The organism is Streptomyces sp. NPDC037083 (assembly GCF_055606485.1).
Map to the genome: position 1 here is coordinate 1 of NZ_JBVJSQ010000009.1, position 113882 is coordinate 113882.

Genomic DNA, 113882 nt, shown 5'->3' on the forward strand with positions numbered 1-113882 from the left:
GTCCGGCAAGACCGCCCCTGACATGCCATCAGCCCACTACACTCCCGACGATGCCTCTGACCAGGCCAGATAGCGAAACGCTGCTGGAGTACTAGCTACATGACCTGCGCCAGCGACCATCACCCCTAGATAATCGTGCCCCTTGCCCTCAGGGGGCTGTGGCGTCCGCACCTGCATGGGTGTGGTGGCCGGTCTTGGGGGCAGCTGTGACGGTGCTCAGGGGTGCGCCATCAGGCGCGCCGGCCGCGCCGCAGGTCGCGGGCTGCCGCCGACAGGCTGCTGTTCAGTGGCCGGGGCGCAGGGAGACGACGATGTCCTTGTCCGTGTTGCGGGTGATGAACAGTCCGGAGCCGTCTGCTGTGGTCAGGTAGGGGACTTCGGTGCCGACGCTGAGAACCTTCGGGTCCCCGGTGACCGTGCGGAGGTTGAGCTGGGCCGGGACTGGTTCGGTATCGCTGCCGATCGAGTCGTCGCGGACGGCGCCGTACGCGGTGCCGTCGTCGCGGAGGGAGGCCAGGACGATGGTCTTGCGGTTCCCGTCGCCCTCCAGACAGATGCCCCGCTTGGCCTTCAGGTCGAACGCGAGGGGGCCGGCGGCCAGATAGCGGCCGTCGGGCGAGGTGATGACGGGGAAGTCGCGGCTGGCGCTGGTCTCGTCGGGGATGGCGTAGTCGCAGACGACCTGGGCGGTGAGCGTGCCGGTAGCCAGATCGTGCACGGACCATACGGCGTTGTCCTCCCGGCCGTACCTGCCGCCGGTATTCCAGCCCGCCAGGACATACCCGTGGGCGGCTGCGTAGATGGTGCCGTTCCACGAGTCGAGGATGCCGGTGGTGGCGTTGACCTGCTTGGGCCGGATGGAGTCGCTGAACCACTTCCCGGGGATGCCGAAGCCTCCGCCGCCCATGCCGACGAGCGGACCGTCGGGGGTGGCGGCCATGACGCGGCTGCTGTTGCAGGCGGCCGCCTTCTCGCACTGCGGCAGGAGCTTGTTGGCGTCCTCATACACGGTCGTCTTGCCCGTAATGACGTCCACCGCGGCCGACGAGCGGGGGAACGCGCCAGCTTGTCCCCAGGCCACCAGTAGCCGGCCGCCCGATGCCTGCACGCGGATCTCGCCCGGGGCCGCAGAGAGGGGGACGTCGATCTCCTTGACCGGCTTGACCGAGGAGCCGGAGGCGTCGGCCGGGTAGAGGGCCAGGCGCACCACCTCGACGCCCTCGTGCAGGTCGTCCTTGCCGCGCATGCCGTGCGCGTACGCGACCACGTAGCGCCGGCCGTCCTGCTCGAAGCCCATCACATCGGGGATCTCGGCGGCCTCACCGGACGTGCTGTCGCCCTGCGCGCCCTCGACCGGTGTGGGAGGGTTCCACGGCGCGGACCTCCAGGCGACCTTGCCGCTGCTGCCCGACCGCGCGGTGACGGTGTAGCCGTTGGAGGCCACCTGCATCACCGCGACCGTCTGCGTGCCCGGAACGTTCGTCACCGGCAGCGTGGTCACCGACTGCGACACCCACGCCAGCTTCTCGTCCCAGCCCTTCGCCGCGTCGTAGGCCGCCGGCACGCTCAGCTTCACCAGAGGCTCCGCGCGATCCAGCGGACCGGGACCGCCGTGCTTGGCCGAACCGGCATCCGACCCGGAGCCCGAACAGCCCGTCAACACCGTCAGCACCAGTGCCCCGGCCACCGCCGCACGCGCTTGCATGATCCCCCGCCCTCCTGACTGCCATGATCCGATCAGCTCCGAACCCTAACAACGCACCTCGAAGCCCTTCCTCCGCCAGCCCCGCGATCAAGCCACCTCCTGCGACATCACCCAACGAGCGTCCACAGGTACGGGGCAAGACGAGAAACGGCAGGCACTCGTCTGACCCCGGGCAAAACCGTGGTCGGCGGGAGACTCGTCACGCACGAAGCGGGTGAACTCACCGACTCCACCGTCCACACGCCCGGCACGGAGCATCGCGTCGACACCGAGGGCGGGCACCGGCTGACCGTCGCCGGCTACCTCGACACCTCGCACGGCCGGGTGCGGACCACCGTGACCCGCGCCCTGGCCACCGCCTCCGTGCACCGCTGGACCGATGGCGAGACCGTGGACGGCCTCGACGCCACCTGGACGGACGACGAGTCGGTCACCGTCGACGGCCGCGGGCCGGCCCGGACCACGCGCATCCACCGGACGTACGCGATGAACGGCGTCACCACCCTCGGCGCGGACGACCGGCTGCGCACCGTCTTGACCCTCGGCGACCGCGCCGACGCCGTGACGACCCGCGACGGCCGACGCCTCGCCCGGTCGCGCCTGGACGACACCTACACGGGAGACGCCGCCTACACCGTCGGCGTGCCCCGCGACCAGCGCCACGCCACCGGCACGACGAGCGAGCGGTACCGGGTGCACGGCTCGGGCGGCTGCCACGACCGTGCGCTGGCCACCGTCCAGGGGGCGTTGACGGAGGACCGCAGTCGCTGCTGAGCCGGGCGCGCGTGCGACGCGTCACTCATGGCGGGATTTACGCGACGGAAACGCGGAGGTCTTGTGCGCGATCAACGGCACCTTCAAAGTGATCGCCACGGAAACCGCTTTCCGTATCGCAGAAGTCCCCGGCTCGACTTCTGTGCGTCGCCGTCCCCCAAGGAGTGCCCGTGCAGCCGTCCGCCCCGTCCCTGCCGCGACGCGTCGCACGCATACTGCGTACCTCACTCTTCGCGCAGGTCGCCTGCGCGCTCGTGCTCGGCGTCGTCGTCGGGAAACTGTGGCCCGACGTGGCCACGGATCTCCAGCCGCTCGGCGACGGTTTCACCCGGCTCATCAAGACGATCATCTCGCCCCTGGTGTTCTGCGTGGTCGTCGTCGGCATCGCCAAGGCCGGTGACCTGAAGGCCTTCGGCCGGATCGGGCTCAAGGCCCTGATCTGGTTCGAGGTCGCAAGCACGCTCGCCCTGCTCATCGGCCTGCTGGCGGCCAACATCGTCCAGCCCGGCTCGGGGATGAACGTCGATCCGTCCACGCTGGACGCCTCGGCGGTCGACGCGAAGACGGGCGGCGGTTCGCTGCCCTCGACGACCGAGTTCGTGGTGAACGCGCTGCCCACCAGTTTCATCGGGGCCTTCGCGGAGAACTCCCTGCTCCAGGTGCTCGTCCTGGCCTGTCTGGTGGGGGCGGCGCTGCTGCACCTCGGTCACACCAGGGTGCCGAAGGTGCTGCCGGCCATCGAGCAGGCCCAGGAGATCATCTTCGCGATCGTCGGATTCGTCATGCGGCTGGCGCCGATCGCGGTGTTCGGCGCGATGGCCGTCCTGATCGGCAACTACGGCCTCGGCGTGATCGAGACCTACGGCAAGCTGATCGTCCTGTGCTACGCGGCCGCGGCCCTGTTCGTCACCCTCCTCGCCGTCGCGCTGCGGGTGGTCACCGGGCTGAGCCTGTGGAAGTTCCTGCGCTACATCCGCGAGGAGATGCTGCTCGCGCTCGGCACCGCCTCCACCGAGTCCGTCATGCCGCGCGTGATGCAGAAGCTGCGCAAGGCCGGCGCCCGCGACGACGCCGTGGGCCTGGTGCTGCCGACGGGGTACTCCTTCAACCTGGACGGCGCGTCGCTCTACCTGTCCATCGGCACCCTGTTCATCGCCCAGGCCGTGGGCGTCGATCTCAGCCTGAGCCAGCAGATCACCGTGGTCCTGGTGCTCATGCTCACCAGCAAGGGCATGGCCGGCATCCCGGGCTCGGCCTTCCTCGCGCTGTCCGCGACCGCCTCCTCGCTCGGGGCCATCCCCGCCGGCGCTGTGGCCCTGCTGCTGGGCGTGGACCGCATCATGGACTCGATGCGCGTCGTCACCAACCTGCTCGGCAACTGTGTGGCGGTCTTCGCCGTCTCCCGCTGGGAAGGCGCGCTCGACCTGGAGCGGGCCAGGAGGGTCCTCGACGGGGAGGCCGTCGCGGAGGCGGAGGAAGTTGCCGAAGAGGGGGCGAAGGGCCTGGCGCGGCCCGCGGTCGCCGAGCCGCCCCGTGGCGTCGAACCCGCGGCCGCCGAGGCATCGCAGGGCGCCGCGCCGACGGGGGGCGCAGAGCCGTCGGAGAACTTCGAGGGCTCCGGCGCGCCGGCCGGGACCGCGGCCGGGGCCCCGCCCCGGCTCGTCAAGGAGAGCGCCCCCGAGGCCGGTTGACCGACGGCGGCGACGAAGACGCTACGGGCCGCCGCCCCTCCGCTCGTACGACGGGGGGCGCAGCGGCCCGTTCGCGCGTCGATCAGCAGGCCCGTCCCTGGTCGTGCTGCGTCGGCTCCCGCTCGGTCGCCTCGCCCACCAGGGCGTCCAGCAGCCCGCTCAGCACCTGGCGCTCCAGGGTCGTCAGCGGGTCCAGGATCTCCTCGGCCGCGGACAGGCGCGCGCCCCGCAGTTCCCGCAGGGCCTTGCGGCCGTTGTCCGTGAGCTCGATCCGGATCACCCGCCGGTTGGTGGGGTCGGGCGCCCGCCGCACCTTGCCGCTCGCCTCCAGCCCGTCGACCAGGGTCGTCACGGCCCGGGGCACCACTTCCAGCCGCGCGGCGAGGTCGGCCATGCGCGGCGGTGAGTCACAGTGGGCCAGTGTGCGCAGCAGCCGGGCCTGAGCCGGTGTGACGCCCAGCCCGCTCTGCTGCAGATGGCTCTTCTGGATGCGGTGCACCCGGCGCGTGAGCCGCAGCAGTTGCTCGGCGAGCAAACCGTCGGAATCGGGGGTCGTCATGGGGGAACAATATCAGGACGCCGTTCATTGTGAGTATAGGTAACAATGAGCTATGCTCCATCAGTCCTCACCGTCTCACCCTCCGTAGGAGCCATGCCCCGCGACCAGATCGAATGGACCCCCACGCCCGGCACCGAGACCGACCAGCCCCGGCAGGTGCGCCGCATCCTCACCCTCTTCAAGCCCTACCGCGCCCGGCTCGCGGTCGTCGGCCTCCTGGTCGCCGCCTCGTCGCTGGTCACCGTGGCCACCCCCTTCCTGCTCAAGGAGACGCTGGACGTCGCGATCCCCCAGGGGCGCACCGGCCTGCTGAGCCTCCTCGCCCTCGGCATGATCCTCAGCGCCGTGCTCGGCGGGGTCTTCGGCGTCCTGCAGACGCTCATCTCCACGACGGTCGGCCAGCGCGTCATGCACGATCTGCGGACGGCCGTCTACGGACGTCTGCAGCGCATGTCCCTGGCCTTCTTCACGCGCACACGCACCGGCGAGGTGCAGTCCCGCATCGCCAACGACATCGGCGGCATGCAGGCCACCGTCACCTCCACCGCCACCTCCCTGGTCTCCAACTTCACCAGCGTGGTCGCCACGATCATCGCCATGGTCGTCCTCGACTGGCGGCTGACGGTCGTTTCGCTCCTGCTCCTGCCGGTATTCGTGTGGATCAGCCGCCGCGTCGGCAACGAGCGCAAGAAGATCACCACCCAGCGTCAGAAGCAGATGGCCGCGATGGCCGCCACGGTCACCGAGTCGCTGTCGGTCAGCGGCATCCTGCTCGGCCGCACCATGGGGCGGGCCGACTCCCTCACGCGTGCCTTCTCGGAGGAGTCCGAGCAACTCGTCGACCTCGAGGTGCGGTCGAACATGGCCGGGCGCTGGCGCATGGCCGTGATCGGGATCGTCATGGCCGCCATGCCGGCCGTCATCTACTGGACGGCGGGGATGACCCTGCGGTTCGGCGGCCCCGACGTCTCCCTGGGCACGATCGTCGCCTTCGTCTCGCTCCAGCAGGGCCTGTTCCGCCCCGCCGTGAGCCTCCTGGCGACCGGAGTGCAGATCCAGGCCTCGCTCGCGCTCTTCCAGCGCATCTTCGAGTACCTCGACCTGCCCGTCGACATCACCGAGCGCGAGAACCCGGTCCACCTCGACCAGATCAAGGGCGAGGTGCGCTTCGAGGACGTCGTCTTCCGCTACGACAGCGACGACGAGACCGTCCGGCCCGTCCTCGACGGCATCGACGTCACCGTCCCCGCCGGCGGCAGCCTCGCCGTGGTCGGCCCGACCGGCGCCGGCAAGTCCACGCTGGGCCATCTGGTGCCGCGCCTGTACGACGTGACGGGCGGCCGGGTCACCCTCGACGGCGTCGACGTGCGCGACCTCGACTTCGACACCCTCGCCCGCGCGGTCGGCGTCGTCTCGCAGGAGACCTACCTCTTCCACGCCACGGTCGCCGACAACCTGCGCTTCGCCAAGCCGGACGCCACCGACGAGGAACTGCACGCGGCGGCGCGAGCAGCCCAGATCCACGACCACATCGCCGGACTGCCCGACGGCTACGACACGGTCGTCGGCGAGCGCGGCCACCGCTTCTCGGGCGGTGAGAAGCAGCGTTTGGCCATCGCCCGCACCATCCTGCGCGACCCGCCGGTGCTCATCCTCGACGAGGCGACCAGCGCGCTGGACACCCGCACGGAACAGGCCGTCCAGGACGCCATCGACGCGCTGTCGGCCAACCGCACCACCCTGACCATCGCCCACCGGCTGTCCACCATTCGGAGCTCCGACCAGATCGTGGTCCTCGACTCCGGTGCGGTGGCCGAACGGGGTACCCACGAGGAGCTGTTGCGGCAGGACGGGCGCTACGCGGCCCTGGTGCGACGGGACGCCCGACTGGAGCCGACAAGATGACAATATGGCAAGTTGCGCCAAGTTTGTGACGATATGGGGGTTACCGTGCCCGCATGCAGATGAACACTCCGCCACGGAGCACGATTCGACTGACGCGCCGGGGCCGTCTCGTCCTCATCGCGACCGGAGCCGTCGTGGCCGGTACCGCCGTGGCGGTGCCGCTGCTGAGCCTGGACAGGCCGAGGGAGGAGCCGAAGCCCAGGACGCTGGTCATCCCCGAGGGCTGGCGCGCCGGCCAGGTCTACGACGCCGTCGACCAGGCGCTCGCCCTGCCGGCCGGCACCACCGCCAAGTCGATGCCCACGGCCGGTCTGAGGCTGCCCCCCGCCGCCCGGGGCAACCCCGAGGGCTACCTCTTCCCGGCGACGTATCCGCTGGACGAGAAGGCGACGCCGCAGAAGCTGCTGGCGTACATGGTCGACACGGCGAACAAGAAGTTCAACGCGGCGCCCGTCGCGGCCGGGGCCCAGCGCAACGCCATGAACGTCTACCAGGCCGTCACCGTCGCCAGTCTCGTCCAGGCCGAGGCCGCCACCAAGGCGGACATGGGCAAGGTGGCCCGGGTGGTGTTCAACCGGCTGGAGCGCGGGATGCCGCTGCAGATGGACTCCACCATCAACTACGCGTTGAACCGCTCCACGCTGAAGACGACGCAGAGCGACACCCGCATCGAGAGCCCCTACAACTCCTACCAGCGCATGGGGCTGCCGCCGACGCCGATCGACAACCCGGGCGAGGAGGCGATGAGCGCCGTCGTCGCTCCCACGCCGGGCGACTGGCTGTACTTCGTCACGGTCAAGCCGGGCGACACGCGCTTCACTGCGAGTTTCGCCGAGCACCAGCGCAACGTCGCCGAGTTCAACCGCGACCAGAAGAAGGCCCCGAAGACCGCGCCGGCGGCGGCTGGATGAACCGGCGGGACCTCAGGCGGCGACCGGCTCCTGCGCGAGCAGCCGCCTGATCTCGCGTACGGCCGCACGGCCGGCCCGATTCGCCCCGACGGTGCTGGCCGAGGGCCCGTAGCCGACGAGGTGGACGCGCGGATCGGCGACCGCGCGCGTGCCCTCGACCCGGATGCCGCCGCCCGGCTCCCGCAGCCGCAGCGGCGCGAGATGGTCGATGGCGGCCCGGAATCCCGTCGCCCAGAGGATGACGTCGGCGCGGACCCGCCGTCCGTCGTTCCACTCCACGCCGTCCACGGTGATCCGGTCGAACATGGGCAGCCGGTCCAGCACCCCGTCGGCCAGCCCCTGCCGGATCGCGTCGTTGAGCGGCAGCCCGGTCACGGAGACCACGCTCTTCGGCGGCAGTCCCTGCCGCACCCGCTCCTCCACGAGCGCGACCGCGGCGCGCCCCGCGTCCTCGTCGAAGGGCCCCTCGCGGAAGACGGGAGGCCGCCGGGTCACCCAGGTGGTGCCGGCCGCGTAGGGAGCGATCTCCAGCAGGTGCTGGGTGCCGGACGCGCCACCGCCCACCACGACCACCCGCAGCCCGGCGAACGCCTCGGGGCCCGGGTACTGCGCGGTGTGCAACTGTCGTCCGCGGAAGGTCTCCTGGCCGGGATAGCGCGGCCAGAACGGCCGGTTCCAGGTGCCGGTGGCGTTGATCAGGGCTCTCGCGGACCAGTCGCCGTCGGAGGTCTCCACCAGCAGGCGTCCGCCGGAGCCGTCCCGGACGGCCTTCACCTCGACCGGCCGCCGCACCCGCAGGTCGAAGGTCCGCTCGTAGGCGTCGAAGTACGCGGCGATCACCTCGGACGACGGCCGGGCGGGGTCGGCGCCCGTCAGCTCCATGCCCGGCAGCGCGTGCATACCGTGCACCTTGCCGTACGTCAGCGAGGGCCAGCGGAACTGCCAGGCGCCGCCCGGAGCGGGGGCACGGTCGAGCACCACGAAGTCGCGCTCCGGCTCGAAGCCGGTGCGCCGCAGGTGATAGGCGCCGGCCAGACCCGCCTGACCGGCGCCTATGACGACCACCTCGACCTCACGCAAGTTGTTCACGCTTCTACCAACGCGGCGGCAGGCGTGGATCTTCCCGAGGTCCGCCGTCATCCGTCCCGGACCTGACGGTCGTCTCGCGAACCCGGCTCCCGGTCCCGCACTCCGGTAGGTCGATGGAGTGGGCGACCCGGCGCATGGGTCAGGATGGTGGCATGTCAGATGCGTTCACCACCCGAGTTCTGCACGTCGCCTCCGGCTCCCGGGAAAGGGTCGTCGACCTCACCGGTGACTGCGAGACCTTCCTGCGTGAAGTGGCCGCCGGTCGCGACGGTCTGCTGAACGTCTTCGTCCCGCACGCCACCGCCGGCATCGCGATCATCGAGACGGGCGCCGGCAGCGACGACGACCTCCTCGCCGCCCTGCACACGATCCTTCCCGCCGACGACCGCTGGCAGCACCGCCACGGCAGCCCCGGTCACGGTCGCGACCACGTCCTCCCGGCCTTCGTCCCGCCCCACGCCACCCTGCCGGTCGTGGACGGCAGGCTGGAACTGGGAACGTGGCAGTCGGTCTGCCTGGTCGACACCAACAAGGACAACCCCGACCGTCAGGTCCGGCTGTCGTTCCTGGGGTAGCCGGTCGTCGGTCCCGGGCCGGGGCCTGTCGTTCGGATCATGTCGCAGACGTGGGACCCGGAACCGAACGGTCCCGTCGCCGTCCTGCGACCCGATCCGAACGCCACCCCTGGGCCGGCGCGCCGGGGCACACCGGTGCGGCCGGGACGAAGCGGCCGTCAGCGGCGCGGGCGCTCCAGAGTGAGGAGCAGGCCCTCGACCGCACCCGGCCCGATACGGCCCTTGACGTCGGCGGACGTGATCGCCTTGAGGGCCCAGCCGTCCTCGGCGTGCTTGTTCAGAACCTTCTCCAGCTTGTCGCTGTCCAGCGCGTCTCCGATCAGTGACTCGCGAAAGGTGACGACCTTGTACTCGAGTGCGTGAGGGGTGCTCATGGTGGGACCTTCCCGTCGATGGACCGGCTGACAGAACCAGGAAACAGCCAATCACCGCTCGGCGTGGTCGCGCACGGCGAGCGGCGGACCGGAGCGGGCGGCGAGCATGTGCGCCGGCGGCGGTGACCGGGACGAACCCCCGGTGCCGCCGCGGGGCGACCGGGACGGGAACCGGTGGATTTGTGGCGGTGCGCTCGCCGCGCCGGGCCCCGTGACGCCTCGAGCCGTGCCCCCGTAGTTCACCGGGGGCGGCCCCCTGGGATAGGGTCCCCCCGTTTCCGGCTACCGATTGAAGACGCGCCGGTACGGGGAGTGTCGGAGGGGCGGCAGAGCGATGGAATCCCAGGTGGGCGACGGCAAATCCGTGGACCTGGACGGCGCGCGGTTGGAGACGATGCCTCTCGAGCCCTTGCTGACCCGGGACTACGAGACACGCCCCTCGCTCGTGTACGAGAGGCTGCGCCAGCGCTACGGCCCGGTCGCGCCGGTCGACCTGCTCGGGGTTCCCGCCTGGCTGGTCCTGGGCTACCGCGAGGCGCTCGACGTGCTCCAGGACGACGCAGGATGGCCGAAGGGCCTGGAGAACTGGCGCGCCCGCACGGAAGGCAGGGTGCCGGCGGACTGGCCGCTCGGGCCGTCCCTCGAGGTCAATCACGTGCTCATCCAGGGCGGTCCCGGTTACCGGCCGTTGCGGACGGCGTGGGACGCGGCCCTCAAGCCGTTCCAGGACCCCCGTCACGCACAGGCGAAGAGACTGAAGGCCGCCGTCACGGCCTACGCCGACGAGCTGATCAGCCTCGTCGGGCAGGCGGGCGGCACGGGTCTGGCGGACCTGTCCGCCCAGTTCTCCCGCCCGCTGCCGCTGATGGTGGCCAGCCATCTGCTCGGCTTCCCCGGTTCGCAGGGCGACGACGCGCTGATGGACATGTGGCGGGTGCTGGACGCCGGTCCGGACGCCGAGCCCGCGCTGGAGCGGCTGCTGGCGACCCTGGCGGAACTGGCGGCGATGAAGCTGGAGAAGCCGGGCGACGACTTCCCCTCCTACCTGCTCGCGGCCCATCCCGAGCTCTCCCTCGACGAGTTGGCCCGCGAGCTGTTCATGCTCCTCGGCATGACCTCCGACCACGTCGGGATCCTCATCTCCAACACGGTGGTCGAGGTCATCTCGGGTGAGGGCGGCGTGCGGGCCAGCATGTCCGTCGGGATGGTCAGGGAGAGCATGAACCGGGTCGTCATGCGGAAGCCGCCGCTGGTGAACTTCGTACCGCGGTTCGCGGCCGAGGACACGCCGCTGGGCAACTACACGATCCGGGCGGGCGATCCGGTGTGGGTGTCCGCCGCGGCGGCGCACGCCGACCCCCTCTTCGCCGACAACGTCTGTCCGAGCACCACCGTCAGCACCCGGGCGCACCTGTCGTGGGGCGCGGGCCTTCGCCAGTGCCCGGCGCGGGAGCTGGCGTCGACGGTCGCGGCGGTCGGCGTCGGCCGGCTCTTCGAGCGCTTCTCCCGCTTGGACCTGGCCCTGCCCGCCGACCAACTGCCGTGGCGTTCCTCGCCCTTCATGCGGGGGCTGCGCTCGCTGCCCGTACGGTACGAACTCGCCCCCATGCCGGAGCCGCCGTCGGCGCACGCACCGGCCGCGGAGCCGGCCGGGACGGCGCTGCCGGATCCGGCCGTGCGGCAGCGCTCCTCGCTGTGGCGCTACCTGACGGGCCTGATCGGCGTCGGCCGCTGAGGCCTCGCGCGACCCCGGAGCCATCGGCCGGGGTACGGCGTGCCCCCGTGCCTCGGGAGAGGAGTCGGACCCGGCTGCGATCGTCAGCCGGGCCGCACCAGTGGACCCGCGCTACGGCCCGCCGACGACCCGGCCCAGTTCGATGCGGTCGATGTTCGGCGCCCAGGCGTCGGCGTTGCCGAACGTCACGCGGTTGGCGCCCTTCTCCAGATCGACGGGCGCCCAGCGTCCAGTAGTCGTTCGTGCTCCAGGTGTTCTTGAAGGCGACCGTCAGGGGCGCTGCCGCGCCGACCGTGATGTCCGCCGTGCGCGACACGATGTCCGTGTTGTAGGCATGACCGTTGTCGCGGCGGTCGTCGTGCGCGTAGTGGACGACGAGCACGTAGCGGCCGGAGCCGGGAGCGCGCACGGTGAACTCGGCGGTACTGGAGGGGCTGTTGCCGAGCTCGCCGATGTGGGTCCCGCCGAACGCGTGGGCTGAGCCGACGAGCTTCGCGCCTCCCGTGAGGCGCGCGGACGCGGCCCCGTACGACAGGACGCCGGTGGTGGAGCCCGCGCCGGAGACGTCGAGGGAGCGGACCGCCGCGTCAGGGGCGGTCAGTGCGACGCGGTTGTTGCCGGCCACCAGGTACAGGCGCAGGGCCCTGCCCGGCGTCGCCGTCACCTCCGCCCCGTGCAGGGCGAGTCGAACGGCACTCGAGGCCTGCGCCGTCACCGTGTAGTAGCCGTCGCGCGGGGCGTACACGTCGAAGACCGCCTGGTCGCCTCCGCGCAGGACGAGGGCTCCGGTGCCCACGCCGGCCGACGAGGAGTAGTCGTACGCCGGCCGGCCGGTGACGTCCGCGAGCGTCGCCTCGTACGACGCGGACGGGACGCCGGTGCGCGCGGTCAGGTCGACGCGGTCGAGGGTGACCTCGGCGTCACCTTTGGCGAGGGTCAGCACGTGCGAACCGGCCGTCAGCTCCACGGAGAGGTCCTTCTTGGCGCGGTGGGCCCAGTTCTGCGTGGAGGGGTAGGTCACCGGGACCGGGTCGGCGCCGTCGACGAGCAGCTTCTGCGTGGCGGGGGCGCCGGACCGGTTGCCGTACAGGATCGCCAGGTCGTACGTCCCGTCCGCGGGGACCGCCACCGTGAAGTCGACCTTGCTGGAAGGGGTGTTGAGGGAGCCGACGTCCTTCGTGCCGGACGCCGCGTAGCCGTTGGCGTCGCTCACCGTCCCATGGGTGCGCACCCGGCCGCCGGTGACGGCCGCGTCCTCGGCCTCGAACGACGCCGACCAGGGCACGGAGGCCGGGGCGGGAGCGCCCGTGCCGCCCGGGGTGAGGACGATCCGGTACGCGGACATCGCGTGCATGCCCCGCAGCGGGACGGTCACCGAGCCGTCCTGCGCCACCTCGAGCTTCGTGCGGGCGAGGACCGGGGGAGTGGCGTGCCGCCCCTCGTAGCCGGACCAGGCGGCCTCGGCGACGGTCGCGACGACCGTGCGGCCGAAGACGGACCTCGAGACATTGCGCACGACGACGTCCGAGTCGCCGTCCGAGCCGCCGAGCAGCACCTGGGCCTGACGGCGCGCGGTGTCGAGGGACGCCAGGCCCTGGAGGGTGTCGACGGCGTCGGCCCGCGGCGGGGTGACCTTGAGGGTGTCCCCGGTCAGGCCTGCGTACCAACGGAAGAACCACCAGCCGCCGTTGGGGAGGTAGACGAACCGGTCGCTGTTCGGGTCCGCCGACACCTCCTCGACGATCCTGTCGACCCTGCGGAGGTAGTCGTCGATGCCGAGGTCCTCGTACGGCCACTCGGCGTAGACGTCCTGCATCAGCACGTTGATCTCGCCGCCGCCGTTGCGGAAGAACGACCCGGAGACCGAGAGCGCGCCCCCGTTGGGGTGCTGCGCGCCGCCCTCCGGCTTCTGCGAGATGCTGGTGATCTTCAGCGGCTCCAGGGCGGCGTCGCTGGGCACACCGTCGTCGCTGAGCCCGTACAGCGCTCCGTTCGCGCCGAGCGTCACCGGGCCTTCGGAGGAGGCGAGGTCGACGGTGAGGCGCTGCGCGACGGCCGAGGCCGCCGCCGGTCCTGCTGCGGGGAGAGTGCCTGCCATGGTGGTGACTCCAGGTGCGGCGGTGACAAGGACGGTTCTCGTACCGGTTCGCGTACGGGTTGTCGATCCGTGGTGCGGGCTCGCCGTGCTCCCGTGGGGCCCCTGCCGGCGCTCAGCGGCGGGCCGGCGCGGCCCCCGAGCTCTCCCGCACCACCAGCTCCGGCACGGAGACGGGGTGCGGGGCGATGCGCGCCGACCCCTCCAGCACCCCGTGCAGCAGGGCGAAGGCGGATCTGCCGAGGCCGGTGAAGTCCAGACGCACGGTCGTCAGGGACGGGGTGAGATAGGCGCATTGCGGCGCGTCGTCGAAGCCGGCCACGCTGACCTCGCCCGGGACGCAGCGGCCCGCTTCGTGAAGGGCGCGCAGCACGCCGAGAGCGAGGTCGTCGTTGCCGCACAGGATCGCGGTGACGCCCGGGTCCGCGGCGAGCCTGCGTCCCGCCGCATGACCGTCTGCCGGGCTCCAACCGCCCTGCATCGGACGGGGTTGAGGCGCTCCGGCCTCGCGGAGCGCCTCGCGCCAGCCGGCGGTGCGGGCCCCGGTGCGCCGGGTGCCGGACGGAATGGCCACGTAGTGCACGGTCTCGTGGCCGAGGGAGAGCAGATGGCGGGTCGCCTCATAGGCGGCCTCGCGGTCGTCGGTCCACACCCAGGGGCGATCGCCCGCGGGTGGGCTCGCGGGTGTCTCGACCACGCCGACGACGGGCAGTTCGGCCGGCACCGCGTTCAGGGCCCGGACGCCGGCCGGATCGTAGGCGATCACGATCAGTCCGCCGCCCGCGTCGGCCGCCCGCCGGACCGCGGCGGCCACCGCGGAATCCTCGGCCGATACCAGGACGCCGATCCCGACCGTGTAGGAGGCGGCGCGGGCCGCCTCCTCGATGCCCTGGAGAATGGAGGCGTAGCCGTAGCGCGTGGTGTCGGCGGTGAGCACGGTCACGACCCGGGCGCGCCCGCTGGCCAGGGCCAGCGCGGTGGCGCTGCGGCGGAAGCCCAGTTCGTCGATGGCGGCCAGCACCCGCTCGCGGGTCGCCGGCTTGACGCTGGGACTGCCGTTGATCACCCGCGAGACGGTCTGGTACGAGACCCCGGCGGCCGTCGCCACGTCCCGGATGCTCGCCGGACGCCTTGTGTGACCGGTCACATGCATGGCAGGATTGTGACCGGTCACATAATGCTCGTCAAGAGACCGTGGCGCGGGGTTCACGCGACGGACGCGACCGCCGTCCACGCGCCCACCGGGACGGGGCAAGGAGGGGAAGCGCCTTGGCCGACACGCCGGAGGACGCGACGCGGAGCGCTGCCGACCGCGCGTGGACCGGGTTCAGTTGGAGTCACCCCGCTCTGGAGGCCGAGTTCGCCGCCGTCGCCGACGGAACACTGCGGCTCGTCCGGCTCGACCGCCCCGGCGACACCGGCCCGCCCGCCGATCCCGAATCCGCCCTCCCCCTGGTCGAGTTGACCGCCGTCGGGCACGGCAGTGGGTGGTCCGGCCCGCGCTTCGCGGGCACGGCGCTCGGCGGCGGGCTGCTGTACCGGGCGCACGACAGCGGCCAGGCCGACGACCGCCTGTGGCTGACCGTCGAACTGCACGACCGCGCGACCGGGCTGACGGCCTTCGTCGAGTGGACGTCCCCCGTCGGGCTGCCCGTTCTGCGCTCCCGCGTCCGGCTGCGCAACGACGGCGCCGAGCCCGTCGTCGTCCAGTCCGTCAGCAGTCTGCTGCTCGGCGGGCTGCCCGCGCCGGACGTGCTGGACGTGCACCGGGCGCGCAACGACTGGCTCGCGGAGTGCCGTTGGCACACCGAGCCGCTGCGCGAGGCCGTCGCCGACATCAACGCCGACGCCCACCAGCACGACAGCCGGGCCGCGCTCGTCCTCGCCGGGCGCGGCAGCTGGCCCACCGACGGGCACCTGCCCATGGGCGCGCTGACCGAGAGGGGGAGCGGCCGGACCTGGCTGTGGCAGGTCGAGTCCCCGGCCGGCTGGCGCTGGGACCTGGGTGAACGCGCGCACCACAGCTGGCTGGCGCTGAACGGCCCCACGGACGCCGAACACCAGTGGCGGGTCCGTCTCCTCCCGGGCGCCGAACTCGTCACGGTCCCGGGAGCCTTGGTGCTCGGCGCCGGATTCGACGAGGCGATGGGCGCGCTGACCGCCTACCGCCGTGCCGTACGCCGCCCGCACCCGGACCACAGCGCGCTTCCCGTCGTCTTCAACGACTACATGAACACGCTGATGGGCGACCCGACGACCGAGAAGCTGCTGCCCCTGATCGACGCGGCGGCCACCGCCGGGGCGGAGTACTTCTGCATCGACTCCGGCTGGTACGACGACGACGCCGAAGGCTGGTGGGACAGCGTCGGCGAGTGGCTGCCCTCGCAGCGGCGCTTCCCCGACGGCGGCATCCAGGCGGTCCTGGAACGGATCCGGGAACGGGGCATGGTGCCCGGACTGTGGCTGGAGCCAGAGGTCGTCGGGGTGCGCAGTCCCGTCGCGGCCGCCCTGCCGCCGGAGGCGTTCTTCCGGCGCGACGGCGTGCGCCTCATCGAACAGGGCCGCCACCAGCTCGATCTGCGGCACCCGGCCGCCCGCGCGCACCTGGACCGCACAGTGGACCGGATCGTCGGCGACTGGGGGGTGGGCTACCTCAAGCTCGACTACAACATCGTGGTCGACCCGGGCACGTGCGCGCCCGGTGACATCGCGCCGGGCACCGGGCTGCTCGGCCACGCCCAGGCCCATCTCGACTGGCTGTCACGGGTGTTGGACCGCCACCCCGGGCTGGTCGTGGAGAACTGCGCGTCGGGCGGCATGCGGATGGACGGCGCCACCCTGGCCGTCGCCCAGCTCCAGTCCACCAGCGACCAGCAGGACCCCCTGCGCTGTCCGCCCATCGCCGCCGCCGCGCCGACGGCCGTCCCGCCCGAGCAGGGCGCCGTCTGGGCCTACCCGCAGCCCGGGTACGACGACGACCTGATCGCCTTCACACTCGGCGGGGCCCTGCTCGGACGCATCCACCTCTCGGGCCACCTGAACCGCATGACGGATCGTCAACTGCGCCTCGTGCAGGATGCGGTGGGCACGTACAAGACGATCCGCGCGGACCTCTCCGGGGCCCTGCCCTTCTGGCCGCTCGGTCTGCCGGGATGGACGGACCAGTGGCTGGCGCTGGGGATGCGGACGCCGGACGACCGCACGTCGTACGTCACGGTCTGGCGGCGCGGCGGCGAGTCCCGACTCCGGCTTCCCGTGCGGCACATGGCGGGACGTGAGGCGCGCGCGGAGATCCTGCACCCCTCCGCTCCGTCCGCAGGTTCGGCCGTCTGGGACGGCGAGACTCTGCGGGTGTCGCTCCCACGAGTGCCGGGCGTGCTCCTCGTCCGCCTCATGGCGTGACCGCGACCTGGTCCTCCTGGGCGTCCTTGGCGTCCTCGGGGTCCTCGAGTTCTTCGGAGTGGGGCCGACCGTCGCCCGCTGCTCCATCGGCCCGCCCGAAAGCCCCCGCGACCTGATCCCCGGGCCGCGCCTGAGTTCGAAGGACGCGGACGCGGCGAGGTCAACCCATGCTCTTCGAACCGTCGAGGGCCTCGCGGATGATGTCGGCGTGACCGGCGTGCTGGGCGGTCTCGGCCACGATGTGCAACAGCACCCGGCGGGCCGACCACTGCGCCCCCGGCTCGAACCACGGAGCCTTCGGCAGCGGGTGCGCGGCGTCCAGGTCGGGCAGGGAGACGACCAGTTCGTCGGTACGGCTCGCCACCTCGTCGTAGTCCTTCAGCACGCCCGCCAGGGTCTCGCCGGGCAGCATCCGGAACTCGTCGGCCCGGCGGTTCCAGTCCTCCTCGGTCATGTTGTCGAAGTCGCCCATGGCGGAAGGGCCTTCGACGATGAAGGTCGCCCAGTTCCGCTCCGTCGAGGTGACGTGCTTGACCAGCCCGCCGAGACACAGTTCGCTCGCCGTGGTGCGCTGCCCGGCCTGCTCGTCGGTGAGATCGCGGGTGGTGAAGCGCAGGAAGTGCCGCTGCTTCGTGAGCGCCTCCAGCAGGTCGGCCCGCTCGCGGCTGACGGCGGACGGTGCGGCGGTCTCGTCGAGGGGGGTGGGGTTGCTCATGGTCGCCTTCTTCCGTGAGTGCTGTTCCGCGGTCGTGCACCACGTTAGGACCGATCCAGGTCAGATCCTGACCTAGATGGCCGTGTTTCAGCGAGAGGTCGCCACCGCCTCGCTGCTCGCACCCCACGCCGCGGCGCACAGCGCCCGTTCGACCTCGGCCGTGTACGTCGACGCGGCCAGCCAGGCCCGGGCGAAGCGGCCGGTGTCGGTGGGGAGCAGGCGGCCGAACGCGTCGCGGGACCGGTCCGACGCGGCCGCGTGCAGCTCGTGGAGAAGGTCGGCCGCCGTGCCCAGGCCGACGCGACGCAGACGCGTGCCGTCGCCCGCCCCGCCGTCCGGGAAGGCCAGCACCCGGCGGCCCCCGGAGACGGCCTGGTGCACCCGGCGGCGCAGGAGGTGCAGCGGGGCCTCGTCCACCACGGGCGCGGCGACCGGACGGCCCGTCGCGGTGGGCAGATCAGCGTGCTGGAGGCGGTCCAGACCCAGGTCGACCCGCGCTTCGGGGTCGGCGGGGTGTTCGACGGCGAGCAGCAGGGCGCGCGGCAGCGGGCCGGGAGCGAGCCGGGCCACGATCCGCAGCCGGCTGCCCCGGGCGGCGGTCAGCAGGCGGAGGTTGTCGCGGTACGGCAGCGCCGGGTCGTCGTGGGCGGTCGCGAGGCGCAGGGTGAGACCGGCGCACTCGGCCAGCAGGCAGTCGCCCGTCGCCTCACGCACCGTGCCCGCCAGGGCGACCTCCAGGAAGAGCAGGTCATGGCCACCGTTCAGGGCGCGGCCGACCTGTTCGGCGACGGGTGTCGCCCACAGCCGGTCGAGCGGTTCGGCGTTCCAGGCGGCCCCGCCGGCGCGCACCGCCCGCACGCCGGCCCCCGCGCCCAGCCGACCGGTCGGGGAGACGGTCGCGCCGGAGACCGCGAGCCCCGCGCGCGACAGTTCACGGTGCGTCAGAGAGGTGTCGCCGAGGCGCACGGCGCGGTCGGCGGCGCCGGTCGCCCGGCCGGGGCCGCCCGGCGCCACGTCGGAGACCGTGTACAAGCGGCCTTCGGCGTCGGCGGTCCAGGTGACCGCGCCCGCGTAGCCGGTGGCCGTCAGGACGGGCTCGGAGAACAGCCCGTACAGGCGCAGCGAGCCGTCCGGGGTGTACGGCTGCCGTACGGTGCCGCGCAGCTCGGCCAGTTGCGGTCCGCTCGCGAACGGCAGCCGGTGGGCCACGCCGAGGACGGTGCGCAGCGCGTCGACCAGTTCGGGCAGCCGGTGGGAGGGGTCGGCGGAGCGGGCCGCGCGGACCCCGTTGACCACGGAGACCGCCGAGGCGGCGGCCCGGGGGAGCCCCGCGAGCCGCGCGGTGTGCGCGGCGCGCAGGAGCTCCGCCTGGAGCACGGCGCCGGACCCGTCCGTGCCGGCTTCGAGCACGGCGCCGGCTGCGTCGTACACGGCCCGTGCTGCGGCGAGTTGGCCGGGAGTGGCTGTCTCGTCCCGCGCGGGGTCCATCGCCTCTCCGCCTGCGGAGCCGCCCTCCCGCGCAGGTGCGTGCCCGGGCCCGGGTGCATGCACCGACGTGGCCCGGGACCCGGACGTGGCCCCGGACCCGGACGTGGACGTGGACACGGACGCGGACGCGGACGACGGTGAGTCGGCCGGAGTGGCGTCGGCGACCGGTGCGGACGAGGCCGCCGCCGCGCGGTGCAGACAGTCCGGGGCGAGCAGACACCCGCAGCGGACCGCGTCCGCGCTGGTCACCGCGCCGCCGGTCAGGTGGAGTTCGAGGTCGGTGTCGTCGTCCACGGCGATCCGTACGATGTCGCCCTCGCGGACGACCGGACGAGCCGCCAGCTTGGCGATGCCCGCGTCCAGCCGCTTGCGCAGCCGGGGAGAAAGGGCCTCGACCAGTTCGGCGGTGACCGACGGCGCGACCGGCGGCAACTGGTCCTGGCTCATGCGATCTTCTCCCCTACCCAGCGGGCGAGTTCGAGCGGACTGAGGGCGGCGACGGGCATCCCCGCGGCGACGAGCCGGCCCGCGACGCCCGTGGAGTAGCGCGGCCGACCGGTGTCGTCGAGGCTCGCGCAGCCCAGCACATGGCAGCCCGCCCCCACCAGCGCACGCACCTCGGCGAGCAGCCCGCCGAGCGGATACCCCTCCTCGAAGTCGCTGACCACCACCACCAGGGTCCGCGACGGCACGGTGACCAGCTCGCGGGCGTGCCGCAGTCCCGCCGCGATGTGCGTTCCGCCGCCCACGCTGACCTCGAGGAGCAGCGACAACGGGTCCTCGACATGCCCGGTGAGGTCGATGACCTCGGTGGAGAAGGCCAGGAAGTGCGTGGACAGGGTAGGTACCCCGGCCAGCACCGAGGCGGTCAGCGCCGCCCACACGGTGGACGCCTCCATGGACCCCGACACGTCCGTGACCAGGATCAGCCGCCAGTCGGCCGCCCGTCGCGCTCGCGACCGGAACACCGGGTGCTCGGGGACGACCTGGACGGTGCCGTCCGGGCCGCGCCGCGCCGTCGCCAGGTTGGCGCGCAGCGTGCGGGGCAGGTCCAGGCCGCCGCCGGGACGCCGACTGGGGCGCGGCAGGGCCGTGCCGTGCAGCGCCGGACGGAGCCGGGTGGCCAACTGCCGGGTGAGCGCCTCGACGAGCCGCCGCACGAGCGGACGCAGCGCGGCCAGCCGGGCTTCGGGGAGCCCGCCCGCGTGCCGCAGCACCGTGCGCAGCAGATCGACCGAGGGGCGCACACTGTCGGCGTCCAGTTCCGCGAGCACGTCCTTGCGGCCCGACGCGGCTGCCGCCGCCAGCACCTCTTCCCGGATGCCCGGCCCGAAGAGCGCGGCCAGCTCCTGCGACCACTCGCGCACCCCGGGATACGGCATGTCCCGGCCGCCGCCGCTTCCCGGACCGGTGAGATCCCCTCGGCTGCCCTCGCCGCGTCCGCTGCCGTACAGCTCGTCCAGAGCCGTGGCCAACGAGCGGACGCTGGACGGGAGCCGGTCGCTGCGCCGGCCCAGTACGAGCCGCCAACGGTCGGCGGGGACGAGGAGACGCTCCTCCTCCCCAGCGCCCTGCCCCCACTGCCCCCGGGCTGCGGCCGCGCCGCCTTCATCACCGGAGACGCCACCGCCTTCACCACCGGGGACGCCACCGCCTTCACGACCGGAGACGCCACCGTCTTCACCACCGGGGACGCCGACGCCCTCATGACCTGCGACGGCGTCCTCTTCACGACCGGAGACGCCACCGTCTTCACCACCGGGGACGCCGGCGCCCTCATGACCTGCGACGGCGTCCTCTTCACGACCGGCGACGGCCCCCTCTCCGCGACCTTCCACGGAGTCGTCCCCGGGGAAACCGGCCTCGTGCGGGACGGCCGCCGGGGTGGGCGCGTGTGCGGCGACGCGCTGCGTGGGCAGCAGTCCCAGCGACCGCAGGGCGGCCCGGGCGGCGAGATCCGCCCCGGCCCAGGCGGCGAGCGCGGCCGGGTCGAGGCCGTCGGTGTCGGACACGTGTCCGGCGCCCAGTCGCTCTTCGACGGAGGCCAGGAGACGGTCACGGGCCGCGGGGCTCAGGGTCTCGAACCCGCCCCGCAGCGCCGGCAGCCGGTCCAGGAACTCGCGGTCCGGCAGCTCCGAGACGCGGTCGAGCAGGGGCTCCAGGGCCGGCGCCGCGGCCTCCAGCAGCGGACCGGCCGCGGTCAGCAGGCCGCCGAGCCGGGCGGTCAGGCTGGACCGGGAGTCGGGGTCGACCGCGCCGTCGACCCAGGACGCGACCCGGTCGCCGAAGCCCCGGGCGTCCTCCTGGCCGAGCAGCACCCGGACGGCTCCGGCTGCTCCGCGCATCAGCGGGGAGCCTTCGGCGGCCAGTCGGGCGAGGGCGTCGGTGAGCCGGATGCCGCCCAACAGATCGGCCCGGTGGGCGAGTTCGAGCAGGGCGTGGGCGTCGGCCGGGTCCTCGGCGCCGGCCAGGCCGTCGACCTGCCGCACCGCCGCCGAGGTGAGCAGTTCGGCGACGGCCGCGGCTCGGGCCGCACGGCCCTCGTCGGGGCCGAGCCCCGGCACATGACCGGCCCGCAGCCGGTCCGACAGGGCCAGAGCGGCGAGGAGTTCAGGCAGCGTGCCGGCCTGCGGCAGCACCTCGGCGACGTCGTCGAGCCGCTCGTCCGTGAGGACCTCAAGCCCGCACTCCGCGGCTTCCTCGAGCCCCCGCAGGACCTGCGCGGCCGTCGAACCGCCCGCGTCCCGCTCGGTGCGTCGTTGTTCCCGCAGCACGCCCTCGGCGGCCTGGGCGGCGGTGACGCCACGCACCCCGGCCGAGGTCAGCACGGCCGCCGTGGCCGGCGTCCAGCGCACCTCCCAGCGGGAGGTGAGAGCCTGTGCGCCGCCGGCGCCGACGACCTCCTTCGCCTCCCCGTAGGGCACCCCGCACACCGTCAGCCTGCGCAGCAGCAGCTCACGGCGCCGGTCGAGGTCGGACCGCAGCGGGTCGAGCCGTAGATCGCGGGCCGTGCCGGAGGAGCTCTCCGGCCCCGGCAGCCCCAGCGCGGCCACCTCGGCCTCGACCGCCGGGGCGAGTCCGCTGCGCGGCGCGCCCGGCGCCGGCCGACCGGTTCGGGTGCCGACCAGCACCCGCTCCATCGCCCGCGCGACGGCCCGGCCCCGCCCGTACGGCTCACCTTGTGCGAGGACGGTCTGCACCGCCTCGACCAACTCGCCCCGCCCCGCCGCCGGCAGCCCGCGCAGCCGGGCCAGGTCCGAGGCCAGCCGACTGATCTCCCGTGCGTCGGCCGGCCCGGACGGATGCCCCAGGCCTCGCAGCTCCGCGCACACCCGCACGGCCGCCCGCGTCAGCGCCTCCTCCAACGCCTCGGGATCCCCGGCCGCGTGCAGCACCATGTCCTGCCACTCGGGGTCCCGGATCCCGGCCGGATACCCGGACCGCGCGTCCAACAGGCCGTAGGCGTACGGAATCAGAGAGGTGACCCAGGAGTCCGGCCTCGCTGCGACGACGTCACCCCGCCCGTTCGTGCTGTCGGTGCTGTCGGTGCTGTCGGTGCTGTCGGTGCTGTCGGTGCTGTCGGCGCCGACGGCCGCAGCCGGGGCGGACGGCCGGTCCGGGGCCGCTCCCGTCAACGCCGGCGCGTGGAAGGCGCCGACGAGCACGGCGGCCCTTTCGCCGTGCGCTGTGGCCTCGGCGATCCGGGACCGCATCCACCGCTCCCGCCGCAGGTCCAGCTCGGCCACCCCGCCCGAGGAGACCGCCTCCTCGCGCAGCGCCCACCCCGTCAGCAGCGCCGCCCGGCGCAGGGCCTCGGGCGGCGAGCCAGGGGCGGCCGCCTCGACGAGCCGGTCCCACAGATCGTCCCCCGGACGGCCCGTCAGCCGGGACCGCAGCGCCCCGGTGAGCCCGAGGGACTGTCCCGCGACCGCGCCGCCACGCTCGTCGCCCCACGCCCGGTCGGCGAGGGGCAGGTCGCAGGCGATCACGGGGACGTCGTGCCGCGCGGCCCAGCGCACGGCCGCAAGCTCGGGGGAGAAGTCGGCGAACGGGTAGAACGCCGGGCTCCCGCCGCCCCTGGCGTCACCGGGCGCGGCGGCGAGCGCGATTGGGGCGCGCGTCTCCTCGTGCCCGAGCCAGGGCAGCCATTCCTGCATCTCGGCCGGCAGCTCGACGAGCAGCACGTCCGGCTTCGCCTCGTCCAGCAGCGCGGGCACGGCGGCGGCCAGGGAGGGCGCGTGGTGCCGTACGCCGACGAGGTAGGGCGCGGCCGGGTCGGTGAGCGCGGCGAGCGCCTCGTCCACGGCGCCCGGGGCGGTGGGGTGGAGGGACACGGCCGTCAGCCCTCCAGCACCGTGCGCAGCTCCCACAGGGTGCGCCAGGTGGCGGAACCCTGCTCGGCGCGGCGGCGGACGGGCCCGTCCCAGTACCCGCGCAACCGGGCCGCGTCGGCGGGGTCGTCCTTGCGGACCACGCCGAGCATATGGCCCGGCAACAGGCCCAGAACGTCACGGTCCCCGGGGAAGTAGGCCGCCGCGAGCGCCAGCGCGCCCGCCACCGACACGGCCTCGGCGGTGCTCATCACCGTCGACGGCCGCTCCACCTCCCAGCCTTCGGCGGACCGCCCCTCACGCAGGTCGCGGAAGGCCGTGACCAGCGCCTCCAGCACGGCGTCGTCGACCTGGAAGGGCGCACCGGAGCGCTCCACGGAGGCCCGGGCCTGGCTGCGCACCAGCGCGGTCTCCGCGTCCAGGTCCGGAATCGGGCCGACCGTCTCGAAGTTGAAGCGGCGCTTGAGGGCCGCGGACATCTCCGAGACGCCCTTGTCGCGCAGGTTGGCCGTGGCGATCAGGTTGAAGCCGGGCGCCGCATGCGCCAACGCCTCCGGTGTGCCCGCCAGTTCGGGCACCGCGATGCGCCGCTCCGACAACAGTGAGACCAGGGAGTCCTGCACCTCGGGCAGACAGCGGGTGACCTCCTCGACCCGGGCGATCGCGCCGCGGGACATGGCGGTGAGCACCGGCGAGGGCACCAGCGCCTGCCGGCTCGGCCCCTGTGCCAGCAACAGGGCGTAGTTCCAGCCGTACTTGAGCTGGTCCTCCGTCGTGCCCGCCGTACCCTGCACGACCAGGCCGCTGGTGCCGCACACGGCGGTGGACAGCAGCTCGGACAGCATGGACTTGGCGGTGCCGGGCTCGCCGACGAGCAGCAGTCCGCGTTCGCCGGCGAGCGTGACCACGCACCGCTCCACCAGCGCCCGGTCGCCGACGAACTTGCCCTGGATCACCAGCCGGCGCGGCGCCCCCTCCGGCGTCTCGGCGCTTTCGGGCAGCTTCAGGGCCCGGCCGCCGCTGCCCATGACGAACGTGACGACGGCACGCGGGGTGAGCCGCCAGGCGGGCGGTCGCGGCCCGTCGTCGTAGGCGGCCAGGAAGGCCAGTTCGGCGGCGTACCGGTCCTCGGGCGGGACGATCTGGCGCACGGGGTCGGGGGACAGGGCGGTGGCGGTCATCGGCGCGCGTTCTTCCAGGTGGGTGGGGACGGTGGTCATCGGCGGCGGCCCTTGCGGGTGGCGCGGGTGGTGAGCTCCTCGTAGGCGGGGGCGTCACCGGAGCGGACGCGGCCCCACGCACGCGTGAACAGCTCGGCCACCGGGACCAGGGGCACGGCGCGCACATGGGGGCGGACCGGGTAGAGGCTCTCCTTCCAGATCTCCACCGGCAGCGCGGGGGACTTCAGGTCGAGCCAGCCGCAGGGCAGGAACAGGGTGCGGCCGGCGCGCGGCCGTTTGGCCTCCACGACCAGGTCGCTCGCCGCGAGTTCGGCGCAGGCCTTCTTCATCCGGGCGGGCTTCCAGCCGGTCCACCGGGCGCAGTTGCGGTCCGTCGGGTCCGGAAGGGCCAGCAACTGGAGGTAGAGCGCCGCCGCGTCCTGGCCCAGGCCGTGCTGCGCGGCGACCTCGCCGACCAGGCCGGGCACGCTCACGTTCGGGTCCTGGGCGTAGCCGGACGGTCCACGTGGATCGGTCCCGGCCGCGAGCGCGTCGGCGAGCTCCTGGCCGAGGAGCGTCCGCAGGGCCCGTATGCCCTGGCCACGGCCCGGCCCGACGAGCCCCTCGACCAGCTCGAACACGGGGTCGTCGGGGCCGCCGAGCGCGCCGGGCCGCACCAGGACGGTCTCCTGGTCGCCGTACCAGGGCCGCAGCACGAGCGCCTCGCCGGCGTGCGTCAGACCCTGCTCGTCGGCGCCACCGGTCGCGGGCAGTCCGTAGGCCTTGCGCAGCTCGACGGCGGTCGAGGAGCCCTTGTCCGTCCAGGCGATGTCCAGTTCGAGCAGCAGCCCCGGATCGGCGACCCGGCGGCGCAGCGCGGCCAGGCTCGCCGGCAGGACGGCCCGCAGCGGGTGCCCGTACGGCAGGGAGTAGGCGAGCCCGGCCAGGGCGGCCACGCCACGCGTCAGGTCGTACCGGCCGGGCAGCGCCGTGGGGTCCTCCGCGACGAGATTGCCGTCCTTGTCCGTCCGCTGGACCGTGGTACGGCTGATCCACGGGGTGAGCCGGGGATTGAGGATTTCCTCGGCCGACCCGGTGGGCAGGCCGTCCAGGGTGAGTTCTCCGACGAGGTCCTCCGGCAGCCGGACGACTCCGGCGAGCCGCTCGGCCCACACCCGCTGCGCCGCCCCGGTGTCCGGCCCGGACGTCCACAGATCGCCGGGGGCCTGGGGCAGCAGCGCACCGACGAGTGCCGCCCGGTCGCCACTGTCGACCGACGTCAGCAGCGTGTCCCCGAGCTGCTTCTGACGCGGCTTCAGCCCGGTGGCGGCGATCACCTCGTCGGTGAGCTGGGGCGGCTTGCCGGCGAGCAGCAGCGCCGCCTGCACGGGCCCCAGGCCGCCGTCCGTCGCCGCGGCCAGTGCGGCGGGCGCCTCCGGCTGCCAGGGGGCCGGACCCTTGTCCCGGACGAGCCCGGTGACGGCCGCCAGCGCGTCCGCGGGGAACACCGCCGGATGGGCGCTCTCGCGCACCAGAGTGAAGTGGGCGATCGCGCCGAACGCGGCGGCGGGGTCGTGGTCCAGGGCGAGCCAGTGCACCCGCCCGGCCTGCCGGTCGAGGCTCTGGCAGCCGAGGACGACGACGGTACGGCCGTCCCGGCGCAGCACCTGGCCGATCCGCTCCTGCTTGTCGTGCGGTTCGCTCAGCACGACCTGGCGCAGCGCGCCGGAGGGCGTGGCCAGGGGCCCGTCGGCGATCGCCTCGAGCAGCAGGAGCAACGCCTCGCGGTGCTCCACGGTGACCGTGGGGGCGGCGGCGCGGTAGGCGAGCGGGCGCAGCACGTCCAGCACGGGCGTCCACACCAGGCCGATGCCCGGAACGGTGAACTCGTCGCTGCGCCAGCCGTCGGCGCCGCCGGCCGGCCGTGAGGCCTCGGGCAGCGGCTTGCCGTCGGCCGGATTCCCGGACAGCACGTGGTTCACGGCGCGGATCTGCCGCAGCGCGGTCCAGCGTGTCTCGCTGCCCCACCAGCCGTGCAGTTCGGCCAGGCCGGCGGTGGCCTCGCGCAGTGTCTGGTCGTCGCCGTGCTCGGGCGCGAGATCCGCGAACATGCCGCGGACCCGGCTGCTCTCCGCCTTCGGGCGGACGACCGGAGGCGCCACGAACGCGGCGGTCGACTCCGCGAGCTGGAGCACCGCGCGCACGAGTGCGGCGACGCCCACGACGAGCCTGCTGTCGCCGAGGGCGGGCAGGGAGCGGGACACGATCTCCTGGACGACCTCGTCGGCCGTCGGGACCACGGCCCGGCTCGCCTCCGTTCCGTCGACCGCTCCTGCCGCGGCCAGCTTCGCCCGCCGCACGGCGAGCGCCTGCGTCGCGTCTCGCACGATCCCGTCGGCCTGCTCGTCGGTCAGCGCACGCAGGACGGCCGACGCGCGCTCGTCGCGAGGGCGCAGCGCGTGCCAGAAGTCGACCGGCGGGACGAACCGGGTGCCAGCGGCGAACTCGCCGCCGCGTTCCATCGGCGTCACCCGGCCCAGTTCCCCGGCGGCGGAGGTGTCGTCGCCCGCGTACAGGGCGATCTGCCGGTGCAGACGGACCGCGACGGGTTCGGCCCCGCCGGGCAGCCGCAGCGCACCGAGCAGGACACCCGGGGCCCGGCCGTCTGCCCAGGGCAGGGTGACGGTCCGGCCGTCCGGCGTGCCGGCGACCGTACAGGCCTCGGCGCCCTCGCCCCGGGTGCGCACCCAGCGGCCGAGGACCGTGCCGTCCGTTCCGAACGGGCTGTGCTCCAGGCCCGGTTGGAGCGGCAGCACTTGGCACTCCTCCTGCACCAAAGTGGCGTCCTCACGGATGCCGGACCGCAGGAACGCGGGCAGCGAGGCCCGCCCGTGCGTGCCGGTGGCCGGGTCGTACTCGAGCCACACCTGCTGCCGGCCCTGCCGGCCCTGACGCCAGTACGAGGTGCCGTCGCCGATGACGCGGCGGCCGGCGGGCAGCACGGTGTCGCCCGCGTGCAGGGTGCGCCCGCCGCAGGCCCGGCCGCCGCCGGGCAGCGGGATCGAGGGGGTGCCGGCCTCGCTGCCGCCGTACCAGTAGTGGGGGATCTGTTCGCCGCCGAGCGTGAACACGTCGGCCGGGCGGGCGGACCAGTAGCCGAACTGCTTGCCCTCGTGCCGCCACATCACCAGCAGTTCGCCGTCCGTGAAGCGGAACGACGGACGATGCCAGCGGTCCGGGGTCACGGGCAGCCGCAGGTCGTGCTCCAGCAGGATCTCCTCCGGGCCGACGACGAACACCTTGTGCTCACGGGAGACGATCAGCGCGGGCCACGCCTCCTGGACGGTCATCGGGTTCTCGTGGTCGCTGCCGGCCCTGGTCTCGGCGTCGATCCGGCGCAGCGCCTCGTCGAGCGCGGGCCAGCCCAGTTCGTCCAGGACGCCCGCGCGCAGCGTGTGCCCGAGCAGCGGCGCGACCTCGCGCGCGGCGACCGCGGCCACGGCCGCCGGACCGACCCGGGCGGCCACCGAGCGGAAGGGGCGCAGCCGTTCCAGCGCCGCCCGCGCGGCGGGCAGGCCGACCGCCGAGGTCAGCTCCCCTGCCGCGTCGTCCAGCCACTCCCGCAGTACGTCGCTGAGCACGGGGTGGGCGGCCAGGCCCTCCAGGACCTCGGGCGCGGGGCGGTAGCCGCCCACGGTGCCGATGTCGGTGTACAGCAGCCGCCGGAAGCGCGGGTCCGCCGCGGTCGCCGTCAGGTCGCGCCGACCGGGCCTGGGTTCGCGCAGCCAGCGGTCCAGGGAGAGGAAGACGACCTGGTCGGGGCCGGGCAGGGCGAGCGGCACGCCCTGCGCCACGCACAGGTCCAGCAGATCGAGGTCGGCGCCGGCGTGCCAGCGGCCGGTGCACAGGTCGACCGGACGGCCCTGGTCGCGCAGCCGGGGAGCCATGCGCTCCACGAGGGCGAGGGTGGCCGGAGAGCGGTCGCTGACGTTGCCGCCGTGCTTGCGGTGCAGGGCCCACCGGCCGAGCCAGTCCGCCGCGTCCACGTCCGCCGCGTCCACGTCGGTCGCCGTCTCACCGGTCAGGAGCAGGTCGGCCCCGCACTCCGCGAGCAGCGCGAGCCAGAACTCGTCGTCCTCGACGGAACGGCCCAGCCCGGCCGGCATGATCTCCAGCAGTCGTCGGCGCACGTCGGGCCGACGCTCGGCGAGGACGGCGAGCGTCGACCGGTAGGCGTTCCAGAAGGACGCGGGGGCCCGGACCGCCGCGGGCGAGGCGAGCAGGTCGGCGACCAGGGCGCACTCCTCGGTGACCCGGTCCAGGCCGGCGGCCTTGATCAGCCCGCGCGCGTCCTGCGGCAGGGACGCGTACGGCGGCATCCCGGCCGCGCAGCGCTCCACGGTCAGCTGCCGGAACTGCGCCCAGGCGGCGGCCGGGTCGAGCCGTGCGGCGAGGGCCCTGACGTGTTCCTTGAGCGCCTTGACCGTCAGCGCGCCGGCGAAGGCGAACTCCAGGAACACGGCCCGCTGCCGTTCCTCGTCCACCTTCAGCGCGTGCACCCGCTCGGCCTCGCGGGCCTTGCCGAAGAAGGCGGAGGCGTACGTCGTGTTCTCGTGCTGGAGGAAGACGCGGGCCGCGTGCTCGTAATAGGTGGGCAGGAAGTGCGGCACGGCCCGGCCGAGCCGGGCGCCGAGCTCCTCGAAGCCCTCCTTGGCGGTGCCAGGGCGGGACTTGGCCTGCCGCGCGAGCCGCTCCACGTCCTTGACCAGCGCCAGCGCGTGGTGGCCGTTGGCGGGGTCGTTGACCAGTGCCCAGGCCGGGAACCCGAGCGTCTCCCGGCGGACCTGGCCGACCTCGGGGGTCTCCTCCTCCCGGACCAGTCCGAGGAAGTCCAGGGCCAGGTCCTCGGCCTCACCGAGGGTGCCCGGCACGAGCCGCACGATCCTGCGGTCGTCCAGCGCGGGATGGCCGTACGTGCGGACGGTGAGGGTGTCGGCGTCCTCGCGGGTCGTGCTGGCCGGGGGCAGGACCGCGCCCGCCTCGAGCAGCGCGGCCGCGGTGGCCTCGTCGTAGGTCGTCATGCCGCCCGCTCCTCGTCCTCGATGTCGCGCCCGGCGTACAGCGCGGCCGCCATGCGCATGCCCTCCGACCAGGCCACTGGCCCGACCTGACCGAGCTTCAGCGTGCGGCCCGCGGAGTCGGTGAACACCAGCGGGCCGGTCTCCGCCTCCTCATAGCCCTCGTAGTCGCCCACCCAGACGCGGCCCTCGACGGTGCGGCCGTCCTCCAGAACGGAGACGACCGCGTGGCCGCCCCGCACGCGGTAGCCGAGCTGGGTGACGCGGCCGTGCAGGAACCGCTGTTCCTTGAAGGCGCCGCCCGCGTACTCCTCGACGGACGTGCCCTGCGCGTCGAGGGTGGCGGGCCGTTGCCACACCTCTCGGAAGAGCTGCTGGGCGCGCTGCTCGACGCCGAGTTCGACGGCGAACTCCCGCAGCTCCTCCAGGTCGTCGAGGAGCACGGGGTGCGGGAGCCGGACGAGCTCGGGGGTGATGCGGACGGTGTCGCCGTCGAGGTCGACCAGGCCGAGGCCGCGTTCGGGGTCGGCGTCCCGCAGGAAGCCCGCCACCTCGCCGTCGGCCCCGGTGACGACGAGGTCGCGCAGGGCCGCCTGCCAGGCGGGGTCGGGCCACACCCGGGCGACGACGGCGAAGGGCACCGGCAGCGAGCGCACCATCCACCGCTCCACGTCGGCCAGACACCGGCGCTCGTGCCGCTCCAGCCACTCGACGAGCTGACGCAGACCCACCACCGCCGGCTCGTCGGCGATCTTGGGCGGCACGGACTTCAACCGCCGACCGGCCGCGTTGCGGCACACCACCTTGCCGTCGTCTAGGGCGACTTCGTAGTCGCCGGCCGACACCCACCCCATGCGTGCCTCCCGCACCCGCTGTGATCAAGTGACGGGAACTGTAGATCAGGCCACTGACAACGGGGTTCCGGAGGCGGGGGGACGGCGGGTGCGCCGAGGGGCGGCGGGGTGAAGTGCCAGGTCAACGCCGTACAGCCGGCCTCTCGGCGGGACCCGGCCGCCGTCCGCGCGAAGCGCGGTTCCGGTCATGGAAGAGGGCGCCGCGGCTGGGGAGCGTCAGTGTGGGGGAGGCGGTGGCGGGGCCTCGGCGAACGGTCCCGGCCGTAGGGGAGCGCCGGGCATCCGGCCTCACGGCCGCCCGTAACCGCGGACCGGTCGGCGTCCGCCGGCCGGTCGGCTCAGCCCTCGACCCAGCCGTGGTTCTTCGCGAACTGCGCGAGCCCGGTCCGCACCTGGAGGATCTGCTCACCGGTGAGCGAGGGCGCCGCCGTCAGCAGCGCCTCGGTGACGTCCCGGGTGAACTCCTCCGTGCTGAGCACGTCGCACAGGACGTCGTCGTCGGCGGCCAGGGGCTTGCCGTCCGCGCCCCGCGCGAGCCGCACCCCGGACGCCTTCGGACCGCGCTCGCCGTCCTCGATCTCGAACTCCACCACGATGCCCCGGCGGACCTGGGACTCGGGCATCAGCATGTCGTTGACGTGCAGGAAGACGTCCTCCCCACCGTCGTCGGGCGCGATGAACCCATAACCGCGCTGACTGTCGAAGCGCACCACACGACCGGCAACCATCCCAACCCCCAGCAACCTCGAAACACCCACGTCGGTGAACCTGCCCAGATCGTAGTCAAAGCGACGGTCTCCGGGCGACTCCCGGTCGGTCACCGGGCGACATACGGCGTGGTCAGCGGCGCCGTCACGGCCTGGACCGCCGGATGCGGGGCGTTCCGCCGCCATACCGGGCGCACGGCGACGGGCTCGTCGTCCCGTGCCGGCCTGCCGGGGTCAGGACTGCGCGCGCTCCGCGTTGCGCTTCTTGATGCGGACCGTCTCCTTGCGGACCTCGGCCTGCGTGGCGCGCTCCTTCTCCAGCCACTCCGGCCCGGCGTCCTTGATGGCCTCGATCTCCTCGGTGGTGAGCGCCTCGGTCACCCCGGCGCGGGCCAGGCCCGCGATGGAGACGCCCAGCTTGGCCGCGACCACCGGGCGGGGGTGCGGTCCGGTCTCGCGCAGCTTCCGCAGCCACTCGGGCGGGTTCGCCTGGAGCTCGTTCAGCTCGGCGCGCGTGACGACGCCCTCCTGGAACTCGGCGGGCGTGGCGGGGAGGTGCACACCCAGCTTCTTCGCCGCGGTGGCGGCCTTCATCGTCTGGGTGTTCGCTTGCGACTTCATGCAGTCCAGGGTATCGGCCGCTGCGGAGAGCGCCGACCACAGCCGGTAACCTGGCGGAATGACCGACTCGGCGGACTCCCTCTCGTTCCGGCTCGCGTACGTCCCCGGAGTGACGCCCGCCAAATGGGTGCGGATCTGGCGGGAACGCCTGCCCGACACCCCTCTCACCCTCCTTCAGACGACCCCCGCCGGGGCGGTCGACCTCTTGCGCGAGGGCGGCGCCGACGCGGCGTTCGTACGCCTCCCGGTGGACCGTACGGTGTTCAGCGCCATCCCTCTGTACACCGAGACGACGGTCGTCGTGGTCCCCAGGGACCATGTGATCACCGCGGGCGAGGAGATCACCCTGGACGACCTCGCCGACGAGGTGGTCCTGCACCCCCTGGACGACGTCATCGGCTGGGAGCGGCCGCCCGGCGAGCCCGCCTTCGAGCGCCCCGCGACCACCGAGGACGCCGTCGAGCTGGTCGCGGCGAACATCGGCGTCCTGGTCGTCCCGCAGTCCCTGGCCCGTCTGCACCACCGCCGCGACCTGACCTACCGCACGCTCGTCGACGCCCCCCAGTCGGAGGTCGCCCTCTCCTGGCCGCAGGACGCGACCACCGACCTGGTCGAGGACTTCATCGGCATCGTCCGGGGCCGCACGGTCAACAGCACCCGGGGCCGCGCACCGCAGGCCCCGGCGGCGCAGACGAAGAAGGACGAGCGGCGAAAGCCGCAGCCGGGCGGTGCCCCGCGCAAGAGCGCGGCCGGGGGAGCCGGCGCACGCGGCCGCAGCGGCGGCGCGAAGAGCGGCGGAGCCAAGGGCGGCGCCGGCGGGCGGCGCGGCACCGGCGGCGGCAAGCCCCGCCGCCGGTCGTAGCGCCCCCGTCACGGACCGCGTCAGGGGACGTACGTCGCCCTGCGCGCGGTGTCCACCGCCTTCTCCGCGTCGCCCGCGCCGAGCCGCCCCTCGGCCACCCACGCGTCCACCACCTTGCGCACCCGCGCCACCAGCGCCGGCTTCCCGCCGAACGGAGCCGCCGCCCACACCTCGTCGAGCAGGGTGACGCCGTCCGCCCGCGCCGGGTTGGCGACTCCCGAGTCGACGTTCCCGAAGACGATCCGCGGCTCCGCCCGCCGTATGTAGGCGTGCGTCGGGGCCTCGGAGCCCTCGAAGAACGGGGCGAACTCGGTGCCGTCGAGCGTGAAGTGCAGTGGCTTCCCGCCGACCGGCGCGAGAGAGGGCAGCAGGTCCCCGGAGAGGGCCGCGTTGCGGTAGAGACCGAACTTGAGCAGGGCGGTGGCGGGGTTGCGCGCGACGAGGTTGAACGGGCCGTGGAACAGGGTCTGCAGCGACGGGTCGTCGAGCGCCTTCTCCACCCGCAGCCGGAACGGCGTCGCCACCCGGACGACGTCCCCGTCGCGCCAGGTCCGCGACACCGTGAAGTAGCTGCCGGGCGTAGGCGTGCCGTCGACCGTGCGCCCGTTGACCGTCACCCGGAAGCCGGCCGTCGCCCAGGACGGCACGCGCAGCCTCAGCGCGAAGGCGGCCGTGCGTCCGCGGACGGTGAGCGTGCTGCCCTGCTCGCGCGCGAAGTCGGTGCGCTGCGCGAGAGTGACGCCCTTCTCGGCCCAGGTCAGCGTGGAGGGACTGTAGAGGTTGACGTACAGCGCGCTGCCGTCGGCCGCCTTGAAGTACACCGAGTCCTGGTACTTGGTGGCGCTCTCCATGCCGGTGCCCTCGCAGCACGTCGTGCCCTGCTTGGGCGTGTAGTCGCGCACATGGCCCGGTGTGAGCCCGATGAAGTACGTGACCAGCGGCTTCTCCGCGTCGGCGGTGTCCTGCTTGGAGCCGAGGACCTGGTTGTACAGGGCCCGCTCGTAGTAGTCCATGTAGGCCGGGTCCTGCTCGTGGAAGAACAGCGTCCGGCTCAGTTTCAGCATGTTGTACGCGCAGCAGGTCTCGGCCGTGCTCGCGCCGATCGTGCCCGCGATGACGTCCCGCGCCTTCCAGAACTCACCGGTGCTGGTGCCGCCGATGCCGTACATGCGGTGCGGTACGACCATGCGCCAGAAGTTCTTCGCGGCGGTGAGGTAGCGCTCCTCGCCCGTCGCGTCGTACAGCCGGACGAGACCGGTGAAGATCGGGATGTGCTGGTTGGCGTGCAGCCCGTCGAGGACGTCGGTGTTCGCGGCGCACGCGTCGATGAGCCGGTCGAGGTCGAACAGCCGGGCCAGAGCGAGGTGTTCGGCCTTGCCGGAGATCGCGTGCAGATCGCAGACCGCCTCGACGATGCCGCCGAACTCCCCGCTGGAGAAGAGGCCCCACATGCGCTGGAGCGTGGCCGCGGGAAGCCTGGACAGCCGCGAGTGCATCCAGTCGCCCATCCCGGACGCCAGGTCGAGCGCGCGGTCGTCGTCGGTCGCGAGATAGGCGTCCAGGAGACCTCTGAGGATCTTGTGGGCGGTGTAGTAGGGCGCCCAGACCCTGGTGTAGTCGCTGCCGGTCATCGACTCCAGCTGGATGAACTGCGTCTCCGGGTAGGCCGCCAGGAACCCGGGATGGCTCGGCCCGCCCCAGGTGCGGCGCAGGGTGGCCGTCAGACCGCGGCCCGAGGCGTCGGCGAACGTGCCCCCCGACGTCTCCTCGAAGGCGTAGGAGACGAGGTCGCCGGCGGCCCGGCCGGTCTGCAACGCCGCGACCTCGGAGGCGGTCAGCGCGCGCGACCAGGCGTCGAAGCCGCCGAAAGCGCCCGCGAAGACGGGGTCGGAGGCGTAGTGGGACCGGCCGAGCCAGTGGTCGGCGAGCGCGCCGAGAGCGGCCGGAGTGAGGGACATGGCGGTGTTGCGGGCCACGGCCGTGCCGTCGACGTAGAGGGTCCCGGTGCCGCCCGCGAGGGTCACCGCGAGATGACTCCACCGGCCTATGGCGAGCGGGGCGGCGCCGTCGAGCCCCTGCTCCCCGCCCGCACCGCTGCTCGTGATGGCGAACCGGGGCACTCCGCTCGCGTTGCGGGCGGCCAGGTACAGGTACCGGGTCGTGTCGTCGCCGAAGTCGAGGATCCGGGTCCAGGCGGCGTCATGGGCGGGTTTCACCCATGCGGCGAGGGTGAGCTCCGTGGCGCCGCCGAGGACGCCGGCGGGCAGGTCGACGTACCGGTAGGAACCGCGGACGTTCTCCGCGGCCGTGCCGAACTTCCCGTCGACGCTCAGGACGGCGGGGTCGTGCCGCAGGGCTTCGCGCACTTCGGTCAACGCGCCGATCGCCGTGCGGATCCTGTCGGCGAACACCTGGTCGCCCGTGCTCGCGTACGCCTGGGCCAGCATCGTCATGAAGTGACCGGTGTAGTGGCCGCGCAGGTTGCCGTTGGCCTCCCCGTCCAGACCCTCCCAGCCGCCGGGCGCGACCGCGCCGAGCGTGGACAGGCCGGCGTTCGCGCGGAAGACCTGCAGCAGCCGGTTCACGTCGTAGCCGCGGGCGTGGTCCAGCATCAGCTGCCGCTTGGCGGCGAAGACGCCGGGCCCGAGCGCGACGGCTTCCAGGGGGAAGGGCTGGAGGGTCTGGGCCCCCGACGGCGGGAGGGATGCCGCCGAGGCCGGGCCGACCGCAGCGGCGGCCGGCCCGGGGACGGCCGCCGCGAGCATCGCGCTCCGCAGAAGGGTTCGTCGGGTGAGGGGCGGTGCCATGGGTGCTCCTCCGGTCCACGGGTGATCGAGATCGCCACCCCTGGGTTCGATATTGCGAACGATGTGCGGAAGGTCGACCAGACGTTAGAGGGGGCGGACAGCGGCGTCAACGGTCCGGGCGGGAACGAAAGTTGCGGACGGGGCCGCTACCTCGCGACGGTCCGCCCGATCGACTCCACCAGCGGCAGCAGCCGGTACGGCACCCGCTCGCGCAGCGCCACCTCGGTGCGGGTGCGGACCACGCCGGGCAGGCTGATGAGCTTCTGGATCACATCCTCCAGATGCTCGTTGTCGCGCGCCACGACCCGGGTGACGAGGTCGCCGCCGCCGGTGATGGAGAACGCCTCCACGATCTCCGGTACGGCGGCCAGCGCGTCGCCCACGTCGTCGAGGTGGCCCTGGGTGACCTCGATGTGCACGAACGCGAGCACCGGGTGGCCCAGTGCGGCGGGGGAGAGCGACGGGCCCGTGCCGGTGATCACGCCGTCGCGCTCCAGCCGGTCCAGGCGGGCCTGCAGGGTGCCGCGTGCGACGCCGAGAAGGCGGGCGTACTCCCGCAGGCTCGTCCGCGGCCGCTCCAGCAACAGACGCAGGATGCGGGTGTCCAACTCGTCCACGGCCATGCTGCCGAGCCTCCTCGCGCGTACCTGATCAGCGCCGACTGTACCCATGGCCTGCCGGAGCCGGGCTCACCCGGGCCGGTGGCGCAGCGGTGGGCCGTTGGCCGACTGACGGCAAGGAGAAACGTGATCGGGATGGGCCAATGGACCAGTCCCAGCGGCCTCTGTTGAACCAGAGGCCCGCCGGATGGTGAGATGGCCGGGTCGATGGCGCTGCGGACTCCGCGGCGCCTTTCTCATGTCGTCACGCGCCGTGCCGCACGGCGCGGAACATCAGGGTGGGGAAAGGGGCGGGCAGCTTGCTGAAGAGGGCGTTCGTGGCACCGGATCCGGGGCGGGTGCGACTGCGGTTCGCCGCCCGGGCCGTGCTCGGCATCGGGCTCGCCGTCGTCTCGTGCGGACTGGCCGGGCAGTCGCTGGCGGCGGTCGTCACCGGCGGTCTCGCCGCGCTCCTCGCCCTGTTCACGGTGACCGACGCCACCGTGCGCGGGCAGGCCGTGACGACCGTGCTGCTCCCGGTCGTCGGGCTGCCGGTGCTCGCGCTCGCGGCCTTCCTGCACGACCAGCCCGTCGCTCGTGACCTGGCCTTCCTCGCCATCGTGGGGGCCGGGGTCCACGCCCGGCGCTGGGGCCCGCGAGGTCATGCGCTCGGGGTGTTCGCGTTCATGACCTTCTTCGCCGCGCAGTTCCTGCACACCGTCCCGGGCCTGCTGCCGCAGCTGTACGCGGCGGTCCTGCTGTCGCTGGGAGCCGCGTCCGCGGTGCGGTTCGGGCTGTGGTGCTACGAGCGGCGCACGCCCGCGCCGGTGGCCGTCGCCCCGCCGACCGGCGGCACCGGGCTCGCGCGGATCACCAACCGCCAGGCGGTCCAGGCGACCGTGGCCGCGGCCCTCGCCCTCGTCGCCGGGCAGGCGCTGTCCGACCAGCGCTGGTACTGGGCCGTGGGCGCCACCTGGTGGGTGTTCGTGAACACCGCCTCACGCGGTGAGACGCTCGTACGCGGCTTCAGGCGCTTCCTCGGAACCGTCATCGGGATCGTGCTGGGCCTGGTCGTGACCGTGCCCCTGCACGGGGAGCCGGTGGCGACCGCCGTGATCGTGGCCGTGAGCGTCTTCGGGATCTTCTACTCGGCCGCCGTCTCTTACACCTGGATGATGCTCGCCGTCACGGTCCTCGCGGGCGCCCTGTACGGCCTGCTCGGCCTGCTCGATCCCGCCCTGCTCGCCCTGCGCGTGACCGAGACGGCCGTGGGGGCGCTGGGGGCCGTGCTGGCGGTGCTGCTGGTGCTCCCGGTGACCACGCACTCCGTCACCGACGCCTGGGTGGAGCGCGCGTTGCGCTGTGTGCACGCCTGCACCGCCGAGGCCGCCGCCCGGCTCGCGGGTTCCCCGACGGCGGACCCTGCCCTGCGGGTGGCCGAGCTGGAGCAGATCCTCGCCCGGGTCCGCCTGTCGCTCGCGCCGCTGGTCCATCCGTTCAGCCCTCTGCGGGCGCGCAAGGACCGGGCCCGGCGGGTGCTCGCGCTGCTCGACGACTGCGCCCGCGAGGTGCGCGGTCTGGCCCGCGTCGCGGCGGACCCCGAGGCGTCGCACGACACCCGGCTCGTCGCCGCCTGCTGGCGCGTGGAGGCCGCGGTCGAGGCGCTCACGGCGCCGCCGGCCGACGGCGGGCGTCGCCTCGCGCCGGCCGCCTCCGTGCCGCACGGCGCCCCGGCCGAGCCGATGCTGGCCCACCTGCACGCCCTGGAACAGGCCCTCCTGGAACTCGCCGTGCCCCTTCGCCGTGCCGACCGAGCCCCCGTGGGCGCCTGACCGACCGCGCGCCGCCCGGACGAGTGAGCGTGGCTGGTCTAGACCGCTGGTGATCGACTGCTACCGTCACCCGCAGCGGCAGCGTCAGCAGCGGCAGCGGCGACCCGGAAGGGGACAGCGGTGGCAGACCTCGGCGGAAGGCGACGGCGGGCGTTCATCGGCTCGTTCACAGCGGCGGGAGGACCCGGGATCGTGGCGGCCGAGGTGGATCCGGCCAGTGGTGCGCTGACCGTCCTGAGCAGCGTGAACGGTGTCCCGGACCCCTCCTACCTGGCCCTGTCGGCCTCCGGCGGGACGCTGTACGCGGTCAGCGAGACGGCGGACGGCGCCGTGGCCGCCTACCGGGTGACCGGCGACGTGCCGGAACAGCAGGGCCCGCCGGTACCGGTCGGCGGCAGCGGGCCCACCCACCTCAGCGTGTTCGACGGCTACGTCCTCACCGCCAACTACGGCTCCGGCAGCGTCACCGCCGTCCCGCTCCGCCCGGACGGCACCCTCGCCCGCGTCGCCTCCGGCGTGCTGCGGCACACCGGCTCCGGCCCGCACACGAGACGCCAGCAGGGCCCGCACGCCCACCAGGTGCAGCCCGACCCCAGCGGCCGCTGGGCGGTCAGCGTCGACCTGGGCACGGACTCCGTGCGGGTGTGCGCCCTGCGCGACGGCAGCCCCGTCGTGCACCGGGAGCACGCGCTGCGCCCCGGCTCCGGCCCGCGCCATCTGGCCTTCCACCCGCACGGCCGGTACGCCTACGTGGTCAACGAACTGACCCCGACCGTCACCGTGTGCCGCTGGGACGCCGCGGACGGCTCGCTGAAGCCGCTGGCCGAGGCCGCCGTACTGCCCGGCGCCCCGGCCGGGGACGCCTATCCCTCGGGCCTCGTCGTCTCGCCCGACGGCCGGTTCGTATGGACGGCGACCCGGGGCGAGGACGTGCTCTCCGTGTTCGCCGTGGAGGGCGACGGGGAGGCGCTGCGGCTGGTCGGCACGGTGCCCAGCGCCGGGCACTGGCCCCGGGCCGTCGCCGAGTGCGGCGGCTTCCTCTACGTCGCGAACGAGCGCTCCGGCGACGTCACCTGGTTCACCCTGGACCCGGCGACCGGGCTGCCCCGGCGCGGCGGCTCGATCGAGGTCCCCGCGGCGTCCTGCGTGGTCCTCGGCTGACCCGTCCGGCCGTCGTGCGACTTCGAGTCGTGGGACATGGCCTCGTGCCACATCGCGCGAAGGGCCCGCTCCTCACCCGGAGCGGGCCCTTCGCCACTCATGGCGTCCTAACGGCTGGGTCAACGGACCGGCGCGCCCTGCGGCTGCGGCGGGGCGATGCCGAGGGCCGTCGTGTACTTGCCCAGCGCGAGCTTGCCGATGGCCGGGTACGGGCCGAGCGCCTCGGCGGCGGGGCAGTCGGCCTCGCGGGCCGCCTCCGCGATCAGCGTGGCGTCGATCTCGGGACCGATCAGGTACGGCGCCAGCGCCAGCTGCTGCGAGCCGGAGGAGCGCAACTGCTCGGCGACGGAGGCGATGGAACCCTCCTGGTCGAGAGCGGCGGCCATGACCGGCACGGCGAGGCGAGCGGCGAGCAGCATGCCGGTGATCCCGGCGGCCTGCACGGCCTCCTCGCCGCCCACGGAAGCCAGGATGATGCCGTCCGCGGCCGTCGCCACGGTGAACAGCCGGGCACGGTCCGCGCGGGCCAGACCCGCCTCGGACAGCCGCACGTGCAGCGCCTCGGCGAGCAGCGGGTGCGGGCCCAGCACATCGGTCAGCTCGGCCGCGATGCGGCTCTCCATGACGGCCTGGCGGACCTGGCGCAGCAGCGCGCTGTCGGGGCCGGCCAGCAACGGCACGACGACGGCGACCGGGCCGTCGGGCTCCTTGACGTCCAGACCGGCGGCACGGGCCTGCTCGAAGCGCGCGGTGCGCTCGTCGGCGGCGTACGCGAGCACGGACTGCAGGGTGGGGAATTCGGTGTCGTCCCCGTCGAGGTAACCGATGCGCGCGTCGAGGCCGGGGAGCTCGGAGCGGGCGATGCTCACGATCTCCTCGGCGAGGCCGCGGGTGGCCGGGCCAGGCGTGCCCGGCACCGCGAGGACGAGCGCGGGCGCGCCCTCGGGAGCCGCCAGAGGCTCGGGTCGGCGGTGCCGCCCGGGCTGGCGAGGTCGCGGCATTCGTACTGGCAGGCCGGACGCGGGCCCAGTGGGGGAGCTCATGGCGTGGCATGTTACTGGCTTCTTGGGCTCCCCTGTTCGGGGAGGGTGCACGTGAGCGGTATCCGTCCGGTTTTGTCTGATGAGTTACGTACGGATCAGAAGTGATCAGCGTGTTTTCCGGGCGACTTGCCCGCGGAGAGAGTAATCACCCTTTTGGGGTGTGACGTACGTTCGCTGCGCGTGACGCATTACGCGTGGCGCACCACCGAGAGCAGTGTTTCCTGGTACGGCAGCGTGAACGTGTCCGTCGCCAGGGCGACGGCGATCCGCACGGCCCCGTCCAGCGGGTCGCCCTCGGCGGGCACCAGCCGGGCGTGCGGCAGCCGCACGGTCAGCTCCTCCTCCACGGGCACGACAAGGGGAGCGCCGATGGCGAACAGGCCGCCGGTGAGGGCGATCCGCGGCTCTCCGCCGGGCGGGCACACCGCGGCGGCCGACTCCGCCATGTGCCGGGCCGCCGCTCGCAGGATGCCGGCGGCGACCGGATCGTCCTGGGCGCAGGAGGCCACCCGCGGCGCGAACGAGGCGAGGACGGCCGGGCGGTCGGAGCGCGGGTAGAGCAGCCCGGGGAGCCCGGTCATCGGGCCGAACCGCTCCTCGGCGCGGGCCAGCAGTACGGCCGAGCCGCCGGGACGCCCGTCGTACGCGCGCAGGGCGGCTTCCAGCCCGGCCCGCCCGATCCAGGCGCCGCTCCCGCAATCGCCCAGCAGATGCCCCCAGCCGTCCGCGCGCTGCCACGCCGTCAGGTCCGTTCCGATCGCGATCAGCCCGGTGCCGGCGGCCACCACGGCCCCCGGCCGTGAACCGAGCGCCCCGGCATAGGCGGCGACGGCGTCGGCGACGAGGGCCGTCGTACGGACACCGAACTCCCTCGCCAGGGCGACCGGGAGCTCGGCGCGCAGCGCGTCGCCCAATGTGCCGAGCCCTGCCGCGCCCACGACGGCCGTGACCGGCGGCGGAGCGCCCGTCTCGGCCGTCAACGCCCTCACCAGGGGTGCCAGTTGCGTCAGCAGGTCACCCGGGTCGATGCCCCGTCCGCCGGTGCGTACGGGCACCGGCGACGTGCGCCGGCCCAGGGCGCCCTGCTCGGCGGTTCCCAGCGCGACCCGCAGCCCGGAACCGCCGGAGTCCACGGCGAGGATGCCGGAGCCGGTCACGGCGCCGGCGCCCGGACCGGTGTCGGCGGTCACGGCAGCGGCCGGTCCGCCGACGGGGAGCCCTGCCGACTGTGCGGGTCGTCCGAGTGTCCGGCCGAGTGCGCGGTCGAGTGTCGGGCCGATCGTTGGGTCGTCCGTCCGGCCGAGGGACCGGGACGAGGGGCAGGCCTGCGGGGCGGCCTCGGCGGAGCGGTTTGATCACCGGATGCGACACGTTCCCCTCGTTGCGGGCGGCCGACCGCGCGATCCGGGGCGATCGGTTCGCGGACCTGGACGAGGAGGAGACTAGCGGGCCCGGGGGCGGCCCTCGGAGCCCCGGCTTCCCTCGTATGCGGCGTGCCGTTGCGTGCCAGTAGAGTGACGCGCCGTGGCACCACGACCTCTGCATGAACTTGTCGAAGCGGGCTGGGCGAAGGCCCTCGACCCCGTGGCCGAACGCATCGCCGCCATGGGCGACTTCCTCCGCGCCGAGATAGCTGCGGGCCGGACCTACCTGCCGGCCGGGGCGAACGTCCTGCGCGCCTTCCAGCAGCCCTTCGACGACGTCCGCGTCCTGATCGTCGGCCAGGATCCCTACCCCACGCCGGGGATGGCGATCGGGTTGAGCTTCGCGGTCTCGCCGCAGGTGCGTTCGTTGCCGGGAAGCCTGGAGAACATCTTCCGGGAGCTCCATACGGACCTCGGTCTGCCCCGGCCCTCGAACGGCGATCTGACGCCGTGGACCGAGCAGGGCGTGCTGCTCCTCAACAGGGCGTTGACGACGGCGCCCCGCAAGCCGGCCGCGCATCGCGGCAAGGGCTGGGAGGAGGTAACCGAGCAGGCGATCCGGGCGCTGGTGGCCCGCGGCAAGCCGCTGGTGTCGGTGCTGTGGGGCAGGGACGCCCGCAATCTGCGGCCGCTGCTCGGGGACCTTCCCGCGATCGAGTCCGCCCATCCGTCCCCGATGTCGGCGGACCGTGGCTTCTTCGGTTCACGGCCCTTCAGCAGGGCGAACGACCTGTTGGTCGGACAGGGCGCCCAGCCGGTGGACTGGCAACTGCCCTGAGCACAGCCACAGATGCGTCCCCTCGCTCGGCGTCGCGCTGCCGGGCGGGGTGAGGAGCAGGCCGAAGAGCCGGGCCAGGCGTCTCACGCACGGCACAGCACCCGCCTCGGCCTGACGGCGGACCGCGCGGGCCGAGGCGCGCGCACGCCGTGCGGCAGCGTTGCCGGGACCAGGAAGGAAGACCCGACGCACCGGAGGGCCGGGGCCGGGCCGGACGGGCGCCGGCCGTGCCCGGGCCGCCCTATCCGACCACCGCGGCCCGCACGCACAGCACGTCGGGCAGGTGCGAGGCCAACTGCCGCCAGCTGTCGCCGTCGTCGGCGGAGGCGAACACCTCGCCGTTGCGGTTGCCGAAGTACACGCCCGCCGGGTCCGCGTCGTCAGTGCACAGCGCGTCGCGCAGGACCGTGCCGTAGTGGTCCTCCTGCGGCAGGCCCGCGGTGAGCGGCTCCCAGCTCTTGCCGGCGTCCGCCGTACGGAAGACCCGGCACCGGTGACCGGCGGGCACCCGGTCGGCGTCGGCGTTGATCGGGAACACGTACGCGGTCTCCCCGCGGGCCGGGTGGGCGGCGACGGCGAAACCGAAGGTGGAGGGCAGACCGGCGCCGATGTCGGTCCAGTGTCCGCCCGAGTCGTCGCTGCGGTACACCCCCCAGTGGTTCTGGAGGTAGAGGCGGTCCGGGTCCGCCGCGTCTCTGGCGATCTTGTGCACGCACTGGCCGAACTCCGGGTTCGGGTCCGGCAGGAACACCGCCGAGACCCCGGAGTTGGAGGGCTCCCAGCTCCCGCCCCCGTCGGTCGTGCGGAACACCCCTGCCGTCGACACCGCCACGGTCACCGCCCGCGGGTCGCGCTTGTCGGTGAGGACCGTGTGCAGGCCCTCTCCGCCACCGCCCGGCACCCACTTCGAGCGGGTGGGGTGCTCCCACAGCGGGCGGACCAGTTCGAAGCTCTCCCCGCGGTCCTCCGAGCGGTACAGCGCGGCCGGCTCCGTGCCCGCGTACACCACGTCCGGCTCGGCCGCCGCCGGGTGCAGCTGCCACACCCGCTCCAGCGAAGCATTGGTGTCCTGCGGGAACCTGACGGCCGGGCTGGCCGGTTCGGTCCAGGTCCGGCCGAGGTCGTCGGAGTGGAACACCGACGGCCCCCAGTGCGCGCTGTCGCCGCCGGCCAGCAGCCGCGGGCGGTCGCCGCGGGTGTCGACGGCGACCGAGTAGATCGCCTGTGCGTTGAAGTAGGGGGTTTCGTCGAACTCCCATGAGCTGCCACGCCGACGCCCGATGAACAGGCCTTTGCGCGTGCCGACGGCGAGCAGTACCTCGGTCATGCCGATCACCTCCGCGGTGACTTCGACGTCCTTGTCCCAGACACCGGCCAGTCTGCACCCCGCCACTGACAGTCACCTCCGGAAACGCCGTCGCCGCAGGTCACGGCCGGGGCGGCGGGTCGTCACCGCATGACATCGGCCACTTTCCCCGGGACGCCTGCGCGGGCGCCGGGGCCCATGGGACCGTCGGGACGGGGGACTCGCCTGAGCATCGGGCCCGCCCGCCCCGTATGGGAGGGCGGCCGGGATGTTCATGTGCTCATGAGGAGGCAGCCTTCGATGGCGTTCCGTGGTCCGAGGGTGTGGCTGTGGCGTTGGCGGCGCAACCCGCTCAAGCGTCGCGCCGACACGGTGGAGTCCTGGGTCGTGCTCGGCGTGTGGGCGCTGACCGTCCTCGCCGGGGTGCTTGCGGGGTCGGCGACCGCGGGTTCGGTCGAACACGGTCTGGCGCGGGAACGCCTCGAGTGGCGGCCCCTCGTGGGGCGGCTGACCGAGCAGGCTCCGGGCAAGCCCGCGCCGAGCGGCTCCTCCAGCGGCGACCAGGTGTGGGCGAAGGTGGGCTGGACCGGGCCGGACGGCTCCAGGCACGCCGGCCAGGTCCGGGTCGGCCCCGGCAGCGCCGCCGGCACCCCGGTCACCGTCTGGACGGACCCGCAGGGCCGACTGGTGACCGAGCCCGCCAGCGCGTCGCAGGCCAGACTGCGCGCCTCCCTGGTGGGCGGCCTGGCCGGAGTCGGCGCGGCGAGCCTGCCCCTCGCCGGCGGACGCGTCCTGCGGGGCCGGCTGGAACGCCGGCGCGTGGAACAGTGGGACACCGACTGGGCCCGTTTCGACGCGCTCCGGGGCCGCCCGACGAGCTGACCGGCCTGTACTTGTAGCTGTAGCTGTAGCTGTAGCAGTAGCAGTAGCAGTAGCAGTACCTGTACCTGCAGGGGCGAGGCTGCGCTTCACGCCCCGGCGCGTCCCCGGCCCGCCGGTCCTGCGCGCCGGGCGTGCTCCGCGCGCGCTCCGGAACCTTCCGGCTCCGCGCGCGCTCCGGAACCTTCCGGCTCCGCGCGCGCTCCGGAACCTTCCGGCTCCGCACTGCGGAAGCCGTCCGCCTCCGTGCTGCGCCCGCCCTCCGGGCTAAGCACTGCGGAAGCGTCCGCCTGCGCACTTTGGAACCGTCCGCCTCCGTGCTGCGCAGGCCTCCGCCTGCGCGCCCTGGAAGTCCTCCGCCCACGTGCCTTCCATGTCCCCCTTCCGTCGTCCCGTCGTCCCCCCGTCCTCTCGTCCCCTCGGGCGCAGCCTCTGCGGGTTCTCGCCCGCGCAAGGTCGTGGCTTGTCTGTGCGCCGGTCAGCTCGGGGCGGGAAGGCCGCGCTCGAGGATCCCGTCGAGGTCGGCGCCGTCCGGGAGCGTGCCGAAGGCGTGGCCCCAGTCGCCGTCCAGCCGGGTGGCGCAGAAGGCGTCGGCGACGGCGGTCGGGGCGTGCCGCACCAACAGGGAGGCCTGGAGAGCGAGGGCCATCTGCTCCACCAGCCGGCGGGCGCCGGACGGTGTCGCCGTGGCGAGCCCGGACCTCAGTCGCGCGACGGCCGCGTCCAGCCGGGCGTCCGCCCCCTGGGCCAGGGCGAGTTCGGCGAAGAACGCGTCCGCGGTGGCCGGCTCCCGGGTCAACGCCCGCAGCACGTCGAGGGCGTTGACGTTGCCCGAGCCCTCCCAGATCGACAGCAGCGGCGCCTCGCGGTAGTGCCGCGGCATGCCCGAGTCCTCGACGTAGCCGTTGCCGCCCAGGCATTCCAGGGCCTCCGCGGTGAAGGCCGGACCCCGCTTGGTCACCCAGTACTTGCCGACGGCGGTGGCGATCCGCCGGAAGGCCCGTTCGGTTCCCTGGTCGTCGTCTGCGCGCACGGCCCGGTCGGCCGCTCCTGCCAGGCGCAGCGTGAGGGTGGTCGCGGCCTCGGACTCGAGCACCAGGTCGGCCAGGACATTGCGCATCAGGGGCTGGTCGAGCAGCCGCGCCCCGAAGGCGCTGCGGTGGCGCACATGGTGTCCCGCCTCGACGAGCGTCTTGCGCATCAGCGCCGCCGACATCATCACGCAGTCCAGCCGTGTGCAGTTGACCATCTCGATGATGGTCTTCACGCCCTGGCCCTCGGGCCCGACCAGCCAGGCCACGGTCCCGTCGAACTCCGGCTCGGAGGACGCGTTGGAGCGGTTGCCCAGCTTGTCCTTGAGCCGCTGGACGCGGAACGTGTTGCGGACGCCGTCGGGCAGCACCCGCGGCACGAGGAAGCAGGACAGGCCACCGGGCGCCTGCGCCAGCACCAGGAACACATCGCACATCGGCGCCGACGTGAACCACTTGTGCCCGCGCAGGGTGTACATCCCGGGCTCCGCCGTGGGCGCGGCCGTCGTCGTGTTCGTCCGGACGTCGGAGCCGCCCTGTTTCTCGGTCATCCCCATGCCGGCGAGCAGCCCGCGCTTCTGAGCCGGCACCCGCAGTCCCGGGTCGTACTCCCGGCTGGTCAGCAGCGGTTCGTAGACCGCGGCGAGCTCGGGCTGGCGGCGCAGGGCGGGGACGGCCGCGTAGGTCATCGACGTGGGGCAGCCGTGCCCGGCCTCCGTGTGGCCCCAGGCCAGACCGCCCGCCGTGCGCGCCACATGGGCGCCGGGCCGGTGGTCCGCCCAGGGCGCGCCCGCCTGTCCCTCGGCGACCGCGACCCGCATCAGCTCGTGCCAGCTCGGGTGGAAGTCGACCTCGTCGACCCGGTGGCCGTATCGGTCGTGCGTGCGCAGGACGGGTTCGTGCCGGTTGGCCAGGTCGCTCCACTCCTGCGCCTCGACGCCGCCGGCGAGCCGACCGATCCGGCGGACGTCCGGCTCCGCCCATCCGGCGCCCTCCCGGCGCAGCCCCTCCAGCAGCGCGGCGTCCTCGGAGGCGTCGTAGGGGGCCAGGGGCGGGGGCTGATTGGTGACCTCGTGGGTGACGTACGACGTGACCGGCGCGAGCGGCTCGGCCTGGGTCTGAGCCTGAGCCTGAGCCTGAGCCTGGGACGGAGCGTGACTCTGCTCCCGGGAGCCGGAGCCGGAGCCGGATTGGGGCTGGGGCTGGGGCTGGGACTGCGTGAGTGTCGGGGCCATGCCGACCATGTTGCACTCTGTCTACGGTTGTAGCAATAGTGCAATATCCGGGGCGCACGTACAGTACGTCCTCATGCGGATCAACGTGTCGGAGCAGCCCGGCGAGGTCGACCTGCCCCCGCTGTCCGCGCGGTCGGTGGTCCTGAGTCTGCTGCTGGGCGCGCATCCGCCCGAGCTGGCGGCGAAGGACCTGGTGCGCGGGGTGGAACCGTTCGGCGTGGGCGGCTCGACGGTCCGGGCCGCGCTGAGCCGGATGGTGGCGGCCGGCGACCTGCGCCGGACGGACGGCGTCTACCGGCTCAGCGACCGGCTGCTGGAGCGGCAGCGGCGGCAGGACGACGCCGTGCACCCCGACACGCGCGCGTGGGACGGCGACTGGGAGATGTCGGTGATCACCGCTACCGGCCGGAGCCCCGCCGAACGTGCCGAACTGCGCAGCCGGCTGAGCGTCCTCAGGCTCGCCGAGCTGCGTGAGGGCGTCTGGCTGCGGCCCGCGAACCTGGGCCGGCCCTGGCCCGCGGACCTGGGCGAGGTCCTCCAGCGTTTCACCACCCGCCCCCAAGCGCCCGCCCGCGACCTGGCCGGGAGCCTGTGGCCGCTCGACGCCTGGGCGCGGACGGCCCGGGCCCTGATGGCGCACGTCGAGGCGGCGCGGCTGCCCGCCGACCGTTTCACGGCCCTCGCCGCGGTCGTACGGCATCTGCTCGCCGACCCGGTGCTGCCCGCCGCCCTCCTCCCCGCCGACTGGCCCGGTGCGGCGTTGCGCACGCTGTACGACGGCTACCGGCAGGAGCTCTCCGCGGCGGTGCTGGGCCCGCGGCCGTAGCCGCGGTAGCCGCTGTCACCGTGACGGCCGGCGCGGAGCGCCGGTTGCGGCGGCCGTGCGAAGCGCCGTGCGGGGGACGCTTCGAACGGCCGCCTTCTCACCGTGGGGGAACCGGGGGCCTACCTGTAGGTGATGTCGGAGGACGAGTACCTGCAGTAGGTGCCGTCGGCGTCCGCGCCGTTCTTGGGCGGCTCCGCGCCGGTGTTGTTGCCGATGTACTTCTGGCACGGGACGATCTTCTTGCTGCTGTCCCCGACGATGGTGATCTTCCTCAGGGTCGCGCTGTCGCCGTAGTTGGTGTTGATGCCGACGAGCCGGCCGCCCTTGTACGTCGCCTCGATGGTGTTGAGGTTGATCGTGCGCTTGTACTGGCCGCTCTTGCAGTTGCCGCAACTGCGCACGAACGTCCCGAAGTTCTTCACGGCGAAGTTGGAGACGTTCAGCGTTCCGGCCCCGTTGAACTGGAACACCTTGTCACTGGCTTCTTTCGCCCCGCCGCCGGAGACGGTGTAGACGTTGGACGACGAGGAGCCCAGGAAGGTCGCCGCGTCCTCGCCGACGTCCTCCCACCAGACGTTCTGCAGCGTGCAGCTGCCCAGGCAGTGGATGCCGTCGGCGGCGGGCGAGCCGATGATCACGTTCTTCAGAACGGCTCCGGCGGCGAGTTCCAGGATCGGGTCCTGGCCCTCGTTCTGGCCGCCGCTGCCGAGGTCGCCGCTGCCGTAGAGGCGCTGCATCCCGTAGTCCTTGGTGCCGGAGACCTTGATGGTCGCGGTCACCGCCTTGCTGCTAGTGGGGGTGGGCCAGGTGGCCGCGCTCGCGGGGGTGAGCGCCCCGGTGGTCATGATCATGCCAATCGTGAGGCCGACGGCGGTCGGCCCGACGGTGAGGACGCGCCCGAGGGGGCGTCGGCGACTGTGCCAGGTTGCTGACGAAGGTGCTGGTGAAGCCATGTCCCGATGCCTTCTTCCGGATGGGGGACGGGGGATGGGGAGAGTGCTCCGGACGGTCAGAGCTTTCCGGCGCCCGCGCCGGACGTCACCGAGGCGATGACGGACGAGGCGGGCTCGGCGGTGTAGCCGTAGGGCGGCTTGGTGAACGTCCCGACCCGCGACACCTCGACAGCGGCCCCGCCGAGGTCGTTGCCGGTCAGGTTCGCGTAGCCGTCCACGTCGCTGTCGCGGTTCGTCGTGACCGCGACCGGCGTCGAGCGGAAGACGTTGTTCTCGACGAGCATCTGCGCGCCCATGCGCGAGTGGACGGCCGTCTCGGCCCCGACGACGTAGTTGTCGTAGAAGTGGCCGGTGCCGAAGCGCAGGCTGGGGATGCGCGAGTAGACGTCACTGAAGTGGTTGTGGTGGTACGTCACCCTCAAGTGGCCGGTGTCCTCGCCGGCGTTGTTGTCGCTGTGGCCGACGAGCGAGCCCTTGTAGTGGTCCTTGAAGGTGTTCCACGAGACCGTCACGTGGTCCGAGGCGTGGTTGACGTCCAGCAGGCCGTCGTAGTGGTCCTTGTCGTGATCGCGGTCGGCCGAGAAGGAGTTGTGGTCGATCCACACCTTGGTCGAGGCCTGGACCTCGATCCCGTCCGCCGGCTTCAGCGGCTTGCTGATGTTCAGGTGGCGGACGACGACGTTGGTGACCTTCTTCAACCGGAGCCCGCCCCCGGTGAACCCGGACGACGAACCGACGCCGAGGACCGTGGTGTTGGACCCGATGTCGACCTGACCGCTCAACGGGATGAGGCCGTTGACCCTCACGACCTTCGCGGTGCTGCCGGTCACCGCCGTTCTGAAGGCGGCCAGGGTCGAGACGGTGACCGCGGTGGCGCTGCCGCCGCCGGTGGTCCCCGCGCCGAACCCGATCGGGGCGCTCTCGGCGGCGCCGGCCGGCCGGGGGAGGGCCACGACCGCCGTCGTGGCGAGAGCGGCGGCCGCCGCGACGAGTGCGGACCTTTGCGCGTGTGTACGTGGGGGGCCTGTGCGCATTGCGGGTGCGTCCCTTCGGAAGGAAAGGGTCCAGGTACGTGAATGATGTGCGCCATGCTGAACGCCGTGCACGAGCAGACAGACGCTCTGTGGGGTAGTTCGATCGGCTCGGTCACACTGCTGAACGGAACGTAAGGGGCAAGCGCTTTCTGGTCAACGCTTTGCGCAGAACGCATCCGGCCACCCCGGACGGCTCCCGGCCAACCGGCGCGGCCGGACGGAGACGTGGTGTGGGAGCGCTTCCATGGCAGGCATGCGCATGCCACCATGCGATGCGGACGCTTCCCTTCACGCGCACCGACGAGAGGGCGAGTCGATGCCGACTCCACGCACGCGCACGTCCGTCGCCGGGCCGGCGCCGCTGCCGGTCTCCTGGGCCGGGCCGGTCCGTGCACGGGGCCCCGCCACGGCGACGGCGACGACGCCCGACCGGACCGGGCCGCTTCCCGGGCCCCTGTCCGCACCGCTTCCCCAGCTCCGCTGTGCGCGTGGCGGTCGCGCCCGTCACCCCGGACCGACGGCACGCCGCGTCATCGCCCCGCTCACGCACCTCCCGTACGACGTCCCCCGAGCCGCTACCGAGAAGGGACAGAACGTGTTCACCACCACCCCCCGCAGCTCCATACCGGTGAGGAGGTCGCCGCGTTCGGTGCTCCTGGCGCTCTTCGCGGCGCTGGTGCCGTTACTCGCGGCCACCCTCCTGTCCGCACCCGCCGCCACCGCCCGCGCCGAGGCGCCGGCGGCGGTCCCCGCCGCCACCCTCACCGAGGTCACCGGCTTCGGCACGAACCCCAGCAATCTGCAGATGTACGTGTACGTGCCGGCGAACGTCACCGCGCGCCCTGCGATCCTGGTGGCCGTGCACTACTGCACGGGCTCCGGCCCCGCCATGTACAACGGCACCGAGTACGCCCGGCTGGCCGACCGGTACGGGTTCATCGTGGTCTACCCGTCCGTCACCCGTAGCAGCAAGTGCTTCGACGTCTCCTCGCCCCAGGCGCTGAAGCGCGGCGGCGGCAGCGACCCCGTCGGCATCAAGTCGATGATCGACTGGACCACCCGCACCTACTCCGCCGACACCGGCCGGATCTTCGTCACGGGCATCTCCTCCGGCGCGATGATGACCAACGTCCTGCTCGGCGACTACCCCGACGTGTTCGCGGCCGGCGCCGCGTTCGCGGGCGTCCCGTTCGGCTGCTTCGCGACCACCAACGGCTCCGAGTGGAACAGCGCATGCGCCGGCGGCACCGTCCTGCACACTCCGCAGGAGTGGGGCAACCTGGTGCGCAACGCCTACCCCGGCTACACCGGCAAGCGGCCGCGGATGCAGGTGTGGCACGGCACCCAGGACGACACGCTGCGCTACCCGAACTTCGGGGAGCAGATCAAGCAGTGGACGAACGTGCACGGCGTCGGTCAGACCCCGGCCGCCACCGACTCGCCCCAGTCCGGCTGGACCCGCACCCGCTACGGCGGCACCGGTGACCGGGCGCCCGTCGAGGCCATCAGCCTGCAGGGCGTCGGCCACAACGTGTACAGCAACGGCATGGGCGCCCGCGTCCTCAAGTTCTTCGGCCTCGACGGCTCCGCTCCCGCACCCGAGCCCGAGCCCGAGCCGGTGCCCGGCGCCTGCAGGGTGACGGCGTCCACCAGCGCCTGGAGCACCGGCCTGACCGGATCCGTGACCCTCACCAACACCGGTACCGCCGCGACCGACGGCTGGAAGCTGGGCTTCACCCTGCCCTCCGGACAGACGATCACCAATGGCTGGGGCGCTTCCTACAGCCCGGCCTCAGGTGCGGTGACGGCCACCAACATGGAGTACAACTCCACGATCGCGCCGAACGCGAGCATCACCATCGGCTACCAGGCGAACCACACCGGCAACAGCACGCCACCCGGCGCCTTCACCCTCAACGGCGCCCCCTGCACCACCGGTTGAGCCGTTGTGGGCGGCCGGGGCGACCGGCCGCCCACCGGGACAGCCAGGGATCAGGACCGCCGGCCGGCCGAACCCGGCAGGTCCGCCGACGCGGCCGCGGCCCGCAACGCCGCCCAGTCCGGCAGCTTCACCACGCCCCGCCCCAGCGAGGCTCCCAGCGCCGCCTCGGCCCGTTCGATCGCCAGCCATCCCGCCCACTCGACGGGCTCGGCCCCGGCGGCCCGCAACGGTCCGAGAGGATCCTCGGGCAACGGGCGCCGCGCGAGGAGGGGAGCGTCCTCAAGCAGGGACGTCGCCGTCTCCTTCGCGCACGGCCGGTTGGTGCCGATCACGCCGGTCGGACCCCGCTTGATCCAGCCGGCCACGTACTCGCCCGGCGCGACCGCGCCCTCGCGCAGCACCCGCCCGGCGAGATGCGGCACGGTGCCCCGCTCCGCGTCGAACGGCAGCCCCTCGACGGGCACCCCCCGATACCCCACCGACCGCAGCGCCAGTTGCGCCTCGACGTCCTCGTACCGGCCGGTGCCCGTGACCCCGCCGCGCCCGTCCGGAGCCGTCCGCTCGAAGCGCACCGCGCCCAGCCGCCCCTGGTCGGCGAGCAGTTCGACGGGCCGCAGGAAGAACCGGAGCCGGATCCGCCGCCGGGCACCGCGGGCCGGCGCCGCCGACCAGGCGCGCAGCACCTCGACGTTGCGGCGCTGCGCCGCAGGCAGCCCGGAAGGGTCGCCGTAGGCCGGATCCAGCGCCAGCTCCGCCCCGTCCACGACGACCTCGGTGTCGGGCAGCGTGCCCAGCTCGCGCAGTTCCTTGGTGGTGAAGCGGGCCTGGGACGGGCCGCGCCGCCCCACCATGTGGACCTCGGTGACCCCGCTCGCCGACAGCGCGCTCAGGGCCGCTTCGGGCATGTCGGTGGGGCTCAGCTCCGCCGCGCCCCGGGCCAGGATCCGGGTGACGTCCACCGCCACGTTTCCCACGCCGACCACCACGGCCGAACGGACCTGCCGCAGGAACTCGCCGGCGGCGGCGTCCGGGTGCGCGCTGTACCAGGACACGAACTCCGTCGCCGACCAGCTGCCGGGCAGTTCCTCGCCAGGGACGCCCAGGTGGCGGTCGGCCGCGGCGCCCACGCAGTACACGACGGCGTGGTACAGCTCGCGCAGCCGCGCCACAGGCACCCCGTCCGCGCCGATCCGGACCCCGCCGAGGAAACGCACCCGCTCGTGCTCGAGGACCGTGCGCAGGCTGTGCTGCAGGGACTTGATCTTCTCGTGGTCCGGAGCGACGCCGTACCGCACGAGCCCGTAGGGGCACGGCAGCCGGTCCAGGACGTCCACGAGCACCTCCGGGTCCTGCTGGACCAGGCTCTGGGCGGTGTAGACCCCACTCGGCCCTGAGCCGACGACGGCGACACGCAGCACGGTGGAACTCCTTACCCCGGGGTACGGAGGAGAGCGCTGGTGTCTCCAGCATCGCACCGGTGCCGCTCCGCTGACAGGGTGCAGTGCGCTCACCGTGCGCGCGTGTCAGTTCTTATGGAAAGTGATCATGAGGTTACGTTGCGTGTGTGCTAGAAGCATCGTTTCTTAATCTTTCTGATCGTTCCGCCGAGGACGGCACGGTGTCCGTGTGGCCGGCGTGGGAGGTCCGGGAGGGCGGAGGCGCCACTTCCTGGTTCCAGGTCCGGCTGGCGTTCCCCGACGGGGCGCGCGTCGAACTGCTGGCCGTCGTCTGCGGCGGCCATGTCTCCATCGAGGACGTCCGGGCCCGGCCGGCCCTGTCCCTCGCCGATCTGACGGTGCTCGCGGACTGGATCGAGGGCCCGCTGTTCGAGCGGTGCGACACGGGCGGCCTCGAAGCCGAGGACGTGCACGACGAGGCGGCCACGACGGCCGCGACGGCCGAGGAGGACGCGGGCGGGCCGCTCGACAGCCGACGAGCCCGACCGGCCTGGCCGCGCGGCGCCGAGGGGCGGTGGCTGGTGGCGCAGGAGTACCTCGCGGCCCAGGAAGAGGGCGCGGACCCCGTTCTCGCGGTCATGTGCGCGACGGGGCACAGCCGGCGCAGGTCGCTGCGGCTCATCGCGCAGGCGCGGGACGCGGGATATCTGACACCGCGCCACGCGCGCCGCTGACCTGGACGCTCTCGCCGGGCGTCACAGCATCGCGCGCATCCGCGTGATCTCGCTCGTCTGCTGCGCGATCACGTCGTCCGCCATCTCCTCGATCTGCACGTTGTTTCCCTCGGCCTTGACGTCGGCGGCCATGGTGAGCGCGCCCTCGTGGTGGGTGATCATCAGGGTGAGGAAGAGCGCGTCGAAGGCCTTGCCGCGCGCCGCGCGCAACTCGGTCAGCTGCGCCTCGGTCGCCATCCCGGGCATCACGGTGTGCTCGTGCCCGCCGCGCGTCGTCTTCTCGCCGTGCGTCGTCAGCCATCCCTTCATGGCCTCGATCTCCGGCCCCTGGGCCGCGGAGATGCGCAGGGCGAGCCGCTGGACGTCGGCCGACCGGGCGCGGTCGGGGACGAGTTCGGTCATGTCCAGGGCCTGGGCGTGGTGCTCGATCATCATCTGCGCGTACGACACGTCGGCCGAGTTGGGTGTGTCGTCGTCGGCGCGCCCGCCGGCGGCGTCCTGGGCGGAGAGGGTCCGGTTCGGCTCGCCCGGCTTGCCCGGCACGATCACCGAAGGGCCGCCGTGCGCACTCGACTTGGCGTCCGGTCCGGAGTCGCAGCCCGCGAGGGCGAGCACCAGCAGCAGTGAGGCTGAGACGAGGGGCACGCGGCGGACCAGCACAACGACCTCCTGGAGCAGGCGAGTCGGGGACGAGTCGGTCCCCGACTGGATCTTTGCACCGCTGGACGCACTATCGAACCTGCGGCTGCACGCAAGGATTCATGACGAGTGCGTTGCCAGCCTTTGATATGTGCATGATGAAGACGATACTTCGGAGCACCGTGAACCGTTCCCCGTGAACGGCGACAAGGGAGGATGCAGTGACCCTGTTGAACGATCCTCGAACACGACGCAGACGGCTGGGAGTCGCCGCGGCGTGTGCCGGTCTCCTCGCCGCACTCCTGACGTCGGTCCCGGCGGCCGCGACCCCCGACCCGGGGGACGGTCCCGCCGTGGAGCAGGAGGTCTCGCAAGGCGCCAGGGCCGAGGCGGCCGCGGCGATCGCCGACGGCGAGATACCCGGGCAGGACGAGATCGTCCACTCCGCCAACATCGAGCACTTGGCGAACGTCCCCAAGGAAGCGCTGCCCGCCACCAACTCGGACCTGGCCTTCCAGGGCAGGTACGCCTTCGCCGGCAACTACGACGGCTTCCGCATCTTCGACATCAGCAACCCGAAGGCGCCCAGGACCGTGGCCCAGGTGCTCTGCCCGGGCTCGCAGAACGACGTCTCCGTCTCGGGCGACCTGCTCTTCCTGTCGACCGACTCCTCGCGCAGCGACAGCAGTTGCAACAGCACCACCCAGCCGGTGACCGAGAAGTCCTCCTGGGAGGGCATGAAGGTCTTCGACATCAGCGACAAGGCGAACCCGAAGTACGTCGCCGCCGTGGAGACCGCCTGCGGCTCGCACACCCACACCCTGGTGCCCGAGCGCAAGAACGTCTACATCTACGTCTCCTCGTACTCGCCCAACGCCGCCTACCCCGACTGCCAGCCCCCGCACGACGGCATCTCGGTCATCAAGGTGCCGCGCAAGGCTCCCGAGCAGGCGGCGGTCGTGGGCTTCCCCGTCCTGTTCCCGGGCGAGGGCCCGGACGGCGGCGGCAACCCCGGCGGTCCGACCAACCCCGGCGTGTCCAAGACCACCGGCTGCCACGACATCACCGTGCTGCCGGACAAGGACCTGGCGGCCGGCGCCTGCATGGGCGACGGCATCCTGTTCTCCATCAAGGACCCGGAGCACCCGAAGGTCATCGACCAGGTGCAGGACAACGTCAACTTCGCGTTCTGGCACTCGGCGACCTTCAACCAGAAGGCCGACAAGGTCGTCTTCACCGATGAGCTGGGCGGCGGCAGCGCGGCCACCTGCAACGCGGCGACCGGCCCGAACCGCGGTGCTGACGGCATCTACGACATCGTCGGCAAGGGCGACAAGCGCAAACTCGTCTTCCGCGGCTACTACAAGATCCCCCGCCACCAGGCGGACACCGAGAACTGCGTCGCCCACAACGGCTCGCTGATCCCGGTCAAGGGCAAGGATCTCATGGTCCAGGCCTGGTACCAGGGCGGCGTCTCCGTCTGGGACTTCACCGACTCCGCGAACCCGAAGGAGATCGCCTACTTCGAGCGCGGCCCGCTGAGCACCACGGGCCTGCAGACCGGCGGCTCGTGGTCGGCGTACTACTACAACGGCTACATCTACTCGAACGACATCGCCAAGGGCTTCGACGTGCTCAAGCTCAGCGACCGGCGTACGGACCCGGCGAAGCGCGTGCACCTGCGCGAGCTCAACGTCCAGACCCAGCCGGACTACTTCGACTGATCCCCGGCCGGCGGGTCCGTCGCGAAGAACCGCGACAGATCGCTGTCACACGTCCCGCCGGGCGCCTCGGCGTCCGGCGGGACACCCTGCTCCCAGTCGAGGCGGTAGCGCGCGAACAGGTCGGCGCGCAGTCTGGTGAGCGGCAGGGGCAGGTTCGGCAGCACCATGGAGTAGACCGCCCCCATCAGCTGTGAACGCAGCATCGGGTAGTCGTGGTCGACGTCCTGCGAGCCGTGCCGCGCGGCGGTGTCCCGCAACAGTTCGGCCAGCCGCTGCTGCTCCGGACACTGCACGAAGCCCTCGGCCTGCAGCAGCCCCGCCATGTGCTGGCGCATCAGCACCGTACGGTCCCGGGCCAGCCCCATGATCGCGTCGATGGCCCGCGCCATCCGCTCCCGGCCGTCCTCGGTGTGCGGCTCGCGCTCCAGCGCCTCTTCCAGGGTGCGGTGCATCAGCCGGTGCACGGCCGACTGCACCAGTCGGCGCTTGCCGGGGAAGTAGTACGACACCAGACCGCGTGCCGTGCCCGCCCGGTCCGCGATGTCGCCGAGCGTCGTCGCCTCGTACCCGCGCTCGCTCACGAGCTCGACCGCCGCCTGCAGGAGCCGTTCCCGGGAACGCCGCCGCAATTCTTCATTGACCGAGGCGCTGCGCGGGGACATCCTGTAACTCCTGCGTTGACTGGCTGCCAGCCAACTATACTCAGGACGTCCCGGTCGGCTCCGATTGGAGCGCGCCGGGCCGACGCCTGCTCTGGGCGACGCGGGGGATCGTCCAGAGTGGGCGCGTTTCTTCGCCCCGATGGTGTCCTGAGGCTACCGTCGGCGGGGATGTGACCCGGCTTCCCGCCGAGCCGGCCCGCAGTCCCGGCACCGGTCGGAGACCGGTCGGGCGTTCCGCCGCCAGCGGATGGTCCACGAAGTGCACCGCCTCCGGACGAGCGTGAGCCCGCCGTCGCACAGGAGGCGGAGGCACGCGCCCGCGCGCCCGACCGCGTCCTCACCATGGCGTGGCGTGCGCTGAGGCGGCCCGCCCTACCGTCGCTCCGGCTCGGTCACGGCCGCCATCGCAGGTGGGCCGCGATCGCCAGCGCCACCAGGGTCCCCCCGAGCAGCCAGCCGCCCAGGACGTCCGAGGGCCAGTGCACGCCCAGCCAGATCCTGGTCAGTCCCACGCCCACCACCGAGACCGCCGCGACCGTCACCGCCGCACGCCACAGGACGCGGCCGGCTCCGTGCCGGTGCAGCAGCCACAGCAGGAGGCCTGACACCACCGTGGCGGTCAGGGCGTGTCCGGAGGGATAGGCCGCAAAGTGGGCCGAGTCCACGGGGTCGGGCCAGACCGGACGGGCACGGCCCACCCCGGCCTTGAGCCCCTGCTGGACCAGCGTGCCCACAGCCGCGGCGGCCACCAGCCAGCCGGCGGTCCACCAGGCCGCGCGCCGCCACACCAGCCACACGGCGACCGCCGCGCCCAACAGACGCATGGTCAACGGGTCCCACACCCAGTCGGTGAGGATGCGGCAGGCCTGGGTGACGTCGGGGTCGGCGACGGCCCAACGGTGGGTGGTGCGGGAGACGTCGCCGTCGGCGGAGATCAGGGGGTGCCACTCGGCCGCGACCAGGACGAGGAGGACGACGGAGCACAGGCCCAGGACCAGGGCGACGCGGACGGCCGTGCGCAGGGCCGCGGGACGGGTGGGGGAGTCGACGGGCGGGTTGTGCATGCACCGATCCTCGCCGACCAGGGGTGTCCGAGGCGAACCCGGGGGGTGTGCCCGTGCCCCTGGGACGGCGGGCCCGTGCGGCGGGCCGGGATCCCGTCCACCCTGCGGCCGCGCGGTCGGCGGCTGCCCGGACTCGCCCGGACGCGCCGCCGCAGGCTCGCCCTGCCTGCCTGCCTGCCTGCCCGCGCGGAGGCAACAACCGTGAGTCAACCCCCGCTGATGCGAGCTGACTTGACCCTCCCGGCGGCGCGGGGCCGATCGGGCCGCGGGTGTTGAGTGCGGCGGGAGTCAGCCCAGTGCGCGCAGGCCGGGCACCAGGGTCACCAGCACCGGGATCGCCGGGACCAGCGAGGCCGCCGCCGTCAGCCGCAGCCTGCGGGCCGCGCTGAGCCGGTCGGCCGGAGTGAGCAACCGGCGCACGCGCTGGGGGACATGGGCCTGCGGAGCGGGGGAGGGGCCGAACACACCGCGGTCCTCGTTGAGTTCCACCAGCGCGAGCGCGGTCGTCAGCCGGCCGAAACGGCGCGAGGCCATGTCGTCGGCGGACAGCTCGACGAGGCGGTGCATCTCGTCGCGGAACGCGGCGAACACCGGCACCTGCGGGAATCCGGTGGCCAGTGCCGTCGAGCAGTGCAGCAGCCAGTCGTGGCGCGCCTGGACGTGCCCCTGCTCGTGGGCGAGCACGGCATCGAGCTGACGTCCGTTCAGGCGTCGCAAGGCGGCCGTGGTGACGACCAGTTGGGGCGCGGCACCCCCCAGCCACCAGGCGTCGGGCTGCTCGCCCTCCAGCACCAGCAGCCGGCCGGAAGCACCCCCCTCGCCCGGCAGCAAGGGTGCACGCAACCGCAGTTCGGCGCTCCGGGAGCGGTGGCGGGCGCGACTGTGCACGACCTCCCGGACGAGCATCGCCCCGCTCCACAGTCCGCCGCACGCCAGCGCCACCGCGGTCGCAGCGGCCCAGGGGCCGCTCGACCCCGGCCCGTACGCCTCCATGACCGCCCGTGGGGCGGGTGCGAAGACGTGCCCGCGCACCGCCTGCCAGGCCGCCGCCGCGCTGAGCGTCATCGACAGCGCACAGCACAACAGGATCGTGGCCACCGCGCACTGCCACGCCCACAGGGCGACCACCGGTTCGCGGTCCGGCCAGTCGGCCCGGGCGATCAGCCGGGGGGCGGCCACGGCGGTCAGGGCGCCGAACAGCAGCAGGACCGCGGGGACCATCATGAGCAGCACCCTATGAGCGGCATGCCGCTCAGAGGTACGGCTTCTCGCGGCGAAGTGACGCAGGCCACGCCCGGGGCCGGGCGGATCACATCGTGAGCAGCATGGCGAGCATGCCGATTCCCATCGTCAGCCGGCACGCGCGTGCCACTTCGGGCCGGTCGCCCCAGGCGACGGCCGCCGGGGCCGCCCCGGCCGTCGGCAGCAGCCTCGCCCCGGCGAGGAGGACGTACCCGGCGAAGTACAGCAGCAGCACCCCCGTCAGCAGGGGGGCTCCCGAGCCGCCGTGCCCGTGATCGTGAGCGGGTGTGCCGGCCATCACGGCCGCCATGTAGGCCATGGCTCCGGCGCCCACCAGGTGATGCAGGTGGTGGACGCTCTCCCGGGCCGACCACAGGGCCCGCAGTGCGGCCGCTCCGAAGACCGTGGCGTAGGCGGGCCATGCCCACGCCGGCGGCGTGAACACGGCCGGCGGTACGGCCATCGCGGCCATCCCGAAGCCCATCAGCGCCTCGCCGCCCGCGGCCCTGCGCTGTTCCTCGACCCTGCTGCGCATCCGCAGCAGGCAGTAGGCCCCGGTCGCCGCACACAACGCGACCAGCAGCCAACCGGGCGAAGCCGGTCCGTGCACGCGCACCTCCCCGCTCGACGTTCGCAACCGCTCGGCGTTCGCCATCGAGGGATGCGATGCCCACGCCATGCCGCGCGCACGCGGGCGCAAGGGTGTACACGGGGGGCATTCGACGGAGCCCGGGTTTATTTCACTGGTAAAACACATGTTAAATTGGCGCCCATGAGCAGTGCGCCCCCTCAGCGATCCCGCATCCGCCGCAGCCCCGGCACCAGCCCCAGGCCGGGCTCCGGGGGCCGACCCGGCCACGGGTCAGACTCCGGCCACGGCTCCGAATCCGGCCACAGGTCCGGCTCGGGTCACAGGTCCGGCTCCGGGCGTCGGCCGGGAGTCCGCCTCCCGCTCACCGGCGTTCTGCGCCTCGGCCGGCCCTCCGACATCTGGTTCAAGCCCGCCCTGAGCGTGGTCGCCGCGGTCGCCCCGCCGAACCTGATCCTGCTGGCGCTCGGGCGGTTGGACCTGGCCATGTACACGATGGCCGGATCCCTCTGCGCGCTGTACGCCCACAACCGTCCCTACACGGCCCGGGCGCGCGTGCTGGCCTGGGTGGTGCTGGGCATGACCGGTGGTCTGGCCGTCGCCCTGCTCGCCGCCTCGCTCACCGCCGACCCCGTCGTCCTGGTCGCCGTCGGCGCCCTGCTCGCGGCCGCGCAGAAGGCCCTCTGCGACGTGACCCGGCTCGGGCCGCCCGCCAACGTCGTCCTCACCTTCATCAGCTCCGCCTCGCTGTTCGTGCCGCAGACCCTCGGCCAGGTCCCCGGCCATCTGGGGCTGGCCCTCGCCGCGGGCGGCTGGGCCTGGCTGATCGGCATGGCGCCCGGGCTGGCCCGCCCGCACGGCCCCGAGCGGCGCGCCACCGCGCACGCCCTGAACGCTGCCGCCGCGCTCGTCGAGGCTCATGCCGACGCGCACGCCGAAACGCAGGTCCCGGCGCACGGCGCCACACACGCTGGACCACACGGCGGCGAGCATGTCGCCGCGCACGGTTCTGGTGAAGGCCGGGCCCGCGCCGCCGCGGCCGCCGCCGTGCACGCCGCCTGGCAGACCCTCCTCTCGGCCCGCGCCGGGGAGCCGCGCCGTGCCCTGGAACGGCTCGTCGTGCGAGCCGAGATCGCCCTCGCCGCACCCGCCGACGCCGACCCGGCACGGTTGCGCGACTGGGCCCGCGACCTGCGCGGCACCGCGCCGGTCCCGCACCCCCACGACCTCGTGGACGACGACGAACTCCTCGGCGTCGACGCGGAACTCGCCGTCGGCCGGCCGACGTTGTGGCGCAGCCTCGGGCCCCTCGCCCCGATCGCGGTGCGCACGGCCGTCGGCTGCGCCCTGGCCGGATACGCCTCCCTCGCCCTGGGCGTGGGCCGTCCCTACTGGGCCCTGGTCACCGCCGCGTCCCTCTACCAGGCGAACGTCACCCTCACCTGGAGCCGCGCGGTCCAGCGCGTCGTCGGCAACCTCGTCGGCGTCCTCGCCTTCGCCGCGCTGGTCCCGCTCGCCCACCTCGCCAAGGCGGCGCTCGTCCTGGTCTGCCTCGCCCTCAACTTCGGCGCCGAGGCGCTCATCAGCCGCAACTACTGGCTCGGCAGCGTGTGCGTGACCCCGATGGCCCTGCTCATCACCGAGTTCGCGCAGGTGCAGGACCCGGGCCGGCTGATCACCGAGCGGCTCGCGGACACCCTCGTCGGCGCCGTGGTCGGCTTCGCCGCCGCGATCGCCGTCACCAACCGCCGGGCGGGCGACCGTCTCGACGGCGCCCTGACGGCGGTCGAACGAGCGCGGGAGCACGCCGCACGCCTCCTGGCGGAGCCGCGACCCGCGCCCGCAGCCCTGGACTCGGCCCGCCGCGGGCTGGCCGCCGCGCTGGTCGACCTCCGCGCCACCGCCGACGCGGCGACGGGCGAATGGTGGCAGCGCGCCCTGCCCCAGGAGCGGGTCGTGTCGGCCGAACAGTTCGGACACCGTACGCTCGCGGCGACGGTACGGCGCCAGGGGCTGCTCCTGGACCGGGACGCGAGCACGAGAGCGGAGGACGTACGGCGATGACGGCGACGCAGGGACGGGCGGCGGCCGGGGACGGAGCACAGGAGGGTGCCGAGACCGGGGGCGCGTCGGGCCGGCACCCCGCGGCCGCGGACCCGCCCGCCACCGGCGACCGGCCGAGAAGCGACGACCGGCAGACAGGCGGCGACCGGCAGACAGGCGGCGACCAGGGCGCGGACGGCGACCCCGCCCGGAAGGACACGGTCGCCGCCGTCGTACGGCAGTGGCAGACCGTCCGCCCCGACCTCGACACGGGTCCCATGGAGATCATCGGCCGCGTCAACCGCTGCGCCGCCCTCCTCCAGCAGGCCGAGGACGCGCCCCTGCGCCGCGTCGGGCTGAGCCGCCCCGAGTTCGACCTTCTCGGCGCGCTGCGCCGCACCGGCCATGAGCTGACCCCGGGCGAGCTGGCCCGCGAGACCTTCTCCTCCGGGGCCGCCGTCACCAAGCGCGTCAAGCAGCTCACCGAGCGCGGCCTGGTGGAACGCCGGGGCGACACCCGCGACCGTCGGGTCGCCCACCTCCGCCTCACCGACGCCGGACGGGATCTCGTCGACGGCGTCATGCCCGAACAGCTCGCCTACGAGAGCGCCGTGCTGTCCGCCCTGGACGACGGCAGCCAGGGCGAACTGGCCGACCTGCTCGGTGAGTTGCTGAGCCGGCTGGAGGGACACATGCGGGCGCTGCGGCTCTGAGGGCGACGGGGGTCGGGCGCTGCGGTTCTGAGGACGAGGGAGGTCGGACGCTGCGTTCTGAGGCGACGAGGGCCCGAGGGACCCAGGCTGGGACGGTGGCGCCTCGCGTGCCGCACCCCGTCCGCTCTCACTTCTCGTATCCCGCCGGGTACACGCCGAACACCGCGCCCTGCGGGTCCCGCAGCACCGCGATCCGTGGACCGTCCGGCACCGAGGTCGGCTCCATGAGCGCCGTGCCGCCCGCCTCGACGGCCGTCCGCGCGCAGGCGTCCACGTCGGTCGCCGCGAAGTACGGCAGCCAGTGCGGCGGCACCTCCGGCGGGAACTTCTCGTCCATCGTGACCATGCCGCCGAAGTCCGCACCGCCGACGCCCCACTGGACGTAGTTCTCCGAGGAGCCGACGGTCCAGCCGAACACGGTGGAGTAGAAGGTCTCCGCCCGCTCGGGATCGCGGGTCAGCAGCTCGACCCAGCCGAGCGTGCCGGGCGCGTTGAACAGCCCGGCCCCCGGAAAGGCCCGCGCCTGCCACAGTTGGAACGCAGCCCCGGCCGGATCCAGGGCGACCACGAAACGGCCCGCGTCGAAGACGTCCATCGGCCCGACCAGCACCTTGCCGCCGGCCTCCGTGATCAGCCGCGCGCTCACGTCCGCGTCGGTCACCGCGAACGACACGCTCCAGGCGCACGGCTGCGCCTCCTGGTACAGCGGGCTGAGCGCGGCGACGGCGGTCTCGCCGAGGTGTGCGACGGTGTAACCGCCCGCCTCCTGCCGCGGATCCGTCTGCGGACGCCAGCCGAACAGCTCCGTGTAGAACCGCTTCGCCGCCTGAAGGTCACTGGTCCCCAGTTCGGCCCAGCAGGGCCCGCCGGGCACGGGTGCGTGGAGCTTCATGGCGTTCCTTCCGAAAGAGCCCCTTCCAGCACGCTAGTCCCCGGCCCGAGCCGCGGCATCCGGTGGCGTGCCCCGGCCCGAACCCCGCCCACGAGGCCTCCCGCACGGCCCGAAGAGACCCGAGACCCCTGCCACCGCAGGAGGCGCCCGAACGGAGCCCAGCCGCCGCGGGCGTCGCCCAGACGCGGTCATGGGGCGACGGGCGCCCCAGGGCCACGGCCGTGTCACGGCGGCTTCATCGCAGGGCTGCGGCCCTGTCGCGGTGGTTCGTCCGGGCACGGCCCAGCACCACGCGGACGGCGCACGGCCGTGCACGGCGGTGTCGTCCGGGGCGTGGCCCAGCACCCCGCGGACGTCACTCCCGACCGGCATGCGAGGACGACCCGGACCGGTCGGAGACACGGGCGGCCGGAGAACGCCACCGACCGTTGGCCCGCCGGGGAGTACCACTGACTCTTCCGGGGCGGGGAGTACCGCTGACTCTTCCCGGCCGGTGAGGGCCACCGACCCGTCCCGACCGGCGAACGCCACCGACCGCCTCCGGCGCGGCCCGGCGCGATCCCGGCCGGGGGAGGGGGCGATCAGCAGTCCCGTCCTGGCCCGGCGTGTTTCCCGGCGCGGCCCCGGCGGCCGAGCCTCGCCGACCGCCCCGGCGGGATCCGGCGCGACCTGGGCGGCGGTGCCTCGCCGACCGTCCCGCGGGGAGCCCCGCCCCCGTTCCCTGCGGGGAGCCCCGCCCCCCGTTCCCGGCGGCGAGCCTCGCCGTACCGGCCCCGCCGCCGCGCTCAGACGCCCGGGCGGTACCGGATCGGGTGGTCCGCGGGGACTTCCACCAGCACGATCGGTGTGCCGTCCGGATCCGCGATCCACATCTCGACCAGGCCCCATGGCTCCTTCACCGGCGGCCTGACGATCTCGACCCCCTTCGCCAGCAGCTCGTCGTGTGCGGCCGTCACGTCCGCCACCTGCAGCCACAGCCGTACCGCGGGGTCCGGTGGCGTCGGGTCCTGCGTGCGGCCCGAGAGCTCCAGGAAGCCGCCGCCGAGGAAGTAGACGACCCCGCGGTCGGGCCCTGTGCCGAACTCGCGGTAGACGGCGAGGCCCAGCCGCTCCCCGTAGAAGGCGCGGGACCGTTCGGGATCGGTGGGGCGGAGCAAGGTCCTACTGCTGAGTACATGCACCATGCATCCTGAGCGTACCGGGGCGGAGTTAGGCTCACCGTTGCCCCAGACGCGTCAGAGACCCGGAGACCGCCCGCATGGACACCGCCGCCACCGACCTCGCCTTCCGCGACGCCACCGCCGCCGACGTGGAGGCCCTCGTCGCGCTCATCGAGTCCGCCTACCGCGGCGACTCCAGCCGGGCCGGGTGGACGACGGAGGCGGACATCCTGCAGGGGCAGCGAACCGACCCCGACGGCGTGCTCGCCGTCATAGAGGCGCCCGCCTGCCGGTTGCTCACGGCCGAGCAGGACGGCAGGCTCGTCGCCTGCTGCCAGCTCGAGCACCGCGGCGGCCACGCCTACTTCGGCATGTTCGCGGTCAGCCCCACGGCGCAGGGCGCCGGCCTCGGCAAGGCCGTCATGGCGCAGGCCGAGCGGCAGGCCCGCGAGGACTGGGGCGTCACCGAGATGCACATGACCGTGATCTCCGTCCGCGACGAGCTCATCGCCTGGTACGAGCGTCGCGGCTACCGCCGCACGGGACGAATGACTCCCTTCCCGTACGGCGACGAGCGCTTCGGCATCCCCCAGCGCGACGACCTGCAGTTCGAGCTGCTGGTCAAGGAACTCGCATGATCGCTAGGCGGTGAACCGGCCGGTGCGCCTGATCTCGGGGTAGTCGGTGGTCGCGCCGTCGAGTTCCAGGGCGCGCACGAGCCGCAGTTGATGCTGGGTGTTGACCACCCAGCCGATGATCCGCAGGTCCCGCTTGCGGGCCTCCTCGACGATCTCCAGCGTGAGCCGCCTCAGGTTGAGGCAGACCGTGGCGGCGCCGGCGGCCACCGCCCGGTCCACGATGCCGACGTCGTACCGGCTGCCGATGAGCGCGGTGCGCACCCCGGGGACCAGCCGCGCGATCTCCGCGACGGCCTCGTCGTGGAACGAGGACACCTCCACCCGTTCCACGAGGTCCCGGGCGTGCATCACCTCGGCCAGCGCCCGCGCCGCCTGAACGTCCTTGATCTCGGCCTGGAGGGGAGCGCGCACGGCGTCCAGGACCTCCTCGAACACCGGCACGCGCTCCCCCCGGCCCGCGTCCAGGGTGCGCAGCTCCGCGAGGGTCTGGTCGGCGACGGCCCCGGTCCCGTCGGTCGTGCGGTCCACGTCGGGGTCGTGCATGACCACGAGCGCGCCGTCCTTGCTGAGGTGCAGGTCGAGTTCGAGGACGTCGAGACCGGCCTGCTCGGCGGCGACGAACGAACGCAGGGTGTTCTCGGGCTCGACGCCCATGACTCCGCGGTGACCGATGGTGAGAAAGTTCAAGGCGCGACTCGCTTCCGCGTCGACGGCTGGGCCGGCGGAGCACGCAGCCCGGCGCCCCGGGCCGTCCGGGGCATGCGTGCGCCCCTGGGGATCCCTACCCGCCCTGCTCGCGCGGAAGCCGCCGCCCCTCCGGTGCTCGGCAGGAAAAAGTTCGGTGAACATGCGGTCACGCAGGATAATTTCCCGAAGGTCCACTTGCTGGAGGAAACCTCATATGCATACGGTGTCCTGACGCGAGGTTCTCCAGTGGAGGATGGGACATGACGGAAATTCTTGTGCAGGCAGCTACCGGGGAGCAGGTCCCCCCGACGACCAGGGTGGTGGAGCACCCGGCGTGGCGCGTGCTCAAGGATGCCGTGGAGCGGATCCGGCCCTGGCAGGCGAAGGACGGCTCGATCGACTTCGCGGCCGAGGGCGCACCGCAGCGCGCGGAGGCCGAGCAGGCCGTGGGGCGCGTGGTCGAGGCGGTCGAGGAGCTCTCCCCGCTGCTCCCGCACGACGGCGAGTACCACCACGCCCTGGTGAAGGACCTGCGGGTCTGGGCCGAGGGCGGCTTCGGGGTGCCGGACTTCCTCGACTCGCTGCTGGCCTTCCAGCCCGCCGCGAACCGTGCGGACGGCCTCCAGCACCTGGTCGTCTTCCCGATGTACACGCAGAACGGCAACCCGGACCGCAACCTCGAAGCGGTCGTGCTGCGCATGGTCTGGCCGGACTGGCTGGCCGAGCTGGAGCGCACCCGTTACGACAACCCGCTGTTCTGCGGCATCACCTTCGAGGACTTCACGGCCGGCTACGACACCAACTCGGCCGTCCTCTTCCCGGAGACCATCGCCGTCCGCGAAGCGCCGGAACGTTTCTCCTGGGGTGGCATCTTCTGCGACCGCGAGGCCGCGCGCTTCCGCCGCGTCACCGACGCCGCCGTCGACGTCCTGGGGCTGGAGCTGCCCGAGGACATCGCCGCCATGGTGCACGACCAGAAGCGCTGCGAAGAGGCGTTCGTGCTGTGGGACATGGTCCACGACCGCACCCACAGCCACGGTGACCTGCCCTTCGACCCGTTCATGATCAAGCAGCGCCAGCCGTTCTGGATGTACGGACTGGAGGAGCTGCGCTGCGACCTCACCGCCTTCAAGGAGGCCGTGAAGCTCCAGGACGACGGCGTCCCGCAGGCCCGTGACGTGCAGTACGCGGTCCTCTTCGACCGCATGTTCCGCTTCCCGGTCACCGGCGAGCGGGTGCGCAACTACGACGGCCTCGGCGGCCAGCTGCTCTTCGCCTACCTGCACAAGCACGACGTCATCCGCTGGACCGACAACAAGCTGCACATCGACTGGCAGCGCGCCCCGCAGGTGACCAACCAGCTGTGCGCCGACATCGAGCAGCTGTACCGCGACGGCATCGACCGCCCCAAGCTCGTCCACTGGTTCGCCGGCTACGAGCTCGTCTCCACCTACCTCGCCCCGCACCCGGGCTCCAAGTGGGCCAAGGGTCCTGACGCCCTCGACCTGACGCAGCCGCCGCGCAAGCTCGTCGATGACGTGCTTCCGGACGAGTTTCCGCTGAGCATGTTCTATGAGGCACTGTCCAAGAAGCTGAAGCACGTGATCGCCTCGACCAAGGGCATCACGGCGGACAGCGCCGAGCGGATCGCCGCGTGAGCGACCTGCGTACCGAGAACACTGCTCAGGAGGCGAAGAAAATGGGGAACGGGGCTCTCAGCGGTGCGGTGATCGCGGTGGCCGGCGCGGGCGGACCCGCCGGCCGGGCGGCACTGCTCAGGCTCGCGGAGGCCGGCGCGACCGTCGTCGGCGCGGACAACGACCCGGAGCGCCTGGCGGAGGCCGTCGACGCGGCCCGCTACGGGGCAGGGGGCGCCACCGTCACCGGTGAGCCCGTCGACCTGCTCGACCTCGACTCGACCCGTGGCTGGGCCAACCGCGTCGAGAAGGACTTCGGCCGGATCGACGGCCTGGTCCACCTCGTCGGCGGCTGGCGGGGCAGCGAGACCTTCATCAAGACCAGCCTGGACGACTGGGACCTGCTGGAGCTGCTGCTCGTCAAGACCGTGCAGCACACCTCGCTCGCCTTCTTCGAGGCTCTCCAGCGCAGCGAGCGCGGCCGGTACGTGCTGATCAGCGCGGCCGGCGCCTCCAAGCCCACCGCGGGCAACGCCGCGTACGCCGCCGCCAAGGCCGCCGCCGAGGCCTGGACGCTGGCGCTGGCCGACGCCTTCCGGAAGGCCGGGGGCGCCGACGGGCCGACCTCCGCGGCTGCGATCCTGGTGGTGAAGGCGCTGGTGCACGAGGCGATGCGCGCCGACCGCCCCAACGCGAAGTTCGCGGGTTTCACGGACGTCACGGACCTGGCCGAGGCCATCGCCGGAGTCTGGGAGAAGCCCGCCACCGAAGTGAACGGACAGCGTCTGTGGCTCACCGAGCAGCCGTGAACCCTCCGAAGACCGACGCCCGCCGCCACCACGACCCGGAGGTCCGCGGTTTCGCCAGCGACAACTACGCCGGTGCCCACCCGGAGGTGATGGCCGCCCTGGCCCTGGCCAACGGCGGGCACCAGGTGGCGTACGGCGAGGACGACTACACCGAGAACCTCCAGAGGATCGTCCGCAGCCACTTCGGGCCGACGGCGGAGGCCTTCCCGGTCTTCAACGGCACCGGCGCCAACGTCGTCGCCCTCCAGGCGGTCACCGACCGCTGGGGCGCGGTGATCTGCGCCGAGAGCGCCCACATCAACGTGGACGAGGGTGGCGCGCCCGAGCGGATGGGCGGTCTGAAGCTGCTCACCGTGCCCACGCCCGACGGCAAGCTCACCCCCGAGCTGATCGACCGGCAGGCCTGGGGGTGGGAGGACGAGCACCGCGCGATGCCGCAGGTCGTCTCGATCACCCAGAGCACGGAACTGGGCACGCTCTACACGCCCGACGAGATCCGGGCCATCTGCGACCACGCTCATGCGCGCGGCATGAAGGTCCACCTGGACGGCTCGCGGATAGCCAACGCGGCGGCCTCGCTGGACGTCCCGATGCGGACCTTCACGAACGCCGTGGGCGTCGACATCCTCTCCCTCGGCGGGACGAAGAACGGCGCCCTGTTCGGCGAGGCGGTCGTGGTCCTCAACCAGGACGCCGTCAGCCACATGAAGCACCTGCGCAAGCTGTCCATGCAGCTCGCCTCCAAGATGCGCTTCGTGTCGGTGCAGCTGGAGGCGCTGCTCGCCAAGGACCTGTGGCTGCGCAACGCCCGCCACTCCAACGAGATGGCCCAGCGGCTCGCTGAGGGCGTGCGGGCCGTGCACGGTGTGGAGATCCTCTACCCCGTGCAGGCCAACGGCGTCTTCGCACGGCTCCCGCACGACGTGAGCGAGCGCCTGCAGAAGCGGTTCCGGTTCTACTTCTGGGACGAGGCGGCGGGCGTCGTGCGCTGGATGTGCGCGTTCGACACGACCGAGGACGACGTGGACGCGTTCGTCGCGGCGGTCAAGGAGGAGATGGCGCGGTAGCCGCGAGTCCATGAATGCATAGGTATGCGGTCACCCGAAAAGTCATTGACGATCGGGTGATCGTTTTCCTATGCTCAGCGCTCATGGAGCTGATCCAGGCGAACCCCGACCTGTCCGCGTATCTGGTGGCCGACGAGGCCATCGACCACCACCATCCGCTGGTGCGGGCCACTGCGGCGCGCCTTGCCAGGCAGGCGGAGGACTCGTATGCCTATGCACGTCTCGCCTTCGAGTTCGTCCGCGACGCGGTTCCCCACTCGCAGGACGCCGACGACCCGCGCGTGACCTGGCGAGCCTCGGACGTACTGGAACAGGCGACGGGCATCTGCCACGCCAAGGCCCACGCCCTGGCCGCGCTGCTGCGCGCCGAGGACATCCCCACCGCGCTCTGCTATCAGCGGTTCGCGCACGACGCGGGCGACGGGTACGCCCTGCACGGACTGGTAGCCGTTCGTTTCAACGGGTCCTGGCACCGCCAGGACCCGCGCGGCAACAAGCCGGGCGTGGACGCGCAGTTCTCCCTGGACGGCGAACGCCTGGCCTTCCGGCCCGATCCCGCCGCGGGCGAACGCGACCACCCCGGGCTCTATGCGTCACCGCATCCGGCGGTCCTGAACGCGCTGAAGGCCGCTCCCGACCGGCAGCACCTCTGGCGGACGCTGCCCTCGGCACTGTGAAATCACCGGAGGGCGCCCTCTCCGCCGGCCGGGGGCGCGAGCGGGCGTGCGGCTGTCAGCCGGCGTCGCTGCGGGCGAGCCGACCGCCCTGGTCCGGGCACGCAAACGCCTTCGTCCGGGCAGGCGTGGGGCTCTCTTCCGGGCGAGCGAACGCCCTGGTCCGGGCGCGTACGGCTCGGGATCGGCCGAGCGAACGGCCGAACCCGGGACGGCTCACGTCCTCGTCCCGGGCGGGGCGGCGGAGTCGTGCGGGCGTCAGCGCGCCTCGGCCGCGCGGACCTGCTCCGGGGTGGGGGCGGTGCCGCCGAGGTGGGCCGGCATCCACCAGGTGTCGCTCGCGTCCTTGGGGCGTACGGGGTAGGCGCGCTGAGCGGCCTCCAGGAGCTCCTGGACACGCTCGCGCAGCTGCCGGGTGATGGCCCCCGCGTACTTGTCGCGCGAGGCCTCGATGGCCTCGCCCACGCGGATGGTGATCGGGGTGTGGCTGCGCTTGAAGTTGCGCGGCTGGCCCTTGGTCCACAGTCGCTGCGTTCCCCACAGGGCCACCGGGATCAGCGGAACGCCCGCCTCCTGGGCCATCCGGGCCGCACCCGACTTGAAGCTCTTCAGCGTGAAGGACTGGGAGATGGTGGCCTCGGGGAACACGCCGACGATTTCGCCGGAGCGCAGTGAATCCAGCGCGTGGGCGTAGGCCGTCTCGCCCTGATTGCGGTCCACCGGGATGTGCTTCATGCCGCGCATCAGCGGACCGGAGATCCTGTGGCGGAAAACGGACTCCTTCGCCATGAAGCGAACGAGACGTTTCTGCGGGAGCGCGGCCAGACCGTCGAAGATGAAGTCGAGGTAGCTGATGTGGTTGCTCACCAGCACGGCTCCACCCGAGCGCGGGATGTTCTCCGACCCCTGGCAGTCGATCTTGAGGTCCCAGACCTTGAACAGCGTCTGGGCGAGGCCGACGACGGGGCGGTAGACAAGCTCAGCCATGGGCGGGGCGGACCCTTCCTTCTCTCTGCCGGGGAAGCCTCTCCGCGGCAAAGTTACGCAGCCGTAGGTTTACGGCATGTCGCAGATCGTGCCCCAAGAACGGCCGGGGAGCCAGTCCTGGTGCCCGAAGGCGGCGAGATTCTCGTCACTTCGCCCCTTGATCCACCTCGGGCTTTTAAGTCGTCTTTACTGCGCGCGTACCGTGACCCGCCGCGCGAGCAGGTACATCTCGCAGCCGAGGCAGTACCCGAAAGCGGCATTCAGGAAGGCGGCGGCGAGCGCCGCACCGGTCGCCGCGAGGCCCAGCCAGTCGGGTCCCAGCGTCAGACCGACGAGACCGAGGCCCGCGAACAGCAGTCCCACCGCCTGTGCGAACCGGGGCGGCGTCGGGGCCTCGAACTCGGTCGGCGGCCCGAGCCGCGGCCGCACGGCCCTGCGGAACACCCAGCCGTACGGCGAACGCCCCGCCCCGCCGGCCGCGCCGAGCGCGAACGCCAGCGTCTGCCAGGCCAGCAGCCAGGCGTTCCCCGTGATCAGGACGACCGCGAGCACCACGGTCGTCACGGCGGCCCCGAAGCGCGGGCCCCTCGCGTCGATGTCCATGAATCAAGCATTCCGCAACGGAAACGATTCCTGGGGGCGGGAATCTTTGCAGTCTCGTGAACGCTGGAGCAGCAGATGACCGGACTGGTGGTGTGTGTGGCGGTGCTCGCGGCGGCGAGCGCCTACGGAATGCTGCAGCGGCGGCGGAGCGGGAGGGTACGGGTGCGCGGGCGGGACGACGGCAGTCGACTGGGAGCGGACCGGCTCGGCGGCGCGCTCGGGGAACGGGCCACGCTCGTTCAGTTCTCGAGCGCCTTCTGCGCGCCCTGCCGGGCGACCCGCAGGATCCTCGGCGAGGTGGCCGACGTGGTCCCCGGAGTCGCGCACATCGAGATCGACGCCGAGGCGCACCTGGACCTCGTGCGCGAACTCGACATCCTCAAGACCCCGACCGTCCTGGTCCTGGACGCCGACGGGCGCGTCGTCCGGCGCGCCACCGGCCAGCCCCGCAGGGCCGACGTGATCGCGGCCCTGGGGGAGGCGGTGTGACCTGCCACGGGGCGACGGTGAGCCATCTCCCAGATCCCGGAACGCACTTGACTGTGCGTGCCGCCTATCGTCAGCCTGACCGTATGCCTGAGGAACTCCTTCTCCACGGACGGGTCCACGTCGACCTGGTCCGTACCGCGAGCGCGCGCTGTCCGGTCCGTTGAGCACCCACGGCCCGACCCGCCGCTTCCCGCAGAAGGACGACTCCATGACCGCCACGCCCGACCTCGGCGTTCCTCAGCTGGCCTCTCCCGATCTCCTGCGTTCCGTCTTCCGTCGGCACGCGGCCGGCGTCGCCGTGATCACCGCCTCGGGTGAAGCCGGCCCGGTCGGCTTCACCGCGACCTCCCTCAGCTCCGTCTCCGCCGAGCCCCCACTGCTCTCCTTCGGTATCGGCACCGGCGCCTCCAGCTGGCCGGCGGTGTCCCGGGCGGAGTACGTGGGCGTCCATATATTGGGCGAGCACCAGCAGGCCCTGGCCGCCACCTTCGCCAGGAGCGGCGCCGACCGCTTCGGCGCGCCGACCGCCTGGCGCGAGGGGCCGCAGGGTGTTCCCGTCCTCGACGACGTGCTCGCGTGGCTGGTGTGCCGCGTCATCGCGCGCGTGCCCGCGGGGGACCATCGCATCGTGCTGGCCGAGGTGCTGCTCGGCGACCCGGCGGGCGCCGGCCGTCCGCTGCTGTACCACCAGGGCCGTTTCACCGCTCTGCGGGATTGATCACTGCGCGGCCGTCCTGCGGCGCCGTCGAGTTCCGATTACGCTGCGTTGCAAAGGTCACAGTTCAAAGCGCTTGCTTAGCGGGAACGAACTGGGTGTACTGACGAGTAATATTTCGGTCGGAGCGCGGGCCGCCCCAACCGGGATCGGCCGATCGAGACGCCTATGCTGCCTGGAAGAAGGCAGCCGAGAACTGACGATGCAGTAGGAGAGCCGGCGTGAGCTTGAGGATCGTTGTCACTGTGAAGTTTGTGCCCGACGCCACCGGCGACCGGCACTTCGCCGATGACCTGACCGTCGACCGGGACGACGTGGACGGTCTGCTCTCCGAGCTCGACGAGTACGCGGTCGAGCAGGCGCTGCAGATCTCCGAGAACTCCGACGACGACGTAGAGGTCACCGTCCTGACGGTGGGCCCCGAGGACGCCAAGGACGCCCTGCGCAAGGCGCTGTCCATGGGCGCCGACAAGGCGATCCACGTCGAGGACGACGACCTGCACGGCACCGACGCCCTGGGCACCTCCCTGGTGCTGGCCAAGGCGATCGAGAAGGCCGGCTACGACCTGGTGATCTCCGGCATGGCCTCCACCGACGGCACCATGGGCGTCGTCCCGGCCCTGCTGGCCGAGCGCCTGGGCGTCCCGCAGGTCACCCTGCTCTCCGAGGTCTCGGTCGAGGACGGCACCGTCAAGGGCCGCCGCGACGGCGACGCCGCCTCCGAGCAGCTCGAGGCCTCCCTGCCGGCCGTCGTGTCGGTCACCGACCAGTCGGGCGAGGCGCGTTACCCGTCCTTCAAGGGCATCATGGCCGCCAAGAAGAAGCCGGTGGAGTCCTGGGACCTGTCGGACCTGGACCTGGAGGCCGAGGAGGTCGGCCTGGAGGGCGCCTGGACCAAGGTCGAGTCCGCGACCGAGCGTCCCGCCCGCACCGCGGGCACGATCGTCAAGGACGAGGGCGAGGGCGGCAAGCAGCTCGCCGAGTTCCTCGCGGGCCAGAAGTTCATCTAAAGGCCCCTCGCCGACCGCCCCTCAACTTCGTTTCGCAGGAGAGCAAATCCCATGGCTGAAGTCCTCGTCTACGTCGACCACGTGGACGGCGCCGTCCGCAAGCCCACCCTCGAGCTGCTGACGCTCGCCCGCCGCATCGGCGAGCCCGTCGCCGTCGCCCTCGGCTCGGGCGCCGAGAACACCGCCGCCGCGCTGGCCGAGCACGGCGCCGTCAAGGTCCTCACGCACGACGCCTCCGAGTACGCCGACTACCTGGTCGTGCCGAAGGTCGACGCGCTGCAGGCCGCCGTCGAGGCCGTGTCCCCGGCCGCCGTGCTGGTGCCGTCCTCCGCGGAGGGCAAGGAGATCGCCGCGCGTCTGGCGCTGCGCATCGGTTCCGGCATCATCACCGACGCCGTCGACCTGGAGGCCGGCGACGAGGGTCCGGTGGCCACCCAGTCGGTGTTCGCCGCGTCCTTCACCACCAAGTCCCGCGTCTCCAAGGGCACCCCGGTCATCACGGTCAAGCCGAACTCGGCCGCGGTCGAGGCCGCTCCGGCCGCCGGCGCCGTCGAGGCCCTGAGCGTCTCCTTCTCCGCCCAGGCCACCGGCACCAAGGTCACCGGCCGCACCCCGCGTGAGTCGACCGGGCGTCCGGAGCTGACCGAGGCCGCGATCGTGGTCTCCGGCGGCCGTGGCGTCAACGGCGCCGAGAACTTCGCGATCATCGAGGCCCTCGCCGACTCCCTCGGCGCGGCCGTCGGCGCCTCCCGCGCCGCCGTCGACGCCGGCTGGTACCCGCACACCAACCAGGTCGGCCAGACCGGCAAGTCCGTCTCGCCGCAGCTCTACATCGCCAACGGCATCTCCGGCGCCATCCAGCACCGGGCCGGCATGCAGACCTCGAAGACGATCGTCGCCGTCAACAAGGACGCCGAGGCCCCGATCTTCGACCTCGTGGACTACGGCGTCGTCGGCGACCTGTTCGACGTCGTCCCGCAGCTCACCGAGGAGATCAAGACCCGCAAGGGCTGATCACCGACCGTCGCACGACGAACGAGGCCCCCGTGACCGCGTGTCACGGGGGCCTCGGCCTTCATCCCAGGGTCACGGTGGCCTGCACCGGCAGATGGTCGCTCGGGTACTGCCCGTGCAGGGTGAAGGGATCGGTCCGCACCCGGTGGACGGTGACGCCCGGCGTCGCCAGGATCCAGTCGATCCGGTCCCCGCCCGCAACGAGCGCGCGGTACCCGTGATACGTCCCGTACACCCCGCCACGCGCGTGTGCCGCGTCCCAGGTGTCGACCAGACCGGCGCCCAGCAGGGTGTCGTAGATCGGATCCCTGTGGGCGACGGCGTTGAAGTCGCCGGTCAGGAACAGCGGCAGGGACGGGTCGAACCGGGCGATCCGCTCGGCGATCATGGCGGCGGAGCGCACGCGCGCGTACCGGCCGTGGTTGTCGAGATGCGTGTTGAGGACGTAGAACTCCCGCCCGGCGAGCAGGTCGCGGAAGCGGACCCAGGTGACCATGCGGGGGTGGGCCGCGCCCCAGGTGTTGGAGCCGCGCACCTCGGGCGTGTCGGAGAGCCAGAAGTGCGCGTATTTGGTCGGAGCGAGCCGGCGGGTGTCGTAGAAGACGGCCATCGCCTCGTCGTCGCCGCCTCCGCGGCCGGTGCCGATCCAGGCGTAGCGCGACCCGAGATCGGCCGCGATGTCCCGTAACTGCTGAGGCCGGCCCTCCTGGGTGCCGATGACGTGCGGGGCGGCCCGGCGCACGAGCGCGCGCGTCACCGGCCGGCGGTCCGCCCAGCTGTTGGGCTGCGCGGCGGACGCGAAACGGAGGTTGAACGTCATGATCTCCAGCGGCGGGACGGCCGCGGGCGCCGGCGCTTCGCGCGACGGGCTCTCGCGCCGGGCCGCGGCGGACCCCGCCGTGCCGAGCAGCGGCACGACGACCACGGCGGCCGCCATGGTTCGCAGTCCTGCCCGCCGTGTCGGCCCGCCCGCGCCCGTCATGTGTCCTCCCTTGCCTTGTGAGACAGGATGAAGGTGTGACCGGTCGTGCGGAAGAGGGCGTAGATGCTCCGGCGACGACGGGGACCACGCCGCACGAGTGGGGGACCACTCGACACAGGAAGGCGGACCACGCACCACAGGAGGGGACCACGCGCCGGACAGGGTGTTGACCCGTCGGAAGTCCCACGGATAACTTCATTCTACGGATTGTTGATTCCGTAGAGCGGAAAACTGGAGGGTGTGGAATGGGTCAGGGCCAGCAGGAGACGGTGACGACCAGCCTCGCGGGCGCCGTCAGCGAGGAGATCAGCGCCTCCCTCGCCGCGGTCGACGCCGAACTCGACCGCCGCTACCCCGGAGACCCCGGCACCCGCCAGCCCGTCCACACCGTCTACGTGCCCGGCGACGTCTTCGACGCCGACACGATCCGCTCCTGGGGCGACCGGGCCCTCGCCGCCCTCGACGAGCACGCCCCCGACGCGGCCTCCTTCGCCGCCTGCCTCGGCCTGTCCGACGCGCTCGCCGAGCCCGTGTACGCGCGCGTGCGGGCCAAACTGGAACGCGAGCCGATCGAAGACCTCCGCGTCGACTTCGAGGACGGCTACGGCCCCCGCCCGGACGCGGAGGAGGACGAGACGGCCGCCCGGTCGGCCCGGCTGATCGCCGAGGCCTACGACAAGGGCACGGCGGCCCCCTACATGGGCATCCGCATGAAGTGCATGGAGGCCGCGGTGCGAGACCGGGGCATCCGCACGCTCGACGTCTTCCTCACCGGCCTGGCGGAGGCCGGCGGCCTGCCCGACGGTCTGGTCCTCACCCTGCCGAAGGTGACGTACCCCGAGCAGGTCACCGCCATGGTCCGGCTCCTGGACGCCTTCGAGAAGGCGCGCGGACTGGACGCCGGACGCCTCGGCTTCGAGATCCAGATCGAGACCAGCCAGGCCATCCTCGCCACCGACGGCACCGCGACGGTCGCCCGCATGATCCAGGCGGCCGAGGGCCGGGCCACCGGCCTGCACTACGGCACCTTCGATTACAGCGCCTGCCTCGGCGTGTCCGCCGCCCACCAGGCCCCCGACCACCCCGCCGCCGACCATGCCAAGGCGGTCATGCAGGTCGCCGCGGCCGGCACCGGCGTGCGGCTCTCCGACGGTTCCACGAACGTGCTGCCGGTCGGCCCCACCGAGAAGGTCCACGACGCCTGGCGACTGCACTACGGCCTCACCCGCCGCGCCCTCGCCCGCGCCTTCTACCAGGGCTGGGACATGCATCCCGGCCACCTCCCCACCCGGTACGCGGCCGTCTTCGCCTTCTACCGCGAGGGTTTCGCCCAGGCCGCCGAGCGCCTGTCCCGGTACGCCAACCGGGCCGCCGGCGACGTGATGGACGAACCCGCCACCGCCAAGGCCCTCGGCGGCTACCTGCTGCGCGGCCTGGACTGCGGCGCCCTCGACCTCGCCGAGGTGACCGAGGCGACGGGGCTGTCCCGGGCCGCCCTGGAGGGCTTCGCGGCACCGCGCCGGGGCGATCTGACGGCCTCCGCGACGTAGGGCACGAGGGGGCGCAGGGCGCGGAGGGGGTCAAGGACCCGAGGGGAGGAGCGTGAAGGCCCGGCGGGCCGGAGGCCTGCGGCCGGCCGGGGCCAGGAGACCCCGGCCGGCCTGCGGCCGTCAGCGCCGACTACCGCTCGGGAAAGGTGTACGGGGTGGTGATGATCTCCATGCCGTGCCCCGAGGGGTCCAGGAAGTACACGCCCCGGCCGCCGTGGTGATGATTGATCTCACCCGGCTGCCGGCCGTGCGGATCCGCGAAGTACGTGATCCCCGCCCGCCTGATCCGGCCGAGGGCGGCGTCGAACTCCTCGTCGGAGACGAGGAAGGCGTAGTGCTGCATGACGATGGACTCCGCCGGGATCGTGGCGAAGTCCAGGGTGACCTTGTTGCTCGTGCCGACGGGGACGAACGGCCCCCACTCGGCGCCGACTTCGAGACCCAGGATGTGGGCGAGGAACTCGGCCGACTCCCGGTTGTCACGGGAGTGCACGATCGTGTGATTCAGCTCGACTGACATGTGTGGAATGCCTCCGTAAGGCAAACTCACGGGCACCTCCATGCCTCACCCGGTCGGTGACCGACACGCGATGCCGTGCGATCACATTAACGGACGCGCAGGTGTTCCAGACCGGAGACGGTCACCAGATTCTCCTCCGCGAACAACCGGGTACCCCGCTCACACCGCCGCGCGTCGGCCCGGGCCCGGCGGCAGAACTCCTCCGGGGTCTCACCGAACAGCTCCCTCAACGCCGCTGATCCTGAAAGGAGTTCGGTGATCAGCGTCCGCTGGCCGGGATGGCCGCGCGGACTGCCGGAACCGTCGTGCAGAACGCCATGGTGATTCACGTACGCGAAGGCATTGAGGAGCGTCTCGCCGTTCTCCAGCTCGACGCGGAAATGCGGCGCGGGCAACAGGACCCGGTCGTAGTTCGGCTCCGTCGCGTCGACCGTGGCGAGTTGTTCCGCGTCCAGCCAGATGACGAACAACTCCCTCGTCACACCGGGGGCGTTGACGGGCGAGGCGGAGACGTAGCCGAGACGGCTGATGTGCGCCGAGACGCCCACGTCGATGCCCGTCACACGCGCCCTGACCATCGGGATGGGCGAGGTGATATCCAACTCGGCCATCTTGTGCCGCAGTTGGGCGGGGCTCGCGTTGGAGCCCACGGCCACCACCGGGGTCCGGTCCGGGTGGGTCAGACGGTCCAGCGGCAGCAGTTCGTCGCCGTCGAGCAGCCCGGACGCGGTCGGCCAGGCCCCGGGATAGGCCAGCGGGTGGTCGCGGGGCGCGTCGGCCAGGCCCAGCGCCTCCAGCGTCCGGTGCTCGTCGCGGGCGTCCACGGGCGCCTCAGTCCGCCGGCGGCAGCTCGCCCGAGCCGCGGGCGATGAGCCGGGTCGGCAGTTCGATGCGTTCGGGAACGATCAGGGTGCCGTCCAGCTGCCGGAACAGACGCTCGGCGGCGGTCCGGCCGAGCGTGGCCGCGTCCTGGGCGACCACGGTCACCCCCGGCTGGAGCAGGTCGGCGAGCTCCAGGTCGTCGAAGGCCACCAGGGCGACGCGACGGGCCTGCTCGGCGAGGACCCGGATCACGGTGACCGTCACCCGGTTGTTCCCCGAGAAGACCGCCGTCACCGGCGAGGGCCCCGACAGCATGTCCTCGGCCGCCCGGCGCACCCGCACCGGATCCGTGGCGCCCAGGGACATCCAGGCGTCCTCGACCGGTATCCCGGCGTCCTCCATCGCCGTGCGGTAGCCGCGCAGACGCTCCGCGGCGGTGTGGATGCGGGGCATGTCGCCGATGAAGCCGATCCGGCGGTGCCCGTGCGCGACGAGGTGGGCCACGCCCGCGCGGGCGCCGCCGAAGTTGTCCGACAGCACGCAGTCGGCGTCGATCCCGCCTGCGGGCCGGTCGACGAAGACCGTGGCGACCCCCGCCTTGATCTCCGGCTCCAGATAGCGGTGGTCGTCCCCGGCCGGGATCACCACCAGACCGTCCACCCGACGCGCGCACAACGCCAGCGCCAGCTCCTGCTCGCGGTCGGGGTCCTCGGCGCTGGAGCCGTTGATGAGCAGCGCCCCGTGCGCCCGGGCGACCTCCTCCACCGCCCGGCTCAGCGGCCCGTAGAACGGGTCGGCGAGGTCCTCCAGAACCAGGCCGATGCTGGCGGTGCGGCCCTTGCGCAACACCCGCGCGCTGTCGTTGCGGCGGAAGCCGAGCGCGTCGATGGCCTCCTGGACGCGGCGTTCGGTGTCCGGGGTGACCCCCGACTCGCCGTTGACCACGCGCGACACCGTCTTGAGGCCGACTCCCGCCCGAGCGGCGACGTCCTTCATCGTGGGACGGTTGCCGTAACGGCTCTCGGGGCGGCGCTGCGTCTCGGCCACGATGCTGTGTCCTGTCCTGTCGTCCACGTGAGGTCGTCGGCATGCGCACCGCCCGCGCAATGTCACGGACGGGGATGCGGGGCCCCGGGGTTTGTATGAGGATGTGGCGTCGAGCATAGAGCCTGGACAACGTTGTCAGATGCGGGGGACACTGTCCACCGCAATCTCCGGCCCGCGTCCCCCAACCGCTGGACCGGCCAGCCCTTTTCCATGGTGGACCGGGAGAGACCAGACTGATGCACACCGACCTCGTGGCCGCGCTCGACATCGGCGGCACCAAGATCGCCGGAGCGCTGGTGAACGGCGACGGCACGATCCTGGCCCGCGCGCAGCGCCCCACGCCCGCACAGGAGGACGGTGACACCGTCATGCGGGCCGTCGAGGAGGTGCTGGGGGAGCTGACCGTGTCGCCGCTGTGGGAGCGGGTCCGTGCCGTCGGCATCGGCAGCGCCGGGCCGGTGGACGCCTCGGCCGGCACCGTCAGCCCGGTGAACGTGCCCGGCTGGCGGGGCTACCCGCTGGTCGACCGGGTCCGGGCCGCGACCGGGAACCTCCCGGTCGAGCTGATCGGCGACGGCGTGGCGATCACGGCGGCCGAACACTGGCAGGGCGCGGCCCGGGGCCACGACAACGCGCTGTGCATGGTCGTCTCCACCGGCGTCGGCGGCGGCCTGGTCCTGGGCGGACGGCTCCACCCGGGTCCCACGGGCAACGCGGGTCACATCGGCCACATCAGCGTCGACCTCGACGGCGATCCGTGCCCCTGCGGCGCCCGCGGTTGCGTGGAACGCATCGCCAGCGGTCCCCACATCGCCCGGCGGGCGCTGGAGAACGGCTGGCTGCCCGGCCCCGACGGCGACACCTCCGCGGCTGCGGTGGCCGCCGCCGCCCGCGCGGGCGACCCGGTCGCCCTGGCCTCCTTCGAACGAGCCGCCCAGGCCCTGGCCGCCGGCATCGCGGCGACCGCGACCCTGGTCGAGATCGACATCGCGGTGATCGGCGGGGGCGTGGGCAAGGCGGGCGACGTGCTCTTCACCCCCCTGCGCCGAGCCCTCCGCGACTACGCGACGCTCTCCTTCGTCCAGCGCCTGACGGTGACGCCCGCACAGATGGGCACCGACGCGGGCCTCGTGGGAGCGGCGGCGGCCGCCCTGGCGAGGAGAGCGGCGGCAGGGGTCTGACGCAATGACCCAGCCCGGAAGGAACGTTCCGCCCTGCGGGGATTCTCCGGGGTGCGGTCGGCCGATCTCGTGCGGGTGCGGGTGCGGGTGCGGGTGCGGGCTCGGGCTCGGGCTGCGAGCTGCCGGTGCCGGTGCGGAGGCGGGCTGTGGGCTGCCGGTGAGGGTGCTGGCGGGGCGGTGCGGATGGGCCGCCGCGTCACCGGGGGCGGACGCAGCTCGCCGTGTCGGCTTGGGACGGGTGCCGGCGGCGGGCTGCATAGGGGTCGGTGCGGGTGGGCCGACTCCTCGCGGGGGGGGGGGGGGGGGGCGCAGCCCGGCGCGCGTACTGCCAATTGGTGTCGGCGAAGCTCGCGCCTCACGGGTGCCGCTTCGACTCCCGTCTCACGGGTGCCGTCTCGACTCGCGCCTCACGGGTGTCGGCGCGAGTGCACGGGTTCACCCGGCCGGCGAGCGTTTCCGCAGGCGGCAGGCGGCAGGCGGCAGGCGGCAGGCGGGAAGTGGCAGGCGGTGGCCGTCGTTCGGCTGGCCTGGCCCGACACTCGCCGCTGGTCTCAGGCGACGCCCGGCCGTGTTGCGGCGCGGGCGTCCCAGCCGCTCCAGTCCGGGATCGCCTCGCGGGCCTGGCGCCAGGCGGCGGGGACGGCAGCCGAGCCGGTGCGGGCCGCGACCACGCCGCCCGCGATGGCGCAGGTCGTGTCGCGGTCGCCCCACCCGCCCACGGTCTGCCACAGCGCCTCGGGCAGATCGTCCAGGTGCCCCGCGGCGGACCAGAGGGCGAACGGAACCGTGTCCGGAGCAGAGATCAGCGTCCCCGCGCCCAGCACGGACGCCGCGTGGCGCACCGAGGTGCGCTCGGGCAGGTTCGCCGCCACCAGCAGCCCGGAGCGCACGTCGCTCTGCGGCACCTGCCCGGCGACCTCCCGCAGGAAGACCGCGCGCGGGGCTGCGCCCACGCCCTCGCCGGCGGCCGCCAGCGCCGCGGCGACGGCCACCGCCACCGCGCCCGCGACCGCTTCCGGATGGGCGTGGGTGGCCAGCGCCGACAGCCGGGCCTGCTCACGGGCCGCGACGGGATCGTCCCGGAACCAGGCGCCCAGCGGGGCGACCCGCATCGCCGCGCCGTTGCCGTAGGAACCCTGTCCGCCGAACTGCTCCGTGGTCACCGCCCGCCAGTCCTCGCCCCCGGCGATGCGCCGCAGCACGCCGTGCATGGACGGCCCGTACTTGCGCTCCGGGTCGCGGCCGTACTCGGCGGCGAACTCCCGCGCCAGGTCGTCCGGACGGACCTCCCCGTGCGCCGTCAGGTGGGCGAACAGGACGAACGCCATGGCGGAGTCGTCCGTCCAGGGCCAGGGCGCCGGACGGGGCTGCCGGGCTGCCCACAGTGCTTCGGCGGGCTCGTCGGAACGGGTGAACCAGCTGTCGCCGAAGGCGTCGCCCGTGACGAGCCCGTCCAGACTGGCGTGGGCGTGGTGCGGACCGCTCATGGCAAGGCTCCTCGAAGACGTTCGGCGACCTCGGCATTCTGGCCGTGTGCGGATGCGCCGCGCGAACGGATTGCCGGGTCGGGCGTGACTCCGCGCCCCCGCGCACAGTTGATCCGCACATGAAGAAGCGCAGCATGCTCGCCATCGCCTCCCTCGCCACCGGCTTCGTCGTCGCGGCGATCACCCCCTCGCACGGCCTGGGGGCCGAGCACCTCGACGGACTGAACGTCGGCGACACCCTCAGCACGCTCGATCACACCATCGCCAGCGACAGCCTGGCCGTCGACGACAACGCCCTGGGGCAGAACGACTGACGGACGCATCCCGACCGTGGCGCCGGCACCCCACCGCGAGGGGGCCGGCGCCACGGCGTTCGTGCGCCCTCAACGGGAACTGGTTTCCGTGGCAGGGTGGAGCGGGCAAGCCACAGGGGGCCAACAGAAGAGGGGGAACTGTGACCGTCGTCTGGATCAACGGCGCGTTCGGTGCGGGGAAGACCACCACCGCACGGGAATTGATCGACCTGATCCCGAACAGCACGCTCTTCGACCCCGAGGTCATCGGCGCAGCGCTCCCGCACCTGCTGCCGCCCAAACGCCTGGCCGAGGTCGGCGACTTCCAGGACCTGCCGATCTGGCGGCGGCTGGTGATCGACACGGCGGCCGGGCTGCTCGCCGAGCTGGGCGGCACTCTCGTCGTCCCCATGACCCTGCTGCGCCAGGAGTACCGCGACGAGATCTTCGGAGGGCTCGCCGCCCGCCGGATCGCCGTCCGGCACGTCCTGCTCGCCCCGGCGGAAACGATCCTGCGCGAGCGAATAGCCAACCGGGAGGTCCCCGCGGACCTTCCCGACGGCGAGATGAGGATCCGTCAGTGGTCCTACGACCACATCGAGCCCTACCAGGCCGCGCTCGCCTCCTGGCTCACCGCCGACGCCCACCCGGTCGACAACGGGGCCCTCACCCCGCGGGAGACGGCCGTCCGGATCGCCGAGGCCGTCGGCAGCGGCGCCGTGGCCTCGTGCGACATCGTGCAGACCCCCGAACCCACCGCCGAGACGGTCGCCGCGGGCGTCCTCCTCTTCGACGAACTGGACCGCGTCCTGCTCGTCGATCCCACGTACAAGCCGGGCTGGGAGTTCCCGGGCGGAGTGGTGGAGCCCGGCGAGGCGCCCGCGCGCGCGGGGATGCGCGAGGTGGAGGAGGAGACCGGGATCCGGCTCGCGGAGGTCCCGCGGCTGCTGGTCGTCGACTGGGAGCGACCGGTGCCGCCCGCCTACGGCGGACTGCGCCTCCTCTTCGACGGCGGAAGGCTCGACTCCGCGTCCGTCGCGGGGCTGCTGCTGCCCGGACCCGAGCTGCGGGCCTGGCGCTTCGTCACGGAGGAGGAGGCGGCCGGTCTCCTCCCGCCGGTCCGCCACGAGCGACTGCGCTGGGCGCTGCGGGCCCGTGAGCGCAACGCCGCCCTCTACCTGGAGGCCGGCGTTCCGCGAGGGTGAGCGGCACCGGCGCCATCGGTGCCATCGGTGCCATCCACGCCATCAGCGCCACCAGTGCCATCCGCGCCACCACTGCCACATGACGCGGTCGCACGGCCGCCGCCCTCAAGGCGACCCGCGGACAGGTCAACTCGCCCCCGCTCCGTGGCCGTCGGCGGTCGTCGTGAGCGCGGCGGGCTCCCTCCCACGCACCCCGCCCATCGGGCGGGGCCCTGTGCCGAACCCGCCGGGCGGGGGCCCCTGTGCCGAACCAGCCTGCGGCCCCTGCGCCGACCGTTGCGTGGATCAGCTCGCCGCGTACTTGCGGAGGAACAGGGCCTCCGCCACCGACAGCCGCTCCAGCTCCTGCGGGGACACGCTCTCGTCGACCGCGTGGATCTGCGCCTCGGGCTCGCTCAGGCCGATGAGGAGGATCTCGGCCTGCGGGTAGAGCCCGGCGAGGGTGTTGCAGAGCGGGATGGATCCGCCCTGGCCCGCGTACTGCATCTGCTGCCCGGGGTAGGCCACGGCCATCGCCTCGGCCATCGCCGCGTACGCCGGGCTGGTCGTCTCGGCGCTGAACGCCTGGCCCTGGCCGATCTGCTCGGTGCTCACCCGCGCGCCCCACGGGATGTGCGCCTCCACGTGTGCCTGCAGCAGCTTCGTGGCCTCGGCCGCGTCCACACCCGGCGGCACCCGCAGGCTGATCAGCGCGCGGGCGCTCGCCTGCACGGACGGGGTGGCCCCGACGACCGGCGGGCAGTCGATGCCGAGGACGGTGACGGCCGGGCGGGCCCAGATCCGGTCGGCGACGGTGCCGGAGCCGATCAGGCCGACGCCGTCCAGCACCTTGGCGTCCTGACGGAACTGCGTCTCGTCGTACTGCAGACCCTCCCAGCGCGCGTCGTCGGTGAGGCCGTCGACGGTCGTCGAGCCGTCCTCGGCGCGCAGCGAGTCCAGGACGCGGATCAGCGCGCCCAGCGCGTCGGGCGCGGCCCCGCCGAACTGACCGGAGTGCAGGTTGCCCTCGAGGGTGTCGACCCGCACCCGCATCATCGTCATGCCGCGCAGTGTGGAGGTGACCGTCGGCAGGCCCACGCGGAAGTTGCCCGCGTCGCCGATGACGATGGCGTCGGCCGTCAGCAGGTCCGGGTGTTCCTCGGCGTACCGCTCCAGACCGCCGGTGCCCTGCTCCTCGGAGCCCTCGACGATCACCTTGACGGTGACCGGGACACCGCCGTCGGCCTTCAGGGCGCGCAGCGCGAGCAGGTGCATGATCACGCCGCCCTTGCAGTCGGCGCTCCCACGCCCGTACCAGCGGCCGTCCCGCTCGGTGAGCTCGAAGGGCGGGGTGGTCCAGGCGGACTCGTCCAGCGGGGGCTGCACGTCGTAGTGGGCGTAGAGCAGGACGGTCTTCGCGCCGGCGGGGCCGGGCAGACAGCCGTAGACCGACTGCGTGCCGTCAGGGGTGTCGAGGACGGCCACGTCCTGGAAGCCCTCGGCACGCAGGGCGGCCGTGATCCAGGCGGCGGCGGCCTCGCTCTCGCTCCTGGGGAACTGGTCGAAGTCCGCCACCGACTTGAAGGCCACCAGTTCGGTGAGCTCCGCCCGCGCCCTGGGCATCAGCGAGGCGACGGTCTCGGCGATCGGATTCGACGACATGGGCACGCTCCTTGTGGGTGCGACGTTGTACAGGGTGGCACTGGTCCGTTCGAGGGACCGTGCGAGCGTACGCGTCTGCCGGGTGAGGGGCGCGCACGCCGCCGATCCTGCCACAGCGGACCGTCATCGGACCGTGACGATCTCCGCCGTAGGATGCGGGGGACAGGTGCGGCAAGCGGCTTGATCGGGAGCAGTAGACCATCGTGAGCAGCGAGAACTCTTCGGCGGACGACGTGCGGCAGGTGTGGGACGTCGTCGTGGTGGGCGCGGGACCCGCGGGGGCTTCGGCCGCCTATGCGGCGGCGGTCACTGGGCGGCGCGTGCTGTTGCTGGAGAAGGCGGAGCTGCCCCGCTACAAGACGTGCGGCGGCGGCATCATCGGCCCCTCGCGGGAGGCCCTGCCCCCGGGCTTCGAGCTGCCCTTCCGCGACCGGGTGCACGCGGTGACCTTCTCGAACAACGGGCGCTTCACCCGGACCCGTCGCTCCCGGCAGATGCTGTTCGGGCTGATCAACCGGCCCGAGTTCGACCAGCAGCTCGTCGAGCACGCGCAGAAGGCGGGCGCGGAGCTGCGCACGGGCGTCACCGTGCAGCGGGTCGAGCAGCACGGCTCGGCGGTGCCGGACCGGCGCTCGGTCGCGGTGGTCCTGCAGGGCGGCGAGACGCTGCTGGCCCGCGCGGTGGTCGGCGCCGACGGCAGTGCGAGCCGCATAGGGGCGCACGTCGGCGTGAAGCTCGACCAGGTGGATCTCGGCCTGGAGGCGGAGATCCCGGTGCCGGAGACGGTCGCCGAGGACTGGAAGGGACGGGTCCTCATCGACTGGGGGCCGATGCCCGGCAGTTACGGCTGGGTCTTCCCCAAGGGCGACACACTGACCGTGGGCGTGATCTCGGCGCGTGGCGAAGGCGCGGCCACCAAGCGCTACTTGGAGGACTTCATCGGACGGCTCGGCCTCGCCGGGTTCGAGCCGAGCATCTCCTCCGGCCACCTCACGCGGTGCCGGGCCGACGACTCGCCGCTCTCACGCGGGCGGGTGCTGGTCTGCGGGGACGCGGCGGGCCTGCTGGAGCCGTGGACCCGCGAGGGCATCTCCTTCGCCCTGCGCTCGGGCCGCCTCGCCGGCGAGTGGGCGGTCCGCATCGCCGAAGCGCACGACGCGGTGGACACCCGGCGTCAGGCACTGAACTTCGCCTTCGCGGTCAAGGCGGGTCTCGGCGTGGAGATGAGCGTCGGCAAGCGGATGCTCGCGGCCTTCGAACGCCGTCCCGGGCTGTTCCACGCGGCCCTCACCGGGTTCCGTCCGGCATGGCGGGCGTTCACCGACATCACGCGCGGCCGGACGACTCTGGGCGAGCTCGTCCGCTCGCATCCGATGGCCCAGCGTGCGCTGACCGCGATGGACCGGCGGCAGACCGCCGCGCCGGCATCGGCGCCGGCGCCCGCGTCGGCTTCGGTCGCGGAGGAGAGCGAGTCCTGAGAGGGGCCGCTCAGCCGGCGACCGTGATCCGGAAGACCGGGTGGTCGCCGGCCGCGGCGACGATCTCCTCGTCCGTGGACGTCGCCGTGACGCCCTTGAAGTACTGGTTGACCTCCCAGCCCCACTTCTCCAGGTAGGTCCGCAGGATCGGGAGCTTCTCCTCGTCGGGGAGCTCCACGGCGGAGAACGCGCGCACCTTGCGTCCGACCCGCAGCTCGCCGCCGCCCGCCACCCGCATGTTGCGGACCCACTGCGAGTGGCCGCGCGCCGAGACCAGGTACTGCGCCCCGTCGTACGAGTGCGGGTTCACCGGGATGCGCTGCATCTGGCCGCTCTTGCGTCCGCGGACCGACATCTCCGCCGAGCCCATCAGACTGATGCCGTGCCGCGCCAGCCAGCCGATGACGCTGTTGAGGCGTACGGCGAGCGGGCTGCCCTTGAGGTAGTACGGCGATGACGACGACATGGTGACCCCCGGTCGGTGAGTGGGCGAGAGCGGTGCTCTCGTTTCCCTTGTGAGGAGTCTGCCCGAGAGGGACGATCCAAAGCAAGAGCGGTGCTCTCTTTTTTGTGCGCCGCTCCGAATCATGTGCGCCAGTACGAATCACGTACACCGCTCCGAACCGTGTGCACCGATCCGATCCGTGGAACACTCATCCCATGAGCAGCAACACCGTCCGTGGAGCCCGGGCCCGCGCCAGGATCGAAGTCACCGCCGCGATCAAGGAAGAGGCCCGCAGGCAACTCGCCTCCGAGGGCGCGGCCAAACTCTCGCTGCGCGCCGTGGCCCGCGAGCTCGGCATGGTCTCCTCCGCCCTGTACCGCTACTTCCCGAGCCGCGACGACCTGCTCACCGCGCTCATCATCGACGCCTACGACTCGCTCGGCGCGAGCGCGGAGGCGGCGCACGAGGCCGTCGCCGACGCCCCGCCCGTCGAACGCTGGGTCGCGGTCGGTGAGGCGGTGCGCGGCTGGGCGCTGGCCCATCCGCACGAGTACGCCCTGATCTACGGCTCGCCGGTGCCCGGGTACAGCGCGCCGGACACGACCGTGCCGGCCGCTGCCCGCGTCGGCCTCCTCCTCGTCGGCATCGTCCGCGACGCGCACCGGCACCAGGGGCTGGCCACGCCGCTTCTGTCGGACGAACTGGTCCCGGAGGCGGTCCGGATGGCGGCGGATCTCGCGCCCGACCTCCCGCCGGGGGCGGTCGCCGCGCTCGTCGCCGCCTGGGCGCAGCTGTACGGGCTGGTCGGGTTCGAGTTGTTCGGCCAGTTCCACCGGGTCGTGGAGGACCGCGAGCCGTTCTTCCGGTACGCGGTCGCGCGCCTCGCCCGCGAGGTCGGTCTGCGCGAGGCGCCCTGACCGGCGACAGCCCCTGAGGGAGCCGCCGGAGTCGCCAGGCCGCCGAGCCCGCCGCTGCCCCTGGTGACGACCAACCCCGCGACGTCCTCACCGACGGCCTGCGGCCGAGGGCGCCGGCCCCGGCCAGGCGGATCCACCGAGGTCCTCCGACCGGACATCGTGGGCTCACGGGACTCACGGGACTCACGGGACTCACGGACCCGCCACGCGCCCTCCTCCGGCCGAGGCGTACGTCCAGGGGAGTACGGCCGATCACCTCGCCCGGCGGACGTCCGGCGCGGCCGGCGGCGTCTAGCGTGACGGACATGGACGAAGAGCGGGTGCGTGGGCGCGGCGGCCCGGCGCGGTGGCGGCACGGCCCGCCGCCGTGGCTGCGCCGCCGGGAGGGCCGAGAGGGCGTGGAGCCCGACCCGGGGCGATGGCCCTGGCCCTCCACCCTGCTGCTCACCGCGTTCGTGCTCGCCGGCTCGACCTTCGCGGCCCACGCCCAGGAGGGGCAGCGGGCCTCGCTCGACGCCTTCGCGCGGGTCCTGCTGGTCGTCGCCTCCGGGCTGCTGCTCTGGCGGCGGCGGCAGCCGGTGGCCGTGGTGTTCGGCACGGCGGCCGTCGCGGCGGTCTACCTCGGCGCCGGCTACCCGTACGGGCCCGTCTTCCTGACCGTGGCGGTGGCCTGCTTCGCCGCGGTCGTCGCGGGGCACCGCAGGGCGGCCTGGTCGGCGCTGGGCGTGCTGTGGGCCGTCCATCTGCTGGTGGCGCACTGGCTGTACCGGTGGCTGCCGCCCGCCGGGGACGACCCGGCCCCCTTCGGGCAGGAGATCGTCGTCGCCGGGTGGGTCGTGGCGATCGTGGCGATCGCGGAGCTGGCGCGGATCCGGCGCGAGCAGTGGGCCCGCGAGCGGGCCGAACGCGCCCAGGCGGCCCGGCGGCGTGCCGATGAGGAACGGCTGCGTATCGCCCGGGAACTGCACGACGTCCTCGCCCACAGTCTGTCGGTCATCAATGTGCAGGCGGGCGTGGGCCTCGCGCTCCTGGACGCCGACCCGGAGCAGGCGCGCTCCGCGCTCACCACCATCAAGTCAGCCAGCAAGGAGGCGCTGGGCGAGGTGCGTCAGGTGCTGGACACACTGCGCGCGCCCGGAGACGCGCCGCGGGCTCCGGCGCCCGGCCTGGACCGGCTGCCCGAGCTGGTGGAGCAGGCGGCGCGCGCGGGTCTCACGGTCGACGTGTCCGGCCGGGCGCCCCGGTTGTCGCCCCATGCCGACCTCGCCGCGTTCCGCATCGTCCAGGAGGCCCTCACCAACGTCGTCCGCCACTCGGGCTCGCGTCACGCGCGGGTGCGGCTCGACGACGGCGGGGCGACGCTGCGGCTCCGTATCGACGACGACGGCCCGGCGAACGGCACGGACGCCGGAGGCAGCGGCAACGGTCTCGCCGGAATGCGGGAGCGGGCCGCGGCGCTGGGTGGCACGATCGAGGCGGGACCGCGGCCCGACGGCGGCTTCCGGGTGCTCGCCGTCCTGCCGACGAGGGCCGCAGGGAACCAGGAAGCGGGGGAGGACCGGTGATCCGCGTACTGCTCGCCGACGACCAGTCGTTGGTCCGGGCGGGGTTCCGTGCGCTGCTCGACGCGCAGCCGGACATCGAGGTGGCCGGGGAGGCCGCCGACGGTGAGGAAGCGGTGCGCGCGGTGCGCGAACTGCGGCCGGACGTGGTCCTGATGGACATCCGGATGCCCCGGCTCGACGGCCTCGCCGCCACCCGCCGCATCACCGACGACGAGACGCTCGCCCAGGTCAGGGTGGTCATGCTCACCACCTTCGAACTGGACGAGTACGTTTTCGAGGCGATCCGCTCGGGTGCTTCCGGCTTTCTGGTCAAGGACACCGAACCCGACGAACTCCTGCGTGCGGTAAGGGCGGTGGTCGCCGGTGACGCGCTGCTCTCGCCGGGAGTGACCCGTCGGCTCATCGCCGAGTTCGCCGCCCGTTCCAAGGAGCCGGCCGCGGCCGACGCGCTGGCCCGGCTCACCGAACGGGAGCGGGAGGTGATGGCGCTGGTCGGGATCGGCCTGTCCAACGAGGAGATCGCCCGCCGTCTGGTCGTCAGCCCGCTCACCGCCAAGACCCATGTCAGCCGGACGATGGTGAAGCTGGGCGTGCGGGACCGGGCCCAACTGGTCGTCCTGGCCTACGAGTCTGGGTTGGTCCGGCCGGGCTGGCTGGGCTGAGCGCCGGTACGGAAGCGGACCAGCACGGAGACCACCCGGGCCACGAACACCAGCAGTGCGAGCGTGACGCCCGCGTAGACCGACAACTTCTCCGCCGTGGCGGGCAGTTCGAACAGCAGCGCCGGTCCGGCGGCCGCCCCGAAGAGCACCGCCGCCGCGAACGCCGCGCTGCACAGCGCGTATCCGATCTCGACGGTGATCGCGTCCCGCTCGGCCTGTGTGCGCCGCCGTCCCCCGTGACCGTTCATACGTCGAGTCTCACAGGTGTGCGCCCGGCGAGCCAGTCGGCCTGCCGGGCGCACGCGTGCGGGGTCAAGGGCCTTTCGTCCGGATCGGGCCGGGCTCGCCTGATCCGAACGAAATGGCCTAGTCGCGGGCTCCCACCGGCTCCGCCTCGGTTTCCGGCACGGTGGACCGTGCGACCACGACCGAGCCGGGGGCGCGGCGGGTGCGCAGGCCGGGGAGGGTGATGAGCAGGCCCACGGCGGCGATCACCGTCACCACCGTCAGTCCGGGCCGGTAGCTGTCGAGAACGGCCTGCGGAGTGGGATCGGACGGGGCGCCCGCGGTCACCACCGCGGTGACGACCGCGAGGAAGATCGCGCCGCCCACCTGCACCGAGGTGTTGAGCAGGCCGGAGACCATGCCCTGCTCGTGGTCCGCGACGCCGTTGGTGGCCTGGATGTTGAGCGAGGGGAAGACCAGCGCGCACGCCGCGCCGATCAGCAGCATCGACGGCAGGATGACGGCGGCGTAGACGGGGTCGAGGTCGACGCGCAGGAACAAGGCGTACCCGGCGACCATGAGGGCGAAGCCCGTCGCGATCAGCCGAGGGGTGCCGAACCGGTCGACGATCGAGCCGACCCTCGTCGAGGACACCGCCACCAGTGCGCCGGCCGGCAGGAAGGCGAGCGCCGTGTGCAGCGCCGACCAGCCGAGCAGCGTCTGCATGTAGAGGGTGGCCAGGAACTGGAAGCCCACGTACGAGCCGAAGAAGGCCATGGCGCCGAGCTGGGCGCGGACCTGGCTGCCGGACCGCAGCACGCCGAGCCGGATCAGCGGGCCCGCCGAGCGGCGCTCGACGAGGACGAAGGCGGTCAGCAGGGCGGCGACGGCGAGGAAGGACAGCAGGGTGCGGGCGGACGCCCAGCCGGACTCGGGCGCCTGGACGACGGTGAAGACCAGCAGCAGCATGGACGCGGTGCCGAGGACGGCGCCGGGGACGTCGTAGCCGTCGTGGTCCTTCTCCCGTTCGCTGCGCGGCAGCAGCTTCAGGCCCGCCGCCAGCGCGACCAGGGCGATCGGTGCGGGCAGCAGCATGGTGAGCCGCCAACTGGCCTCGGTGAGCAGGCCGGAGAGGACCAGGCCCATCGAGAATCCGGTGGCCGCGCAGGTGGTGTAGATGGAGAGCGCGCGGTTGCGCAGGGGGCCCTCCGGGAACGTCGTGGTGATGATCGACAGTCCGGCAGGGGCGGTGAAGGCCGCGCTCAGGCCCTTGATGAACCGGCTGGCGATCAGCAGCGGCCCGGAGTCGACGAGGCCGCCGAGCAGTGAGGCCAGGGCGAAGACGCCGAGGGCGACCAGGAAGACCTGACGGCGGCCGAGCAGGTCGGCCGTGCGGCCGCCGAGGAGGAGCAGGCCGCCGTAGCCCAGGATGTAGCCGCTGACGATCCATTGCAGGGTCGACGTGGAGAGCCCGAGGTCGGAACCGATGGACGGCAGGGCGACGCCGACCATGGACACATCCAGCGCGTCCAGGAACATCGCGGCGCACAGCACCAGCAGGGTGCCCCACAGCCGGGCGTTCCAGCGACCCTCGGCGAGAGGGGGCGCGGGGGAGGGGAGCGGAGAGGTCATGCCGGAGACACTACATGCGCATGCATCGAATGCAAACGCATTTAATGCGGATGCAATTAATCCTGTTCTCTGCTACGGTGCGCCCCATGGCGGCGGAGAAGGGTGAGGCCGAGGCCGAGCAGGCGCTCGTCGAGCAGTGGCGGGACATGCTGGCGCTGCACGCGCGCACCCAGTGCGAACTCGACCGGGCGCTGCACCGGCACGGGCTGTGCGCAAGCGACTTCGAGGTGCTGGACGTCCTCGCCGAGTCGGCCGCGCCGGACGGCTCGTGCAGTTTCCGCGTCCAGGAGATCGCCGAGCGGGTCCACCTCAGCCAGAGCGCGCTGTCGCGGCTCATCGCCCGTCTGGAGAAGGACGGTCTCGTCGAGCGCGGGCTGTGCCCGGAGGACCGCAGGGGCGTCCGTGTGGCGCTGACGGCGAAGGGGCGCGCGCTGCACGGCGACGTACGGCCGGTGCAGCGCGCGGTGTTGACCCGGATGCTCGCGGACTGACCTCGCAGGCCCCTCAGTTCACGCCGGACGTCTCCCGCCACAGCGTCGCCAGCGAGGCGTCGCCGGTCGCCGCGGGCAGCGGCAGCCGGTTCCACAGCGCCAGATAGAGCGCCCCCGCCGGCCCGGACACCTCGCAGTCGGCCTGCCCCTCGGAGTTCCTTGCGGTCACGGGCGGTTCCGTCGACAGGCGTACCGTCCAGACGGCGTCCGCCGCGTCCGTCGCCCGCACCCTCAGCACCCGGGGCCTCTCGGTGCGCACCCTGCTCTTGGCGCGCGCGTGGAAACCGCGCAGCAGTTCGTCGATCCCGTCCGCCGCGAACCCGGCGTCCAGCTCCCCGGCGATCTCCTCGGGGGCGCGGCCGCGGGCCGCCTCGGCGTCCACGCGGTGCACGGCCGTCTCGTGGGCCTGCCGCCGGGCCCAGAACGCGAGCGGCGAGGGGGCGGGCAGGAAGTGCCAGCACTCCACGTCGGGCGAGGCGCCGGACAGGGTGCCGACCAGCCGGCCGTGCCCCTCGCGGAACCAGTCCAGCAGCGGCTCGCCGTCGAGGTCCGGCGCCTCGCCGAAGGGGCGGAAGGAGCCATGACCCTCGGCCACGAACGAGGTCGCCCAGCGATGCACCGTCCCCGTGTGCCGCAGCAGCTCCCTGACCTGCCAGTCCGGGCAGGTCGGAACCTTCGCGTCGGGGCCGGCCTGCGCCGCTGCGGCGGCCAGCGAGCGGCCTTCCCGGTCCAGGATGCGGATGAACTCGGCAGTCTCCATGAGGGGGAGTCTGCCGGATGGGCGTGGTCGGGGAGAGCGAATATCGTGCTCGGCCGGACCTCACGCGGACGTCGCCCCCACGTCACGACACCGGTCGGCGCGGCCGAACTCCGGCCGGCGCCGCCCCGCCGGTGAGGGCGATGGGCGGGGAGAACCGGGCCGCCGGGAAGGCGACTGCGGGCGAGCCGAGGAGCAGCGTGCCGGCGCGTGGGGCGCTCGGTGAGCGGCGAGGGCGTCCGGCCCCGGTGGGAACATCGGGGGATGCGGTTGAGCGGAGACCGGCTGCGGGCCCTGGCGGCCGTGGCGTTGTCGGTGGGTGTCGCGGTGGCCTGCGGCGGGCCCGGGGACCGGGGAAGCGCGCCTGCCACCGCCGCCACCGGCACGCCCGTCTCGCCGACGCCCTCGGCGGCGCCCCGGTTCGACGCGGAGGCCGAGCGGTCCGACGGCCGGCGCGTGGGCGTGTCGTACGTCGCCGGACGCGGGCTCGTGGAGCGGCACCGGGACCCGGACTCGGGGAGTGGAGCGCGCCGCGAGTGGTGTACGCGACCGCCGCGGACCGGTGCCGGAGCCTCACCCTCAAGGCGTTCGACGACACGGTCGCCGTCATCGCCGACTGGGGCGACTACTGCTACGACGGCGAGCCCCCGTCGGAGTCGGTCGCCGCGGTCGCGACGGCGGACCTCGCCCGGTGGGACACGAAACTCACCAAGGACTTCGACGGCTGGACCGAGGTCGCCCCCGTGGGCGACGCGCGCCGGCTGGTGTTCTCGCAGAACTCCACCGAGTCGTCGACCCGGCTGCGGTGGAGCCGGGCGGAGGGCTTCGCGGAGGTCGAGGAGAAGCCGCGCTGACCGCCGCGGATCCCAGCCGCCGCTCGGGCCGACCACGGCCCCGCCGGGCGCGGCGCGCTCCCGGGCCGACGCCCCCGGACGACACGGGCCCGAACAACGTTCAGTGCAGCCTGACTTGGTGTTTTACAGTGGCTGTCGCCAGTCCAGGAGACTCCGGAACTGTGAGGGATACGCGCATCATGTCGACCGAAACGTTTGAGTTCCAGGTAGAGGCCCGTCAGCTGCTGCAGCTGATGATCCACTCGGTCTACTCGAACAAGGACGTCTTTCTCCGCGAGCTCGTCTCCAACGCCTCCGACGCGCTGGACAAGCTGCGCCTCGCCGCGCTGCGGGACGACACGCTCGACGCCGACGTCTCCGACCTGCACATCGACATCGAGACCGACGCCGAGGCCCGCACCCTGACGGTGCGGGACAACGGCATCGGCATGACCTACGACGAGGTCGGCCGGCTCATCGGCACCATCGCCAACTCGGGCACGGCGAAGTTCGTCCAGGAACTGCGCGAGGCCCAGGACGAGGCCGGGGCCGAGGGCCTCATCGGGCAGTTCGGCGTCGGCTTCTACTCCGGCTTCATGGTGGCCGACGAGATGACGCTGGTGACCCGGCGGGCCGGTGAGGGCCACGGCACCCGCTGGTCCTCGCGCGGCGAGGGCACGTACACCCTGGAGCGGGTGGACGACGCCCCGCAGGGCACCTCGGTCACCCTGCACCTCAAGCCGGCCGACTCCGACGACCAGCTGCACGACTACACCTCGGACTGGACGATCAGGGAGATCGTCAAGCGCTACTCGGACTTCATCACCTGGCCCATCAGGATGGTCCCGAAGCGGGCCGCGGGCGACACCGCCGGGACCGCCGACTCCTCCGGCGACGACGCCGGCCCGGCGCCCGAACCCGAGACGCTGAACTCGATGAAGGCCCTGTGGGCCCGCTCGCGCGACGAGGTCTCCGACGACGAGTACCACGAGCTGTACAAGCACATCAGCCACGACTGGCGCGAACCGCTGGAGACGGTCCGGCTCCAGGCGGAGGGCACCTTCGAGTACCAGGCGCTGCTGTTCGTCCCCTCGCACGCCCCGCACGACCTGTACAACCAGGGCTACAAGCGCGGTGTGCAGCTGTACGTCAAGCGCGTGTTCATCATGGAGGACTGCGAGGCGCTGCTGCCGCCGTACCTGCGCTTCGTCAAGGGCGTGGTCGACGCGGCGGACCTCTCGCTGAACGTCTCCCGCGAGATCCTCCAGCAGGACCGGCACATCCGGATGATGCAGCGCCGGCTCACCAAGAAGGTCGTCTCCACGGTCAAGGACATGATGACCGCGGCCCCCGACCGCTACGCCACGTTCTGGCGGGAGTTCGGCGCCGTCCTCAAGGAAGGCCTGCTGACCGACTCCGACAACCGCGAGACCCTGCTCGCCGTCTCGTCGTTCGCGACCACCCACAGCGAGGACGAGCCGACCACGCTGAAGAGCTACGTGGAGCGGATGAAGGACGGGCAGGACGCCGTCTACTACCTGACCGGCGAGTCCCGGCAGAGCATCGAGAACTCTCCGCACATGGAGGCGTTCCGGGCCAAGGGCATCGAGGTCCTGCTGCTCACCGACCCGGTCGACGAGGTGTGGGTCGACGCGGTGGGCGAGTTCGAGGGCAAGCCGCTGCGTTCCGTCGCCAAGGGCGAGGTCGACCTCGACGGCGAGGGCGACGACAAGGCCGACGGCGAGCGGGAGAAGCAGAGCGAGGAGTACGCCGGTCTGCTCGGCTGGATGAAGGAGCGCCTGGACGAGGACGTCAAGGAGGTGCGGCTGTCGTCCCGTCTGACGGTGTCCCCGGCCTGCATCGTCTCCGACGCGCACGACCTCACCCCGGCGCTGGAGAACATGTACCGGGCGATGGGGCAGGAGGTGCCGCGCGCCCGGCGGATCCTCGAACTGAACCCGGACCACGTGCTCGTGAAGGGCCTGAACCAGGCCTACAAGGAGCGCGAGGACCGCACCGGGCTCGCCGAGACCGCCGAACTGCTGCACGGGCTGGCGGTCCTCGCCGAGGGCGGCCGGCCCAAGGAGCCCGGCCGGTTCGTGAAGCTGGTGGCCGACCACCTGGAGCGAGCGCTGTAACGGGCCCCGACCGCTGGGGGCCGTCGAACCCGCCCCGGCCGACGACCGGCCGGGGCGGCTTCACGCGAGGACGACCCTGATCCCCGCCTCCTCGAACCGCCCCACCGTCTGCGGGTCGGCCGCCGCGTCCGTGACCAGGACGTCCACCGCGTCGGTCGCGCAGATCCGGGCGAACGCCCGCCGCCCCAGCTTGCTGGAGTCGGCGGCGACCACCACCCGCTCGGCCCGCTCGCACAACAGCCGGTCGACCGCCGCCTCCGCCTCGTCGTGCGCGGCGGCGCCGTGCGCCGGATCGAAGGACACGACGCCGAGCACCGCCACGTCCAGCGTGATCTGGCCCAGCACTCCGTCCGCGAGCGGCCCGACCAGCTCGTACGACTGAGCGCGCGCCACCCCGCCGGTCACCACGATCTTGAACTGGGGGCGCACGGCCAGCTCGGCCGCGATGTTCAGCGCGTTGGTGACGACCGTCAGGGCGGGCGATCCGGTCGCCAGGTCTCCGCGTACGGCGAGGGCCCGCGCCACCTCGGTGGTCGTCGTGCCGCCGGTCAGGCCGACCGCCTCCCCGGGCGCGACCAGAGCCGCCACCGCCCCGGCGATCCGCAGCTTCTCGGAGGCGCGCCGAGCCGTCTTGTACCGCAACGGCAGCTCGTACGAAACCCCGTGCACCACCGCTCCGCCCCGGGTGCGCCGCAGCATCTGCTGCTCCGCGAGCTGGTCGAAGTCCCGGCGGACGGTCGCCGCCGACACCGCCAGTTCGGCGGCCGCTTCCTCGACGTCCAGCCGCCCACGCTCGACGAGCAGCTCCAGCAGAGCCTTCCAGCGGGCGTCACGCGACATCGGCCGTCTCCGTTCCAATGCTTGAAGTTGCTCGAAAGACGGCTCTATCTTGCATGAACAATCACCGTCGGCGAGAGGTGGGGCATGACCCACGTCGAGGACGAACTGACCGACCAGCCCAGGTGCTGGGCCCGCGCCGCGGCCGAGGCCGCCCGGTACGCCGAGGAGCTGCCGGCGCCGGGCGAACGGGTCGCGGTCGTCGGCTGCGGCACCTCCTGCTTCATGGCCCAGGCCGCCGCCGCCCTGCGCGAGGGCGCGGGGCACGGCGAGACCGACGCCTTCGCCGCCTCGGAGTACCCCCACGGCCGCGGCTACGACCGAGTGGTCGCCCTGACCCGCTCCGGCACCACCACCGAGGTCCTCGACCTGCTCGCCCGCCTGCGCGGGCGCACCCGCACGACCGCGATCACCGCCGATCCGCACACCCCGGTCGCGACAGCCGCCGACCACGTCGTCGTCCTGGACTACGCCGATGAACGATCCGTCGTGCAGACCCGGTTCGCGACCACCGCGCTCACCCTGCTCCGCGCCCACCTGGGACTGCACACCGACGCCGTCGTGGAGGACGCCCGCACCGCGCTCGGCCGGCCACTGCCGGAAGGGCTCGTGGACTGCGGGCAGTTCACGTTCCTGGGACGCGGCTGGACGGCCGGCCTCGCGCACGAGGCCGCGCTGAAGATGCGCGAGGCCTCACTGTCCTGGGCGGAGGCCTACCCCGCCATGGAGTACCGGCACGGTCCCATCAGCGTGAGCACCACCGGCACGGCCACCTGGATGTTCGGCGACGCGCCGCGAGGCCTGGCCCGCCAGGTGCGCGCCACCGGGGCGATGTGGGTCCCGGGCGCCCTGGACCCCCTGGCCGAACTGGTCCGGGCCCAGCGCCTCGCCGTGGCCGTCGCCGCCCGGCGGGGCCTCGATCCCGACCGGCCGCGCCACCTCACCCGCTCCGTGATCCTCGCCCCCTGAGCCCCTGCCCCTCGAAAGGGAGGCGCCGTGCCCCTCACCACCACCGGCGAGCTGGTCACCCGGGCCCGCACGGCCCGTACCGCCGTCGCCGCCTTCAACATCGTCACGCTGGAACACATCGAGGCCGTCGTCGCAGGGGCGGAGGCGGCCGGCGCGCCCGTCGTCCTCCAGGTCAGCGAGAACGCCGTCAGGTTCCGCCAGGGACAGCTGCTGCCGCTGGCCCGCGCGGCCGCCGTCGCCGCCGAACGGGCCCTCGTGCCGGTCGCGTTGCACCTCGACCACGTCCGGAGCGAGCCGCTGCTCCGACAGGCGGCGGACGCGGGCTTCAGCTCCGTCATGTACGACGCCTCCCCCCTGCCGTATGACGACAACCTCGCCGCGACCCGCGCCGCCGTCGACCGGGCTCACGCCCAAGGGCTCTGGATCGAGGCCGAGTTGGGTGAGATCGGCGGCAAGGGCGCCCATGCGCCCGGGGCACGCACCGATCCGGCCGAGGCCCGCGCGTTCGTCGCGGAGTCGGGCGTGGACGCCCTGGCGGTGGCCGTCGGCAGCGTGCACGCCATGACCGTCCGCACGGCCGCCCTCGACCACGAGCTGATCGAGCGCCTCGGCGCGGCCCTCGACGTGCCCCTCGTCCTGCACGGGTCCTCCGGGGTCCCGGACCACGAGCTGCGGGCCGCCGTCGCCGGCGGCATCGCCAAGGTCAACGTCGGCACCGCCCTCAACCAGGCCATGACCGGAGCGATCCGCGAGCACCTCGGCACGCACCCGGACGCGGTCGACGCCCGCCCCTACCTGAGCGCGGGCCGCGAGGCCATGGCGCGCACCGTCGAGCGGATCGTCGTCGGCGTGGGGCTCACCCCTGCCTGACCGCCCTCAGCACCACGAACTTGCGGTCGCCGGCGACCGTTTCGCACGAGCCGAACAGCCGCTTCAGCTTCACGTGGTAGCCCAGGTGCCGGTTGCCCACCACCCACAGTTCGCCGCCCGGCCGCAGTGCGCGCCGGGCCCCGGTGAACATGCGCCACGCCGTCGCGTCCGTGGTGGCCTGGTGGGAGTGGAACGGCGGGTTGTTCAGCACGATGTCCACACTGCCGTCCGCCACCCCCGCCAGGCCGTCGCCGACCCGGAACTCGGCGTGCCCGGGCACCCCGTTCGCCTTGTAGGTGGCCTCCGCCGAAGCCACCGCCTGGAACGACTCGTCCGTGAACAGCACCTCGGCCGCCGGGTTGGCCAGTGCCACCGCCGTGCCGACGATCCCGTTGCCGCAGCCCAGGTCGACGACCCGGCGCGGGCCGCTGGTCTGCGGAAGGTGCCGCAGGAAGAACCGGGTGCCGATGTCGAGCCGGTCGGCGCAGAACACCCCCGCGTGGTTGACGACCCGACGGCCGCGGAGGGCGCCGCCGACGTCGTCGGGCAGGTCGTAGGCGTACGGCCACGGGTTGACGCGGGGCTTCGGCGACGCTTGCGGGGTGCAGAAGACCAGCCGTGCCTTCTGTTCGGCGAGCGAGGTCCGGGTCGGCCCGATGATCCGCTCGAACAGCCGCAGCGTCGAGGTGTGGATCTCCTTGACCATGCCGGCGCCGACGACGACCGTGCCCGGGTGCACCGAGGGCGCCAGCCGGGACAGCTGGTCCTCCAGCAGCGCGAGGCTCTTGGGCACCCTGACCAGCAGTACGTCGATGCGCTCCGGCACCGGGTCCTGGGTGGTGAGCAGCCGGACGGCGCCGGTCTCCACGCCCGCCCGCGCGAGGTTCGCGCGGGTCGCCTCCTGCCCCAGCCAGGAGTCGGTGATCTGCGTCGGACGATGCGCCGCGAGCGCCGTGACCAGCGCGCCCCAGCGGTCGCCGAGCACCACCACCGTGCCGGTCAGCGGGACCTCCTGCGCGGCGAGGTGTCTGAGCAGGTACGCGTCGGAGGCGTCCCAGGCGCGCAGCGTCTCGCGCGGATCCTCGGGGTAGCGGGCCAGGTCGACCTCGCCCCACGGCGTCGTCATACGGTCGTTCATCGTGCGTCAAGGCTAACCGAGCCGCAGCTCAGGCCGGGTGTCGGTGCGGTGAAGGAGGATGGACCCATGGACACCGAGCTGTTCCCCAGGGAGCGTGCGCAGGTCGCGCCGGGCGCGGTGCACGTGCCCGACTGGCTGGACGGGCAGCGCCAGCGCGAGCTGCTCCGGCACTGCAGGCAGTGGGCGCGGCCGCCGGCCGGTCTGCGTACGGTCCGCACACCCGGCGGAGGCACGATGACCGCCCGCCAGGTCTGCCTGGGCTGGCACTGGCACCCGTACGCCTACGCCCGCACGGTCGCCGACGGCGACGGCGCGCCCGTCAAGCCCTTCCCGGACTGGCTGGGGGAGCTGGGCCGCCGCGCGGTGGCCGACGCGCTCGGACCGCAGGAGGCCGGGGGAGCGGCGTACGACATCGCGTTGATCAACTTCTACGACGGCGACGCCCGCATGGGCATGCACCGGGACGCCGACGAGCGCTCCTTGGCGCCCGTGGTCTCCCTCAGCCTCGGCGACACCTGCGTCTTCCGCTTCGGCAATACGCAGACGCGGGCCCGGCCCTACACCGACGTCGAGCTGCGCAGCGGTGACCTGTTCGTGTTCGGGGGTGCGTCCCGGCTCGCCTACCACGGGGTGCCGCGTGTGCTGCCGGGCACGGCGCCGGCCGGGCTCGGGCTGACGGGACGCCTGAACGTCACGCTGCGCGTCAGCGGCTTCCCGGACTCCGCCTGACGAAGCGGATCATGGGAGACTCGCCCTCATGAGCGGCAAGGCGGACCCCCGGCCGGCGGGGGAAGGGACCACCTCGAGGACGCGTCTGGACCGGGGGCGCGGAGCGCTCGGGCCCGCGTTGGAGCTCGTGCACACCGGGCGCGCGCCCACCCGCGCGGTGCTCACCGCCGAACTCGGCGTCACCCGGGCGACGGCCGGCGCGGTCGCAGCGGAGCTGGAGGCGCTGGGACTCATCCGGGTGGACGCGCGGCCCGGCGCGGCCGCCGGCTCCCAGGGCCGCCCCTCGCACCGGCTCGAAGTCGCGCAGGAAGGCCCGGTCGTGCTGGCCGCGCAGGTCCACGCCGACGGCTTTCGCGCCGCGCTGGTCGGTCTCGGCGGACGGATCGTCGCCACGACGCCCAGCTGCGAGGCCGTCGACGCCGACCCCGCCAAGGTCCTCGGCGCCGCCGTCGACGCGGGCGCGGAACTGCTGCGCCGGACCGGCAGACGCTGTGTGGGCGCGGGGCTCGCGGTGCCCTCCGCGGTCACCGAACCCGAGGGACTGGCGCTGAACCCCCTGCACCTGGCGTGGCCGGTGGGGGCGCCGGTGCGGGAGATCTTCGCGGAGCGGATCCACGCCGTGGGCGTCACCGGCCCCGCGTTCGCGGCCAACGACGTCAACCTCGCCGCCCTCGCCGAACACCGGCACGGCGCCGGGCGCGGCGCCCGCGACCTGCTGTGCGTGGCCACCGGGCACCGCGGCGTCGGCGGCGCGCTGGTGCTGGACGGCCGTCTGCACACGGGCAGTTCGGGTCTCGCCCTCGAGGTCGGCCACCTCACCGTCAACCCCGAGGGCCGCCCCTGTCACTGCGGCAGCCGCGGCTGCCTCGACGTCGAGGCCGATCCGCTGGCCCTGCTCAACGCCGCCGGCCGCGAGCCCGGTCCCGAGGGGTCCCTGCTCCAGCAGGCCGACGAACTGATCCGTGCCGAGTACGGCGACCCGGTCGTCCGCGCGGCCGCCGAGGCGCTGATCGACCGGCTCGGTCTCGGCCTGGCGGGCCTGGTGAACATCCTCAACCCCGACCGCATCATCCTCGGGGGCCTGCACCGCACCCTCCTCGCCGCCGACCCCGACCGGCTCCGCGCGGTCGTCTCCGCCCGCAGCCTGTGGGGGTACAGCGGCGGGGTCCCCGTCCTCGCCTGCTCGCTCGACCACAACAGCCTGGTCGGCGCGGCCGAGTTGGCCTGGCAGCCGGTGCTGGACGACCCGCTGGGGGCGCTGGTTCCCGGGTGAGACGCGGCGCGCGCGGGGCGGCCCCGCCGCCCGGCCGCCGCGGCGACTCCCCTCTCGTTCCGCAGGGCGCGCTCGGCCGGCTTCGGTCCCGGCCGCGCCGGCCCGAAGCGTCGTGGTGCGGGTCGATGATCCTCACCGGCGGCGGCGGCGCGCTCGCGTCCGACCGGGCGTGGCCGGACGGCCCGGTCTCCGCCGTGGCGAAGTAGGTTGACGTCATGACAGACAACCTGACCGTGAGCGTCCTCGGCACAGGCATCATGGGCGCCGCGATGGCCCGCAACATCGCCCGGGCCGGTCACACCGTTCGCGCCTGGAACCGCACCCGCGCGAAGGCGGAGCCGCTCGCCGCGCAGGGCGTGCACGTCGTCGACACCCCCGCCGCGGCCGTCGAGGGCGCGGACGTCGTCCTGACCATGCTCCACGACGGCCCCTCCGCACTGGAGGTCATGCGCGAGGCGGCGCCCGCGCTGCGCGCCGGAACGGCCTGGGTGCAGTCGACGACCGCCGGGATCGAGGCCGTCGGCGACCTGGCCGCCTTCGCCCGCGCACACGGCCTGGTCTTCTTCGACGCGCCCGTGCTGGGCACCCGTCAGCCCGCCGAGGCGGGGCAGCTGACCGTGCTCGCGGCGGGCCCGTCCACCGGCCGGGACGCGGTGACCCCCGTGCTGGACGCCGTGGGCGCACGGACCGTGTGGACCGGCGAGGACGGCGGCGGGGGCAGCGCCACCCGCCTGAAGCTGGTGGCCAACAGCTGGGTCATCGCGGCCACCGCCGCGGCCGGCGAGGTCCTCGCCCTGGCGCAGGCCCTGGACGTCGCCCCCGACGCGTTCTTCGACCTGATCGCGGGCGGCCCGCTCGACATGGGGTACCTGAAGGCGAAGTCGGCCCTGGTCCTCGACGACCGGCTGTCGCCCGCCCAGTTCGCCGTGCGGACGGCCGTCAAGGACGCGCGTCTGATCGTCGAGGCGGGCCGCGCCAACGGCGTCCGGCTGGACGTGGCGGCCGCGAGTGCCGAGCGGTTGGAGCGGGCCGCCGCTCAGGGGCACGGCGACGAGGACATGGTCGCCGGCTACTTCGCCAGCTTCGACGATCACGCCTGACCGGCACGGGGCTCGGGGACGGCGACGGCGACCGGGCGTCGCAGCGGGCCGGCGGCCCCGGCCCTCACGCCGTGACGGCCCGGCGCGGGCGGGGCGTCAACTCGCCCCCGCAGTTGGGGCAGACGTCCCGCATGGTTTCGGCGCACGGCACGCAGAACGTGCACTCGTAGGAGCAGATCCGGGCCGGCGCGTCGGGCGGCAGGGCGGTCGTCGTACACCGCTCGCAGCGGTCGCGCATCTCCAGGGCCATCGCAGTCCTACTCCTCACCTGCGGTTTCATCCGTCGTCGGTCATCCTCGCGCGGCCCGCTCGGCGCGACAGCATCCCCGTGGGACAGACATCCGCACGATCGGGCCACGATCGGGCCGCCGAGACGACGGGGACCGCTGCCGAGGCCGGTGCTCGGCGCCGCTCGGCGTCGACGTCCCGCCTCGGCCGCCCGGCCGGCAGGTCCCCGAGGACCGTCCGGTCCGCGCTCACCACTGCCTGCCCCGGGGCAGGGCGGCCCGTCCCGGCGCGGAGAGGTGCAGCACCTGGAACAGGTCGCCCTCGGCCTTCGGGGCGTCGTGCTCCCAGAGCGAGAAGTGCACGGTCTCCCACCGGCTCGTGTCCACGGCAGCGGCGGCGAGCACGGCGCCGTCCTCCCGCGCCAGCCGCCCGGCCTCCTCCACCGCCTCCTGCGCCGCCTCGGCCGGCGACGCCCCGTCGGGGACCGGCCGACGGCGGCGTACCGCGAACCGCGCGGGCGAATGGGCGGCCGCGCCCTCGTGGTACGCCAGGCCGGTCCACTGGCGCGCCACCGGACGCCCGAAGTCGTCGCTCAGCCCCTGGAACCCGCGCCCCCACAGGAAGGCGTTCAGGCCCTCGACCGTGTTCCAGAGGTAGAAGGGCGCGTACTGGTTGACCGGCGAGCCGTGCACCCCGCGCTCGCGCAGCAGATACGCCTTCAGACCCAGCCCCGGCCAGTCGTCGAGGAGATGCCCGACGCGGGACACGCGCGTGCGGATGACGTCCGTGTCGTAGTCGGCGGGCAGCGTGATCTCGTAGTGCAGGGCGTGCATCGGTCGCCTCCTAGTCGGTCGAACGGGGTGCGAGCAGGGTGAGCAGTCCTCGGACGGCCGCGTCGAAGTCGCCCGGTGAACCGGAGGCCCGGGCCAGGACGTATCCGCCCTGCACGGTCGCGACCACGGCCGCGGCGATCGCCTCGCCGTCCAGCCCGGGCGCGAACTGCCCCTGTTCCCGGCCCTCTTCGACGATCCCCGCGAGCCGTTCGCGGATCCAGTCGATCGTCTCGTCGACCGGTTCGCGCAGCTCGTCGCTCGCGACGACCTCCGGGTCCATCGTCAGACGGCCGAGCGGGCAGCCGCGCAGCACGTCCCGCTCCCGCAGGAGATACGCCCTGATGCGCTCGTAGGGAGTCCCGGGCCCGTCGAGCACCTCCGCGGTGGTGGCCCGCATCTCCTCGGCGGTCCGCCGGATCGCCGCCAGGGCGAGATCGGGCTTGCCCTTGAAGTGGTGGTACATGCTGCCCTGCCCGGCGCCCGCGCGCTCCAGGATCGCCTTCGGGCTGGTGCCCACGTACCCCCGTTCCCACAGGAGTTCCCGGGTGGACTCGATCAGTCGCTCCGACGTGCTCATGCAGCCAGTGTACATACTAGTAGTTACAGAACGGACACTCGTACGACGTGCTCACCGAAGGGCGTACTCCCCAGGAGGTATGCGCACTGCCGCTGGCCGTACGACGACTCGGCCCCCCTTGCGGCGGCACTCTCGAGGCATCGCACCACGCGAGGACCCCTGAGGACCCCACCGAGGAGATGACCCGAGATGAACACCCTGGCGAACTGGGGCGGCGGCGGACCCGGCCCCTGGATCCTGTTCCTCCCGCTGATCTGGGCGGCCGTCGTCGTCGGCGTCGTCGCCTTCGTGCGCCGCACGGCGCGGCGGGGCCGCCCCGGCCCGTGGAACCCCGTCGGCCGTCCCGCCGGCGATTCGCCCCTCGCCGTCCTCGGCAGGCGCTTCGCCTCCGGCGAGATCGACGAGGACGAGTACTGGCGGCGGCTGTCCGTCCTGGACGAGCAGTTCGGCCGGTTCGACGGCAAGCAGGGAACGGCGTGACGACCGTGACCGGCACGCCGACGGCCGCCCGGGGCGCCCAGGCGCACGCCGACGCCCTGAAGGCGCCCGCCGGACGACGTGCGCCCGGGTGACGCACGTCCGAGCGGACGGGTCACACCGGGCGCGTACGTCCAGCGGCGATCACCGCCCGGTCAGCCGACGACGGCCGACCGGGCGGGGGCGTGTGCGGGCCGCAGGTCGTCGACGGAGACGACCTCCGCGAACCGGGGCACGGGCTGCTCCCGGGGAGTGCGCCGCATCGGCCGCGCCACCGGCTCGCGTGCCACTGCGGGCGTCGGCAGCGTGAACCACACGACCTTGCCGGACTCGCCGTCCGGCCGGGCGCCCCAGCTCTCGCTCACCGCGGCCACCATCGCCAGCCCGCGCCCACAGGTGGCGAGAGTCCCGTGGTCGACGGCCCCCACGACGGGCAGCCGCGGATCCCGGTCGCGCACGGAGACGGTGAGCCGTTCGAGCAGCAGCTCCATCTCCACGACGCACGTCTTGTCGGGCTGGGCGTGCAGGTGGACGTTGGTCAACAGCTCCGTCACACCGAGCGCGGCCCGGTCTATCAGGGGGTCCAGATGCCAGTAGCGCAACTGCGCCGATACGATTCTGCGGACCTGACCGATCCGCGACGGCAGGGCCTGAAGCTCCACCATGCAGTGCCTGCTTGGGTTGGTGATCACGGCTGCGACTCCCCGACTGAGGTCCGGAAGAACACGGAGTTCGGATCGAGCAGGGCGTCTGCGCAAGGCGGCCGCCTGCTGTCATGGCCGGCGGGCTGGTTCGCAGCGTTATCGCCGGTAAACCCAGAGTGACGTGAGACCAGAGTGGCGCAGCGGATCCTGTACCGCAACTCGCGGTGATCCGGCCACCGGGCCACTGCCTGAACCGGCTCCGGCTCAGCCGCCGCGACCGGCCGCCCTGCGCACGGCCTCGATGAAACGGCGCGCCGCCGGCGGTCCCGGCTCGCCCGGCGCCGGGTCGTGCTCGCCGAGGGTCAGCAGGTACCGCTTGCCGTTGAGGTCGGCCAGCGCCCGGTCCTCCGGGGCGAACCAGGGCCTGGAGGCGCGGACCGCCTGCACGGGCGCGCTGTCGATCTCGCTGCCGTAGCTGGTCAGCAGCTCCAGCCTGCCGTCGTTGATCCGGACCTGGCCGGCCCGGGTGAGCGAGCGCAGCCGCTTTCCGATACGCACGCCCGTAGCCGTGAACTCCGGCTCCGCCATGCCTCCCCGCCCCCTCGTGATCGATCCCGTCCCCGTGATCCGGTGTGCGCCGCCGACCGGGATCCGCGTCCCGGCCGGGATTCGCGTCCCGACGGCGCCCCGCCCCCTCCGGGACTTCGCCCCGCGCGGTGCAGTCTGCCCCCGCCCGCCGTCGAGCACCAGTGCCCACGACACCCCGGGGCGTCGGCCCGGAGCACTCGCGTGAATGCGCCCCCCACTCGCCCCCACCCGCTCCCCAGGGCGGGCTTTGAGAGCCTCAAAGGTGTGTTTATGCAGGTGAGAAGCGTGCGGAAGGTGTCTATGATCGATACGTCGGCCGCGCGAACCACCGTCGGCGCGAAGTCCGAAGGAGCCCCGCCGTGACCACCTCCCCGCCCATCAGGACCGGCGCCACACTCGACGTCGACCGCAGCGACAGCGCCTACCGCGACTGGCTGAAAGAGGCCGTCCGCAAGGTCCAGGCGGACGCCAACCGCTCTGCCGACACGCACCTGCTGCGCTTCCCGCTCCCCGAGAGGTGGGGCATCGACCTCTACCTCAAGGACGAGTCGACGCATCCCACCGGCAGCCTCAAGCACCGACTCGCCCGCTCCCTCTTCCTCTACGCGCTGTGCAATGGCTGGATCCGGCCGGGCCGCCCGGTGATCGAGGCGTCCAGCGGCTCGACCGCCGTGTCCGAGGCCTACTTCGCCAAGTTGATCGGCGTGCCCTTCATCGCCGTCATGCCGCGTACGACGAGCGCCGAGAAGATCCGTCTGATCGAGTTCCACGGCGGCCGGTGCCATTTCGTCGACGACTCGCGCACGATGTACGAGGAGTCGGCCCGCCTCGCGGCGGACAGCGGGGGCCACTACATGGACCAGTTCACCTACGCGGAGCGGGCCACGGACTGGCGCGGGAACAACAACATCGCCGAATCCATCTTCCGCCAGCTGGAGTTGGAACGGTTTCCCGAGCCGGCGTGGATCGTCGCCACGGCGGGCACCGGCGGTACGTCCGCGACCCTCGCGCGCTACGTCCACTACACCCAGCGCGACACCCGCGTGTGCGTCGCCGACCCGGAGAACTCCTGTTTCTTCGAGGGCTGGACCACCGGCGATCCGGACGTCACCTGCGACTGCGGCTCGCGCATCGAGGGCATCGGCAGGCCCCGCATGGAACCCAGCTTCGTGCCCGGCGCCGTCGACCGGATGATGAAGGTCCCCGACGCCGCCAGCGTCGCCGCCGTGCGCGCCCTGGAGCAGGCCATCGGCCGCAAGGCGGGCGGCTCCACGGGCACCGGGCTGTGGAGCGCGCTCAAGATCGCCTCCGAGATGGTGGCGGACGGCCGACGAGGCAGCGTCGTCACCCTCCTGTGCGACCCGGGCGACCGCTACCTCGACAAGTACTACTCCGACGCGTGGCTCGCCGAGCAGGGCCTGGACATCGCCCCGTACACCGACGCCATCGAGTCGCTGCTGGCCACGGGCGTGTGGCCGGAGTGAGCCCCGGACAGGTCCTCAGACGGTGAGCCGCCGGTCCAGGGCGGCGACGGCGTCCCGGAAGGACCGCCCCAGACCCGGCCGGGCCAGTCGCACCGCGCCCCGGAAGACGGCCGTCCCGTCCGTCGCGAAGGTCCACCGCACGCGCGTGCCGGTGCCCGAGGGCGTCAGCCGCCACTCCTCGACCAGCGCCCGCACCCCCGGCACGTTGGTGACGTCCACGCGGTAGGCGTACACCTCCGGAGCCTTCGCCGCGAGGACCGTCTCCCGGAAGCGCGGGCCGCCCCGCAGCCGTACGTCACGCCCCGCGCCGCCGTCGAGCGGCTGGACGGCGGTCACGGCCGGGAACCACTCGGCCCAGCCGGGGACGTCGTCCGCGAGGGCCCGGTAGACCTGTTCCGGGGGAGCGGAGACCTCCCGCGCGAAGACCATGCGCACGGGAGCGATATCGGCGAAGTCGAGCCCCTCCGGGCGCAGACGACGGGCCATGGCGACACGAACCCCCTTGTACGACGGGTGGGCCACCCTAGCCGCGGCCCCGTCAGATGTCTGCACCCTCGTCGGGCTCGCCCGCGACCACCAGCCGCCGCAGGTGCTCGGAGACCTCCGCGCGCGCCGCGCCCGGCAGTCCCCCGTCCGTCACCAGCGTGTCCACCTGCTCCAGCGCCGCGAACGAACTCAGCCCCACCACACCCCACTTGGTGTGGTCCGCGACCACCACGACCCGGCGCGCCGACTGCACCAGCCGCCGGTTGGTCTCCGCCTCCGCCAGGTTCGGCGTCGACAGGCCGGCCTCGGCCGATATGCCGTGCACACCGAGGAACAGCACGTCGAAGTGGAGCGCCGCGATGGCCTGGTCGGCGACCGGGCCCACCAGCGAGTCCGACGGTGTGCGCACCCCGCCGGTCAGCACGACCGTCGCCGCGCCCTGGCGCGGTCCCGAGGACCGCTGGGCCGCGTGGAAGACGTCCGCCACGCGCACCGAGTTGGTCACCACGGTCAGGTCCTGCACGTCCACCAGGTGATGCGCCAGCGCGTACGTCGTCGTACCGCCCGACAGCGCGATCGCGCTGCCCGGGGTGACGAGCTGCGCCGCGGCCTTCGCGATGTCCTCCTTGGCGGTCAGCTCCAGGCCCGACTTCGCCTCGAAGCCCGGCTCGTGGGTGCTCGCCTCCATGAGCGGCACCGCGCCGCCGTGCACCTTCTCCAGGACGCCCTGGCGCGCCAGCGCGTCCAGGTCGCGGCGCACCGTCATGTCCGACACGCCGAGCTTGCGGGTCAGCTCGTTGACCCGGACACCGCCACGGCGTCGAACCTCGTCCAGGATCAGGGCGCGGCGCTGCTCCGCGAGGAGGTTCTGATTCTCACTCACGTACGCTCCGGTCCTTTCCCTCAAGCCGTCCGACGGGCCCGCTCACCTGCTCCGACAAGGCCATTCTCCCCGACGCCGGTGTGCGGGCGTCCCATCCTCGCACGGCTAGCCCACAGCCGTGCCATCACCCCGACGCGTCCATGTCACCCACGTGTTTCCCCGCTCCCCGCCTCGCCTCCGCCGCACGGTACGGGGAGATTCCGTGACGGGAGGTGTATCACGCGTCCGAAGCGGCGATCCTTATGCCCGCGCGGACTCATGTCGAAGGCGTGTCACGGGGGAAGTGCGAACAGTGAAACGTGCCTCTGCGGGCGGAGCCGCCCTGGAACTCCTGGTCCACGGCGTGGGCGGCGCCACGCCCGAGAAGATGCTGAACGATCCGCGCACGGTCCGGATCACCGGTGACGACACGGCGGCCGTCCACCGGCGCGCCGACGACGTCACCGCGGACACCGGCCCCGGCGACGACCGCGGCCGCGACGCCCCCGTCCCCGAGGCCTACGTCTGGTCCAACCTCACCTCCGGCAACGGCACCCGCGCCCTGTGGCTGTTACTGCTGCCGTTCATGGTCGTCAACCTCGCCCACTGGATGCGCCCCGCCGCACGGGAACGCACCCGCGCCGTGCGCCTGTACGGGCTGCTGGTGCGGCTCGCGGCGCTGAGCCTGACGATGCTGCTCGTCGCCGCGGCCTGCGAGGTCGCCCTGGACCTGACCGCCTGGCAGTGCGCGGGCACGCCAGCGTGCGCACGGCGGCACTCCTGGCTGGGCTTCCTCTCGCCCACGGTCTCGCACGACGGCTGGTGGAGCCTGCCCGGCCGTCGGCTGGCCCTGGCTGCCCTGGTCCCGACCGCGCTCGTCGGGCTCCTGTGGTACCTCTCCCACCGCACCTGGCGGGCGTACGAGTCCCAGGAACCCCTCGACCGCGCGCCCGAGCCCGAGGACGGCCCCGGGCACACCGCGCTCAGCCGGCCAGGTTTCTGGTACGGGCGCCGCCTGGTGGCCCGCCTGCGCGCCGCGCACACCGCGGCGGGCCTGCTGACGGTGGCCGCAGCGGTCGGCGCCGCTGCCGCACGCCAGGACCGCCGCCCCGGCGGCCCGGCCCTCCTCGACGTGCTGGGTCGCCTGCTGGAGGCGTCCCTGGCCGCCGGTGCGCTGGCCACGGTGTGGGTGGTGTGCCGCCGGGGCCGCTGCGAGCACCGCCTCGACCGCCGCGTGGACGCCTGCGTCGTGCGCCGCCTGCCGTCGGCCGCTCTCGCGCTGCTCGTCCTGACGCTGGTGTACGCCTGCTGGGACCGTCCCGGCTGGGACTCCGAGGGCCGTCTCCCGGGCGACACGACCTTCGGCGCCCTCGCTCTCGTGCAGGGCGCGCTGGTCGTCGCCCTGGCGATCGTCGCCCGCGTCCTGCACGACTGTCCCCGGGAGGGCGCCGCGCCGAGTGCCCCGGACAGGACCGGCGTGGCCTTGCGCGGAGTGTCGGTCACGCGCGACGCGGGCGGTGTCGCCGTCGTCCTGCGCGAGGAACCGGCATCACGGGCGTCGAGCGGGGCCGACGGCTCGGCCGGGGGCGGGGAGGGACGTCCGAAGGCGGGTGGCCCGGGCGCGGCCGCCGTCGGTTCGTGTGCGCCGGGGGAGTCCACGACGGACGGTCACGGCACGCCCGGCGGCGGCTCGCGGGAGCCCTCGGCGGCCGGGCCGGATGGGATCGCCGACGGCTCGTCGGCGCCGCCCGTGCCCGGCGGATCCGACGCGCCCGTCGTCCCTTCTGCGGGGGCTCCGCCGGCGGGGACCCTGACGGACCCCGGCAGGAGCCTCGGCGGCCGGCCGGAGCGCTGCGCTCTGCACGGGCTCGGCGGGCCCGCGGTCGCGATGCTGGCCTGTGCGCTGGGCGGGGTGATGTCCGGAGGCGTCTCACAGCGCGTGTCGGACTGGCTGGACGGAACCGGCACCGGCGCCCTCGACGGACCACCGGTCCTGCTGACCTGGCAGGCCTCGGTGATCCCCGTGCTGCTCGTCGTCCTGCTGGTGCTGTGCGGGCTGCTCGGCCGCCGGACCTGGCTGCTGACCCGGGCGGAACAGGACAAGGTGCTCCAGGAGTACGGAGTGGAGCGGGGCGACCCGGCCCGCACCCGTCGTATCGCCCGGGCCCGTGCGATGGCCGCCCTCACCGACCGCGGACCTCTCCTCGTCGCCGTCGTGTCCGGCGCGACCCTGATCCTGGGCGCGGGCGCCCTCGCCGGCGCCTTCGGCACGGGCCGGACGCCGGCCCTGGCCGGGGAGTCGGCCCAGCCCTTCGTGCACGGCGCGGCCCAGACCGCGCAGGCGCTGGGCTCCTGGCTCATCGGACTCGGCTTCGTCCTCTTCGTCACCTGGGGCCGCCGCGCGTACCGGGACGCCTCCGCGCGGCGCACGATCGGCATCCTCTGGGACGTGGGCACGTTCTGGCCGCGCGCCGCGCACCCCTTCGCCCCGCCCTGCTACGCCGAGCGCGCGGTGCCCGACCTGACCTGGCGCGTGGCCACCTGGACGCGTGCCACCGGCGGACGCCTGGTCATCTCCGGCCACTCCCAGGGCAGCGTCCTCGCGGCAGCCGCGGCCTGGCAGCTGAAACCGTCCGACCGCAGACGGGTCGCCCTGCTCACCTACGGTTCCCCCATCGAGCGCCTCTACGGCCGCTGGTTCCCGGCCCACTTCGGCCCGGCGGCGCTCGCCGCCCTGCACGAGGACGTCGACTGCTGGCGCAACCTCTACCGGCTCACCGACCCCATCGGCGGTCCCGTCCGGCTGTCCGGCGACGGCTGCGGCCCCCAGGTGGACCGAGAGCCCCTCGCGGACCCGCTGGCGTACGGCCGCACCGCACAGCAGCCGCTGCCCGCGCCCGTCCTGGGCCACTCGGATTACCAGGCCGACCCCGCGTTCGCGGAGGAACGCGAGCTGCTGCTGGCGCGGCTGCGACCGGAGGTTCCCGTGCCGCGCACCGCGGCGGGGCAGAGCACGGGAACGGGCCACGGCGCGGCTCCCGGAACGGGCCACGGCGCCGGAACGGCCCAGAGCACATGAGCGGGCCGGCGCACGGTCCGGGTCAGGGCAGCTGGGGCAGGTCCTCCTCGAACAGCAGCGTCAGGTCGTCCTTGCTCGGCTCCTCGACCTGCGCGACCCGGCTCGCGTGCCGCTCGACCATCGCCTCGAACGTCTGGCGCGCGGTACGCCCGTTGCCGAAGGCGGGGCCCTTGGGAAGCTCCGTGAAGTACTTCAGCAGGGCCTGCGCGGCGCCCGGGCCGAGCCGGTACTCGTGCTCCTCGGCCTGCTGTTCCACGATCCGCAGCAGCTCGTCCGGACCGTAGTCGCCGAAGGTGATCGTCCGTGAGAAACGGGACGCCACGCCGGGGTTGACCGACAGGAACCGTTCCATCTCCGCCGTGTAGCCCGCGACGATCACGACGACGGCGTCCCGGTGGTCCTCCATCAGCTTCACGAGCGTGTCGATGGCTTCCTTGCCGAAGTCCCGGCCGGCGTCCTCCGGGGACAGCGCGTACGCCTCGTCGATGAACAGGACACCGCCGTGCGCCCGTTGGAACGCCTCCTGGGTGCGGATCGCCGTGGAGCCGATGTGCTCGCCGACCAGGTCGACGCGGGACACCTCGACCAGGTGCCCCTTCTCCAGGACGTCGAGAGCGGCGAGGATCTCGCCGTAGAGGCGGGCGACCGTCGTCTTGCCGGTGCCGGGGGAGCCGGTGAAGACCAGGTGGCGCTTGACGGACGCCGCCTTGAGCCCCGCCTGCTGACGGCGCCGGCCCACCTCGATCATGTCGATGAGGGCCCGCACCTCACGCTTGACGCTGTCCAGGCCCACCAGGGTGTCCAGTTCGCCGAGCACGTCGCCGGAGGACCGCACCGAGGCCGGCGGCCCGGCGGCCTGCTGCGACTCCGGCGCGGTGACGCGCTGCTCGGGGAGCCCGGCCGGCTGTCCCGGTGCATGGGCGGTCGTCTGCACGACCGTCTCGGGCGCCGAGAGGCCCGGCGTGCGCACGCCGCTGCTCTCGTCGCTCGTGCAGTCCTCGACCACGGGCCCCGAACCGGCCGAGGCGTCCGCCCCGGCGTCCGCGAACTCGTAGCCGCCGCGCGCGCAGCGCTCCGTACGGCACTTGCGCAGCGTCGTACGACTGCCGTCTATCACGTGGAAGCCGTAGCCGCTGCTGTTGGTCACCCGGCAGTTCAGAAAGCTGC

General features: G+C 73.2%; 97 protein-coding genes and 2 pseudogenes (1 of these 99 running past the window's edge). 46 read left to right on the plus strand and 53 right to left on the minus strand.

What is annotated here, in order from left to right:
* Positions 1 to 283: 283 nt before the first annotated feature.
* Positions 284 to 1705, minus strand: coding sequence for a hypothetical protein (locus tag ACZ7DE_RS23595; protein ID WP_470764261.1), 1422 nt, complete (start codon positions 1703 to 1705; stop codon positions 284 to 286).
* Between the two features lie 183 nt (positions 1706 to 1888).
* On the opposite strand from ACZ7DE_RS23595, the pseudogene ACZ7DE_RS23600 reads away from it, so the two are divergent.
* Positions 1889 to 2479: pseudogene (locus ACZ7DE_RS23600) on the plus strand (peptide-N4-asparagine amidase); the annotation flags it as partial.
* 170 nt (positions 2480 to 2649) lie between these two features.
* Positions 2650 to 4170, plus strand: a complete 1521-nt coding sequence (locus ACZ7DE_RS23605; protein WP_470764263.1) for a cation:dicarboxylate symporter family transporter — start codon at positions 2650 to 2652, stop codon at positions 4168 to 4170.
* An 82-nt stretch (positions 4171 to 4252) separates the two neighbouring features.
* Here the strand turns inward: ACZ7DE_RS23605 and ACZ7DE_RS23610 are convergent, their stop codons facing one another.
* Complete coding sequence (locus ACZ7DE_RS23610) at positions 4253 to 4729, minus strand: MarR family winged helix-turn-helix transcriptional regulator (protein WP_470764265.1); 477 nt, start codon at positions 4727 to 4729, stop codon at positions 4253 to 4255.
* Between the two features lie 93 nt (positions 4730 to 4822).
* On the opposite strand from ACZ7DE_RS23610, the gene ACZ7DE_RS23615 reads away from it, so the two are divergent.
* Both ACZ7DE_RS23615 and mltG read left to right on the plus strand, forming a co-directional pair.
* Positions 4823 to 6634, plus strand: a complete 1812-nt coding sequence (locus ACZ7DE_RS23615) for an ABC transporter ATP-binding protein (protein ID WP_470764267.1) — start codon at positions 4823 to 4825, stop codon at positions 6632 to 6634.
* A 53-nt stretch (positions 6635 to 6687) separates the two neighbouring features.
* On the plus strand, positions 6688 to 7545 hold the full coding sequence (mltG, locus tag ACZ7DE_RS23620; protein ID WP_470764269.1) for an endolytic transglycosylase MltG: 858 nt from the start codon (positions 6688 to 6690) through the stop codon (positions 7543 to 7545).
* A gap of 12 nt (positions 7546 to 7557) precedes the next feature.
* On the opposite strand, the gene ACZ7DE_RS23625 is transcribed toward mltG, so the two are convergent.
* A complete protein-coding gene (locus ACZ7DE_RS23625) occupies positions 7558 to 8634 on the minus strand; it encodes an NAD(P)-binding domain-containing protein (protein ID WP_470764271.1) in 1077 nt (358 codons plus the stop codon).
* Positions 8635 to 8786: 152 nt separating this feature from the next.
* On the opposite strand from ACZ7DE_RS23625, the gene ACZ7DE_RS23630 reads away from it, so the two are divergent.
* A complete protein-coding gene (locus ACZ7DE_RS23630; RefSeq protein ID WP_470764273.1) occupies positions 8787 to 9209 on the plus strand; it encodes a secondary thiamine-phosphate synthase enzyme YjbQ in 423 nt (140 codons plus the stop codon).
* A gap of 158 nt (positions 9210 to 9367) precedes the next feature.
* On the opposite strand, the gene ACZ7DE_RS23635 is transcribed toward ACZ7DE_RS23630, so the two are convergent.
* Complete coding sequence (locus ACZ7DE_RS23635) at positions 9368 to 9583, minus strand: DUF4177 domain-containing protein (protein WP_470764275.1); 216 nt, start codon at positions 9581 to 9583, stop codon at positions 9368 to 9370.
* Positions 9584 to 9917: 334 nt separating this feature from the next.
* On the opposite strand from ACZ7DE_RS23635, the gene ACZ7DE_RS23640 reads away from it, so the two are divergent.
* Positions 9918 to 11318, plus strand: a complete 1401-nt coding sequence (locus ACZ7DE_RS23640) for a cytochrome P450 family protein (protein ID WP_470764277.1) — start codon at positions 9918 to 9920, stop codon at positions 11316 to 11318.
* 111 nt (positions 11319 to 11429) lie between these two features.
* Here ACZ7DE_RS23640 and ACZ7DE_RS23645 read toward each other — a convergent pair.
* Positions 11430 to 13416, minus strand: a pseudogene (locus ACZ7DE_RS23645) (hypothetical protein).
* 112 nt (positions 13417 to 13528) lie between these two features.
* Positions 13529 to 14566: a LacI family DNA-binding transcriptional regulator gene (locus ACZ7DE_RS23650; protein ID WP_470764279.1), complete on the minus strand. Its 1038-nt coding sequence runs from the start codon at positions 14564 to 14566 to the stop codon at positions 13529 to 13531.
* Between the two features lie 116 nt (positions 14567 to 14682).
* On the opposite strand from ACZ7DE_RS23650, the gene ACZ7DE_RS23655 reads away from it, so the two are divergent.
* Entirely contained in the window at positions 14683 to 16815 is a 2133-nt protein-coding gene (locus tag ACZ7DE_RS23655) for a glycoside hydrolase family 36 protein (protein ID WP_470764281.1), read from the plus strand.
* Positions 16816 to 16975: 160 nt separating this feature from the next.
* Here ACZ7DE_RS23655 and ACZ7DE_RS23660 read toward each other — a convergent pair whose 3' ends face one another.
* From ACZ7DE_RS23660 to ACZ7DE_RS23695, 8 genes are all read right to left on the minus strand, one after another.
* Positions 16976 to 17530 carry a DinB family protein gene (locus ACZ7DE_RS23660; protein ID WP_470764283.1) on the minus strand — a complete coding sequence of 185 codons (555 nt, stop codon included), beginning with the start codon at positions 17528 to 17530 and terminating at the stop codon, positions 16976 to 16978.
* Positions 17531 to 17617: 87 nt separating this feature from the next.
* The gene (locus tag ACZ7DE_RS23665; protein ID WP_470764284.1) at positions 17618 to 19465 is read right to left on the minus strand and encodes a hypothetical protein; all 1848 of its coding nucleotides are present in this window, start codon (positions 19463 to 19465) and stop codon (positions 17618 to 17620) included.
* The gene (locus tag ACZ7DE_RS23670; protein WP_470764286.1) at positions 19462 to 23352 is read right to left on the minus strand and encodes a vWA domain-containing protein; all 3891 of its coding nucleotides are present in this window, start codon (positions 23350 to 23352) and stop codon (positions 19462 to 19464) included. Before ACZ7DE_RS23670 ends, ACZ7DE_RS23665 begins: the two co-directional genes overlap by 4 nt.
* Positions 23353 to 23357: 5 nt before the next feature.
* Positions 23358 to 24530 (minus strand): ATP-binding protein, encoded by a 1173-nt coding sequence (locus ACZ7DE_RS23675; RefSeq protein WP_470764917.1) that lies wholly within the window; start codon positions 24528 to 24530, stop codon positions 23358 to 23360.
* A 35-nt stretch (positions 24531 to 24565) separates the two neighbouring features.
* A complete protein-coding gene (locus ACZ7DE_RS23680; protein ID WP_470764288.1) occupies positions 24566 to 29590 on the minus strand; it encodes a hypothetical protein in 5025 nt (1674 codons plus the stop codon).
* Positions 29587 to 30441, minus strand: a complete 855-nt coding sequence (locus ACZ7DE_RS23685) for a DUF4132 domain-containing protein (RefSeq protein WP_470764290.1) — start codon at positions 30439 to 30441, stop codon at positions 29587 to 29589. Before ACZ7DE_RS23685 ends, ACZ7DE_RS23680 begins: the two co-directional genes overlap by 4 nt.
* Before the next feature lie 338 nt (positions 30442 to 30779).
* Positions 30780 to 31169: a cold-shock protein gene (locus ACZ7DE_RS23690; RefSeq protein ID WP_470764292.1), complete on the minus strand. Its 390-nt coding sequence runs from the start codon at positions 31167 to 31169 to the stop codon at positions 30780 to 30782.
* A gap of 213 nt (positions 31170 to 31382) precedes the next feature.
* Positions 31383 to 31769: a DUF5997 family protein gene (locus tag ACZ7DE_RS23695; protein WP_470764294.1), complete on the minus strand. Its 387-nt coding sequence runs from the start codon at positions 31767 to 31769 to the stop codon at positions 31383 to 31385.
* A gap of 58 nt (positions 31770 to 31827) precedes the next feature.
* Between ACZ7DE_RS23695 and ACZ7DE_RS23700 the strand changes: the two genes are divergently transcribed.
* Entirely contained in the window at positions 31828 to 32631 is an 804-nt protein-coding gene (locus tag ACZ7DE_RS23700; protein WP_470764296.1) for a LysR family substrate-binding domain-containing protein, read from the plus strand.
* A gap of 20 nt (positions 32632 to 32651) precedes the next feature.
* On the opposite strand, the gene ACZ7DE_RS23705 is transcribed toward ACZ7DE_RS23700, so the two are convergent.
* Positions 32652 to 35438: a beta-L-arabinofuranosidase domain-containing protein gene (locus ACZ7DE_RS23705; protein WP_470764298.1), complete on the minus strand. Its 2787-nt coding sequence runs from the start codon at positions 35436 to 35438 to the stop codon at positions 32652 to 32654.
* A gap of 146 nt (positions 35439 to 35584) precedes the next feature.
* Positions 35585 to 36061, minus strand: a complete 477-nt coding sequence (locus tag ACZ7DE_RS23710) for an Lrp/AsnC family transcriptional regulator (RefSeq protein WP_470764300.1) — start codon at positions 36059 to 36061, stop codon at positions 35585 to 35587.
* Between the two features lie 296 nt (positions 36062 to 36357).
* Between ACZ7DE_RS23710 and ACZ7DE_RS23715 the strand changes: the two genes are divergently transcribed.
* Both ACZ7DE_RS23715 and ACZ7DE_RS23720 read left to right on the plus strand, forming a co-directional pair.
* Entirely contained in the window at positions 36358 to 37869 is a 1512-nt protein-coding gene (locus ACZ7DE_RS23715; protein WP_470764302.1) for an FUSC family protein, read from the plus strand.
* 120 nt (positions 37870 to 37989) lie between these two features.
* Entirely contained in the window at positions 37990 to 39030 is a 1041-nt protein-coding gene (locus tag ACZ7DE_RS23720; RefSeq protein WP_470764304.1) for a lactonase family protein, read from the plus strand.
* A gap of 119 nt (positions 39031 to 39149) precedes the next feature.
* Here ACZ7DE_RS23720 and ACZ7DE_RS23725 read toward each other — a convergent pair whose 3' ends face one another.
* Positions 39150 to 40073 (minus strand): sirohydrochlorin chelatase, encoded by a 924-nt coding sequence (locus tag ACZ7DE_RS23725; RefSeq protein ID WP_470764305.1) that lies wholly within the window; start codon positions 40071 to 40073, stop codon positions 39150 to 39152.
* Between the two features lie 188 nt (positions 40074 to 40261).
* Positions 40262 to 41263, minus strand: a complete 1002-nt coding sequence (locus tag ACZ7DE_RS23730) for an N-acetylglucosamine kinase (protein ID WP_470764307.1) — start codon at positions 41261 to 41263, stop codon at positions 40262 to 40264.
* Positions 41264 to 41597: 334 nt separating this feature from the next.
* Between ACZ7DE_RS23730 and ACZ7DE_RS23735 the strand changes: the two genes are divergently transcribed.
* Positions 41598 to 42275 (plus strand): uracil-DNA glycosylase, encoded by a 678-nt coding sequence (locus ACZ7DE_RS23735; RefSeq protein ID WP_470764309.1) that lies wholly within the window; start codon positions 41598 to 41600, stop codon positions 42273 to 42275.
* A 241-nt stretch (positions 42276 to 42516) separates the two neighbouring features.
* On the opposite strand, the gene ACZ7DE_RS23740 is transcribed toward ACZ7DE_RS23735, so the two are convergent.
* Positions 42517 to 43668: a WD40/YVTN/BNR-like repeat-containing protein gene (locus tag ACZ7DE_RS23740; protein ID WP_470764311.1), complete on the minus strand. Its 1152-nt coding sequence runs from the start codon at positions 43666 to 43668 to the stop codon at positions 42517 to 42519.
* 213 nt (positions 43669 to 43881) lie between these two features.
* On the opposite strand from ACZ7DE_RS23740, the gene ACZ7DE_RS23745 reads away from it, so the two are divergent.
* Positions 43882 to 44463: an Rv1733c family protein gene (locus ACZ7DE_RS23745; RefSeq protein WP_470764313.1), complete on the plus strand. Its 582-nt coding sequence runs from the start codon at positions 43882 to 43884 to the stop codon at positions 44461 to 44463.
* A gap of 475 nt (positions 44464 to 44938) precedes the next feature.
* Here the strand turns inward: ACZ7DE_RS23745 and ACZ7DE_RS23750 are convergent, their stop codons facing one another.
* A complete protein-coding gene (locus ACZ7DE_RS23750; protein ID WP_470764315.1) occupies positions 44939 to 46726 on the minus strand; it encodes an acyl-CoA dehydrogenase family protein in 1788 nt (595 codons plus the stop codon).
* 73 nt (positions 46727 to 46799) lie between these two features.
* Between ACZ7DE_RS23750 and ACZ7DE_RS23755 the strand changes: the two genes are divergently transcribed.
* Complete coding sequence (locus ACZ7DE_RS23755) at positions 46800 to 47552, plus strand: PaaX family transcriptional regulator C-terminal domain-containing protein (RefSeq protein WP_470764317.1); 753 nt, start codon at positions 46800 to 46802, stop codon at positions 47550 to 47552.
* Positions 47553 to 47671: 119 nt separating this feature from the next.
* Here the strand turns inward: ACZ7DE_RS23755 and ACZ7DE_RS23760 are convergent, their stop codons facing one another.
* Together ACZ7DE_RS23760 and ACZ7DE_RS23765 are read right to left on the minus strand one after the other, a co-directional pair.
* Positions 47672 to 48403, minus strand: a complete 732-nt coding sequence (locus ACZ7DE_RS23760) for a pectate lyase (protein WP_470764318.1) — start codon at positions 48401 to 48403, stop codon at positions 47672 to 47674.
* A 158-nt stretch (positions 48404 to 48561) separates the two neighbouring features.
* Positions 48562 to 49539, minus strand: a complete 978-nt coding sequence (locus tag ACZ7DE_RS23765; RefSeq protein ID WP_470764320.1) for a pectate lyase family protein — start codon at positions 49537 to 49539, stop codon at positions 48562 to 48564.
* Positions 49540 to 50188: 649 nt separating this feature from the next.
* Here ACZ7DE_RS23765 and ACZ7DE_RS23770 point away from each other — a divergent pair.
* Positions 50189 to 51481, plus strand: a complete 1293-nt coding sequence (locus ACZ7DE_RS23770; protein WP_470764919.1) for an extracellular catalytic domain type 1 short-chain-length polyhydroxyalkanoate depolymerase — start codon at positions 50189 to 50191, stop codon at positions 51479 to 51481.
* Between the two features lie 50 nt (positions 51482 to 51531).
* Here the strand turns inward: ACZ7DE_RS23770 and ACZ7DE_RS23775 are convergent, their stop codons facing one another.
* The gene (locus ACZ7DE_RS23775) at positions 51532 to 52899 is read right to left on the minus strand and encodes an FAD-dependent oxidoreductase (RefSeq protein WP_470764343.1); all 1368 of its coding nucleotides are present in this window, start codon (positions 52897 to 52899) and stop codon (positions 51532 to 51534) included.
* A 200-nt stretch (positions 52900 to 53099) separates the two neighbouring features.
* On the opposite strand from ACZ7DE_RS23775, the gene ACZ7DE_RS23780 reads away from it, so the two are divergent.
* Positions 53100 to 53612, plus strand: coding sequence for a DUF6214 family protein (locus tag ACZ7DE_RS23780; protein WP_470764351.1), 513 nt, complete (start codon positions 53100 to 53102; stop codon positions 53610 to 53612).
* A 21-nt stretch (positions 53613 to 53633) separates the two neighbouring features.
* Here ACZ7DE_RS23780 and ACZ7DE_RS23785 read toward each other — a convergent pair whose 3' ends face one another.
* Positions 53634 to 54257 (minus strand): DUF305 domain-containing protein, encoded by a 624-nt coding sequence (locus tag ACZ7DE_RS23785; RefSeq protein ID WP_470764353.1) that lies wholly within the window; start codon positions 54255 to 54257, stop codon positions 53634 to 53636.
* A gap of 215 nt (positions 54258 to 54472) precedes the next feature.
* Between ACZ7DE_RS23785 and ACZ7DE_RS23790 the strand changes: the two genes are divergently transcribed.
* Complete coding sequence (locus ACZ7DE_RS23790) at positions 54473 to 55975, plus strand: LVIVD repeat-containing protein (RefSeq protein WP_470764355.1); 1503 nt, start codon at positions 54473 to 54475, stop codon at positions 55973 to 55975.
* Here the strand turns inward: ACZ7DE_RS23790 and ACZ7DE_RS23795 are convergent.
* From ACZ7DE_RS23795 to ACZ7DE_RS23810, 4 genes are all read right to left on the minus strand, one after another.
* Positions 55963 to 56637, minus strand: a complete 675-nt coding sequence (locus tag ACZ7DE_RS23795) for a TetR/AcrR family transcriptional regulator (RefSeq protein ID WP_470764357.1) — start codon at positions 56635 to 56637, stop codon at positions 55963 to 55965. The two genes, ACZ7DE_RS23790 and ACZ7DE_RS23795, sit on opposite strands and share 13 nt — an antisense overlap.
* Positions 56638 to 57029: 392 nt before the next feature.
* Positions 57030 to 57701 carry a phosphatase PAP2 family protein gene (locus ACZ7DE_RS23800; RefSeq protein ID WP_470764359.1) on the minus strand — a complete coding sequence of 224 codons (672 nt, stop codon included), beginning with the start codon at positions 57699 to 57701 and terminating at the stop codon, positions 57030 to 57032.
* 288 nt (positions 57702 to 57989) lie between these two features.
* A complete protein-coding gene (locus ACZ7DE_RS23805; RefSeq protein ID WP_470764361.1) occupies positions 57990 to 58925 on the minus strand; it encodes a M56 family metallopeptidase in 936 nt (311 codons plus the stop codon).
* Between the two features lie 85 nt (positions 58926 to 59010).
* Positions 59011 to 59553, minus strand: coding sequence for a DUF5134 domain-containing protein (locus ACZ7DE_RS23810; protein WP_470764362.1), 543 nt, complete (start codon positions 59551 to 59553; stop codon positions 59011 to 59013).
* Positions 59554 to 59715: 162 nt separating this feature from the next.
* Between ACZ7DE_RS23810 and ACZ7DE_RS23815 the strand changes: the two genes are divergently transcribed.
* Both ACZ7DE_RS23815 and ACZ7DE_RS23820 read left to right on the plus strand, forming a co-directional pair.
* On the plus strand, positions 59716 to 61596 hold the full coding sequence (locus tag ACZ7DE_RS23815) for an FUSC family protein (RefSeq protein ID WP_470764364.1): 1881 nt from the start codon (positions 59716 to 59718) through the stop codon (positions 61594 to 61596).
* Complete coding sequence (locus ACZ7DE_RS23820; protein ID WP_470764371.1) at positions 61593 to 62288, plus strand: MarR family winged helix-turn-helix transcriptional regulator; 696 nt, start codon at positions 61593 to 61595, stop codon at positions 62286 to 62288. Before ACZ7DE_RS23815 ends, ACZ7DE_RS23820 begins: the two co-directional genes overlap by 4 nt.
* Before the next feature lie 127 nt (positions 62289 to 62415).
* Here ACZ7DE_RS23820 and ACZ7DE_RS23825 read toward each other — a convergent pair whose 3' ends face one another.
* Both ACZ7DE_RS23825 and ACZ7DE_RS23830 read right to left on the minus strand, forming a co-directional pair.
* Positions 62416 to 63180, minus strand: coding sequence for a VOC family protein (locus ACZ7DE_RS23825; RefSeq protein WP_470764373.1), 765 nt, complete (start codon positions 63178 to 63180; stop codon positions 62416 to 62418).
* 785 nt (positions 63181 to 63965) lie between these two features.
* Positions 63966 to 64364: a VOC family protein gene (locus ACZ7DE_RS23830; RefSeq protein ID WP_470764374.1), complete on the minus strand. Its 399-nt coding sequence runs from the start codon at positions 64362 to 64364 to the stop codon at positions 63966 to 63968.
* Positions 64365 to 64438: 74 nt separating this feature from the next.
* Between ACZ7DE_RS23830 and ACZ7DE_RS23835 the strand changes: the two genes are divergently transcribed.
* Positions 64439 to 64978 carry a GNAT family N-acetyltransferase gene (locus ACZ7DE_RS23835; RefSeq protein ID WP_470764376.1) on the plus strand — a complete coding sequence of 180 codons (540 nt, stop codon included), beginning with the start codon at positions 64439 to 64441 and terminating at the stop codon, positions 64976 to 64978.
* A 3-nt stretch (positions 64979 to 64981) separates the two neighbouring features.
* Here ACZ7DE_RS23835 and ACZ7DE_RS23840 read toward each other — a convergent pair whose 3' ends face one another.
* Positions 64982 to 65665, minus strand: coding sequence for a glycerophosphodiester phosphodiesterase (locus tag ACZ7DE_RS23840; protein WP_470764378.1), 684 nt, complete (start codon positions 65663 to 65665; stop codon positions 64982 to 64984).
* Between the two features lie 260 nt (positions 65666 to 65925).
* Here ACZ7DE_RS23840 and ACZ7DE_RS23845 point away from each other — a divergent pair, with 260 nt between their 5' ends.
* From ACZ7DE_RS23845 to ACZ7DE_RS23860, 4 genes are all read left to right on the plus strand, one after another.
* Entirely contained in the window at positions 65926 to 67323 is a 1398-nt protein-coding gene (locus ACZ7DE_RS23845; protein ID WP_470764380.1) for a DUF6421 family protein, read from the plus strand.
* Positions 67324 to 67364: 41 nt separating this feature from the next.
* A complete protein-coding gene (locus tag ACZ7DE_RS23850) occupies positions 67365 to 68111 on the plus strand; it encodes an SDR family NAD(P)-dependent oxidoreductase (protein ID WP_470764382.1) in 747 nt (248 codons plus the stop codon).
* Positions 68108 to 69178 (plus strand): threonine aldolase family protein, encoded by a 1071-nt coding sequence (locus tag ACZ7DE_RS23855; protein WP_470764384.1) that lies wholly within the window; start codon positions 68108 to 68110, stop codon positions 69176 to 69178. The genes ACZ7DE_RS23850 and ACZ7DE_RS23855 overlap by 4 nt, the downstream gene beginning before the upstream one ends.
* A gap of 83 nt (positions 69179 to 69261) precedes the next feature.
* The gene (locus ACZ7DE_RS23860) at positions 69262 to 69855 is read left to right on the plus strand and encodes a transglutaminase domain-containing protein (RefSeq protein ID WP_470764386.1); all 594 of its coding nucleotides are present in this window, start codon (positions 69262 to 69264) and stop codon (positions 69853 to 69855) included.
* 255 nt (positions 69856 to 70110) lie between these two features.
* Here ACZ7DE_RS23860 and ACZ7DE_RS23865 read toward each other — a convergent pair whose 3' ends face one another.
* Both ACZ7DE_RS23865 and ACZ7DE_RS23870 read right to left on the minus strand, forming a co-directional pair.
* Positions 70111 to 70839 (minus strand): lysophospholipid acyltransferase family protein, encoded by a 729-nt coding sequence (locus ACZ7DE_RS23865; protein ID WP_470764387.1) that lies wholly within the window; start codon positions 70837 to 70839, stop codon positions 70111 to 70113.
* A gap of 186 nt (positions 70840 to 71025) precedes the next feature.
* A complete protein-coding gene (locus tag ACZ7DE_RS23870) occupies positions 71026 to 71442 on the minus strand; it encodes a DUF4395 domain-containing protein (RefSeq protein WP_470764389.1) in 417 nt (138 codons plus the stop codon).
* 75 nt (positions 71443 to 71517) lie between these two features.
* On the opposite strand from ACZ7DE_RS23870, the gene ACZ7DE_RS23875 reads away from it, so the two are divergent.
* From ACZ7DE_RS23875 to ACZ7DE_RS23890, 4 genes are all read left to right on the plus strand, one after another.
* Positions 71518 to 71931, plus strand: a complete 414-nt coding sequence (locus tag ACZ7DE_RS23875) for a thioredoxin family protein (RefSeq protein WP_470764391.1) — start codon at positions 71518 to 71520, stop codon at positions 71929 to 71931.
* Positions 71932 to 72139: 208 nt separating this feature from the next.
* Positions 72140 to 72649 (plus strand): flavin reductase family protein, encoded by a 510-nt coding sequence (locus tag ACZ7DE_RS23880; protein WP_470764393.1) that lies wholly within the window; start codon positions 72140 to 72142, stop codon positions 72647 to 72649.
* 218 nt (positions 72650 to 72867) lie between these two features.
* A complete protein-coding gene (locus ACZ7DE_RS23885) occupies positions 72868 to 73656 on the plus strand; it encodes an electron transfer flavoprotein subunit beta/FixA family protein (RefSeq protein WP_470764395.1) in 789 nt (262 codons plus the stop codon).
* Positions 73657 to 73707: 51 nt separating this feature from the next.
* Positions 73708 to 74670: an electron transfer flavoprotein subunit alpha/FixB family protein gene (locus ACZ7DE_RS23890; RefSeq protein WP_470764397.1), complete on the plus strand. Its 963-nt coding sequence runs from the start codon at positions 73708 to 73710 to the stop codon at positions 74668 to 74670.
* A 61-nt stretch (positions 74671 to 74731) separates the two neighbouring features.
* On the opposite strand, the gene ACZ7DE_RS23895 is transcribed toward ACZ7DE_RS23890, so the two are convergent.
* Positions 74732 to 75607 (minus strand): endonuclease/exonuclease/phosphatase family protein, encoded by an 876-nt coding sequence (locus ACZ7DE_RS23895; RefSeq protein WP_470764399.1) that lies wholly within the window; start codon positions 75605 to 75607, stop codon positions 74732 to 74734.
* 290 nt (positions 75608 to 75897) lie between these two features.
* Here ACZ7DE_RS23895 and ACZ7DE_RS23900 point away from each other — a divergent pair, with 290 nt between their 5' ends.
* Positions 75898 to 77202, plus strand: coding sequence for a DUF6986 family protein (locus ACZ7DE_RS23900; RefSeq protein ID WP_470764400.1), 1305 nt, complete (start codon positions 75898 to 75900; stop codon positions 77200 to 77202).
* 130 nt (positions 77203 to 77332) lie between these two features.
* Here the strand turns inward: ACZ7DE_RS23900 and ACZ7DE_RS23905 are convergent, their stop codons facing one another.
* From ACZ7DE_RS23905 to ACZ7DE_RS23915, 3 genes are all read right to left on the minus strand, one after another.
* Positions 77333 to 77722, minus strand: a complete 390-nt coding sequence (locus ACZ7DE_RS23905; RefSeq protein ID WP_470764402.1) for a VOC family protein — start codon at positions 77720 to 77722, stop codon at positions 77333 to 77335.
* Positions 77723 to 77808: 86 nt separating this feature from the next.
* Complete coding sequence (locus ACZ7DE_RS23910; protein ID WP_470764404.1) at positions 77809 to 78546, minus strand: hypothetical protein; 738 nt, start codon at positions 78544 to 78546, stop codon at positions 77809 to 77811.
* A 7-nt stretch (positions 78547 to 78553) separates the two neighbouring features.
* Positions 78554 to 79591: a LacI family DNA-binding transcriptional regulator gene (locus tag ACZ7DE_RS23915; RefSeq protein ID WP_470764406.1), complete on the minus strand. Its 1038-nt coding sequence runs from the start codon at positions 79589 to 79591 to the stop codon at positions 78554 to 78556.
* A gap of 236 nt (positions 79592 to 79827) precedes the next feature.
* On the opposite strand from ACZ7DE_RS23915, the gene ACZ7DE_RS23920 reads away from it, so the two are divergent.
* A complete protein-coding gene (locus ACZ7DE_RS23920) occupies positions 79828 to 80772 on the plus strand; it encodes an ROK family protein (RefSeq protein ID WP_470764408.1) in 945 nt (314 codons plus the stop codon).
* A 551-nt stretch (positions 80773 to 81323) separates the two neighbouring features.
* Here the strand turns inward: ACZ7DE_RS23920 and ACZ7DE_RS23925 are convergent.
* Positions 81324 to 82259 carry an ADP-ribosylglycohydrolase family protein gene (locus ACZ7DE_RS23925; protein WP_470764410.1) on the minus strand — a complete coding sequence of 312 codons (936 nt, stop codon included), beginning with the start codon at positions 82257 to 82259 and terminating at the stop codon, positions 81324 to 81326.
* A gap of 119 nt (positions 82260 to 82378) precedes the next feature.
* Between ACZ7DE_RS23925 and ACZ7DE_RS23930 the strand changes: the two genes are divergently transcribed.
* Together ACZ7DE_RS23930 and ACZ7DE_RS23935 are read left to right on the plus strand one after the other, a co-directional pair.
* Positions 82379 to 82573, plus strand: coding sequence for a hypothetical protein (locus ACZ7DE_RS23930; RefSeq protein WP_470764412.1), 195 nt, complete (start codon positions 82379 to 82381; stop codon positions 82571 to 82573).
* A gap of 140 nt (positions 82574 to 82713) precedes the next feature.
* Positions 82714 to 83757, plus strand: a complete 1044-nt coding sequence (locus tag ACZ7DE_RS23935) for an NUDIX hydrolase (RefSeq protein WP_470764414.1) — start codon at positions 82714 to 82716, stop codon at positions 83755 to 83757.
* A 285-nt stretch (positions 83758 to 84042) separates the two neighbouring features.
* On the opposite strand, the gene ACZ7DE_RS23940 is transcribed toward ACZ7DE_RS23935, so the two are convergent.
* The gene (locus ACZ7DE_RS23940) at positions 84043 to 85398 is read right to left on the minus strand and encodes a M20/M25/M40 family metallo-hydrolase (RefSeq protein ID WP_470764416.1); all 1356 of its coding nucleotides are present in this window, start codon (positions 85396 to 85398) and stop codon (positions 84043 to 84045) included.
* A 203-nt stretch (positions 85399 to 85601) separates the two neighbouring features.
* Here ACZ7DE_RS23940 and ACZ7DE_RS23945 point away from each other — a divergent pair, with 203 nt between their 5' ends.
* Positions 85602 to 86876 (plus strand): geranylgeranyl reductase family protein, encoded by a 1275-nt coding sequence (locus tag ACZ7DE_RS23945; protein ID WP_470764418.1) that lies wholly within the window; start codon positions 85602 to 85604, stop codon positions 86874 to 86876.
* Between the two features lie 10 nt (positions 86877 to 86886).
* Here the strand turns inward: ACZ7DE_RS23945 and ACZ7DE_RS23950 are convergent, their stop codons facing one another.
* Positions 86887 to 87342, minus strand: a complete 456-nt coding sequence (locus ACZ7DE_RS23950; RefSeq protein ID WP_470764420.1) for a nitroreductase/quinone reductase family protein — start codon at positions 87340 to 87342, stop codon at positions 86887 to 86889.
* 194 nt (positions 87343 to 87536) lie between these two features.
* Here ACZ7DE_RS23950 and ACZ7DE_RS23955 point away from each other — a divergent pair, with 194 nt between their 5' ends.
* From ACZ7DE_RS23955 to ACZ7DE_RS23965, 3 genes are all read left to right on the plus strand, one after another.
* Positions 87537 to 88238: a TetR/AcrR family transcriptional regulator gene (locus tag ACZ7DE_RS23955; protein WP_470764422.1), complete on the plus strand. Its 702-nt coding sequence runs from the start codon at positions 87537 to 87539 to the stop codon at positions 88236 to 88238.
* A gap of 305 nt (positions 88239 to 88543) precedes the next feature.
* Positions 88544 to 89803, plus strand: coding sequence for a sensor histidine kinase (locus ACZ7DE_RS23960; RefSeq protein WP_470764424.1), 1260 nt, complete (start codon positions 88544 to 88546; stop codon positions 89801 to 89803).
* The gene (locus ACZ7DE_RS23965) at positions 89800 to 90465 is read left to right on the plus strand and encodes a response regulator (RefSeq protein ID WP_470764425.1); all 666 of its coding nucleotides are present in this window, start codon (positions 89800 to 89802) and stop codon (positions 90463 to 90465) included. The genes ACZ7DE_RS23960 and ACZ7DE_RS23965 overlap by 4 nt, the downstream gene beginning before the upstream one ends.
* Here ACZ7DE_RS23965 and ACZ7DE_RS23970 read toward each other — a convergent pair.
* The gene (locus ACZ7DE_RS23970) at positions 90426 to 90713 is read right to left on the minus strand and encodes a DUF6332 family protein (protein ID WP_470764427.1); all 288 of its coding nucleotides are present in this window, start codon (positions 90711 to 90713) and stop codon (positions 90426 to 90428) included. The two genes, ACZ7DE_RS23965 and ACZ7DE_RS23970, sit on opposite strands and share 40 nt — an antisense overlap.
* Before the next feature lie 118 nt (positions 90714 to 90831).
* On the minus strand, positions 90832 to 92322 hold the full coding sequence (locus tag ACZ7DE_RS23975; protein WP_470764429.1) for an MFS transporter: 1491 nt from the start codon (positions 92320 to 92322) through the stop codon (positions 90832 to 90834).
* Between the two features lie 86 nt (positions 92323 to 92408).
* Here ACZ7DE_RS23975 and ACZ7DE_RS23980 point away from each other — a divergent pair, with 86 nt between their 5' ends.
* Positions 92409 to 92813: a MarR family winged helix-turn-helix transcriptional regulator gene (locus ACZ7DE_RS23980; protein WP_470764921.1), complete on the plus strand. Its 405-nt coding sequence runs from the start codon at positions 92409 to 92411 to the stop codon at positions 92811 to 92813.
* A 13-nt stretch (positions 92814 to 92826) separates the two neighbouring features.
* On the opposite strand, the gene ACZ7DE_RS23985 is transcribed toward ACZ7DE_RS23980, so the two are convergent.
* On the minus strand, positions 92827 to 93573 hold the full coding sequence (locus tag ACZ7DE_RS23985; RefSeq protein ID WP_470764431.1) for a maleylpyruvate isomerase family mycothiol-dependent enzyme: 747 nt from the start codon (positions 93571 to 93573) through the stop codon (positions 92827 to 92829).
* A gap of 533 nt (positions 93574 to 94106) precedes the next feature.
* Between ACZ7DE_RS23985 and ACZ7DE_RS23990 the strand changes: the two genes are divergently transcribed.
* Together ACZ7DE_RS23990 and htpG are read left to right on the plus strand one after the other, a co-directional pair.
* Positions 94107 to 94424, plus strand: a complete 318-nt coding sequence (locus tag ACZ7DE_RS23990) for a hypothetical protein (RefSeq protein ID WP_470764432.1) — start codon at positions 94107 to 94109, stop codon at positions 94422 to 94424.
* A 179-nt stretch (positions 94425 to 94603) separates the two neighbouring features.
* On the plus strand, positions 94604 to 96541 hold the full coding sequence (htpG, locus tag ACZ7DE_RS23995) for a molecular chaperone HtpG (protein ID WP_470764434.1): 1938 nt from the start codon (positions 94604 to 94606) through the stop codon (positions 96539 to 96541).
* A 60-nt stretch (positions 96542 to 96601) separates the two neighbouring features.
* On the opposite strand, the gene ACZ7DE_RS24000 is transcribed toward htpG, so the two are convergent.
* Entirely contained in the window at positions 96602 to 97381 is a 780-nt protein-coding gene (locus ACZ7DE_RS24000; RefSeq protein ID WP_470764435.1) for a DeoR/GlpR family DNA-binding transcription regulator, read from the minus strand.
* An 84-nt stretch (positions 97382 to 97465) separates the two neighbouring features.
* Between ACZ7DE_RS24000 and ACZ7DE_RS24005 the strand changes: the two genes are divergently transcribed.
* Both ACZ7DE_RS24005 and ACZ7DE_RS24010 read left to right on the plus strand, forming a co-directional pair.
* Complete coding sequence (locus ACZ7DE_RS24005) at positions 97466 to 98347, plus strand: SIS domain-containing protein (RefSeq protein ID WP_470764436.1); 882 nt, start codon at positions 97466 to 97468, stop codon at positions 98345 to 98347.
* Positions 98348 to 98374: 27 nt separating this feature from the next.
* Positions 98375 to 99217 (plus strand): class II fructose-bisphosphate aldolase, encoded by an 843-nt coding sequence (locus tag ACZ7DE_RS24010; protein WP_470764438.1) that lies wholly within the window; start codon positions 98375 to 98377, stop codon positions 99215 to 99217.
* On the opposite strand, the gene ACZ7DE_RS24015 is transcribed toward ACZ7DE_RS24010, so the two are convergent.
* On the minus strand, positions 99204 to 100343 hold the full coding sequence (locus ACZ7DE_RS24015) for a methyltransferase (protein WP_470764440.1): 1140 nt from the start codon (positions 100341 to 100343) through the stop codon (positions 99204 to 99206). The genes ACZ7DE_RS24010 and ACZ7DE_RS24015 overlap by 14 nt on opposite strands.
* Positions 100344 to 100421: 78 nt before the next feature.
* Between ACZ7DE_RS24015 and ACZ7DE_RS24020 the strand changes: the two genes are divergently transcribed.
* The 3 genes from ACZ7DE_RS24020 (at position 100422) to ACZ7DE_RS24030 (ending at position 103457) form a co-directional block, all read left to right on the plus strand.
* A complete protein-coding gene (locus ACZ7DE_RS24020; protein ID WP_470764442.1) occupies positions 100422 to 101084 on the plus strand; it encodes an alpha-ketoglutarate-dependent dioxygenase AlkB family protein in 663 nt (220 codons plus the stop codon).
* A gap of 28 nt (positions 101085 to 101112) precedes the next feature.
* Positions 101113 to 102357, plus strand: a complete 1245-nt coding sequence (locus ACZ7DE_RS24025) for an ROK family protein (protein WP_470764444.1) — start codon at positions 101113 to 101115, stop codon at positions 102355 to 102357.
* 215 nt (positions 102358 to 102572) lie between these two features.
* On the plus strand, positions 102573 to 103457 hold the full coding sequence (locus ACZ7DE_RS24030) for an NAD(P)-dependent oxidoreductase (RefSeq protein ID WP_470764445.1): 885 nt from the start codon (positions 102573 to 102575) through the stop codon (positions 103455 to 103457).
* Between the two features lie 64 nt (positions 103458 to 103521).
* Here the strand turns inward: ACZ7DE_RS24030 and ACZ7DE_RS24035 are convergent, their stop codons facing one another.
* From ACZ7DE_RS24035 to ACZ7DE_RS24045, 3 genes are all read right to left on the minus strand, one after another.
* A complete protein-coding gene (locus ACZ7DE_RS24035; RefSeq protein WP_470764447.1) occupies positions 103522 to 103707 on the minus strand; it encodes a DUF1272 domain-containing protein in 186 nt (61 codons plus the stop codon).
* Between the two features lie 226 nt (positions 103708 to 103933).
* Positions 103934 to 104518: a DUF4865 family protein gene (locus tag ACZ7DE_RS24040; protein WP_470764449.1), complete on the minus strand. Its 585-nt coding sequence runs from the start codon at positions 104516 to 104518 to the stop codon at positions 103934 to 103936.
* A gap of 10 nt (positions 104519 to 104528) precedes the next feature.
* Positions 104529 to 105095, minus strand: a complete 567-nt coding sequence (locus ACZ7DE_RS24045) for a TetR/AcrR family transcriptional regulator (protein WP_470764450.1) — start codon at positions 105093 to 105095, stop codon at positions 104529 to 104531.
* Between the two features lie 189 nt (positions 105096 to 105284).
* On the opposite strand from ACZ7DE_RS24045, the gene ACZ7DE_RS24050 reads away from it, so the two are divergent.
* On the plus strand, positions 105285 to 105575 hold the full coding sequence (locus ACZ7DE_RS24050) for an SHOCT domain-containing protein (RefSeq protein WP_470764452.1): 291 nt from the start codon (positions 105285 to 105287) through the stop codon (positions 105573 to 105575).
* Positions 105576 to 105727: 152 nt separating this feature from the next.
* On the opposite strand, the gene ACZ7DE_RS24055 is transcribed toward ACZ7DE_RS24050, so the two are convergent.
* A complete protein-coding gene (locus tag ACZ7DE_RS24055) occupies positions 105728 to 106264 on the minus strand; it encodes an ATP-binding protein (protein ID WP_470764454.1) in 537 nt (178 codons plus the stop codon).
* Between the two features lie 216 nt (positions 106265 to 106480).
* A complete protein-coding gene (locus ACZ7DE_RS24060; protein WP_189922613.1) occupies positions 106481 to 106804 on the minus strand; it encodes a hypothetical protein in 324 nt (107 codons plus the stop codon).
* Positions 106805 to 107163: 359 nt separating this feature from the next.
* On the opposite strand from ACZ7DE_RS24060, the gene cds1 reads away from it, so the two are divergent.
* A complete protein-coding gene (cds1, locus tag ACZ7DE_RS24065; protein ID WP_470764456.1) occupies positions 107164 to 108288 on the plus strand; it encodes an L-cysteine desulfhydrase Cds1 in 1125 nt (374 codons plus the stop codon).
* A gap of 15 nt (positions 108289 to 108303) precedes the next feature.
* On the opposite strand, the gene ACZ7DE_RS24070 is transcribed toward cds1, so the two are convergent.
* Together ACZ7DE_RS24070 and ACZ7DE_RS24075 are read right to left on the minus strand one after the other, a co-directional pair.
* Positions 108304 to 108774: an SRPBCC family protein gene (locus ACZ7DE_RS24070; protein WP_470764458.1), complete on the minus strand. Its 471-nt coding sequence runs from the start codon at positions 108772 to 108774 to the stop codon at positions 108304 to 108306.
* A 52-nt stretch (positions 108775 to 108826) separates the two neighbouring features.
* Positions 108827 to 109657 carry a DeoR/GlpR family DNA-binding transcription regulator gene (locus ACZ7DE_RS24075; RefSeq protein WP_470764460.1) on the minus strand — a complete coding sequence of 277 codons (831 nt, stop codon included), beginning with the start codon at positions 109655 to 109657 and terminating at the stop codon, positions 108827 to 108829.
* 367 nt (positions 109658 to 110024) lie between these two features.
* On the opposite strand from ACZ7DE_RS24075, the gene ACZ7DE_RS24080 reads away from it, so the two are divergent.
* Positions 110025 to 112715 carry a hypothetical protein gene (locus ACZ7DE_RS24080; RefSeq protein ID WP_470764923.1) on the plus strand — a complete coding sequence of 897 codons (2691 nt, stop codon included), beginning with the start codon at positions 110025 to 110027 and terminating at the stop codon, positions 112713 to 112715.
* A 22-nt stretch (positions 112716 to 112737) separates the two neighbouring features.
* On the opposite strand, the gene ACZ7DE_RS24085 is transcribed toward ACZ7DE_RS24080, so the two are convergent.
* On the minus strand, positions 112738 to 113882 hold the 3' end of the coding sequence (locus ACZ7DE_RS24085) for a right-handed parallel beta-helix repeat-containing protein (RefSeq protein ID WP_470764925.1). Its footprint extends 1297 nt past the window's final position; only the last 1145 of its 2442 coding nucleotides appear in the window; its start codon lies beyond the right edge, outside the window; the stop codon is at positions 112738 to 112740.

Coding starts and splice junctions, on each gene's coding strand:
- ACZ7DE_RS23900 (WP_470764400.1), top strand. CDS start 75,898: ATGGGTCAGGGCCAGCAGGAGACGGTGACGACCAGCCTCGCGGGCGCC.
- ACZ7DE_RS24080 (WP_470764923.1), top strand. CDS start 110,025: ATGCTGAACGATCCGCGCACGGTCCGGATCACCGGTGACGACACGGCG.
- ACZ7DE_RS23895 (WP_470764399.1), bottom strand. CDS start 75,607: ATGGCGGCCGCCGTGGTCGTCGTGCCGCTGCTCGGCACGGCGGGGTCC.
- ACZ7DE_RS23870 (WP_470764389.1), bottom strand. CDS start 71,442: ATGGACATCGACGCGAGGGGCCCGCGCTTCGGGGCCGCCGTGACGACC.
- ACZ7DE_RS23835 (WP_470764376.1), top strand. CDS start 64,439: ATGGACACCGCCGCCACCGACCTCGCCTTCCGCGACGCCACCGCCGCC.
- ACZ7DE_RS23875 (WP_470764391.1), top strand. CDS start 71,518: ATGACCGGACTGGTGGTGTGTGTGGCGGTGCTCGCGGCGGCGAGCGCC.
- ACZ7DE_RS23890 (WP_470764397.1), top strand. CDS start 73,708: ATGGCTGAAGTCCTCGTCTACGTCGACCACGTGGACGGCGCCGTCCGC.
- ACZ7DE_RS24025 (WP_470764444.1), top strand. CDS start 101,113: ATGAGCGGCAAGGCGGACCCCCGGCCGGCGGGGGAAGGGACCACCTCG.
- ACZ7DE_RS24035 (WP_470764447.1), bottom strand. CDS start 103,707: ATGGCCCTGGAGATGCGCGACCGCTGCGAGCGGTGTACGACGACCGCC.
- ACZ7DE_RS23750 (WP_470764315.1), bottom strand. CDS start 46,726: ATGGCCCCGACACTCACGCAGTCCCAGCCCCAGCCCCAGCCCCAATCC.
- ACZ7DE_RS23970 (WP_470764427.1), bottom strand. CDS start 90,713: ATGAACGGTCACGGGGGACGGCGGCGCACACAGGCCGAGCGGGACGCG.
- ACZ7DE_RS23745 (WP_470764313.1), top strand. CDS start 43,882: ATGGCGTTCCGTGGTCCGAGGGTGTGGCTGTGGCGTTGGCGGCGCAAC.
- ACZ7DE_RS23850 (WP_470764382.1), top strand. CDS start 67,365: ATGGGGAACGGGGCTCTCAGCGGTGCGGTGATCGCGGTGGCCGGCGCG.
- ACZ7DE_RS24070 (WP_470764458.1), bottom strand. CDS start 108,774: ATGGCCCGTCGTCTGCGCCCGGAGGGGCTCGACTTCGCCGATATCGCT.
- ACZ7DE_RS23690 (WP_470764292.1), bottom strand. CDS start 31,169: ATGGTTGCCGGTCGTGTGGTGCGCTTCGACAGTCAGCGCGGTTATGGG.
- ACZ7DE_RS24050 (WP_470764452.1), top strand. CDS start 105,285: ATGAACACCCTGGCGAACTGGGGCGGCGGCGGACCCGGCCCCTGGATC.
- ACZ7DE_RS23675 (WP_470764917.1), bottom strand. CDS start 24,530: ATGACCGCCACCGCCCTGTCCCCCGACCCCGTGCGCCAGATCGTCCCG.
- ACZ7DE_RS24030 (WP_470764445.1), top strand. CDS start 102,573: ATGACAGACAACCTGACCGTGAGCGTCCTCGGCACAGGCATCATGGGC.
- ACZ7DE_RS23940 (WP_470764416.1), bottom strand. CDS start 85,398: ATGTCGTCGAATCCGATCGCCGAGACCGTCGCCTCGCTGATGCCCAGG.
- ACZ7DE_RS23860 (WP_470764386.1), top strand. CDS start 69,262: ATGGAGCTGATCCAGGCGAACCCCGACCTGTCCGCGTATCTGGTGGCC.
- ACZ7DE_RS23960 (WP_470764424.1), top strand. CDS start 88,544: ATGGACGAAGAGCGGGTGCGTGGGCGCGGCGGCCCGGCGCGGTGGCGG.
- ACZ7DE_RS23815 (WP_470764364.1), top strand. CDS start 59,716: ATGAGCAGTGCGCCCCCTCAGCGATCCCGCATCCGCCGCAGCCCCGGC.
- ACZ7DE_RS23955 (WP_470764422.1), top strand. CDS start 87,537: ATGAGCAGCAACACCGTCCGTGGAGCCCGGGCCCGCGCCAGGATCGAA.
- ACZ7DE_RS23930 (WP_470764412.1), top strand. CDS start 82,379: ATGAAGAAGCGCAGCATGCTCGCCATCGCCTCCCTCGCCACCGGCTTC.
- ACZ7DE_RS23695 (WP_470764294.1), bottom strand. CDS start 31,769: ATGAAGTCGCAAGCGAACACCCAGACGATGAAGGCCGCCACCGCGGCG.
- ACZ7DE_RS23665 (WP_470764284.1), bottom strand. CDS start 19,465: ATGAGCCAGGACCAGTTGCCGCCGGTCGCGCCGTCGGTCACCGCCGAA.
- ACZ7DE_RS24045 (WP_470764450.1), bottom strand. CDS start 105,095: ATGAGCACGTCGGAGCGACTGATCGAGTCCACCCGGGAACTCCTGTGG.
- ACZ7DE_RS23610 (WP_470764265.1), bottom strand. CDS start 4,729: ATGACGACCCCCGATTCCGACGGTTTGCTCGCCGAGCAACTGCTGCGG.
- ACZ7DE_RS24060 (WP_189922613.1), bottom strand. CDS start 106,804: ATGGCGGAGCCGGAGTTCACGGCTACGGGCGTGCGTATCGGAAAGCGG.
- ACZ7DE_RS24040 (WP_470764449.1), bottom strand. CDS start 104,518: ATGCACGCCCTGCACTACGAGATCACGCTGCCCGCCGACTACGACACG.
- ACZ7DE_RS23865 (WP_470764387.1), bottom strand. CDS start 70,839: ATGGCTGAGCTTGTCTACCGCCCCGTCGTCGGCCTCGCCCAGACGCTG.
- ACZ7DE_RS23630 (WP_470764273.1), top strand. CDS start 8,787: ATGTCAGATGCGTTCACCACCCGAGTTCTGCACGTCGCCTCCGGCTCC.
- ACZ7DE_RS24015 (WP_470764440.1), bottom strand. CDS start 100,343: ATGACGACGCCGTGGGGCGAGGTCGACCTGGCCCGCTACCCCGAGGAT.
- ACZ7DE_RS23650 (WP_470764279.1), bottom strand. CDS start 14,566: ATGCATGTGACCGGTCACACAAGGCGTCCGGCGAGCATCCGGGACGTG.
- ACZ7DE_RS23710 (WP_470764300.1), bottom strand. CDS start 36,061: ATGGCCGTGGACGAGTTGGACACCCGCATCCTGCGTCTGTTGCTGGAG.
- htpG (WP_470764434.1), top strand. CDS start 94,604: ATGTCGACCGAAACGTTTGAGTTCCAGGTAGAGGCCCGTCAGCTGCTG.
- ACZ7DE_RS23725 (WP_470764305.1), bottom strand. CDS start 40,073: ATGAGCTCCCCCACTGGGCCCGCGTCCGGCCTGCCAGTACGAATGCCG.
- ACZ7DE_RS23880 (WP_470764393.1), top strand. CDS start 72,140: ATGACCGCCACGCCCGACCTCGGCGTTCCTCAGCTGGCCTCTCCCGAT.
- ACZ7DE_RS23760 (WP_470764318.1), bottom strand. CDS start 48,403: ATGATCATGACCACCGGGGCGCTCACCCCCGCGAGCGCGGCCACCTGG.
- ACZ7DE_RS24005 (WP_470764436.1), top strand. CDS start 97,466: ATGACCCACGTCGAGGACGAACTGACCGACCAGCCCAGGTGCTGGGCC.
- ACZ7DE_RS23975 (WP_470764429.1), bottom strand. CDS start 92,322: ATGACCTCTCCGCTCCCCTCCCCCGCGCCCCCTCTCGCCGAGGGTCGC.
- ACZ7DE_RS23845 (WP_470764380.1), top strand. CDS start 65,926: ATGACGGAAATTCTTGTGCAGGCAGCTACCGGGGAGCAGGTCCCCCCG.
- ACZ7DE_RS23765 (WP_470764320.1), bottom strand. CDS start 49,539: ATGCGCACAGGCCCCCCACGTACACACGCGCAAAGGTCCGCACTCGTC.
- ACZ7DE_RS23830 (WP_470764374.1), bottom strand. CDS start 64,364: ATGGTGCATGTACTCAGCAGTAGGACCTTGCTCCGCCCCACCGATCCC.
- ACZ7DE_RS23985 (WP_470764431.1), bottom strand. CDS start 93,573: ATGGAGACTGCCGAGTTCATCCGCATCCTGGACCGGGAAGGCCGCTCG.
- ACZ7DE_RS23680 (WP_470764288.1), bottom strand. CDS start 29,590: ATGACGACCTACGACGAGGCCACCGCGGCCGCGCTGCTCGAGGCGGGC.
- ACZ7DE_RS23925 (WP_470764410.1), bottom strand. CDS start 82,259: ATGAGCGGTCCGCACCACGCCCACGCCAGTCTGGACGGGCTCGTCACG.
- ACZ7DE_RS23980 (WP_470764921.1), top strand. CDS start 92,409: ATGGCGGCGGAGAAGGGTGAGGCCGAGGCCGAGCAGGCGCTCGTCGAG.
- ACZ7DE_RS23805 (WP_470764361.1), bottom strand. CDS start 58,925: ATGATGGTCCCCGCGGTCCTGCTGCTGTTCGGCGCCCTGACCGCCGTG.
- ACZ7DE_RS23820 (WP_470764371.1), top strand. CDS start 61,593: ATGACGGCGACGCAGGGACGGGCGGCGGCCGGGGACGGAGCACAGGAG.
- ACZ7DE_RS23615 (WP_470764267.1), top strand. CDS start 4,823: ATGCCCCGCGACCAGATCGAATGGACCCCCACGCCCGGCACCGAGACC.
- ACZ7DE_RS24000 (WP_470764435.1), bottom strand. CDS start 97,381: ATGTCGCGTGACGCCCGCTGGAAGGCTCTGCTGGAGCTGCTCGTCGAG.
- ACZ7DE_RS23685 (WP_470764290.1), bottom strand. CDS start 30,441: ATGGGGTGGGTGTCGGCCGGCGACTACGAAGTCGCCCTAGACGACGGC.
- ACZ7DE_RS23705 (WP_470764298.1), bottom strand. CDS start 35,438: ATGGCACCGCCCCTCACCCGACGAACCCTTCTGCGGAGCGCGATGCTC.
- ACZ7DE_RS23635 (WP_470764275.1), bottom strand. CDS start 9,583: ATGAGCACCCCTCACGCACTCGAGTACAAGGTCGTCACCTTTCGCGAG.
- ACZ7DE_RS23700 (WP_470764296.1), top strand. CDS start 31,828: ATGACCGACTCGGCGGACTCCCTCTCGTTCCGGCTCGCGTACGTCCCC.
- ACZ7DE_RS23950 (WP_470764420.1), bottom strand. CDS start 87,342: ATGTCGTCGTCATCGCCGTACTACCTCAAGGGCAGCCCGCTCGCCGTA.
- ACZ7DE_RS23755 (WP_470764317.1), top strand. CDS start 46,800: ATGCGGATCAACGTGTCGGAGCAGCCCGGCGAGGTCGACCTGCCCCCG.
- ACZ7DE_RS23640 (WP_470764277.1), top strand. CDS start 9,918: ATGGAATCCCAGGTGGGCGACGGCAAATCCGTGGACCTGGACGGCGCG.
- ACZ7DE_RS23660 (WP_470764283.1), bottom strand. CDS start 17,530: ATGAGCAACCCCACCCCCCTCGACGAGACCGCCGCACCGTCCGCCGTC.
- ACZ7DE_RS23825 (WP_470764373.1), bottom strand. CDS start 63,180: ATGAAGCTCCACGCACCCGTGCCCGGCGGGCCCTGCTGGGCCGAACTG.
- ACZ7DE_RS23920 (WP_470764408.1), top strand. CDS start 79,828: ATGCACACCGACCTCGTGGCCGCGCTCGACATCGGCGGCACCAAGATC.
- ACZ7DE_RS23800 (WP_470764359.1), bottom strand. CDS start 57,701: ATGCACAACCCGCCCGTCGACTCCCCCACCCGTCCCGCGGCCCTGCGC.
- ACZ7DE_RS24020 (WP_470764442.1), top strand. CDS start 100,422: ATGGACACCGAGCTGTTCCCCAGGGAGCGTGCGCAGGTCGCGCCGGGC.
- ACZ7DE_RS23595 (WP_470764261.1), bottom strand. CDS start 1,705: ATGCAAGCGCGTGCGGCGGTGGCCGGGGCACTGGTGCTGACGGTGTTG.
- mltG (WP_470764269.1), top strand. CDS start 6,688: ATGCAGATGAACACTCCGCCACGGAGCACGATTCGACTGACGCGCCGG.
- ACZ7DE_RS23795 (WP_470764357.1), bottom strand. CDS start 56,637: ATGTCCCCGCGCAGCGCCTCGGTCAATGAAGAATTGCGGCGGCGTTCC.
- ACZ7DE_RS23905 (WP_470764402.1), bottom strand. CDS start 77,722: ATGTCAGTCGAGCTGAATCACACGATCGTGCACTCCCGTGACAACCGG.